The organism is Sulfolobus acidocaldarius DSM 639 (genome assembly GCF_000012285.1).
In the GTDB taxonomy this organism is placed as follows: Archaea; Thermoproteota; Thermoprotei_A; order Sulfolobales; family Sulfolobaceae; genus Sulfolobus; species Sulfolobus acidocaldarius.
Genome location: NC_007181.1, coordinates 2,062,000 through 2,177,342, shown reverse-complemented (window position 1 = coordinate 2,177,342; position 115,343 = coordinate 2,062,000). Strand labels below are relative to the sequence as shown.

Below are 115,343 nucleotides of genomic sequence, written 5' to 3'. Positions count from 1 at the left end.
TTGGCAAGAGCGGAGTAACTGTTAAAGGCAATATAAGCATTACAATAATTAGCAAAACTCTTATGAGCATTGAAAAGTATTTTTAGATTAAGGAGTATTAAATATTATGGTAGTACATGATCCTGTGTCGATAATAATTATTGTTGTAGTCATATTAGCCTTAATACTTACTGGTCAATACGCTAACCCTATTGTTGCAATTCCATCACTTGCTTTGGTTGGTTTTTTGCTCTACAGAGTTGTAAATGTAATATGGACAACAAGGAGGAGGAATTTGTATACCTATGAGGGCAAGATAGGAAGGGCAGTTGATGACATTTCTCCGGGCAAGGAAGGGTATGTTTTGATCGAGGGAGAATATTGGAGGGCGATTTCTAATGAGCCAATATCTAAGGGCGATGAGGTAATAGTAATAGGGATGCAGAATTTAAAACTAATAGTTAAAAAGTATATACGTGTTAGAGGTTAACCTTAAAATTTTGGACGTCCTAAGAGGTTATCCCAACTATATTGTTCAAATTGAAGGTAATAATGTGACTATAGATTATGTACCGCCATCTATCTCTGAGGCAAGTGGAGTAGATGTAGATGAAGATACTAAGCCTATAATCAGGATATGGGGTATTATAGATGGAGAAAAATTAAAGATTTTGAAAGCGAGTGTAATTAAAGGGGAGGAGAGTAGAGATTTAGACGAATCTGAAATCCAGTTTTGGTTAAGTTATGTGGATCAGGGGGGTGGTTGATATTCCGTATATTTTTGTCTATGGTTCATTAAGATTTGGTTTTGAGCTTAACCATTTTTTGAAAAACAGTAGATTTGTGGGTTTAGGTCTGGTGGAAGGTTATAAGATGTATGATCTTGGAAGCTATCCAGGAGTGGTAAGAGGAGATAGCGTTGTACATGGAGAGGTGTATGAGATAAATGATGAGTTGTTAAATGTTTTGGACGAGGTCGAAGACTATAGAGGTTCACCTGACGACTTGTACATTAGGGAAAAAGTCAGAGTGTACTTTGATGACAAGAGGAAATATTATTTAGATAATGTTTACATTTACGTTTACAATCAAGATATTACAGGTAGGGACGTAATAGTAGATGGTGACTACTCTAAATACGTTGGCACATCTGCAATATTTAACTACTTTGCATATGCGGAGAATACTAATGATGAAATATTAAAAGCTAGAGGAGTTACGAAAATATTTAAGAAAATTCCTGTGTATTTACCTGATTATAAGATAGTCTTTAATGTTGAATGTAAATGGGGATATTGTGCTAATCTAACAAAGTATGAAAATGGAAGGGTTTGCGGTTATTTATTAATGATACTAGAGGACGAATTGAATTTACTTGACAGCGCTGAGAAGCACTTAGTGAGGTATATTAGAGAGGTGTTTAAAGTTTATGATAATAATGGTAAGGAATATTATGCATGTGCATATGTTGCCCCTAATATATCTGGGGAACATAATCCGACTGATGAGTATAAAAGATATATATTGGAGGGATTGAAAGGACATTGTATAAGTTCAGGACTTTGATGATGAAGCCCGCCATCAACAGATAAGTGAAGAGGGAACCCGAGGCTGAGAATTAAAGCTCTTATTTTCTACATTACCTGACTACACTATGATGTCTATTATTATACCTATACCCAACACTATCGAAGAGTAAATATTATAGTAGAACGCTCTTCCAAAGTTTCCTCTTGTTGCTGAGTAATATGCATAACCCATTATCAGACCGTGAAGAATTGTGGCTATATAAGCTATTATCCCTAAGTTAAATTGTATATCTCCGAACAGGGCTAGCAATACCGATATGAGCTGATTTAGTCCAGCAAACATTAACGCTCTATCCCCAAGTAAGACTGCAAAACTGTGTAAACCCATTTTTTTGTCAAAGTCCGCATCTGGTATGTGATTGTAAAGATCGAAGCCAACAGCCCAGAAGACAGTCGATATTACGAAAAGCCATGGAATTCCTGTAACTAGTTGTGTAAAAGACTTGGCGTAAAGCCCGAGAGATGCCACAGCGCCGCTGAAAACAGCTAAACCTTGAATAGAAGCTAGATGATAATTTGCAAATGCTGTATATCTTTTCATGTAAGGATAGCTCATTACTATTAGAGCAACTATAGGTGCGAAGATAAGTGCGTACAAGTTAATTAAATAAGCTGTGATAAAGAAACCTATTAAGGAAATCGTAATTAGAAGTTTAGCCTCTCTAACTGTTATCTTTCCTGTAACTAAAGGTCTACTCTTTGTTCTAGGGTTCATTGCATCTATTTCCCTGTCAGCTAGATTATCATTTGTCATTCCTGCAGTCCTGAGGAAGAAAAGTGAGAAAAACATGAGGATTAGTACTTGTATCGGGGGAATTTCCCTTATTGCTAGGAAAGCACCCATGTATGCCATTGGCAGGCTAAAAAACACTTGCTCAATCCTTAAGAAACGCAAATAAATGTAAAGTTTACTTCTACTTTCAGTAGCTCCTCCAGGATCCCACTGCATAATTAGTTATTTATCACTTCACTTTTTATTAGTTTCTCAGTTTGTAAGTAATAGTCTAGCCCATCAATTAACGCAATTACACTAGCCTCTATTACACTGGTTGAGACCCCTTCAGTCCTCCAGTTTTTCTCTCCATCCGTAAACTCTATTGTCACTCTCACCACACTCTCAGTATTCTTTATTTCTCCTGGAAGAATGACTCTGTAATCTGTTAATTTTACCTTGTTTATTTGCGGATATACTTTTTGTAATGCCTTTCTCAATGCAATATCCACTGAGTGTACAGGTCCTACACCTTCAGCAACTTCCAGTTGTCCATTTACCTTAACTATTGCAATTGCTAATTCTTTCTCGTTCATCACTTTCCAATATTCCACTTTTATTAAGTCTCTATACATACCTAGATCCCTAAGGGCAACCAGCACAGCCGATGCCGGTGCTAGGTCAAAACTATACCCTCTGTTCTCTAGTTCTTTTATTCTCTGCACAGCATTCCTCACTCTAGGATCTTTTTTGTCAACCTTTATTCCCAATTTTTCCAAATAATAAATCACATTAGAGGAGCCTGCGACTTCTGAAATGACAAACCTTCTATTATTTCCAACCAATGTAGGATCTATATGTTCATAAGCTCTTGTAACTTTCATGACCGCATCTGCATGAACCCCTGCCTTGTGTGTAAATGCGAAGTCTCCCACATAAGGTTGATATGGATTGGGATGTACTCCGATTATTTCATATACTACTCTTGAGACTTCCTTTAGCTTCTTTAAGCTCTCATTTCCCTTAAGTGAATTTAATCCTAATTTCAGCATAATATTGGGAATTACTTGTATAAGATCTGCATTTCCTGTCCTCTCTCCTATTCCATTTATAGTTCCCTGTACATGCCTAGCCCCTGCAACAACCCCCATTACAGTATTTGCCACAGCACCACCAGAGTCGTTATGCATATGAAGACCGATTTTGACCTTTACATGGTTCACTACATCCTTAGTTATGTTGTAAACCTCATGGGGTAATGTACCACCATTAGTGTCACAGAGCACTATAACATCTGCTCCAGCCTCCTCAGCAGTCTTCACGGCTTTAAGAGCGTATTCCCTGTTCTCTTTATAACCCTGGTAGAAGTGCTCAGCGTCATATACAACGCGCAAACCATGAGATTTAAGATAATTTACACTGTCATATATTATATCAAGATTTTCCTCTAATGATATCTTTAATACATCGGTAACGTGAAGAGACCAGCTTTTTCCGAATAAGACACCTACATCTACATCTGCTTTTATTATAGAATTTAGACTCTGATCCTCCTTTGCTGTACTCTCCTTCTTTCTAGTACTGCCAAAGGCTGCAATTCTAGCCTTAGTTAACTTATACTTCTTTATTTCCTTAAAGAATTCTTCATCTTTAGGATTTGATGAAGGCCATCCTCCTTCTATATAGTCTACCCCTAATTCATCTAAAAGTAGGGCTATCCTAATTTTGTCGTTTAATGTAAACGATATGTTTGCTGTTTGTGCTCCATCCCTTAGAGTTGTATCTAATACCTCAACAGATTTCGTAAACACCGGACATAGGTAAAATACTATAGATAAGATTTTTAAGCTTTAACTTATTTCTGCAGTACGTGTGAATATATATTTATTAATTCTTGTGATAGGTGTAATTATTATCTTTTCAACTCTAGCAATGTATCTGCTGATGCCATTTTATTTACCATATTATAGTATAATTTCAAAAAATTTAATTAGTAATCAATATATATTAAATATCCCACCCAATACAACGTTGGTCCTCAAGAACGTGACATTAGACCAAAACAGTTACAGTATTGAGGTAATTACAAACTACTCTAACACTAACGTTATTATCGTGAATCCAGATGGTGTAGCTTACAACAACACAGGGTATATAATTTATAATCCACAGTATCCAGGGAATTACACGATAAAACTAGGGAACCCTTCAGATTCACAGATTACTGTCAGGGTTAACTATGCCGTACTACCCTCTTACTATATATCTTCATTCTATTCTCTTTCAGGTATCATCTCTACCTTTTTGGAGGTTTTATTCGTAATTGGAATTATTGTGTCTGGTTATGGGTTAATTAAGATTATATCCTCAAGGAGAACTAAGCCTAAACCAGAGAAGAGAATTAGAAACTAACAAGGGATAACGCTATGCAGAAATTTAACCCCATCAGTAATAAAACTCGGACCTTGGTGAGCTAAGAAGTCTCCCACTGTAAATACTACTTTTTCCTTGAATTTTCCCAATCCTCTCTTCTCGATGTAGTTCAGAATTCTCTCCTTCTCGTAATCAGTGAGTCTTTTAGGTTCATATACTATGAGATCGGGATTTCTCTCTATTACATCATTATCATTGGGGGTGAAGTATGCATCTGAAATATCGTCAAAGATGTTTTCACCACCTACCAAGTTAATCGCATCACTTACATGTGTCGCATATCCACATGAGATTGGTCCTCCTAAATCAAATTCCACATATATCTTTGGTCTTTTATTGGTTAGTCTTCTATAACCCATTAGGTATAAGAGTAGTGATTGGTATAATTCTCTCCCGACATTATGTGCATTGACAACTAATGAGACCAGGATCACATTATTCAATATCCTAGACACAGATGTGGCTACACCCAAAGGATAAACGTTGAAGTTTCTGTCAATTAGTTTTCTGGTCAGTTCCTTTTGCGCTCCCATGGTTGTAAATACGATGTCTGGTTTTAGTTCCTCAAGTAGATTAAGGTTAACGTGAGTATAACTTCCTATCTTCAACTTTCTTTTAGCTTCAGAAGGTCTGTAACTAAATGCGTCAGTTGCAATTACCTTTTCACCGAAACCTAGCATAAATAGTGTTTCTGTGGCTGCAGGGTCTAAACTTATTATTCTTTCAACTCTATCAGGTAAAGAGAGGTAATCGTCAAGCACTTCATTGTATACCCTTCTCAACCTTTACGACCCCTAAGCATGTTTCCAATCCAAAAGCCCTCTTTACGCCTTTAAGTAGAATTTTACCCCCGTACTGGAGGAGCATACTTTCACAGGTGTCCCCATAAATCGTGAACAATTCAGCCCCTAATAAGGTTGATATATTTATGATGTTTCTATCCTTCACGGGAGAGACTATTACGTCTACTCTGTCATTAAGAATGTAAATTGATTTCAAGGTTAATCTAATACTGTACAAGATGACCTCAGGGGGAATAGTAGAATAATACTTTAGGCCCATGACCACCTTGTACGGTTTGAGCACAAGTGAGTTACAGTCATAATCCCCCACGACAATATCAGCGCTACATGGTTTTTCGACGCTGGAATATCCTTCCGGAAGTATAATCTTCTTATCATAGTAGACTGTGAGTTTACTGCTTTTTAGTATCTTTTTATTCAGCTCCTTAACTTTTTCAGAGTTCGTCCAATATAATCCATTCACCCAGGAGAACTCTTGCACACTATAAACTCCCTTTTCTGCCATCTTAGAGGTCAATATAAGGTTACCCCCTATCATATCAGATATCAGAGATGCTATTAGGGATACTCCAGACTCCTCCCTGTTTACGGGAATAACATATTCACCATTCTCTGTGACTAAGATGACTGGTTTGTTTGCAAATTTTATAGCTCTAGATAAGGGACCAACTACAACTCTTAGGTTTTCACTTTCATTTACTATGAAATATCCAATCTCATTTAGCAATTTTATAATCCTATCTGCTAGAGAGCTATTCCCTATAACCCTAATTTTATTATAGTACAATTTGTATATAATATTGCGTTTATGAGATAAAAACTTAGTGTAGGTTAAATTACTATTTTTTACTTCTAGATTTTATAACGGTAAACTTCTCCTTTAGATACTCGGTGTAGTCTCTCCCCATGTCCTGTGAGAATTCTTTAATTACTCCAAATAACTCCTTGAACTCCTCTTCGTTTAACTCCCTGTATTCGTACTCTGGTATACCAATCTTTTCCTCAAATAATCTCTTAGCATATTCCTTTGCTTTGTCCTTCAGCGAGTCCATTACTTCTATGTAATACTTATCCTTTAATGACGAGAATTCCTCTTCGCCAATATATCCTTCCACCAGTAATGCCTTCAAGAAGTTGAGTACCTCTTGCCTAGTGGGTTGTATACCTATCCTTGAAGGAGACACTCTTCCTCTTATGTATATTCTTCCTCCTACCATACCTGATCCTACATAATTACCTACGGGTTCTCCCTTCACGTTAGTGCCTAGTACAACTATAACACCGCCTGCCATGTACTCTCCTAGGTAATCATCTACAAATCCGCCGATTACTAGGTATGGTCTCCTGTCCTTGTATTCTCTCATTTGAATACCGACCCTGTTTCCTGCATTTCCTTTCACAAATATCCTTCCATTTTGAAAAGTCTGAGCTAAAACGTCCCTGGCATCACCGTAAATTACAACCTTTCCACCGTGCATTGTATCTCCACAGTCATCAGATACATTTCCATAAACGTAAAATTCGTTATCTTCATTAAGGTTTGCAAAAACATTACCTACTATACCGTAAAGGTTAATCCTTGCGTTATGGACACCTAGTCTCTTAAAGTTTATGCCTATGTATCTGTGACCAGTCACATTTGCTACAGTAATTTCCTTTTTACCCTTCTTCGCTACCTCTGCTATTACGTAGTTTAACTCTTTATAATTAAGGTTTCTAGCGTCAATGTCATAGTGTTCAGGTATAAATACTGGAGGTGGAGAGAATGAGTGTACTCTCTCCTCGTCTCTGCCATATGAGATTATACCCCTGTTTAAGGAAGCCATGAAATAGGAACCTGGTTCTAACGTCCAAACTCTGGCATTGGGGCTTATCTCTCTTATTTCATTCTCCTCGCTTGCTACATAATAGTAATTTTCGTCCTCACCCACAATTGCTGGTCTGAATTTAGCTCTATCGGCAATTGCAATTAAGTACAAATCGTCTCCTGAATCATAGCCGATAACTGCAGTAAATGGTCCGTCTAACCTAGCGTTCCTGTACGTGTAGTCCAGAGATGGGTCTATTACATTCAGCCTTCTTGATGGGTTTACCATTATCTTAACTACTTCCTCAATAGAGAAACCTTCACTTAACAACTCTTCAAATAGGAAAGCGATAACTTCACTATCCGTGCCCACAAATCCTTCCCATCCCCTTTCCTTTAAAAACTCCAGATTCGCACCAAAAGAGCTTATATCACCGTTATGAACTATTGCAACGTTAAAAGTAGAGAATGGGTGAGACCAGTATGGAAAGTGACCTGGAGAATTTGTAGGCTGTCTTGTATGAGCTAGCCATAAATCACCCTCTAACTTCTCCACATCATACATCTTAGAAATGTCCTTTGGGTAACCAACTCCTTTGAACACGCTCAGTGAGGAACCAATGCTGTATATTCTACCTCTTCTTCCTTCTTTGCTACCCCAAATTATTTCATTAATGTTTCTGAAAGCCTTTCTGGCTTTGGTTACGTCATCAATAACAACTTCAAAATTGCAGTCACAAATCTCTTCATTGATGTAGTTCAACTTTGAATCTTTTATTTTAAGACCCTGGGACTCCAGTAGTGATTTTATCTCATTAGCATCCTCTTCACTAAAAGCCCTTATCGTGTAAACATTCTTCTTGTGTAGATTGAAGACAGCAAAACCTGCACCCCTATCGCTTCCCCTATACCTTACTTTTTCTATTGCTCTTACTACCGAGCCTCCCTGTATTTGCTCAGCATGTCTTTTTCTTAAAATACCTAAAACTCCACAACCAGAAGGGTGAATCATAGGGAACCAGCCACTCTGATCCTGAGCCTTTTAAGGATGTACGAGTTTAGATTTACAGCTCTAAGTAACTCCCTATTTCCAAGTAAAGTGGATTGGACACTGTAAACTCCTGCTGCACCTGCCAATAGGGCAATTTCCTTTTTGAAACCCGCAACTAAATTAAACGCTTTATCCTTTAGGGAGCTACGGCTTCCCTCTCCGATTGCCACATCCAAGATCTTATGACTCATTATAACTGAATCTGCACCTAAGCCCACTAACTTAAATGCATCTCCAGAGTCTCTTAATTTGGAGGATTTAGCTAAGATGTCAAATCTTCTTCTCACTCCCAGTTCCTTCAACTTAGTATCAACGTCTGAGATAACTATTTCGAGATCTTCTCCACCTAAATCCTCATCAATTATAAACCCAGGTACACCCTTAAGCTCAACAACTTTCTCTACAGCTTCAGGATTGGAAGGTAGTCTAATGTAATACCCAAACTTATACTCATCACTCCAGTTTAGAGCCCCTCTACCATCTAGACTTATGGAAACGTCTTTATACTTAGGGTTTGTCTCTGTTGTGAATATTGCAGAGCTCAATGCTAAGGATGCCCAACTTAATGCCTCTTTTGTATCTTCATCAGCTTCAGTAATGTCAAAGATTATAGGGAGTGATAAATAGAATCTACCATGATTTAAGTAGAAGCTTGTGTCTATGTCTTCCCTGTACGGATCAATAGAAGGTCTAGTAACCTGGGCACCGTCAGACCTAATCCAGTCTAATATTCTAGCAGGTTTTTCCACATCAGGTGGTGAGGTACTCCCCATACTCGTTATTACCGGATCTCCCTTGTTTATTAGTTCGTGGAGATAAGCCTTTCTCCTCTTGGTCCACAACTCTCCTAGTTTGGGCGGAAGTTCCTCTTCCTCCCCCTCAATACCTAGTACCTCCAAGGTCTCCCTGGACAATCCTTTACCGACCAATAGATCCTTCCTACCCTTCAGATTCCTCAAATCAGTCATACCTAAGTTGTCCAATATGTTAGCTAGTTCTAGAGAGAATCCCCTTACAAAATTCGTCAGAACTTTAACACCGAACTCTGTCTCAAACATCCTAGTCCCATCTATCTTATTGGTGAGTGCAGTTGGACAAGAGCCAATATGGCACTTATGAACCATCACACACCCCATTGCTATCAAAGCTCCAGTACCAACGCTGACCACATCTGCACCTAGTGCAATTAGTTTGGCTGCATCTGTAGCATTCGCAATCCTTCCTGCCGCTATAACAGTGAAATTATCCCTCATTCCCTGTGCCTTAAGTACTTTATCAGAAATTGCAACTGCGAGCTCTATTGGTATCCCTAAATTATCTCTGATCACTGTAGGTGTTGCCCCTGTCCCTGCCCCATGCCCATCAATAATTACACCATCTGCACCCATCCTGGCTATTCCTGAGACAATGTAAGGTATGTAGTTTGTGGCAGCCACTTTAACAAATACAGGTTTACCTGTTGCCTCTTTCAATGCTTCAATTCTCTGCCCTAGATCTTCTATAGAATAGATGTCGTGATGGGGAGCTGGAGATATTGCGTCTATTCCAACAGGGATCCTTCTAGTTAGGGATATTGGGTCAGTCACTTTACTACCAGGTAGATGACCTCCTATACCTGGTTTAGCTCCTTGTCCTATTTTTATTACTATACCAGCACCCTTCATTAACACATCTATGTCAACACCAAAACGTGCAGATGCCCATTGGACAAAAATCCTTTTTGACTTGCCCACCTCAGGATGTAACCCCCCTTCACCTGTACCAGCTAAAGTTTCTGTTATATCTGCAACTCTTGCTATTGCTATATTTGGATTTCCACTCAAAGCTCCGTAAGACATATCACCTAGGTAAAGGGGTGCCGAGACGGGTATTCCAGCAACACTAGTTGAAATTGCAGATGAAGGGGAGTCGGAAATTAGGGTGTTCTCCTTTTTGAAATGTATCCTATCTAATACTCTTAGTGTGTCATAATGTGGAAATATCTTGTAGGGCTTTCCTGTTAAAGCCAGTCTCCTAATGTGATCTATTCTATCAGCTGTCCAAAACTCACTATCTGTCTGCCTCGGTATTGGTATATAGTTCTTTACAACGAGCAATCGTGGTCGCTAGATACTAATACAAGTTAATTACTATATATATTTTTAGTAGGATTAAGTTCGAACTTCAAAGTAGTGAGAAGTGCGAACTAAGGATAAGTTTAACCGTAAAGAACCTTCCGATTATAGCATAATTTACTTCGTTATTGTTAACCATTTACGTTTTAAGTCAGTATTACTTAATATAAAATAATTTAGAAGGGGTTTAAATGAACAATGTTAATGAAGAGACAGCGATCTATTATAAAATTTTACCTGAGCTTAGTCTGCTATTTAAATCTCAACCCCTTAGGAATGATATTTTTTATTTATTACGACTAAAAATAGTTTTGTAAGAATTTTAAAAACTTTAACTATCATATTCACCTTTATTTTAGTATAATAAACTTGTATACAGTTTAATATAACTTAAGTAAAATTGAAAATTTTCCAATACAGTCTTAGTATATTTTGGATTAAGATTAAATGAATGTTTATGGACTAAAATTAAAACTCCTTATACATAGTATAATTAAATATTTAGGGGAGTAGTATAAAAAAGAATAAAACTTATAAAAATGGGATATTGTTTATTATCTTATCCTTGGTATATCAGTGTTGCTGGAGCTCCCTGTCCGTTAGAGAAGTAAATTGTAGCTGTGTATGATGCACCTGGAGAGAAGTTGGGTTTACCACTAGCAGGTGTTACTTCGAAAGTTATAGGTTGTGTTCTACCGGCAGGGATAGAAGGAGCAGTACCATTTATATTGAAGGGCTGTCCATTAATATTAATACTTGTTACACTAATACTTGTGGTTCCAGTATTCTTTACTGTAATTGTTATATTATATATAGTACGTGATGAACCACTTGCTGTACTATTAGTTATAGTACCGCTTCCAAGAACTTGAATACTTCCCTGGTTTGATATTCCTGGTATTAGACCGAAGGCAAATAGTACTACTGCTATTGCTATTATGACACCTGCTATTACTAGAATTAATGCTACTATAGCGCCAGATAATGCCCTCATATTCTTTTTCTTGCTCTTCTTTACCTCTATATTCATATATTGTCACACTAAAAGTAGGGTTTTGGTATTTAATTTTTTCTCTTCTTGAAAGCACGTATATTACTAGCCTAAGTGAAATGGGTGCTATCAAAAAAGCGTAAAAAGGGTAGAAATTAATTCGGTTATTAAATATATTTAGAATATCCTAAAGTAATACTATTCTCTGTCTAAAGCCATAAAGATGAGCTTATTTTCATAGATTTAAGTTTTAGACTTAACTTAATTTATATACTTTTACTGTGTGAATATACATGAGTAGGATGAGTAAGGATAAGAAGTCCTCCTCTAACGTTAACATTCCTTCAATATATTTACTATTTTACCATACACCAGTTGTCAAAAGATTAGCTGGTTATTTCGATAAGAGGCTTCTAACTTCTAGAAACCCCGAAGATCCTAAACTGTTCGCCAGCAGGCTGTTCCTCATTTTGCTTGTATGTATTGTCTTAGCTGTTATGTTTATTTCTTTTGCTCTAATAATTTTCCTTAGATTTTATAGAGTTACACTTTTACCAGCATATCTAGCTCTTTCATTAGTTATGTTGTTTCTTGGAGTTATAATCCCCCCCATAGCTTATCTTATATCTATTCTTGATATATCCCAGAAAATAGATAAAATAAAGAATGGGGTAGACGCTGAATCGTTCTCATTTGCTACACTATTCGTGATATTTCTTAAGTCTGGTCTGTCTCCAGTCCTCTTGTTTAGGAAATTGGAGGGATCTAAGGCATTTTCGTTTGTCCAAGATATTGTAGTTTATGTCAACAGAAGAGTTCAGTACTTAAGCGAGAGTATTGAGCAGGCTTTGTTAAAGGCTATGGACATTAATCCGGGTAAACTATTTAACGACTTTATGCTAGCTTATGTTACCGCAATAAGGACTGGGGCTCCTGTGATTGAAACTATGGAAGCAAAGTTGAAGGACCTATCTAAACAGTTTTCGTTAGCAGCAAATTTAGCTTCAGATAGACTTCAGGGAGTCGCAGAATCATATGTGGTTTGGTTGTCATCTGGGTACATAATGTTGTATCTCGTTCTGATAATGGGTGCTATATTACCTTTCGTTGGTAACTCCAGTTCCTTGTTGACTGTTCTTGGTCCTGTAGTAGTATTGGTAGTACCTATGGTTAATTTACTCTTTGTCTACATGGCAGACTCTTTACAACTGAAATTCCCTGAGACTCAGTCTAGCGCATATAAGATATTTTACATTTCATTACCGATAGGACTGGTTGTAGCTTTCCTGATAATGATATTTGAACATCAGATAGTATACTTTATAACTCTTTCAGGTGGTCTCCAGAATGTCTTCCCTGTATCAATTGCTCTTTTAATAGGTTTATTGATAGCTTCAGCACCTCCCGCATTTTTCTACCAGAAGGAGATGAGAGAAAAGAGTGGATTTGAGGAATATGCTGTGAAGTTCCTCAATGCAATATCTGAGGGTCTGTTGGCTGGTCTTACTTTTGAGAGTATAGTTACTAGACTGAAAGACGCTCAGGAAATGGGTAAGTTCAGGGAAGTTTTAAGAAAGGTTGATGGTTATCTGAAGTTAGGCTACCCTCTAACGATAGCTCTTAAAAGAGGTGCTGATTCGATTAATGAGTTCACCAGTAGAATAGCTCTTTACACTCTTTCAGATATGATTGAGATTGGCAGTATGACACCTGACAACGTTAGAGCCCTAGCTGATCAGATAAATAGTCAGTTGGTAGTCAGGAGGGAATATCAAGGTAAGGTAAAACCACTTATCGCTACTCCATATGCAGGTGTCTTGGTATCCTTGATTGCTACATTCCTTTTAGCTAGTGGTATTTTAAGCATGCTGAATTCTGGAATAGCTGTTTACGGACCGATAGCCACTGGTTTAGTTTCTATCCCACAAATTATATTTATTACTGCAATTTCGGGCATATTAAACGCATTTCTAGCGGGTTTACTAATAGGTAAAATAGGATATGGTAAAGCCTCTGCAGGGTTTATACATGGTATAATACTGATGATAGTGGTTACACTTACAATTTTCGCATTTGTGGAGTTAAGAATTTCAATAGTGCCTAACTTCCATTCTAACATAAGTTTCTGAACAACTAGATAAAGTTAAATATTTTTTATAATTTTTGAAGATGGAGATTGGAAACTTTTCAATCATTTTTTCATTCTTTTCCAATAAACTAGTTGTTTAGCTCGAGGTTAACTTATAGAAGGTGAAAAAGCTTATATAATTTGAAATTTTAAATATATATAAAGCACTATGGCACTTAGTAAATTTACTCGAAAATCTAATAAAGATTTGGAAGAGGTATCTCAGTACAAGATTCCGGCTACACTCTACCCTCTGACCGGGATTCCAGAAGAAGTACTCAATATCTCGTCTGAGTATGAGGTGGATATATTATCTCAAATTCCCAAAGAACTAGTTGATCAGCTGAATAATTCAGGCATAGAAATGAAAATTCCTAATCCCCACGTCTTTATTTACTTTGATAATGATAAGGGAGTCCACAAGTACGTTCTTGTTGAACCTCCACTAGAGGAGAAGTCGTTCGTTATTTATAAATTACTTATAAAATATCTTGAAAGGCAGTTCGTAGGAAAGCATTTTGACATAGGAGCTAGCATTAGGGACTTTTCAAATATATATAGAGATTATGTGATAGAGGGCTCCCGTGGTGATTATACAGTCTTAAAACCTGAAGCTAGGGTAGCTCTGTATCATATTATACGAAACTTGTTAGGTTATAATGTATTTACACCACTTTTAGCCGACTACAAAGTTGAGGATATATCTGTGAATGGACTAAATGTCCCCATATATGTCTACCACAGGGACTATGAATATATTCCAACTAATATAATATTTCAGAAAAGAATGTCCGTATTGAATGAAGAGGTTGATGGAGAGGAGTTCCTTAACCAGATAACAATGAGATATATATCGCTATCAGGAAGATCAATATCTATTGCAAGCCCTATCTCAGACGGTATGTTGCCTGCAGGAGATAGAATAGCAGCTACATACGGAAGAGAGGTCAGCGCGAAGGGTACTTCGTTTGTGATAAGGAGATTCTCAGAGAGCCCAATAACTGTATTACACTTAATAAAGCAAGGCGTGATCTCAGCAGATTTAGTTGCATACTTATGGTATGCTATAGATTTGAAGATGTCGTTCATGGTGATAGGTACTACTGGAGCAGGAAAGACCACTGTACTAAACGCACTATTGAACTTGGTTAAGGATACCATGAAGATAGTTAGCATAGAAGATATACCAGAGTTGAAGTTAGCTAGGGACAATTGGGTCCAGCTTTACACTAGACCAGTATTTGGTGCTCTCGGAAAGGAGATTACGCTAATGGACTTACTTAAGTTATCGCTGAGATATAGACCTGACATAATAACTGTTGGTGAGATTAGAGGAGAAGAGTCCTATGTACTGTTCCAGGCTTTAAGTACTGGACACGGTGGAGCTACTACTTTCCACGCATATGACCCAGAGTCTGCAATAAAGAGGTTAATGAATGAGCCCCTAAACATACCCAGGGATTGGATTCCCATGATGAATGTTGTTTTAACTGTTAGGAGAATACCATTTGGTCTCTCGTTCAAGAGAAGAGTTGTGGAAGTCGATGAAGTTGTTTCATATAACAAGCTAAAGAAAGTTGGTAGTTGGGATCCTAATAATGATTCTCATACATTTGATTTAAGTAAGAGTGAGGTATTAAAGAGTAGAATTGAGGAGATTGGACTTAACTTAGATATTGTAGGAGATGAGATAAAGAGAAGGGCGAATTACCTTAAAATGTTATCTGATATAAAGCAGATATTAGATAGACCAGATGCCTATGTCTTCGTTAAGAAGTATATAGTATTATACTCCATAAAACCTGATGAAGCAATCAAGGAAGTTCAAAGAATGAGTGTTGCTAAAGTATAACCTAATCTTATTTTTAACATTAGTTAGGATGCAAATATTTTTATTTTTGGTTCTCATATATTCCAACTAAATTTAAGGGAGGATTATGTCAGCTCTCATGAGGTTAAGGAACTATTATTATTACTTATTTGTAGTTGTAGGTATTATCCTCATAGTATTTTTTATAGCTTTCCGCTCAAGACCAGGGTTTTTCTTGATAGCACCAACAATGTTAGGGGCTGGTATAGGTTTATTGGCTGCTGGCGTTATATTGACTCTAAATAGCTTCCTAAAATTCAAGAAAACTATCCAAATGGAAGGAGATAGTGATAACAGCATTATCGCATTCCTTGCTGATCCTAAGAACTTATTTGAACAGGCTAAGAGCAGATTTGGTTCCTTTACGTTATCTACAAGGTATTTTGCTATGATAGGAGATGTGCTTTACAAAAACAGGACTCTTATATATTTGATGATAATAGATGGAAGAGAGTATGCGAAACTATACATAACAGTTAAAAATAGAAGGGTTACGTTCAACTTAGACTACAAGGGACCTAAGTTATCCGAGTTGAAGGATTACCTTTCTACTTCCATATCTAAATTAAGAAGGAGAAGGGTTCCGTCCAATGTTAGAATACCTGCCTACGTAACGGATTTTGACGATATGCCTAAGGTAGCTCCTGTTTCTGAGAAAGTTAAGGAATATGAGAAATTGTTAGAGGAGAAATACAACGTATACCCACTTTATCTATTATTTGTTGGGTGTATGGCTAATTACGATGAGATAGGTGTCTTGGGTTTTCTTGAGTATCTGTATAAATATGGTGATAATCTCACTGACGTCTCCCCAAGGGTCAAGATTGTTGACAATGTATGTTGTGGATTCAATAAGTACATATCTGGTGATTTGAGTGGTGCACGCAATGATGTGGCATATATTGAAAAATTGCTTGAAAATAACAGTGCTGAGGGAATTTACTTCCTATGCCCAGAAGGTTTTTACGTTTATACAAGGTTTGGAGGTAAAAAAGGTTTCTTCGGATATGATGTCATAAAGCCCTATGTTAGGGACAAGGTTTATGGATGTACTTGGGCTAAGAAAATAGGAGTTGATGTTGATTACCAAATAACCCACAAAACCACCCAGAAAGAAGGAGAGGCTAAATCAGTCTGTCCATTTATAACATACAAATTGGGAGTTCTCTCTGTCTATACTAGGAAAGTCATTGAAGTAAACATAGGAAATCTAGATAAGATATTAGTGGATGAGGTTCTGAACTCAATAAATACTGCGTCTTTGAATTCAGCTAAAGAAATAGCTAGCAATCTTTCTGCATTAAAGACAGGGAATCCAGACTACTTTGTTAAACTAGTTAGCCCCATAATAAGGAAGAAGTTTATAGAGAATTTTAGACAATCATTGAAGGAATATGAGACGTGGATAAAGTCATTAGATCCCATGTTCCTCAAGACGATTGTAAGTAAGGTTTATGAGATGAGCGAGAAAACATTGGATGAGGAAAAGATAGATAATCTAGTTAAACTAATCGGCAAGAACGCTTCATATGAGAACAGGGAGATAGCTGGAAGTGACGAATTTGTAAAGTATCTAAAGATAGCCCTAAAGAGTGTGGTTGAGCCCAAACTAATTCAGAGTCTATTCGATGAGTTATTAGTAAATGGATGAAAGAAAGTTTTACGGAAAAAGTTTTTTAAACCTACAAGTCAATTAATTATCTCGCGGCCGTCGTCTAGTCTGGATTAGGACGCTGGCCTTCCATCAGTCAGGGAGGAGAGCCAGCAATCCCGGGTTCGAATCCCGGCGGCCGCATTAAAAATATTGTTGGACTGTCGTAAGAAAGTGTTTTAACAAAATGTGTAAAACGGGCGAAGGGAAGAGAAAACTTAGAACTAAAAAATTATTAAATATGTTTTTACCCTTGATATATTAGCGTTGTTGGTGCACCTAGACCATTAGAGAAGTATACAGTAGCTGTGTATGTTTGACCAGATGAGAACACTATTGATGATGTGGGGGTCGCAGTTATGGTTAATGTCTCTGTTTTTCCTGGTCCTACTTGTTCCATAGGATTGTTAGGATTGTAAGTTATATTATTGATCTTGTTTATTGTGAAGCTAATACCAGCTATATTAATGCTAGTTACTGAGACGTTAAAATTAGAGGCTGTATTTCTAACAGTTATAATTATATTGTATTGACCTGAACCCGCCTGTTCAATAGCACCAGTTCCAACTACCTGTGCACTACCTTGATTAGATATGGCTGGGATCAGACCAAACGCAAACAGGACTACTGCAGTAGCTATTATGACTCCTGCTATTACCAAAATTAAAGCCACTATTGCACCGGAAAGTGCTCTGATCCTTCGTTTATCATATCTATAACGTGATATCATGGTAATCTTATTATACAAACTATTACAAACTTATAAAATTAACTATTATCTTCCACTTATATCTACATATTACATTTTATCAAGAGAGAAAATAGTCTTAAGAGTTTTATTGTTTTACGGTTTTATAATGTAGTGAATACTAATTGTATAAAATCTTACAAATGTATACAAGTAATTAGAATTTTGATAATAATTGTATATGAAAATAACTAAATATAAAATTTTAATAGATTCAACTAATCCTAAATCTAGTTACACAGTATAAAATAACTTATACGTCGTTGCGTGTAAAAAGTCTGAAAGGTTTAGTGTCTTTAGTGCAAAGACATTTACTTATAGGTATTATAAGCTTAAATGAATGATTAAGATAGATGTAAATATGAAGTCTGACGAAGTATGTCCAGTGATAAAGGCTATAAGACTTATTGGTAGTGAAAATAAGTTAATTGTACTTTATTATCTTTTTGACGAAGGGAAAGGTTTCAATGAACTTATCAGGTTAACTAAATTAAATTCCAAGACTCTCTCCAAGACGTTAAAGGATCTGGAGGAAAGTGGTATCGTCTACAGGAAAGTCATAGGAGATAGACCTTTTAGAGTAAAGTATGAGCTAACGGATAAAGGAGTGAAGTTGAAAGGAATATTTGAAGAGCTACGGAAATGGATTTCAGACTGATAATTTAGTTATGAAGAACCCTTCTGTATCATGAAGATAAGGAACAAATCTGACTCCGTTTTTGACATCGAGACCGAAGCTTAATGGTCTCTGTGTAGTATAATCATTTACTATAAGTTCTCCCTCTTCCATAAACATTGAACATGTAGCATAAATGACTTCATCCCCAAGTTTAACCGCATTATTCAATAGTTTCCTTTGCTGGTCTGCATAATGTAAAACTTTTTCCCTAGTTAGTCTCAGGAGAATTGTTGGTTCATTCCAAATGGCACCTGAAGAAGAGCATGGCGCATCTAGTAGAACTTTGTTTACTTTCCTTTTGATGGCAAGAGATGAAGAGTCTACCAGCAAGAGCTCTAATCTATCAACATTTACACCGAACTTTTTAAATAGTAGCCTTTCCTTCTCAAGCCTTTCTTTGTCCACATCAGCTACAATTAGTTTTGCCTTATTTTCGGTAAGTTGCATAATCTGTGAGACCTTTATACCTGGAGCTGAGGCTAGGTCCAATATATGGTCATTGGGTTCTGGTTTTAGTGCCTCTACCACTGCCATACTCGCCTTGTCCTGTACAATAATTTTGTTTTCCTTAAATTCTGTCGTGTTAGTTATGTTATCTAAAGTTTTATACGCATAGGGAATGTCATTATCTTTTTCCACATCAACTCCTTTGTCATTGAGGTTCTTAATCACCTTCTCCTCGTCTGCTATTAATGTATTTACTCTGAACCATGTAAATTTTTGTTTATTCATTAACCAGTATTTTAATGAATTTACATCATAGATCTTACTCAACTGTATTTCCATCCATTCTGGGAATTTAACCTCGTATTTACCTCTGAGGAATTCTTTTACTTTTTTTCTTCTGGTCTTAAAAGTTAACGAGTAATAGGATAATATTAATTTTTTACTTAATTCATAAGCTTCATTATAGTTTATTTTTCTATACCCTCCAAAGTTTTTGGCTCTTTTAAACGCTACAGGTAATGGGTAACCTTTCTCTACATAGAATAATACTCTACTGAGGAGAAGTTCTAAACTCATACTATCCAATTTGACAAACTTATTTAAGTAACCGAGCTGACTATACTGTGTGAGAATAGAAAAATTGGAGAATAAGTATATTGATGCTGTATATTCCATTCGTGAATCGAAAAGCTTTAGTGAGCTATTGAGTAGATCTAGTGAATCACTAGTTTTGTTAATTAGGTTACTCTATAAGAGTGGCTTTAGAATGCCAAGAAAATTAGGTATAGAGATAACTAAATTCCTCTATACAGGTGAATCTGAGCATTTATTTAATGCCGTAGAGATGATGAGAAGTTATGCAGTGAGAGTTAAGTTTCCAAGAGTTGACTTTTACCTACAGACTTTTGTAACGGAGATTGATATAACTTTGAAGAAGGAGAGACTAGCTCCTAGGATTGAAGCCCAAGCTCTTTAATAGCCATGTGTCAAGAGAGAAGTCAAAATACTTACCTTCAAATGGAATGACTTCCACATCCATGGATTCTCCTATATCCCTACATACTTCAAACATACTCCTTCTCTTTCCCGCAACATTCACTACTCCTTTGATACCCTTCTTTATTAGACCAGCTGTGATTTCAGACGCTTCATTTAATGTTATAGGCGATACATAGAAATTTGTATTACACTTAATTATTCTCTTCTTTAGGGAAGCTTTGTATAAATAGTAGGCTATACTGTGGTAGTTAAAAGATGTCACTAGTCCTAGCCTGATGATTAGATAGTTACCCAGTGACATTATTCCCGATTCACCAACAAGTTTTGTTAGTCCGTAATAGTTTAGAGGTGTGGGTGTAGAAGTTTCACTATAGTACCCTTTTTTACCGTCAAATAGTAGAAACGTTGACAGATATACGTTTGTGATTCCAATCTTATTTGCACTTCTGGCTATATTTATTGCATGCCACGTATTAATGTTCCACGCTAAGGCTTTGCTGGAATTTGCCTCATCATAAGGTATTTCGTAAGTGTGTATCACAACGTCTGGTCTCTCCTTTATTACTCTATCACCAGCTGATAATACTACTATCTCGTCAAAGAATTTCCCAATACTCTTGACAAACTCTCCTTCATCTGTTACTCCAACTTTCACAAGATATATTTGCTAACCAAGATAAATAACTAATATGGAGGTCATTAAGGAGTTTGTAAAGTTATCGGGGGGAAAAGACGATGATGTGAGTATACTTTTGGCAAGTTGGGAGGATAAAATTACAGATATTAAACCTACAGATACAGGTTTAGTGGACAAAGTTGAGGGGAGAGTTCTGTCCTTGTATGTATATAGAGGAGGAATGTGTATTCTTTTACATAAGCCCACGGGACTATATTTGTTGTTATATGCGTTGACATCATTGGAGTTGTCAACAATAATGTATGTGGTAGAGAGGGAGATTAGACCCGATCAAGATTTTGTATCCCTAGTTTACGAGTACTTGGATCTGAAGGACAAGGGTAGACTTGGTAAATTGTAGTGACTACTACTTAAGTAATAATAAGATCTAGTAGGTATAACCATGTTGTTTATAGTGATTTAAACCGCTTTAATTGACTTAACAAAAGTTTATATTTGGGAATGTTAATTATAAATATGGAAGGTGTTGTATATATGAGTAGTGTTGGAGTAATAAAGGAAGACAAGAAGAGGAAAGAGATTGAAGAGAAGCTAGAGGTAGTTTACGACGATGACGATCTAACTGTTGTTATAGCACCAGAGGAAGACGAGTTAAAGCAAGTAATATTAGACCTCCTTAAGGAGAAACCAATGGATGTAAAGGAAATTCACAGTATATTGACTAATTTAGCTAGCGACGAGAAGATAAGAAAGGCATTATATGAGTTAGCAGAAGAAGGGAAAGTTGTAGAGGATAAAAAAACTAGAAAGTTTATGATTGTAGGTATTTCTAATTAAATCCTTTTAGCTTTTATTAATTCATCTATTCTTGTAGTTGCAATTCCATCTATTTCGATTGGTTGAGCTGCTGGGTGGAATTCCCTATAGTTAGGAATGTTACTTTCAAGTCTTTCTTCGAATGTTGGTACTAGTTCATTCTCGTAAAAGACTCCTATGGGTATTTTTTCTCCAAATTCCATACTTTTTAACAGGGCTTTTTCGAACTTACTCTGTTTTTCTTCTTCTTTTCTTACCACAGGGTCCCATGTTGGGTCTTTGTCCAGCTTGTAAACCCTCTTATCGTACCACTCCTTGGTGTTTATATCATTATAGGTTGGGCAAGGTTGAAATACATCTATTATTGCACTGCCTTTATGCTTTATAGCTCTTTTTATAACTTCCTTTAGATGAATCACGTCGTAAGCGTAAGCTCTGGCTATAAAAGTATAGCCTGCAGAAAGAGCTACGGCTAGTGGGTTTACTGCGTCATTTATGTTGGGCTTTGGTAGTGACTTAGTCTTAATTCCTCTCTCTAAAGTTGGTGCAGCTTGCCCTTTTGTTAATCCGTAAACTCCGTTATCATGTACTATTAATGTAATGTCGATATTTCTTCTGCCTAAGTGCACAAAGTGTCCCATACCAATTCCTAATCCGTCACCATCTCCAACATTCACTATAACTTCTAAGGACGGATTTGCTAATTTAATTCCAGTAGCGAAAGCTAATGCTCTACCGTGTAAAGTGTGAACTCCTCCTACAGGAAGATTCACGAAATGTGGCATTTTACCTGAACAACCTATTCCTGAAACTAATACTACTTTTTTGAAATCAACACCCAGTTCTTGGATTGCCATTTCCTCTGCTCTAAGTATTCCAAAGTTTCCACAGCCTGGGCACCAATCATTAAAAACTGGTTTACGCTCCACCTGTCAACACCACCTTCTTTTCATTCTTTTCTACTATGACTTTAATACTATTAATTATTTCTTCTCTTGTAATTGGTCTACCGGACCATTTGAGGACATAGTTAGTCGCAAATATTCCAGTCTTTTCAGCTAAAACTTCCGCACCCTGTGCTTGATAGTTGTTCTCCACTGCAACTATCTTACTCTTTCCTTCCAACAACTTCTTCACCAACTTGGTTGGATATGGATTAAACATCTTCACCTGAACCATCATTGTTTTAATTCCATCTTTCTCAAGCTCACTCATGGCATCTAATATCGCACCTTTTGGTGATCCCCATGTTATTAACACAATATCAGCATCCCCAACTACATTAACCCTCAATTCTTCAGGAATTTCATTATCTGCAGTTTCAAGCTTTTTCATTCTCTTTTCATGCATTTTAGTCCTGTTTAGACTATTTTCGGTAATATGCCCTTCCTCATTATGCTCATCACCAGTGTAGAATATACTTGATTGTCCTAAGAATACCCTAGGAGATATTCCGTCATCACTGGGCTGGAACCTGTTAAACCTATCTCCAACTTGCTTTACAAGTTTACCTCTATCAATTTTTATTTGTCCTTTTATTGAGTCCTCGTCAATAAGTGAGTACGCATTGGCGAGGGCTTTTTCTATAATATGAATAACAGGAGTCTGATATCTCTCTGCTAAATTCAGAGCCCATATTGAGTCCCAAAATATCTCATGATGGTCACCAGATGCTATTACTATTCTAGGAAATTCACCATGTCCGGCGTTAAGTGCAAATTTGAGATCAGCTTGACCAGACCTTGTTGGTAAGCCAGTTGAAGGAGCTCCTCTCATGTAATAAGTCACTACCACTGGGACTTCATTCATTCCTGCCCAACTGAGTCCTTCAGCCATCAGAGAAAAACCTGGTCCTGACGTCGCGGTTGATGTTCTTGCTCCAGTAAGTGCTGCTCCAATTGCCATATTAATTGCAGCTAACTCGTCTTCTGCCTGTACTACCACTACTCCTCCTTTTCTAAGCTCATTACCTTCAACTATCATATCCACGTTTTGGTTTGCCTCAATGTAGACGCTCTCATCTGAGGCTGGCGTAATAGGGTAATAGGATTGGAATCTTAATCCACCTGCTATTTTGCCCATTGCAGCTATTGTATTCCCATCTATCTGAATTCTTGGCTTTACGTTATTGATCACTTCTAAATGATAAGTGTTATTAACGGTGTTATAGCCAATCTTTGCAGCCATAACATTCATTTTGACGAATAAATCGTTTCTAAAGATGGAGGATATTGTGTTTTCGAGTATATCAAATGGAAGTCCAAGGAGTCCAATGGAAGCCCCTACTGCTGCCATGTTTTTAGCTCTTTCAACAACAGAGACTTGGACTTTAAGCTCAGCAGCTATTTTCTTAAGGATATCTAGGTAATCAAGCTCAATTACTTTAATTCCCTTATTCTTAAGGTAGGTTATAACGTCTTTAATTGTGTAACCCATTTTGTTTTCGCTCAATAATTGCTTAATCTGCTCAGCCATTTCTGGTTCCATTGATTTAACCATATCTATATTGGTTGTAGCATAGTCGGTTCCATATATGACGAAATCGGTAACCTCAGTGAAGTGTTGAAATAGAGTTTCAGCGTCGAACGTAGCTAATATGTTGGTATAGGAAGAGATGCTTCTAACAGGTTTCTCGTCAAAGACTACTTCGAAATAACTGTGCCTTCCCTTAATATTAGAGTAATATTCTCTATTTCCAAACAAGTAATATCCAGCTCTTGCTATAGCATTACTGAAGACATTAGCTGAAGTGTCTACACCTAGTCCTTGGGGTCCACCTATCATCCAAACTAATCGAGTCATGATTTAAACATCATTACAAAAGAATAAAAGCTTTAGATACTAATTTAAATTGACTCCTTTATAACATTATATTAATGATAGTTTCAGAGGGTATAACTAAAAAATATGGTAACAGAGTAGTACTTAACAATTTCTCTTTGACTATTACAAGAGGCGAAATAGTGACATTACTGGGACCTAATGGTGCGGGGAAAACAACTTTTGTAAGGATAGTCTTAGCCTTAATCAGACCCAGTGGAGGAAAGATTGAAATATTTGGTAAGGATCCGTTTAAGGATAAGTCAGTTTTCTCCAGACTGGGTTACGTTCAAGAATTACCTAATTTGCCACCATTTCTTACAGGTAGACAAGTTCTACTTTTATCAGCAAACATAAAAGGGGCTAGAAAAGACGAGGTCGATGAGCTTCTGGGAGTAATAGGAATGGTGGAAAATGCTGATAAGCAGATTTCCAAGTACAGTAAAGGAATGGTACAGAGAATTGCTATTGCAGAGGCACTGTTAGGAAATCCTGAAATTCTAATTATGGATGAGCCAAACATCGGAATAGACCCCATATTTAACCTTAATGTAAGAAGCCTCCTGAATAAGCTTAAGAAAAGTGGGACGTTAATACTAATGACTTCTCATGATCTGGAGGAAGTTAAGAAAATAGCAGATAGGTTAATCCTTATAAATAAAGGTAACAAAATGTTTGAAGGATCTACAGAAGAGCTTATAAAGAAATTTTTAGGAATCAGAGTCATAATCGAAGCAGATAATAACGCAAAGGAAATTTTAGATAAACTCTCCTATGTGGAGGAGTATACTGCAGATGGCGAGAAGTATTATGTTAAATTGAGAGAAGATAAGAGAGAGGATTTGTTAAAGGAATTAGTGCTTAATGGAGTAAGGGTTAAATCGTTCTACTTGGACAATGATATAGAGAGGGCATATGAGAGGGCTGTGAGTAATGCTTGATGTCTTGTTTTACGAGTGGAGAAGAGCCATAGGGAGGAGAAAGGTGATAGTACTTATCACGATCTCTTTTATATTCGAAATAGCAGTCTACTTGGCATTATATCTTGTGCCCTCTCAAACAGTTAGAACTTATTTAATCCCCATCTATCCATACACATGGGCTATAGGTACGCTTTTACCCCAGGATTTACTTCTACATTTTTTAGCTATTTCTATTGCTTCAGGCTCTATGTCCGAGGAATATGAACAGGGTACTGTGGACTTCTTTTTGACAAAACCCATAACGAGGCTTCAGTTCTACATCCAGAAGTGGTTAGGTTCTTTCTCACTACTGGTCGTGATCTACGTTTTGATGGTTATACTATCTCTCTTTCTCTCATATACATTATTTGGAGTTCAGGAATATTTAGAATATTTTTGGATAACTATTATATCGGTCATTTTCTCCTCGTTAGTCTTCTTCTGTATCTCTTTTAGTGTAGGAGAAATTCTGAGAAGAAGCAGTCTATCTTTTATAATTTCTAGTTTTACACTTATTGGCAGTATACTAGTGTCAGACGTGTTATTATTCATCAGCTTTCTAACTAATAATACTTCCTATGAGAGTATAGCAACGTATCTACCATCCTGGGGGTCTACTCAGCTTCCTTTCATTCTTTTATCATCATCACCTTTATCTAACATAACACAGTTCATAGATATGTTCCCTATTCAAGGAAATGCTTGGGTCGCTGTATTATCTATAGTTGTCTATACGTTAATTCCATTCGTTATTTCACTCTACTTGTTCTCTAGGAGGGACATCCCAAAAAGGATAAGTTAATCCACAACTACTGATATTTTCATCAGATTCCCAGGATATATCCCTGTTTTACGTAAGGAGGAAAGCCTCGCCCTTTAGGGCGGGGAGGAAGTCAGATTCATACGCGTAGCTGTCTCACACTTTATAAGTAATTTCCATATAATTCAGTGGTCATGGCAAGGAGAGAATGCCCAAAGTGTAAGAAGGTAGTTGAAATAAAGGTGAGTCGAGAGGGAAAAACTATAACAAAAAGTTGTCCTATATGTGGTTACGTTTTCATAAAATATGAGGTAAAACACTTAAGCACTAACCCATCTGCTGAACCTTCTTGACAAGTAGTAAAATATCACAGTCTCCACAATTAATAATGCTATACTACCGTATAAGACATTTGAAGATAGGTGTATTAGTCCTGTTAAGTCCTGTAGGATCATTGCACCTAAAGTAGTTGGTATTGGAAATATGGCATAAAATGCTGTTTTAGGTATAAGGAAATATGGGTAAAATACTGGCGGTAGGACTGTAAGTAATATGGACAATATTGAACCCAGTCCCCAGGAGTACCTAATATGTGGAATGAAACTTCCTATTAAGAAGCCTATAGAGGAGGTTGTTAGTAGTAACAATACAAGAACTAAAACTATTGGAAGTATATTTAGAATGTTCACTAACCTATACAAAACAGCTAAAACAATATACAGTGCTATCCCTGGTATCGAGAAAATCAAGTTAGAGAGCATTAGCCCCAAAATATACTCTGTGGGTGTGACTTCTGTGGCTACTAACAAATCTTGAATTTTAGTCTCTAGCCTTAGAAATGCAAAATCTGCAAGAAAAGATATTCCATTTCCTGCAACAATTGCCACTAATCCCCCCATTATCGCGTATCCGATTAATGCCCCTCTTGTTACAACATAAATTAGGAAAAGTTCCGCTAATGGAGTAATCATATAGGTTACAACGTATATAGTTCCTCTTTTTACAGGGGCTACTCCATAAAACAGAGCAAAAGACAGGATAAATTTAATCTTCAAGTCCTTCACCTGCATAGATTATGAAAAGATCCTCTAGCGTTATAGGTTTAACTATGTATTTCCCTATATACGTTTCAGCCTCTTTTCTATCTACGTAGCTTATCTTCATCTTACCAACTTTTATTTCACCAGTTCCCTCTACTCTTACCTTATCCTTGAACTTGCTCAAGAGATCCTCAACTGTTCCTTTAGAAATAAGTTTCCCTTTATGTATTAGTACAATTTCATCAGAGAGTTCCTCAGCTTCCTCCATGTAATGTGTCGTTAAAACAAGCTTAGAGTCTGCCTCTTTCAGTATTGACCATACCTCAGTTCTTGAGTAAGGATCTAAGCCTACAGTTGGCTCATCTAAGAAAATGAGTTCAGCATTTGAAGCTATAGCCATAGCAACGAATATTTTCCTTTTCATTCCCCCCGAAAGTTCATCAGTAGGTTTGTCTCTTACCTCCCATAAACCTATATCTTTAAGTGTCTTTCTAGATATCTCTCTTGCTTCACTGATGGACATTCCTCTGGCGGTGAGGTACATCAACAAGTGTTCATAGGGAGACGACATACCAACAGGTCTAGCTTCTTGGGGTATGGACGAAATTAATTTTCTTACTTTTTTGGCTTCCTTAACTATGTCTAAACCATTTATCCTCGCTGTCCCACTTGTAGGTAAAAGTTGAGTCGAAAGTATTCGTACCAATGTTGTTTTTCCTGCACCATTTCTTCCTAAAACGGAGAGGACTTTAACATTACTTTTGAAGTTCAGATTATCCAGCGCCTTAGTGCCATCCCCGTAAATTTTTGTCAAATCAATAGTCTCCAGCATATACTATAATATCTGCTTTTTTCTCTTAAATATTTTGATTTATAGTAACTTTATCCAATTAAAAATTTAGAATAATGAGAAACTTTTGTAGTAACTTACTGTTGTGAAATGGGAAATAATAAGAGTGTATGTAGATACATTAACTTAATTTTATTGATATGAACTGAATAAGAATTGAACTTAAAGAAAAAAATACAAACTAACGTACATAACATCCATAAAAATGAGATTGTTGTTCGATTTCCCTTAGGTATTCATTTGTTTAAGCGCAATCTCTATTGCTTTATCTAATTGCCTGTCCTTTCCTGTCCTATAGTCCTGCGGATAATTATCTACCTCTATATCTGGGTCCACACCGTAATTTTCTATACCTAATCCTACTTCATCAAAAATTGCAGCAAATTCAGGCTGTGTAACAACTGTTTTATCGACTAATAGATGACGTGGGCTTATTCCTATAACTCCACCCCATGTCCTTCTACCTATTAATATACCTATCTTATACTTTTTGAATAGGTAAGAGAATATATCCCCATCAGAGCCTGCATTTTCATTAGTCACAGCTACTATTACTTTAGGAGAAGACAAATAGGGGAACGGAATACGTTCGCCATTTCTAGGCACATCATATCCTTCTCTCCTTAGTAATAATCTTTGTAATATTAAACCTGAAATGAATCCTCCCCTGTTAAACCTCACGTCCACTATCAGACCTTGTCTATAAAACTCAGATATAAACAATCTGAAGAATTCGGCAAAGCCTTGATACATCATATCAGGTACATGGACATATCCTAATTTTCCGTCACTCATCTTATGTACGTACTCCCTGTTTTTCTCCACCCAATGACGATACATTAGATACTTCTCATCTTTCATTAACCTTACACTTACGGTTCTATTTTTCCCGTCACTGGTTAGAACCTCAAGGATAGCTTGATCTTTATTTATGAAATGTGAATTTATACTTCCCTTTCTTACCTTTTCCCCATCAATACTGTAAATGCAATCTCCTTCGTTTAGTTCTACACCTGGATCTTTTAATGGACTTCTTTCTCCTTCATTTGTTGGATCACCAGAGTATATCTTGACTATTTTGAAGCATTCCCTTTGTTCATCATAGTTAAATTCTGCACCTAAACCTCCTATCACTAATGGTTCTGCGGTCTCAAAATCATATGGAGTCTCATACGAGTGGGAGGTTTTAGTTTCTCCCTGCATTTCTTTTAATACATCAGAAAGCTCGTATCTAGTGCTTACTCTATCTAGAAGTTTTTCATACTTATCTAGAACGCTATCCCATCCCTGCAATTTTTCTGCACTCCAGTAGTTCTCCTTCATCAATTTCCATGTTTCAAATAACATTTGTCTCCATTCCTTCTCTGGGTCTACAAGTACCTTAATTCTAGTTGTATCAACTACTCCTCCCTTTATTCCCTGTGTGCTTAAATCTGGCTTCGTAGTAGCATTAACGAGTCTAATACTGTCTTTGAAAACTAGTAGAACCTTCGAACCGTCCTTGGTTATAACGAAGTTTCTTACGTTCTCAGCAAAGACCTCTTTCGATTTGATTTCAATATCGAATATCTCAATTTTTCCTAAAGTATCCTCTTGTGGATTTAGTTGCCCTCTTATGGGTTGCGAGTACAGTAATACCTTGTTTGATTTAGCTCCGCTAATTTTTACATAGTTGTCTTCCTCTACTGGGAATGGTATAACCCTATACTGAATACCTTCAGGGTCAACATTTTTATCATGTTTTACTTCTTCAAGTGGTTGATTAAATGGGGAGTAGGCTTTACTTAAAACCACTAAGTAAGGCTTTATTACACGCTGAAAGCTCATGTTAAATATAAATTTGTCTGAACTAGGGTCAAGAGTTCTAGCCGATAAGAAGTAAAGGAATTTTCCATCTGGGTCAAAAGAAGGCGAAAAGTCAAACGCATAAGGGCTAGTTACTCTTATAATATTTCCTGATACGTTAGCTATCTTTATGGACTGGGTTCTAAATCCCTCAGGGAATGCGTAGCTAAACCACTCACCTGTAGGGTGCCAATCAAACTCACGAATTATCCCATAAGAACTTTTATCTATAAGTTTTTCCTTTTTCGATTCTAAGTCATATAACCATAATTCTAGTCTGTTGTTCGATATTAGGAGCTTTTTACCATCTGGAGACGCTTTGATTTTTTCGATTCTACCAAAATCCTTTTCTACTTTTTGCTTTATCTTTCCGTCCTTTGATAAAATCAACAGTTTATTTTCATTACTATCTACAACAGCAATATCCTCATTTGATAGAAACTGTAATTCCCTGTATTTTACCCCCTGCTTTTCACCTAATTGTACTACAGGACCTTCCCATGGTCTCATGATAAAAGGTTTACCTCTGACTATTAGCCCAATGTAATTCTGATTAACATCTACATCGGTTAAGTATTCCATAGTTGAAACAAATTTTGGTCTCTTTTTCTTCCTCTCTGTGAATACCTCGATTTCGAGCTTAATAGTGTTATTAGTCTGTGGGTCAAACAAGTAAATATCTCCAGCTCTCTGGAACACAATCCTTTTTCCATCCGAGCTGGCATTTCTACAGTAATAATCTGAGAAGTTAGTGTGTTTTAGCAAGTTCTCCCCCTGCATGTCCACTGAGTAAAGGTTACTTACACTCTCGTGATCCGACAAGAAGTAGACTCTGTCATTTAATATCATGGGGTGGCTAATTATTCCATTTAGGCTGAGAAATTTCTTGAAAGTTTCTCCAGCATCAAAGGATATCCATAGTTCCCCTTTGGTTCCTCCTCTGTATCCTTTCCAGAAGGGTAAATCTTGATATCCTCTGGCTATTACAATAGTCTCATTTTTTATTGAAATATTTGAAACTATTCCATATGGAAGAGGTTCATAACTCTCATCATTTACATTTACTTTGTAAGCCTCTGTCCACGCGTTAAATGGTGTATGGTAATCTGTTATTACCATTATCTCCTTATCTGATAGCCAGCCTGCAACCCATGTGGTTGGTCGGTTAAAATATGTCACCCTTTTGGACCTACCGTCCTCTACAATAAATACATCAGCACCTTGCTTTCCGCTCCTCAACCATAATGTAGTAAAGGCTATCCTTTTACCGTCTGGGCTAATCTTGGGTTTTATGGAAACACCAGTGTCAGTCGTAACTCTAATCGGTCTCATGTCTTTCAGTGACATAAGCCATACATCGTCATCAGTTGTAAAAGCCACAAAATCATTTCTTATATCTGGATACATGTAATACCCTTTCATTCTCCCAACCTCTTCTCTTTATACGAAAATACTATTAGTTAACTAAACCCTTTGCCATAATAAAAAGTTTTATTTTTATTTTTAAATTACTACTTTTTTTACCCATAATCAGTTGAGGGTTGAAGAAATTATACGTTATATTTGAGATGGATTTTTTCAATTGATCTTAATACGGTAAAGTGTAAAGTGAACTAAGCTCTGATTTCATGAATACTCTATACACTGTCTTATAACTTTAGAATTAAGTTAAAAGTTGGCTTACAATCTGATTCCAGCTTCATAATATCAGTTCTTAATGAGGAGAATGTAAAAATATCGGTTCCAGTTAAGAGGATTACTTTCTACTGTTATCGTATTCCACAGCATACCAGAATGCTTTAGATATGGATTGACCTATGGACTGTTGACTATTTCTTACATCATGGATGTGAACTGTTGGCTTAGTTCTGTTATCCCATTCCCTCACTCCTATTTCTTTGTATTTCTCTTCCAATAAATAACCACGATTTCTATCGAGCCCCTTGAATAAATTCCTTGTAATATAGACCTCGTTTTGCTTTGCCCACTCAAATATGTAGTCTTGATAGGCGTACAAATTGGAGTCCACTAATATTACTTCTCCCTTATACTCTTGATATATAGGTTGCCTTTGAGAGGGTACCGCAAATATCGTATGACCATCAATGGATTTAATGTAAGAGTTGAGATAAACTTTTACTCCTAACCTCTTTAGTTCTTTCTCATAGTATTCTAATAGCTTTATGAAGGAGGCTTTCTTGAAAGGATCTTTATATTCGTTGAGTTGCCCACCTAATTTGCTATCTTTTTCATATAGTTTAACCTCAAAACCTCTTTTCGCTAAAACTCTCGCCATCTCTAGTCCTGTAACTCCTCCACCCACTATGTTCACTTCTCCTTCCCCTTTTCTCAACTCCACAGGTTCCCAACCGAGTTCAGGGTTTACGTCGCATCTCACTTCTCTCGTAGCCATTAGCCTGCATAGCTGGTTACATCTTATACAAGGTCTTATGTTTCCACCATCCTTTACCTTTATTAGCCAATCTGGATCAGCAAGAATTTGTCTAGCTAACACTGCTGCATCTGCGAACTCTAGTACTTTTTCTGCATCATCAACTGTCAGGATTGAACCGGCAACCAATAGTGTTTTTCCGAACTGATTTCTGATTACTTTAGCCTCTTCAAGATAGCTTGGCTCCTTATAATAAAATGAAGATGAGCCCCCTAACGGTCCGTCCCTTCCCGCAGACAAGTGAAGATAATCTAATAAATTCTCAACTCTCTTGGCGATCTTTCCAACAGTCTCAGGATTTAATCCTTGAGGATCGAACTCAGTTGCTGAAATTCTCAATCCTACAGGTATCGAAACAACTCTTTTAACTTCCTTAATTATCTCCTCCAGAAATTTCACTCCATCCCTGTATTCATCTTCCCTTTTATTTGTAGCCGGAGAGAGGAATTGTGCAATTAGATATCCATGGGCTCCGTGTAGTTCTATCCCATCGAAACCGCTCTTTTCAGCTCTCTCTGCAGCCTTTACGAAGTCATCTATAACTCTGTTTATGTCGTCTTTTGTCATTTCCCTTACGGGATCAATTAATGGTATGTTGGAAGGTGCAACTGGACTATTACCCCATATTAAGGCTTTCCTAGTCTTTCTTCCCACGTGGACTAATTGTACAAATATCTTAGTATCATGATTGTGAACTGCCTCTGTCAGTCTTGCGAATTTCGGAATAAATTCGTCTGTATATAGTCCTAATTCATTGGGTGAACCTCTAGCGTCTGTTTTATTCACGTATGTGTACTCAGTTATCAGTAGTCCAAGTGAAGATCTCCTGACAAAGTATCTTATGTGAGTCTCTGTTGGATATCCCTCAGGTGTACCGAAATTTGTTATCATTGGTGACATTACTACCCTGTTCTTTAGCTCAACATCTGCTATTTTGAAGGGTTCTAAAAGTCTCACAAAAAATTCTGATGGATATCAAACAAAATAAGATTATCGCTTATCATTGAATTTTATTTATTTTCTTAGCTAATTCAAAATCTTTTTCTGTAACTCCACCCTCACTGTGAGTCGAAAGCTCTAGTACAACCCTATTATAATACACACATAGGTCAGGGTGATGGTCCATCTCATCTGCAATAGGTTGTATCTTCCTTACAAATTCCACAGACTCGTAGAAATTCTTAAACTTGAATGTCTTCTTAAGTTTATTATTTTCATAACTCCATCCCTCGATTTCCCCTAATCTCCTTTTTATTTCATTTTCATCCAGTTTCATACTTTAATTATTGGGTAGTGTAATATATTAGCCTTTAACTACTTTCCTGATTTCCTCAACTGCACTTGGGTTTTCTAATGACGATATATCTCCTAGTGGCTTATCGAGAATTATAGCCCTCAGTAGCCTTCTCATAATCTTTGCATTTCTAGTCTTAGGCAGTTCCTTAACAAGAAATATTCGGTCTGGAGAAAAGGCTTTTCCTAGTTTATCCTGAGCGAAGTTGATTAACTCGTTCTCATTAATCTCTTCCTTAGTTACCGTAAAGCAGATTATTTTCTCTCCTTTCAATGGATCAGGGATCCCAACACAGGCTGATTCTAACACCTTCTGGTGGGCATTGATCACAGACTCTATTTCAGCAGGACCCACTCTTTTTCCCGAAACTTTTATTGTATCATCGCTTCTACCTACAATGTAAAAATATCCATGGCTGTCGTAGTAAGCCAAGTCACCATGAACCCAAACATTGTCCCATCTGCTCCAATATGTCTCTAAATATCTCTTCTCATCTCTCCAGAATCCTCTCGTCATCCCTGGCCAAACAGACAGAACCACTAACTCCCCCTCAGTATTTGGCGATGCTCTTTTCCCAGACTCATCGAAAACATCAGCTTTTGTACCTGGAGAAGGACCATTAAACGACGACGCTTTGATTTCCTTTATCACGTAGTTTCCCAATATTCCACCTGAAATTTCTGTTCCTCCTGAGTAGTTGATTATTGGGTTATGGTCGATAAGTCTATACAGGTAATTCCAGCTCTCTGGATCTATAGGCTCTCCAGTATTTCCTGCAAGTCTAACTTGAAGCTTTCCTTCCCTTCCTTTAAATGATCTAACAAGGCTAGCTGAAAGTCCTAAAATACCGGGTTTAAAATCTTCAGTGAAATGTGAAATTTGGTCAAATCCTGGATAGCCTTCATATAGACCTATTTGACCACGTAAGAGTATTCCACCAAATATTAACCATGGTCCCATCATCCACCCTAGGTCAGTGATCCATGTAAGTAATTCACCATTCTTCATATCGAACTGGAAATAGATATCAGCTGCAGCCTTTATTGGAAATCCCATATGTACGTGAACACAGCCTTTAGGTTTTCCAGTCGTACCACTAGTGTAAATTATCATTAGAGGATCCTCAGATTCGGTCTTCTCTAAGCCATCACCAGCTGTCTTTTTAACTTCATCATACGAAATGTAGTTTACCTTTGCCTTACCTCCCCTTTCTACTACTATTTTATCTACTTGAAAGTCCTCTAGGTTTTCAGTCGGATTTATTTCTTTATCTTTTCTTGTGGTTAGATCTGTAGTGAATATAGCTTTCATTTCACTGTCTTCAAGTCTTACTCTTATTGGTTCCTTTCCAAAACCTGAGAAAAGTGGGACTACGATCATTCCTGCCCTGATAATCCCTAAGAAAATGGGAATTATTTCAGGTATCATTGGTAAATATATGCCAATTCTATCTCCCTTTTTATATCTTCTTTTGAGCCATGAGGAAACAGCCTTTGATTCATATAATACTTGATTGTACGTTAATGTCTTACTTTCACCTCTTTCGTTCATCCACCTTACCAAGGGTTTTGAACTTTCCTCTAGCTGATCCGCGATATTAATTTTCCCGTCTACAAACCATTTAGCCCATTGTTTACCTTTGCTTAGGTCTAATGTTTTCGTATAGGGTTTTTCAAATTTTAAACTCAATACGTTTTTTACAAAATCATCCCAAAAAGCCTCATTGTATGTGAACTCAAGGAATTTCTCTAAATCGGGAATATTCCTGGAAATCATGTATTGATAAACATTGCTTTTTTCAATCCACTCTTTGCCTGGAACCCAGCTCATCATATTATATTAGAGAGGGTTAGATTTAAAGTAATACATATATAAAATAAATTATATTTTATTTACAAAATGAGGAAAGCCTCACCATTTATGGCGGGAGAGGAAGCCAGAAAAACCTTCATACTATACTTTAGTTTGTATATAACTTCTGGATAGCTCCTTACTTTGTGTGGTCGTTATAGTACTTTCTCTTTAACAAAAACATGGCTTGATTTCTCTTCATTAAATAATCATAATTAAGTTGAATCTAGTTTATATTCTACGAAGGTTAAAGTATTTATTATGAAAAGAGGAGTCTCAGGATTAATAAAAGGAAAGTCCACAATGGACGGTGCCGGGGTAAAGTTATACAGAGTATTTGGGGGTATGCATACAGTTGAGTATACAGATCCATTTCTGTTGCTAGACTTCTTCGGATCATCTAATCCTTCAGATTATCTTGCAGGATTTCCATGGCATCCTCATAGAGGTATAGAGACTGTAACTTTGCTTTATAAAGGAAAGGTAGAACATCAGGACAGTGAGGGGAATAAAGGTGTGATTTATCCTGGGCAGTCTCAGTGGATGACAGCGGGAAGTGGAATTTTCCATCAGGAAATGCCCAGACCATTAGAGGGTACGGAAATAGCTAGGTATAATCAAAAACCTGAGGACATGTATGGTCTACAGTTATGGGTGAATTTGCCATCTAATATGAAGATGTCAGATCCCGTATACAGAGATGTTAAACAGTTACCGAAAGAGAGGTTTGACTTTGGAGAGGTTCAGATATTATCAGGTAAGTTTATGGGCATTGATGGTCCTGTCAGGGTTAAAAGTCCAGTTGACCCAACATATTTAGACGTGTTATTGGACGGGGAAGTTAAAATACCTGTAAAGAACGGCTATACAGTGTTAGTTTATGTGGTTGATGGGAAGATAAAGACCGTAAACACTCCCTATATTGACTCTGGAAACTTAATCATTTTCGATAGAGAGGGAGACGAGGTCGATCTCTCGGGAAATGGTAGATTCATATTAATCTCAGGTAGACCTTTAAATGAGCCTGTGTACTGGTATGGACCTATTGTTATGAATAGTGAAGAACAAATTTTAGAAGCTTTAAATGATCTGAGGAATGGGACTTTTGTAAGGAAGAAAGAGCCTTTACATGAAGACTTTTGAGAGGGCAAGAAATATTTCTAATCATACATATTTTTCTTTTTATTCATATGAAAGCTTTTTCCATTAAGTACATTAAGTTTTTAATTAAAATCGAGAATATTTAGGTAATGAAGAAGCATTTAAACAGAGTTAAAGTTTTGATAGCCCATGATAAGTGTTGGACTTCATCTGTTGACCTCAGTGGTTATACTATTAATTATCATGTTTATCCTGAGAAGGGGTACTTGAGGGCTAGAGTTATTTTCCCCTCCTCAAAGAAAAATGAGTTAAGTAAAATGAAAAGAGCAAAGGATAAAGGAATACTAAGGGTATTGCAAGTTAACCAATTTGATTCTGATATCTATGTAGATTTCCTTAACACTTATAGGAATTCTATAGCAGGTCTACTTTACGATTATGAGACTCTATTCCTGAGAAACGAGCTTAAGGAAGAGAAAGAGCTATGGGACTTCATAACTACAAGTACTGCAGTTAATGAGATAGTGGATCAACTTAAGAGTTATGGAGAGCTAATTGAGGTAAAAGTGGATCAAGTAGATGACATGTTCTTCCCGTATCTATCCCCATCACAAGTAAGAGTATTGAAAGCTGCCTTCGAGTACGGATATTTAGATTACCCTAGGGAAGCCAATGCCGATATACTTGCAGAAAAGCTAAACATAAGTAAGGTGACGTTTTTATACCACCTGAGGTCAGCTGAAAAGAAATTAGTTGAGTTTTACTTGACTCATTTAACCTAGAGGGATGAACAGCTTTCATACTTTTTAGCTTATACCTCTAACTTGTTTTATTGTCCTATTTTATTTTATTTTTAACTAAATGTATATTATGAGCGAAGTACTCCGCCTATCGCATGTTTGTGTCAGAGTAATAGATATGGACAAGTCTCTTTTCTTTTACAGGGATCTACTGGGTTTTCATGAAACAGAAAAGAATGGTGATTATGTGTATCTGAGGGGATACGAGGAAGGACAGCATCATAGTTTGGTACTCAAGAGGGCAGAGTCACCTGGGTTATCCTATATAGCCTTTAGGGTCAGAAACGTGGATAAGATGAGGGAAAAGCTTGAGGCTAGTGGGCTTAAGACGAGAAAATTCGAGGAAAAAGGAGTGGATAACGCAATAATCTTTTCTGACACTGGTGGAATGCCTACAGTATTCTATGAGAATATGGAGTACGTTGATGACATTAGAATGAAGTTTCATATACATAAGGGAGTTTCACCCATAAGATTAGCTCACGTAAATCTCATGGTGGATTCCAATGTTTTTGAGAACGAAATAAAATTCTACCAGAGTTTAGGGTTTTATGAAACTGAAATTTTTCTAGATAAGGAAGGAAAGAAGATGGTCTCCTGGCTAACTAAGTCTGGTGACTCTCATAATCTAGCTATATCCAAATCATCAAGAAAAACACCCGGTTTTCATCATTTTACATATTACGTCCACGATTTAAGGGACGTTATAAGAGCTGCAGATATAATGGCTTCAGCAGAGCTATGGGACTATATAGAGAGAGGTCCTGGAAGGCATGGTGTTACCCAAGGAGTATACATTTACCTGAGAGATCCGAATGGTGGAAGACTAGAGTTCTTCACGGGTGATTATGTAGTCCTAGACCCAGATAAGTGGAAACCAGTAGTTTGGACTTATGAACAATTTAGATATAGGAGTGATTACTGGTCAAGACCTATACCCGAGTCTTGGTTAAATGAATGGATTCCCGTAGAGGATCCCTTTACGGGTAATTTAAGGGGGTGGAATACATGATTAGAAGGGGAGAAGAATATATTAAAAGTTTGAAGGAAGGAAATCACGGAGAAGTTTACTATAATGGCGAAAAAGTTGAAGATATAGTAAACCATCACGCATTTAAAATACCTATTAAGACAGTAGCCAAATACTATGATCTACATTGGGAAGACGAAGCTTTAAGAGTCTACAACAGGGATGTCGGTGAAGACACAAGTATATCATTCTTCAGACCCAGGTCAAAAGAAGACCTAAAGAAAATGAGGGTAGGTTTAAACAGGATTTATGACAACTATTATGGCTTTTTCGGAAGGAGTCCAGACTATCTCAATATATGGAGTATGGTATTTTATGCACATGCAGAGGATTACTTTGGTAAAGTATTTGGAAGTAAAATAATGGAGAATGTGATAAATATTTATAAAGAAGCCACTAAGAAAGACCTATTCTATACTCACGCTATTGTAGCCCCTATGTACGACAGATCAAGACCACCATCTCAGTGGGAGGATCCATATATTCAGATAGGTGTTGTCAAGGAAACTAATGAGGGAGTTATAGTTAGAGGTGCAGCAATGATATGTACTGCGGGACCTTATGCTGAGATGTTGTGGTATTTGCCTAACATAAGGAGAGATAGTGATCCCAGATATGCGATATTCTTCTCTATACCAGGAAATTCAAAGGGTGTAAAATTCATAACAAGAAGAGGCTTCTATCCGAGGGAGAATCTAGGCGAATTCGAGTATCCAATATCGTCACGATTTGAAGAATCTGATGCAATATTAGTTTTAGATAATGTTCTAATTCCATGGGATAGAATAATATTTTACAAGAAGCCTGAAGAAATTGAAGGATTTATGTGGCATACTGTTCAGCTAAGGACATGGTTTAATTGGCATTTTGCCATTCAACACTACTCGAGATTGAAGTTTTACGCTGGGTTAGCCATGGCTATTGCAGAATCAGTTGGTATCAATAACTTCATTAATGTCCAAGAAAAATTGGGAGAAATACTGATTTACCTCACTTTGAATGAGGCAGCATTAATAGCAGCTGAGGAAAATGGAGAATACTTACCAAACATATATAGACCCAATCCTTATATCTCCATCACAGCTAGTCATTTCAACATGAGGGCTTTACCTAGAGTTGACGAAATCCTTAGGCTCATTTCAGCTGGTTCATCTATACCCATACCCGCAGGTATAAGGGATTTTGAGAACCCTGAGGAAAGGGCGATGCTTGAGAAATACCTTGCATCAAAGGGTCTACCAGCTCTTGAAAGAGTAAAACTATTCAATCTATTGTGGGATGTTATAGGCTCTGAGAGTGGTATGAGATACGAACAATATGATAGGTTTAGTAGAGGAGATCCCACAATAAGATGGGCTCAAATGTACACTGAAGTGTTTAAGGATAGGAAAAGAGAATATGTGAAATTGGTAAGGGATATCATGGATCAGATGCCTAATCCTAAGGCGTAATGAAAATGAAATTAGTTTTCTTTGAGTATCAGGGAAAGGTAAGATTGGGAGAAGTTATAGGAAATGATATTATCGAAATGGAGAGTGTTAATAAAGAGCCTAAAGGTGGAAGTTATGATATTCGATCTGTAAAGATTCTTCCTGTCCAAACTGCTTCAATTTTCTGTGTCTTGGTCAACTCTTATAAAATGCTGGGTGCCTCGAGTAAACAGGAAGGAAAAGAGATGCTGGGAACTCCTAAATTTTTCATTAAGCTCCCCTCTATCGTAGTTGGAAACGGAGATATAGTCTATGCCCCTAAGAGTGGTATTAGACCTGAGGTGGAAATAGGTATAATTATTAAGGAAAAATTGAGGAACATAAATTCTGGAAAAATACAAGATTACATCCTAGGTTACACTGTATTTAATGACGTTACGGCTCCGGGTGAGGCTAGTAAGGATTGGTATTATGCGAGGAGGAGGGATCCTAATGATGGAGTAGTGAAACGAATGATTGTGAGGGGTGCTCATTTTAGGAATAAGAATAGGGATACGTTCGCAGTTTTAGGTTCTATTATAACTACTCCAGATGAGGTTAAGTTGGACAGACTTAGGATGATGAGCATTTATGATAATAAGGTAATTCAAGACAGTACAACTGATGAGTTCATATTTTCTCCCGAGGAGATTATAAGGGAGCTCTCCACCATACTCACAATACCCCAATTAAGTGTTATAACAACTGGAACCGTAGGGTATTCTGGCGCTGAAGATACATCTGAATACAAACTTGAGGCTAAAAGTACTACTATGGAAGTTCACGTAGAGAGAATAGGTTCCCTAGTTAATCCTGTTAAAGTTATATAAATTGCCTGATGAATATTTTTAATTTAGCTACTTTTTATAATACCTATTTATTTAACTTGTTTGATTATGACTTTAAATATTATTATGGTGAATAAAAAATTGTGAGAATTTTATGAGTAAGGAGAATAAGTATGAATCAATAAATTTTGAAGAGTCACCCACTTACCCTGAATATAATATATATCCACCAATATGGGATTTCGATAACGAGAGAGCATGGCAACTATATAGAAGGGCTAAAAAAGAGCAGTGGGACGAAGATAACATTGATTGGAGGAGAGTAAAGGAGTGGATGTCTGGATTAGACAGGAAACAGAGACTGGCTATAGCCTATTGGTATGGTCTTTTATCAAACTTCGATCATGCAACCCCTGTATTCGCTTATGCAGTAGTAAAGTCATTTGAGCACCATTTGGATACTGCAGTCAGAGGAATACTTACAACTATAACCTGGGACGAAAATAGGCATAACTTAGTTTGCGGACTAGCTATAAAGAATGCAATGGAGGGTTTCCCATTGAATTTCAAACCTCAAGATGATCTCGAGAAGAAGGCAATGTTAAATGTTCAGTGGGTTTGGTGGAACGGATCAAGATATTGGAAAGCTTACTTAGACGCTTACAAGAAATACGCTCTTGATGTATTATTCACGTCATTTATGATGGGAGAAGCAGCAGCCACAACAGTGTTCACTAGCATGGGAAAGAATGCTAAGAATGAAGAATTTTCAAAGATTTTTAAGAATACAGCTGTTGACGAGACACGTCACTATGCCTTTACCCATTTGATTATGACCCAGAATGCCCCTAATATGAACGAAGATAGGAAAAAACTGGTCACGAAGCAAATTAGGGCTGGCTTTGTGTTCCTATCACTAATCACTTACAAACCCCCTAAGGAATTTTGGAAATTACCTCCTTGGTTCCTGGAAGTCCATCAGAGAATGGAAGATCTAGCTAGAGATGCAGGCTTCTATATTCCCACAGAGAAGGAAAAGGAGGAGGCATGGAAGGATGCTGTGCTTAGAGTAGGCGCTTCCTTGAAGAGATATGGGATAAAATTACCTGATATGCCTGAACTTGGTATAAGTGGAGAGGAAGTAAAGGATATAAGCGAGGACGACTTCATTCCAGTGTTCTAAGGGTGTAACGGTTTTGAAAGTAGACGGGCTACCGATAACCTACAACTATAAAATAAACTATCCAGACCAATTCCTAGAGAAACTAAAGGAGGGTAAGGTAGTAGCTACAAGGTGCGTCGCCTGTAACTCTGTATATTTCCCACCTCAAAAGGACTGTTCAAATTGCGGTTCAGATAAAATGGAATGGGTTGAATTACAGGGCGAAGGGGAGCTAATGACTTATAGTATTGTGTCTCAGAAACCTCAAGGATTCGAGAAGTATCCAGATTACGTGATTGGAATAGTTAGACTGGGAGAAGTAAGTGTGATGGCTTGGATTAAGGGAAGACCAAGAGTAGGAAGTAAAGTTAAGATATCTACAGATGGTCAGAGGATAATCGCTGAGGTGGTAGAGTGAGTGGATATGATGAAACTAATCCTAGACTACTATCTAAGAACGACATAAAGGAGATCCAACAAAAGAGATTGAGAAGGCTTATAAACTACGTATATGAGAATTCTCCGTATTACAGGAAGCTTTTTCAACAGAGAAGAATTTCTCCTGAAGATATAAAAACGGTGGAAGATTTAAGAAAACTCCCTTTTACTACAAAAGAAGAGCTTAGAGATAAGGCATACCCATATGGCGGAGAATTTCTAGCTGTGCCGTTTGAAAAGGTTGTAAGGTTTCATATGACCTCTGGAACTACAGGTATACCGACTGTAAACGCTTATACAACTAATGATATCGAGGTCTGGTCTAACCTGGTAGCGAGGTGTCTCAAAACTGCTAACGTAAACAAGAATGATATAATGATGAATATTTACGGTTACGGTTTATTTACAGGAGGGATTGGTCTTCAACAGGGGGCTGAGAAAATAGGAGTAAAGGTGATTCCGTGGAGTGCAGGGAGAACCGAAGGAATGGTCAAGGCTATAAAGGATTTTAAAGCTACTGTGATAACCGGAACACCATCATATGAATTGGTAGTAGCTGAGACCATCAAAAAACTGGGCATTGACCCAACTACCTTGAATTTGAGGCTTGCCATTCCGGGGGCAGAGGCAATGACCTCGGAGATGCTAAAGAGGATAGAAAGTGAGTTAGCGCTAAAGGAGGGTGCAAGAGAAATATATGGTTTTACAGAGGCTATGGGACCAGGTGTTTCCCAGGAGTGTCCTTATGACGATCATAAAGGGATGCACATATGGACAGATCATTTTATCGCTGAGATAGTCGATCCAGAGACTGGAGAAGTTTTAGATGAGGGAGAAGAAGGAGAATTAGTTATAACAACTCTTTCTAAAGAAGCTGTGCCCCTGATTAGGTATAGAACAAGGGACATTACTAAGATTACTGAAAGCGATGATGATATTCCTTACCCTAAAATAAGTATAATAAAGGGCAGGATTGACGATGTTATATTTTACAAAGGAGTGAAGATATACCCTTCTGCTATAAACTTAGTTTTAATGAAGTATTCAGAGATTGCCGAATATCAAGTGGTTTTTGACAGGAGAGGTAATGAACATAAAATGATACTGAAATTAGAGGTCGAGAACCCTTCTAACGAGTTGAAGCATAAAATAGTGGAGGAAATAAGGACAGTTGCTTTCGTGACACCGGAAATAGAATTCATAAAGGTAGGATCTTTGCCCAGATTTGAGGGTAAGAGTAAGAGGGTAATTATTATGGAATAGGGATTTACTGTGAACCTCAGAGAAAGCAATTTTGCAAAATATCTACATTTAAAATTAGAGGAAATAAGAGAAGGTTATGTTAAAGTATCTGCTGAAGTCAGGGAAGAAAACCTCAACATACACGGGGGTGTTCATGGTTCTTTTATATTTGCTCTTGCCGATACCGCTTTTGAATACATAAGCAACTTTTCGAGGAATTCTGTAGCCCTTCATATGGACATAGATTTTAGAAGACAAGCAACTCTAGGTGAGAAAATAATTGCTGAAGGTTTTGAAGAGAGTAAGGGTAGAACGACTTCGCTATATAGAATAGTGGTTAAGAACGAGGATGGGAAAATAATTGCTCATGTCACAGCTCTGGCTTATCACTTAGATTCTGTAAAAAGAGAACAGAGCAATAAGGGAGAAAATAAGGTTTAAATCACTCGTCATGAACACGTACTTTTTCATCTTCTAAGAACCATAACATATGCATAGTGACCTGTTCCTCCCACATTATGAACCAGTCCAGTGTATCTTTTAAGTGGTTGCTGTAAACTCCCTGCCTCTTCTCTAAGCTGTTTAGTTATCTCGTAAATCATTGATAAGCCAGTAGCACCCAAAGGATGCCCTTTAGACTTTAAGCCTCCAAATAAGTTCACACCGACTTTTCCTCCTTTTTCGCTTTGTCCCTCCTCTATGAACTTTCCTCCTTTACCTTTCTCTACAAATCCTAGGTCTTCATACCCCATTATTTCTGCTATGGTAAACGCATCATGAACTGTAGCAACTTCTATACTATTAGGCGTAATATCAGCCATTTTATAAGCGTCCTGAGCAGCTAATGTTGTAGCCTTAAATCCTAACCACTCTCCTCTTCTCGCAACATATGCGTAGTCATTAGCAAATCCTACTCCACTAATCCACACTGGTGAATCTATCTTTAGCTCTCTCACCTTCTCTTCCGAGGCAAATATTGCTGTTGCGGAACCATCACTAATTGGACATGCATCAAGGAGCTTAATAGGCCATGAAATAACCCTAGACTTTAACACTTCCTCAACTGTGACAGGTTTTTGGAAGTGAGCCTTAGGATTACTTGCTCCATATTTGTGTGCCTTAACCGATACTAGAGCCATTTGTTCTTCTGTTGTACCGAAGACTGCCATGTGTCTAGTAGCGTAAAGAGCATAATAAGTAGGAAATGTAGTACCGTAAAAGTGATATTCCCACTGGTAGTTTCCTCCCCTTCCTCCCACTGCTAAAGAGGTTGAAGTATCGACCTCAGTCATTTTATCCACGCCCACAGCCATAGCTATTTCAGCTAGACCAGATGCTACAAGGGAGTAGGCTGTTAGAGCAGCTGCGAGACCTGTAGCACACATAGCCTCTACTCTCATGGGTACTTTTCCTGTTAAACCTGAGTACTCAGCTACAATAGGTCCTGGATAAAGTTCAACACCTCTGTATGCAGTACTACCTAATATCACAGTATTAACATCCTTCTGGGTTACTCCAGCATCTTCAAAGGCCTCCTTTATTGACTCCCAAGCTAATTCCTGGATACTTACGTCATCTCTCTTTCCAAACTTAGAGTGTCCTACACCTATAACTGCGACCTTTCTCATATTTTTAAACTAGCGTTTGATAATTAATAAACTCTTATTTGAAATACGAGATTATATACTACGTTATTGATATATTAGATGTGTCATCAAAACTTACCTCTAAGTATGTTATTATAGGAAGTGGAATAGCTGGTTATCACGCACTAAAAGAGATGTTAAACATAGACCCTAAGGCAAATATTACACTAGTTACTAGTGATAGTTCTTTACCTTATGATAGACCTCCATTATCTAAGGAGTATATGAGGAGTGAAAGGGATAGGGACAGTTTATTCTTTGAAAAGCCTGAATTTTATCAACGGGATAACCTGAAAGTAATGCTTAACACTACGGTCGAAAGGTTAAATGTGAAGGAGAAGTTTTTAACACTCTCCACAGGACAAACACTGAACTTTGATAAATTGCTCATAACAACAGGGGGAAAGCCTAGGAAACTTGGTATCCATGGCGAGAATCTTAATGGAGTTCATTATCTTAGAACTTTAAGTGATGCAGATTCAATTAAGGAGGATTTGAAACACGGTAAAAAGCCAGTAATTGTTGGGGCAGGCTTCATAGGTGTTGAGGTAGCCGCTAGTCTCAGGAGCCTAGGTTTTGAGCCTGTGGTAATAGAGGTAAAGCCTTTCATATGGAGTACGTTTGTGGATGAAAAAGTTTCTGAAATGGTACGGAAGTACTTTGAGAATAAGGGTGTGACTTTCCTTCTGAACGAAGGTGTTAAGGAGTTCGAAGGAAGCCAAAGGGTTAATAGTGTAATAACGTCTGGTGGAAAGAAAATTGAGAGTAGCATGGTTCTCGTGGCTGTAGGTATAAGCCCTAATGTCGAGATAGCTAACGAATTACAAGTTAACAACGGAATATTAGTAGACGAACATCTAAAAGCTAAGGAAGACATTTATGTTGCTGGAGATGTAGCTAATATTCTTGATCCAGTCTCAGGAAAAAGGAGGAGGATAGAACACTGGAATAACGCATATTATACTGGTCAATTAGCTGCGAGAAATATGATGGGTCAAAATGAGAGTTATAACTTTTTGTCTACAGTTTGGTCCGATATATTTGACCTCCATATAGAGTCTGGTGGGGAGACAACTGGGTATGATGACTATGTTATGAGGGGTAATTTTGACAAGAAATCCTTGAATGTAATTTATGTTAAAGGAGGGTTAGTTATAGGTTATGTTGCATTCAACAGAGATATGAGTGAATTAGAGGCTATAAATAAGTTAATTCAAGATAAGGTAGACATAAAGAGTAAGGTAGATAAGCTGAAGGACGAATCCTTTGACATAAGGAAATTATCATCATAATTTTGTTATGAATTTTTATTTTTGTAGGTAGCTTAAATATTGATGTACGAGACAATAAAGCTCGAGACGAAGGATAAAAAGATTGGTATCATAAAATTAAATAGACCTGACAGGCTCAATGCAATAAACTTTAAAATGGTGGATGATCTAGTTAACGCTCTTGACGAACTGGAGAAGTCTCCAGTAAAAGTTGTGATAATTACAGGAGAAGGTAAAGCTTTTTCAGCTGGTGCAGATGTAAAAGAAATGGTCGACACTCCTTTAAAAGAAATTGTACTTAAAGGTCATATGCCTTTATGGGAGAAAATGAGGGCTTTTAAGAAACCTGTAATAGCTGCTGTTAATGGTGTGGCAGCAGGTGGAGGACTCGAACTTGCTATGGCTTGTGATATAATCATTGCATCTGAATCAGCTAAATTTGGTCAGCCTGAAATTAACCTGGGTATAATCCCTGGTGCAGGTGGTACACAGAGATTGACTAGAACAGTAGGAAAGTATAACGCAATGAAGATGGTACTAACTGGTGAACTCATTTCTGCCAAGGAGGCTAAAGATATGGGATTAGTGGTTAAGGTTGTTCCAGACGGTTCACTGATAGATGAGGCTATTAGATTAGCTAATGAAATAGCCTCAAAGCCCTTATTCTCCTTAATTTTAGCAAAGGAAGCTGTAAATAGAGCATTAGAGACTAATCTTCAACAGGGTTTAGACATAGAGAGGAGAAACTTTTATGTAGCTCTAGCTAGCGAAGAAGCTAAAGAGGGTATGAAGGCGTTCCTAGAAAAGAGAAAACCCAGGTGGGAAGAATGATAGTTGAGAACAAAGATGGTTATGCAATAGTAAAGTTCGATAGACCTGAAAAATTGAATGCACTTAACCTAAAAACAAGGAATGATATGATATCGATATTAAGAAAATTAAACGCTGATCCTACTGTTAAGTCAGTGATTCTGACTGGAGAAGGTAGGGGATTTTGTGTAGGAGCTGATTTAAGTGAGATGGTTGAGGACATTTACGCTGACCTCAAGTATACCTTCCAACCTATTATTAAGGAAATAAGAAATCCAAATAAATTGTATATTTCTGCTATTAACGGAGTTGTTGCTGGTGCATGTTTAGGAATAGTACTCTCTACAGATTTCAGGATAAGTAGAAAAGATGTAAAGTTTGTGACAGCTTTCCAGAGAATTGGTCTTACCTCAGATACAGGTGTAGCTTACTTTTTAGCTAAACTAGTCGGCGTGAAGTCGTACGACCTATTAATTCTAGGAGGGGAATTTACAGCAGAAGATGCTGAAAAGTGGGGGTTGGTAAAAATATCTGAGGATCCCCTGTCAGACGCTGTTAAGCTAGCTCAAAGAATTTCTGCAGGTCCGTTCTTAACTTATGTGGCAGGAAAGAAGATGGTGAATAAGATATTATTTGAGGACATGGATGATTTTCTCGAGTACGAAGCATTATTACAAAGTGAATTGGGTAAGACTGAGGACTTCAAGGAAGGAGTTCAATCATTCATAGAAAAACGTGAGCCCAAGTATAAAGGAAGATAAAATTTTTTTAAAAAATACTTCTAAATTTAACCTTTGTGTTTGTTTTACTCCTTATTATAATAAAAAGTTGAATTTAGAATACGTAATCTATAGTACAGTTTTCAAATAATTATACTTTAGTTTCCATGTTTATACATAGTGGATAAGTATTTAAACCCAAATTGTAATATATAAGTGAGAAAATGAGTGAACAAATAACATTGAGAATAGCGAGAAAAGAGGATTGGCAACAAATATATCAACTTTACTCCTCCTTAACTGACGAAGACCTCTACTTACGCTATTTCCATCTATACAAACCTACTGAAGATGATGCAAAGAGAATTGCAGATTGTTTGGACCATAGAACAATAGTTGTTGAGTATCAGGGTAAAATAATTGCTGAGGGCTCCATCTACAAAGATGGAGAATTTGCTCTAGTGGTTCATCCAGAGTATAGACAGCTGGGTCTTGGTACAAAATTAGTATTAGCATTGATAAGTGAAGCGAAGAAAATGGGAATATCAAAAGTGAGATTTTACACACTCCCTGAAAATACTCCAATGATTAAAATAGGAAGAAAGCTGGGATTTAATGTAAAACTTAATGGTGATGAAGTTTACGCTGAAAAAGACATCGAGAAAGAGAATGTAGTATTAACCCTTGCATAAGGAAAACTGTTTAAATTTCTCCCCCTTATCTAATTTTATATGTTAAAGGAGTTAAGACAGGAGTTAAGTAATTTAAACGAAAAAATATTAAATCATCCCTTTATACTGAGGGCAGAAAGTGGAGATTTACCATTAAGTAAACTCGAGTTGTTTTATGACCAACAATGGTATATCGTAAATTACGATCTGCGATCACTAGCGATCATGGTAAGTAGGGCTAATCAGCAGGACGAGCTAGACTTCTTCCTTTCAACTCTTCAAGGTGATTATGAAGGTCTAAAAATACTTAGAGAAGTAGCAAAGAAAACCTACTCACCACTTCCCACTGCCATATCTTATACGCATTACCTATCATGGTTGGCAAACTATGGAAATTCCGGAGAGCAAGCTGTTGCATTGACAGTCAATCTTCCGGTTTGGGCGGAAAATTGCAGAAGGCTTGCTAATGCTTTTAGAGGTAAAGCTGATGTCAGGTTTCTTGATCTCTTTGGAAGAGTTGAAATCGACGATAACAAAGTGGAGACCATAGTTTCAAGGTATTTAGGTAGATATAAAGAAATATCTACAATAATACAATTTTATGAGTTACAATTTTGGAATAGCTTACTATAAACTTAATCCAATATAAAATTTGACCAGTTTTCAAACCATACGTATTTTAGACAAAAATTTTAAACAATAGACTTCCTTTTTCTAACATTCAATTTATTAACTGGTTATATTAATCTATCATATGGAAAGCTGGACAAGAGAAGCAAAGCTTGCCCTAACTTCCCAGTTTTTAGGATTCATGCTAGACGCCTATGATCTACTATTCGTATCAGCCCTAACACCATATATAGAGAAAAACCTAGTACCACCAGGTTTAACAGGCCTTGTAGGATATTTCGTGACTTTAGCATTAGGATTAGGACTTACTCTGATCGGAAGGCCTTTAGGAAGCGCAATATTCGGTAACTTCGGTGACGTATGGGGTAGAAGAAGGACATTAATGATAACTATAATAGGTTTTTCAGTGTTTAGCGCGTTAATTGGACTTTTACCCACATATGCTGCAATAGGAATAGCTGCCTCAATTTTATACGCAGTGTTAAGATTCATAGAGGGAATATTTGTAGGAGGAGAATATGCTGTAGGACATCCTTTCGCTATAGAATATGCACCAAGTAAATGGAGAGGACTAGTAAGTGGTATTGCCCAAGGTGCGTTCTCATGGGGAACTGCTATAGGTGCAGGGATAGTCTATCTGTTTATTTCAGTTCTAGGAGATAAAGCGATGAGCGACTACGGATGGAGATTAGTCTTTTTCACTGGACTAATTCCTGCAGCAGTTGCTTTTATAATAAGATACCTAGTCCCAGAAACTCCTGTTTTCAGAAAGGCTCTAAGTGAGAGGAAACTAGAGAGAATTCCATTCTTCTCGCTGTTCAGACCACCAACGTTATACACGTTCTTAAATGTCTTCGTGTTAATGACTGGACTATTCTTCAGCTCTTATTCACTATTTGATTTTGCCACTGGAATACTCACAAAGGCTGGTCTATCTACACAAGAGGCGTCGCTGTATTACTCTTTAGCAGGTGTATTTGCAGCTATAGCTGCTACACTATGGGGTCTATCTTCAGATTTCATCGGAAGAAAGAAGGCTTTTCTAATAGCAGCAATTGTAACTATAATTTTAGCTACACCCTCTTTCTATTTATGGTACAATGCTGCTAAAGCAAACGATGTAGGGTTATTATTCCTCGGTTCCTTCTTGATAGGTTGGTTAACCCAGTGGCCTTGGGGACTTGTGCCAGTGTATCTATCAGAAAGATTCATAACGAAGAGAAGAGCTAGCGGTGTCGGTTTCGGTTATAGTTCTGGAGTATTTATATCAGCTTGGATGCCAATATATTCTATACCTCTTTCAGCATATTTTGCAGGTATTGAGGGAGGAGACCCATGGTTTGTCGCTGCGTTCTTCCTAATTTTAGCTGCTGTAATTTATGGTATAGCTGCTCTGATAGGACCTGAGACTAGGACAGTAGATCTGTATTGGACAGAGGAAAGTGAAAAAATAAGGTAAAGAAGAGTTCCCTTAATTTTTGTATTATTCAAGTCATCTAGTTTTTTCCACTATAACCTGCAGGACTGATAGTCCTCGATTTAATATAGCCTCTTTCAGAGAGTACTCCAGTTCACTAACTTCTTCTATTACTTTGTAGAAACCTCCATATGCTCTAACCCCCTCTCCTATATTATACCTTTTGAAGTCTGCCCCAGGATAGTTCTGCCTTTTTCTTGCCTCTCCCTCAGGATAGACATGAGCTGTGGCTTCTGCACTTGCGAGCCAACCTCCATTGTCATAAATTATCACTGTAACATCACCCCCATAACTCCTAACTGCATAATAGAATGCGTCAGGAACTCCAAATATAAAGGATCCATCACCTACAGTAGCTATTACTTTCTTATTTGTGGCTAGACTGAAACCGAAGGATGCACCTAAACTCCAACCCAAATGACCGAATGCTGGATCTGAGAAGTATTGTCCAAAATGCAGTTTAGCATATTTCGGATTAAACGGGTATTCATTAAATATGGCATATTGGTCTCCCAGCAGTTCCCTAGAGAGCTTGGTGATCATATAAGAGAGTAATCTAGGATGTATTTTATCCCTCCCTTTGGACAATCTCTCTATCTCTTCGATCTTCTTCTTATCTTGCTCACTTTTAATTTCTAGTACCTTCTCCTTCCACTCTTTCTTTTCGTTCACTTTTAATCTTGAAAAGAAATCTGAGACAGTTGATTGTATACATAGGTCGCAGGGAAATCCATAGAAAGGTATATAAGAATATGACGGATCTACGTCTACCCTTATGACCTTAGCATTTATTTTTCCGACCTTCTTAGGTATCCATGGCACTTCATTTTCTACAACGATCACTAAATCTGAATTCGTTATGTCAAACTCATATAACCCAAAGTCACCTTCGTAGTTTACCACTTCCCCGATGTAATGCACTACAGGGATCCCTGTGTTATCAACAAATTTCTTCATCTCATCAAACCATTCCTTTCTTCTACCTGCTCTCCAGGTGAGTATTATAGGTCTTTCACTTTCCTCGATCATCCTCTGAGCTGTCCTAATGTCCTCTAATCTAGCTCCAGGTTCAAAGGTTGATAACTTTCTCGATATTCGAGACTGTGTCTTCTCTACGCTTACTTCTCTAGGAATTGTTATGTAAACTGGTCCTCTTGGTTCACTGTAAGCTAGCTGAATCCCTCTTGCTATAGCCTCAGGAATTTGTTCAACTTTTCTTATTTCGAAGTCCCATTTTATCCATTGCCTTACCACTGTACCTTGGTCTCTAGCTTCCTGAGTCCAGTGGATTCTGAGGTTTCTACTTCCCTCATGTCCCTCCTCTGTATAAGGACTTCTGCCTGCTATAACTATAAGTGGTATCCTTGACGTGTAAGCGTCTACAATTATACCTAGCGCATTCAATGTTCCCGGAATGGTATGTACTGCTGCTACCCCTGTTTTGCCTCCGAGTGAATAGCCCATAGCAGCTGCGGTAGCTGTTATTTCATGAGGTACAACAATAAATTCAGGTAGTGCTCCATCTTTTGCTTTCTCCTCAATAAACGCCGCATAATCCGTACCTGAAACTATAAATATTTTATCAACTCCACCTAACTCTTTCAAATTTTCCAAAAATATTTTTGCACCAGATTCCATAATGTATAATGCAAATTCAGGTATTTATACTCAATACTGAAGGGAATTCTTCTACGTTTGAGCTAAATTAAAGAAACGGAAGCTACTGTATCATATAAATTTAGGCGGAATACCTAAGACGGAGAGCAATTCATATTTCAGTCCACAATACTAGTTCTAAAGTACTCTCCTTTTAGTGTAAAAAGACATTATTAACATAAATAACCCTATCATTTTTATCACATCTCCAGCTACAGAGACTATGCCTAAGTTTATTAGATACATGGGAAGCCCTATCGTGTATATTAGTGCGCCATAGAAAAATAATGAGGAGAATAGTTTATTCACGTTATAAAGCGAGAGGTATATAGATATTCCTGCAAGGGGCTCAAACATATAACCTAGTATTAACGTTTCGATTCCAATAAACTGATTCAACTGGATTAGTATAAGTCCAGCAAATGCTATGACTATTGCTAATGCTCCAAATACTCTCATAAAGAAACTTTTCTTGAGGTTTGATCTAGAATATGTGATATAAGATGGTAGGGCTAAGATAAATATTATCCACATCAGTAATTTAGATGTGGTTGAAAATAGGTACTGAAGTCCATTTATAAGGACTAATATAAGTTCAACTAAAATAAATGCTGATGCTATGATACTAATCATATTCCCCCTGTATATCCTCTCACTCATAATTCATAGTCCAACTTTATATAATTTAAAAGATCATTTCAAAATTTATTACACATTTGATCTCACTCTAAATTCCTTGGCAGATATTTACTGGACATGCCTAACTTTATCGTCCTTATAGTAAAATTATGTCTATTTAAAATGAGGAAGATTAGGACAGCTGAAATGAAAAATACTGACGATAAAGGAAGATTTACAAATCGCATAAAGTAAGAGAGGGCTGATAGTATAGGTATTGGGAAAAGCTTCCCGTAATTATATCGGGATGTTGAATACGTAATACAGTTAAAGAAGAAAGGTATCATAACCCCGAAAGCGAAAGCATGTATTTGCTCTCCCAGAAAGAGTGAGGAAAAAGATACAATTACGGCTACAGACAGGGTTAAAATTGATGATAGGTTTCTCTCCTTTACTCGAGTTTTATACAGTAACCATAAAACATAACCTGCAATCGTTATACTAATTGAAATTGGGTACAGCAGAACTAAGATAAATACGGAAAATTGTTTGAACCCTAGTTTAGCTTTTATTCCTAAGGTTGCACTAAATACTCCTATATTAACACCCAATAGATAGAGGAGAAGTGGAGGTACTAATACAAAGTATCCAAATTGGACGTAAAATATCCAACCTATTAGGGAAGCGAAAGGTGAGGATAAGACTAGTAAGTTTAAAGGAAATCTACTACCGTATCCTCTTATATCTGAGATAGACCACAGTTCTGTAATTATCAACACTAACGATGCAAGGGCTTGAAAAGGGTAATAAGGTATAGCCAAGAGGAAAAGCGAAGTAAGATGAGTTGCGAGATAGTTCCTAGCAGGGAAAAATAGCCTGGAGATCATCCCAAAGTAGATAGAATAAGTTCCAATCATCATGAAGTAAAAATGGTGGGGTAAATTGTTGAATGCTGATATCCCTCCTATCCCCCAATACACTAACCCTAGTATCAAATAAGGTATATTAACGCCCCACGGCTCTATCTCCTTAATTACTTTCTTTTTGTTTTTCACTAGTTTCCTATTTTACTTCTAGTTTAAAATATAAGACCTTAATTTTAAGGCGGTTAACCTTAAATTTTATGAACGGTCATATATATTTATGAACGAAAAGAAAGTCTTGTTTGTAATAGGAGAGGAATTTGAGGATATAGAGTTCCTTTACCCCTATTACAGGGTAATAGAAGAAGGCTTTAAGCCAGTAGTTGCCTGGAAGGAAGCTAAAGCTAAGGTCACAGGTAAACATGGATACAGTGTTATTTCAGACGTTGCCTTCAAGGACGTTAGACCCGAGGATTATTTAGCATTAGTTATACCTGGTGGAAGGGGTCCTGAGAACATTAGAAATAGTGAAGAACTAAAGGTCTTAACAAGAAGGTTCTTTGATTTGAAGAAACCTGTTGCTGCGATTTGCCATGGTCCCCAAGTTTTAATATCTGCAAATGTTGTAAAGGGAAGGAAGTTGACCTCTTATGGTTCAATTAAAGACGATGTTATAGCTGCAGGAGGACAATATCTTGATGAGGCAGTTGTCGTTGACGATAATCTAATATCCTCTAGACATCCTGGTGACCTACCTTACTTTGCAGCTTCCCTTATAAAGGCATTAAAGAGTCTTGAGAAGAAATAACATTTAAGTAAAATATTTTTAATTTTTCTAGATTTTACTATATTCTTTATGTATAGAATATTAAACATTATATTATTTTATCGACGGAAAAGTATAATAATTATAAAATCTAATGCACTAGTTTAAAAATAATTTGGATCCTTTAATACATAAATAAAACTTATATATTTTTGAATACCACAAGAATTCATGAAGTATGCAAAAAAGATAATATCTATCTTTTTAGTCTGTATTTTTATAATACCAACTGCTTTAATTTTAAAGTCCCAAGGAGCTACGCAGTATATACAGCCGATTAACATAAAGGGTTTCAATGAAGTTGGTACCCTTCCATCTAACTATCATGTGGAATTCACAGTTTACATACCGCTAAAGAATATTGACCTACTCTATTATTATGTCAACCAAATATCAAATCCTTCCTCTCCTCTTTATCAGCATTTTCTCACACAAGCGCAGGTAGAGAAATTATTTTACCCTACAGACCAGTTCAATGAAATATTAAGTTACCTCAAAAGCTCAGGATTTAATATAGTTTACACTGCAGCTGATTCTGTTATCGTAGCAACAGGAACAGTAAAACAAGTTGAGAACTATTTGGGAGTGCAATACGTAATGATGAACAATGGAAGCGTATCATATTACACTATATACGGAACACCGAAAGTGGATAATATTTACATATACTCCTCAAACGTAACAAAATTAATATTTGGACATCCAAGTACACTTATCTCAGAGGGGTCGTTAAGATCTTTCAGGAGTCTACCCAATACTACTGCACCCATAGAGGCATATTGGCCTACTGCACTTCAGAAGGTTTACAACTTGACTTCACTATACAGTAAAGGATATGAAGGTCAGAACTTTACCATAGGTATTTTAGATTTTGCCGGTAACCCTTACATACAACAGCAGTTAGCTTACTATGACAGTATTGTCAAGTTACCTAATCCGCCTAACTTCACTATCGTTCCAATTGGTCCTTATAATCCAGGCTTAGGTATTGCAACAGGCTGGGATTCAGAAATTAGCCTTGATGTAGAGTCAGCTCATACTATGGCGCCTAGAGCAAATATGGTGTTATATATTGCAAATTTGAATTTGCCATTATCAGCAGTAATTGCATATATTGATCAGCAACATAAAGTTAATATAATATCTCAAAGTTTCAGCATATCTGAAAGTTCATTATCTAGTTATCCTGCCCCAATTTATTATACCAACATAGCTCTCACTGATGTATACTACGCACTAGGCTCAGTGGAGGGCATAACATTTATAGCAAGTAGCGGAGATGTAGGCGGTTCAGGTTATAGTAATGGTCCTTTAGGAACACCTGGATATCCATCTACATCACCCTACGTTCTTTCAGCTGGAGGAACTACAACATACATTCAGTTCCCCAATGGGTCATTCTATCAGACTGCATGGTCCAATTATGGATTTGTGCCTAATGGAGTGAACTACGGAGGAGGCACTGGTGGTGTAAGTATTGTAGAACCTAAACCTTGGTATCAATGGGGTATAACTTCTCCTAAAACATATCCAAATGGTAGACTTGGTCCAGACGTTTCGGCGAATGCTAATGTTTACCCTGGAATATATATAATAGGTGGATTCAATCAGACACTCATAACCGGAGGAACAAGTGAAGCTTCTCCATTACTAGCAGGAATGCTCGTAGCTGTTATGAGTTATGTTAACCATAGTCTAGGGCTTATAAATCCGCTATTATATCAGATAGGCGAGAATCCTCAGTTATATTCTAAAATATTCTACCCAATAACATTCGGATATAATATTCCATGGACATCTAGTTACGGCTACAATTTAGCCACAGGTTGGGGAGCTCTGAATGCAGGAGAGTTTGCGCAGTACTTAAAGTCGCACAGATCAGAACTTAAGAGTTCTCTATCTATCATGGTTGAATTATTAGGTCCTCAGGGATCTCAGAGTACATTCATGCCTGGAGAAACAATGACTGTAGTAGCTAATATAACTATTAATAGAACCGTTGTTTCATCAGGTAGCTTCAATGCAGTATTAGAGGACTTATATGGAAATGTGACTAACATACCTCTAACTTATAATTCAAGCCTTGGCTTATGGACAGGACAGTTTACCCTTCCTTCAACTGCTAATGGAATCTTGTCAGTTGTAGTATATGGAAGTTCTCAAGGAACAAGTGGCTATGGTTTCACTGAAACATTTTCAGGTTATTACGTGACTTTCTTATCTCCGGTAACTATGACTCCATTCTACTCTGGTATAAACCCAGTTCAGGCAGTTGTCACAGATATTAACGGGAATCCTGCACCTACTAACTTTACAGTCGAAGCCTCTGTTTACTCTTATAATATTACAGATAATGCATATACATTCCTAACTAACATTACTTTAGTATATAATAATAAAGCGTCTGAATGGGTAGGTATTTTACCGGCTAACCTGACAGTGGGTGATGATCTAATTTACGTGAACAACGCTTATGGTATAGTAGCATTCTCTAACGGAATTTATTTACAGTCTCTCTTCATACGACCGCAAGTTATTGCTGAACCAGGTGCTGTTGCAGGTGGTCAGTCAATAATAATACAAGGAACACCATTGACAAACATTCCTGATCCAAATATAGCACAGGGAATCACAATAAAAGCTGAGTTAGTCAACCAGCAGGGTGAAGTAGTCAGTCAGGGACTAGTCACTTATAGTCCATTAGGTCAGTACTATGGCTACATACCAGTTCCAGAGAACCTAAATGCTGGTCTATACACGATATTATTATTCGCAAGTTATAATTCGTCAACATTGGGTCAAGTATTCACAGGTTTCTATTACGGACAGATTTATGTTGTACCAAAGTACAGTGTACCACAAATAAATATTGAAAAGTATGTATATCAAGGTCAAACAGTATACGTCTATGCTAATATTACATATCCAAATGGAACACCTGTAAAATATGGGATGTATTCAGCTACAGTTTATCCAATGACATTTAGTTCCAGCTATTCAAATATAAGTGCGAATGTCAATATACCATTATTCTACAATCCATCTATTCAACTATGGGAGGGCAATTTCACTATACCATCAGCTTCCTCATTAGGTAACTTAAGCTATTTCAAAGGTTTAACTTACTTCACAGGTCCATTCCAGATATTGATTTCAGGAGTTTCTGCAGATGGTGTACCTACAACAAATGACTTAAGTTCTGCATATACCTTTTACGTAACTCCATATACACTAATGGAAAATCAGACACTCTCTAACGTGAAATTATACAATATGGTTTTAAGAAACGTAAATATAACGGGTAACTCCGTTTTAGGAAGTAATATCCTCCAGAACGTAGTTCTATCAAATGGTAACTTTATGCTTGTGGGCTCTAATGTGTCCTCAATAACCGTCGAGAATGCTAATATTACAATCGTGAATTCACAGGTTGCCTCAATAAATGCAGTAAATAGTAATATTAACCTAATATCCACAACCGTTAATAGTGCAGGCTTAACTAACTCCAAGATCAGTTCAGAGATAAATTCTAAGATTCTCAGTGTCTCACCATCACTTCCCACGATTCAAATAAATGTTCCCTTAGGTAATCTAACGGGTACTGTAAATATTGGTATAACCGTCTCAGGTAGTCAAGTATCGCAAGTGAGTCTATACCTAGATAATCAGTTATTGACGACTTTTAGTGGTAGTGGAACATTTAGCTATCAACTCGATACCACAAAATATCCTGACGGTACTTATACATTGACTGTTGTTGCTCAGCAAACTACAGGGTTATTCAATAAGACATCAACCTATGTGACGTTCAGCAACCAATTAAATCAAGGTTTACAATCCGCTCACAGCGAGATTCAGTCGGTTTCAAGTACCCTAAATAACAATTTACAGTCGGTTTCCAGTACACTAGACTCGAGATTGTCCTCTCAATCCTCAATTGCCACTGGAGCGTTAATAGCTGCTATTATAGCACTAGCATTAGGAATAGTTGCTATATTTATTGGCAGAAGAAAGTAAAAAAGGAAGAATGTTTTAAAAGCCATCACGTACTTTTTTATTTGTTCCTCTTTTTACTACATCACATTTCCTTAGATAGCTTAAAGAAGGCTCTCCAGAAAGGATCCTCTTCAGGTGGATTTATTTTTGTCTTAGCCCCATCCTTACCTACCAATTCCACTCCCTCACCACTATCAATCTTTCCAATAACTTCAGCCTCAATTCCATTTCGAATGAGCTCTCTCTTTATCTCCTCTCCCTTATCACTTACAATAATCATGGTACCCTCACTTATTGATGACCACGGGTCAATCTCCACTATTCTGGTTATTTCCCTAACGCTGGGTCTAATGAATAATCTATCCTCATATATCTTTATCATCTTATTCGTCACCTTTGCTATCTCATTTAATGCTCCGTAGACTCCTCCTTCGGTAGCGTCATGCATTAGGTGTATACCAATCTTTGAAGCTATAAGCCCATCCTTCCAGCAACTCATCTGCCAGTATAAGTTATAAGCATCTTCGAAGAGCTCTTTGCTACTGGTTCTCTGTCTGAAGTACTCTGGATGTAAATTGGTCAGTAACGCTACTGCCTCGATTGCAGGTCCCTTTGTCATTATCACATCATCACCTACCCTAACCTTTGATGGCATTCCGACAGTTTCTTTACTTCCGATACCTAGCATCGAAAAGCCTCCAATCATAGGATAATCTGTACCCTCATATACACCCGTGTGCCCACCAACTACCATTACCCCTATTTCTTTCATAGCTTCGTGCATTCCTACCCACATATCCTGAAATTCATCGTCTTTTATACTGGGGGGAAGATTAAGATCAATTAGCGCATACTGTGGCGGAATTCCTGAAGTCATTACATCACTCGCTAAGATATGGACTGCAAACCAGGCAGATTTTCTGAATCCAAGTTGAGGTACAATAAATACGGGATCCGTTTTAACTACTAAAACCCTTCCATCATTCAGGTCGATTACGCCTGTATCTACACCATTTTGTGGTGGTACTATGACTTCCTCTCTTATCTTACCCAGATGCGGATAAATCACACTGGAGAATACTTTTGCGTCTATCTTTCCTAATCTCATGCCTTATAATTTATAATTATTGTTTAAATCGTTATATCATCTCAAATTTAACAGTAAGTTAGCGTTAAGAATATTGGATTATATTTTTTATAATATTCTTCTCTAATGTGATTTTATGGTATGTAATTTCGCAGTATCCGAACTGCACTCTGACTTTCCAAAGGACGATGTTGTGACATCTATAGGGTAATCCGTGAAAATGGTTCCTATTATGTTAGAATTGACTTCGATGGGAAGCCTCACTATCTAACTATAACCAATGAGAAAATACTGTTTCACTCTGAGTTCTTAGTTAAGCTAGTGAATGAAGGTGAGGTTGAAGAATGTACAGTAAATTCTGTCATGAAGTCACTGGTCTATGGTCTACTCTATGAATTAGGTACTAGGAGGATAGAAGTTAATAAGAAACTAGAAAGTTTGCTTAAGAACATAACAGATGGGAATGTTAAATCAACATCTGAGATAAATCAGGTTAGGTCAGAGATTATTACATTGTACTCAGATTCTTCAGCCCTCTACTATCTTTCAAAGAAACTATCTAAGTTTCTAGATAAGGAAGTGGAGGACGACTGTCTATTTGCTTATGATAGAGCCGAAATCTTGATCACAAGGGAATCTGAGTTATACAACATATACTTGACTGAAATACAGAACGATTTGAACATAGTGATAAAAAAATTGACCTCTATCTCATTCATATTCTTGCCCATAACCGCGGTAGCAAGTATACTGGCGATAAGTTTTAACGACTTACCGTCTAACCTTAACTCGCCATACTTTGGTTTGTCTTTAGTACTTTTAGTACTTTTAGGAATTGCATTAACAATTTACTTAAGGAAAATAGATTGGTTGTAACCAAAATAAAAAGTTATTAACCTATAACTTGCTCACAAACTTCATAGGCGTCTTTAATCAAGTCCTCTGCTAGTTTCTTATCCAGTTTCACTGTGTATTTGTAGTTCTTGTGAAGTACTTGTAACTCCATATCTGTACTCTTTTCTCCCTGAAGATCAAAAATCAGGTATTGAACCGTTGAGAACTCTCTACCCTGTTCCCTCCCTCCCTCAGGCTCCCCTTGTATTAATTTACTTCCCACTTTCAGGTAAACCTCATTATAAATTCCACCTAGATTGTCAAATACCCAGTCTAAGTCCTTGAAGTCATATGCATGAATATAGAGTGTAGCCTTAAGTTTTCCGTTGCATGGTAACAGCGTAGAGTAGACCTGTATTTCCCTGAGAATATCCTCCTTCTTATATAACTTATCTAGATATATCATCTCCTGTATTTGGTGCGCTACTGTGTCTCTGTTCTCAAATAGTAATGATAATCTATCTCCTAAACTCACTCTTCTTATCTTCTTTATTTCAACTATCCTTTTAACTCTCTCTCTCCTTACCTTTTCATACTCTTTCCATGGAAGGAATTCTTCTACACTTAACTTAACCGTTTTTCATCGCCTCCTTTAATAACTGTATAGGATGTAACGGCCTCTTATTAGAGGCTTTTTCAATTTGAAGCCCAGCAAGTGGGCACTCAGTCATGAATACATCAGCTTTACTTTGCTTAAACGACTCCATCATTTTACTTCCAACTCTTCTAGCTGTATCGTAATTCCTTAAACCCCATCCTCCGTCAATCCCTGAACAGCCCTTATTTGATATCTCGACCTTGGCTCCTAGAGTTCTAAGTAATCGTGGTCCTGGCAGACCAACTTGCAAGTACTTTAAATGGCAAGGTGGATGATAGTATATGGTCTTGTCAAATTTGGCATTTAATTCAATTTTGCCCTCATTTTTCAGCTTTTGTAGATACTCAATAGAGTCATAAACTTTAGGTACTTTTTTATCAAGAACCCTATGGTATTCTTTGATCATTAGAGCACATGTAGGGATCGGTACAACAATGTCATAGCCCTTATTCACAAGCTCTTCAATTAATTTCATATTATGTTCTGCATTCTTCTTTAGTCTGTTAACATCTCCAGCATCAAGCATTGGAGCACCGCAACACAAAAAGTTAGGTATTATAACTTCTATACCTAAAGAGTTATAGACTTCTATTAGATCTTCACCTATATCTGTAAAGAAGTTATCCACAAGGCAAGTAGTGAATAGTGCAACTTTAGCCTTGGGATTTTCTATTTTCTTGGGCTTAACTTTTTCCTTCAAACCTTTTTCAGAAACGGGCAAAGTGGGGGCGTCTTTATGTAGTCCAAGAACTTCTTTTCCTTTTTGCATTAAATGTTTCACTAAAGGTCTTGCTAAGTTGGTTGCATCCAACATTTCAAACATGTAATCTTTAATTCTGAGTCCAGTTTTGCTCTTGTAATATAACCAAGCCCATTCCATTAGGCTGGGAAAATCCATGTTAAATTCATGTGGGGGGACATAGGGGCAATTCACATAACAAAGTTTACAGTGGAAACACTTTGACGCAACGTCAAATAAGTCATCCAGGGTAAGCTTGTTTAGATCCTGTTCTTTACTGTCGATTTTTTTAAACAATACAGGGAAGGAATCACAATAGTTTACACACATTCTACAGCCATGACAAACTGTTGCTTGTCTAATGAATTCAGAGTATAATTTCTCAGAATTAAAAAAAGAAGGATTACTTGGATTTAAAGTATACATTACTTGCCTCCCTTAAGTAACTCTAAAGCCTTGGTGAATTTCTCTGCGTGGCTCTTCTCAGCTCTTGCTAAAGTCTCGAACCACTCTGCAACGTCTTCAAATCCCTCTTCTCTAGCTTGCTTTGCATAACCAGGGTACATCTGTGTCCATTCGTAAGTCTCTCCAGCTATTGCAGATTGTAACATTTCTTCTAATGTCCTTATTGGTTTGTCTGTGGCTGGATCACCAATTCCTCCTTGTTTTATGTAGTCTAAATGTCCGAATGCGTGGGCTGTTTCACCTTCAGCTATACTTCTCATTAATTGAGCTAATTCAGGATATCCTTCTTCATCAGCAGTCTTGGCGAAGAATAGGTATCTTCTGTTTGCCATTGCTTCTCCCATAAATGCGTGCCTTAAGTTTTCTGCAGTTTTACTATTTTTTATGTCTGCCATAAGGATCAATAATATATGATGATGGAGAGTATTTAAGTGTTTTTATTATCAATTAGGAGTGGATAAAAGAAAAGAATTATTTCAAATTACTCTCTTATCAGTAAGAGAAAAGAACTTTGTCGTAGAACTGGACTTTAGACTGAGTTATCCTGAAAAGTAAATTTGGGTTCTTTTATGTAAAACATGTGGTTTGAAGTGAGAATAAGGGAAATAGAGCCATAACCATCCTTTAGGTTATAATAAGAAGGGTAGGAAAAAAAGAAATAATATATATTCAACTGAAATTTTTTACTTTTTACTCATAATCGCTTTATAGATTTCCTCTGGAGGAGTTGGCGTTTTTGTAAATCTTGCGCCTACTGCATCTTCAATAGCCCTTATGATAGCTGCAGGTCCCACAATTAAAGCAGCCTCTCCAACGCCTTTGGTTCCTGTTGGGTAATTGGATGGGTGAGATTTATCTGCGAAGTAAGATATAAATCTTGGAGCCTCTACAGCAGTGGGAACATAATAGTCTGCATAAGTTACACTTAGTTGACCGTTTTCGTTAATTATAGCCTTCTCGTATAATGCTTGTCCTACTCCTTGAACTCCTCCGCCATGTATTTGTGCCTCTGCCAAGGCTGGGTTAATGACTTTACCTATATCGTCATAAGCCCTATACTCTACTACTCTGGCCATTCCTAAGTCGTCAACCTCAACTACAGCTACGTGAACACCATATGGGAATGTAACGTCATTTTCATAATATATCTTCTCTACTATAGGTTCTTTTGTTGTAGCTAAGCTGGCTATCTCATCCCAACTTGCTTTCTTACTTGGATCATTCTTCACCGAGAATTCTTCGTTTTCATATCTTATCTCCTGTACATCAGCGTTAAAGTAGCTAGCTGCAGCCCTCTTCATTTTATCTAAGACTCTTTCAGCAACCTTTAACGCAGCTGAGCCACCTATAGTTAGTGACCTTGAGCCATATGTTCCAAAACTACCTTCTACAATATCGGTATCTCCCCATACAACTCTTATTTTCTCTATGGGTATTTGTAACGCATCAGCGACTATTTGAGCTATAGCAGTTTCAGTCCCTTGACCATGAGGAGTAGTTCCAGTTATTACTAACACATTTCCTTTATTGTCTACCTTAATCTCGCCATATTCCCAGGGACCAAAGCTACATATCTCTAGATAGAACGCTAGTCCAACTCCTACCCTATGTCCTTTACTTCTTTCTTGCTGAGCCCATTTTCTTAGCTCATTATATTCTAGCTTAGCTACACCATCTTTGAACACTCTTATGTAGTCTCCTGTATCATACCTCAGTCCAAATGGATTAGTATATGGTAACTGGTCAATGAGATTCCTTTCCCTGATTGTCACGTCATCTAGACCTAACTCGTCTGCAACAGTGCTCATTATTCTCTCAATTATATATGTAGCCTCAGGTCTGCTAGCTCCTCTATACATGGTTATTGGAGGAGTTGTAGTGTAAACTGCTGTGCTCTCTATCTCCAGGTCACGAACCTTGTATGGTCCAGGTATCATTACGGGTATAATAGTAGGTTGGATTCCTGCGGTTAGCGTGAGGTAGGCGCCTAGATCGAGCAATAGTTTACCCTTGATACCTAAGACAGTTCCGTCTTTCTTTACTGCGACTTCTCCGGTAAACACATTACTTCTAGCTTCACTTGCTAACATCTCCTCACTTCTTGTTGCTGTCCACCTTACAGGTCTTCTTAGCAATATCGAGGATGCAATTACTGCTAACTCTTCTGCCATAATGTGAACTTTACTACCGAATGCCCCACCTACATCAGGCATTGCTACCCTTATCTTAGTTTCAGGTATTCCAAAAATTCTAGCAAACTCACTACGTGCAAAATGTGGTACTTGTGTAGAATACCACACTGAAAGTGAATTTCCATCATAAACTGAGAGAATACCTCTTGGCTCCATTGGGTTTGGAATTAGTCTCTCATTTATTGCCTCAACTTTCACTACTTTATCAGCTTGACTAAACGCTTTCTCAATATCTCCTGCCTTAAACGGTATCTTATAGGACACATTGGTTTTCAGCTCATCATGAACTATTACTTCATCTTTCTCAGCATCCTCCATTTTTATTACTGGCTTTAATTGTTCATATTCTACATTCACTCTGTCAATAGCATCTCTAACAGCATACTTATCTTGTCCAATCACTATTGCTACAGGTTCTCCAACATATTTTACTTTGTTATCTTCTGGAAACGCCTTCCTCTCCTTAAACCTGAATAGACTTGGGTTTACATATGCTGAAAGTACTCCAACACCACCTTTCAACATTGGATTGATATCTTTACCACTAAATACAGCCACAATCCCGTTGACTTTCAGAGCATCAGTAGCGTCTATTCTCTTTATGATAGCATGGGGATATGGACTTCTCACAAAGCCTGCATAAAGGGACGGTATTTTTATATCATCAATATAGTTACTTCTTCCTGTGATGAATTTGTCGTCGTTTAATCTTTTTATGGATTTACCCGTGTAGGTCATGATCTCAACCTCTTGGAAGCATCTAGAACAGCTTTAACTATATTCTGATAACCTGTGCATCTACAAATATTACCGTGTATCCCATCCCTTACCTCCTCTTCTGTGGGATTTGGGTGCTCCTTTAGGAAGAAGTAAGTTTGCATAATCATACCAGCAGTACAGAATCCACATTGTAGTGCAAAGTTGTCTTTAAAAGCTTCTTGAATTGGGTGTAACTTGGAATCACTTGATAAACCTTCAATTGTTGTTATTTCTGCACCATCAGCCTGTGCAGCCAAGACTGTACAGGATTTAACTGATTTACCATTCATTATTACTGTACACGCACCACAGGTCGTTGTATCACAGCCAACTTTAGTCCCCGTTAGACCTAACTCATCTCTTATGAAATCCACTAGTAGTGTTCTCGGGCTCACATACTTTTCATACCATACTCCGTTTACTCTTACTCTTACTTTTACCCCTTCTCCTTTCTTAACAACTAACACCTTTAAGCCACCTCCTTAAATGCCTTCATGGTTAGAACTTTCACAACTTCCCTCCTATACCAGGAACTTCCCCTGTGATCGGAGGGAGGATTTATTTGACTAGAAACTTTACTTGCAATATCTTTCACTAAGTCATCGTTCAACTTCTTTCCAATCACATTCTTTTCAACTTCCATGGCTCTGAATGGTTTATCATGAACTCCTCCATAGGCTAATTTAATATCCTCTATCTCATTTCCCTTTAATTTGATTGCTAGTGCAACTGAAGCCAGGGCATAGTCTCCGGCTCTCCTTACAACTTTTTTGTATACAGTCTTATACCCGTCTAATACTGGAACCTCAATCTGAGTTACCAATTCTCCTTTATTCGTGTCTGTTGTAAATGGTCCCTTAAAGAAATCAAGGGCTTTCACAGATCTGCTTCCTGAAGCTGAGGAAAGAATAATGGTTGCATTTAATGCAGTTAATACGACTGGCATATCAGATGCAGGGTCTGCATTAGAAATTGCCCCACCTATTGTTCCCATATTTCTAACTTGCATGTCTCCTATTGTTCTTGTCGCATGATGCATTAGTGGTACTTTAGATTTCACAATATCGTTACTCAATATGTCGTGATATCTGGTCAGAGCTCCAATACTTACGCCATTTAGGCTTGTCTTTACGTAATTCAGTTCATTGAGCCTGTTAATATCTAGTATATAATCAGGTGACAGAACTCTCAGTTTTAACATAGGGATTAGGCTCTGTCCACCAGCTAGTGGTCTAGTGTTATCGTTTCCTTCCAGGAATTTTAGAGCTTCTTGCAGGCTTTCTGCCCTTACATAACTAAACTCCGGCGGATACACATTTTATAATATATTCATAAGTATTTATTTAATCATTAAAATATTTTTAACTTCTAAAGCATAAATTTGTGAAAAATCTACATTGAAAAATGTGGACGAACTCAACTCTTTTCAGGAGTATTACTGCTTCTCCTAATTATTTTTCAACGTAAATTTTTTAACTCACATTGTATAAAATATGTATAAGTAGAAATATATATACTTTACTTTAACTTAAACTCCTTAAGTACATTAGCCCTATGAATGTATTTTGTAACTATTTGTGGTGCGTATACAATACCATCTCCTCTACGTATCACCTTACCTATAACCCTTGGTTCTTGCCCTATCTTCTTCAGATCTTCATATAACTGGTTTATCACATCATTGTGGGCGAATATGACTATAGCACCATTAGTTCCAGCAGTAGAATTTGGTATTATAAAATTCTCTGTTGAGAACTCATGAATATCTGAATCGATTACTGGAATGTCAGTTATTTCGACGTCAACATTCGCCTTTTTAGCAAACTCCTTAACTACAAATAAGCCAGGTCCTGTGACATCAGTAGTAATAGCTATGTGACTTTTCTCATCAAACTGTTTTCCAAAGGGAGGTAAGTAATTGTAAATGGTTTTCGCCACGTCAATATTAGGTTTCTTCATGTAATCTAATGCCTTTCTCTTAGCATCTTCAACCCTCTTTATGGTAATTCCTCTCTTCTCAAGTTCTTCTACTAGTTCAGGAACCGCTAATATCCACATGGATAAGTTTATGGGAGTTAATTCACCTACTGGTCTCGTAACTAGAATTTCCATTTTCTCGTTCACGTTATTATAAAAAGTTGGCAATTCGTGATCAGACTTACCTATAACCGTTGCCCCAATCATTAATGTACCTACTTTAGGCTGAATATCATTTTCCATCTCAAATGAATATTTCTCAGAGAATACTTTGTAGTTCTCCAGGAGTTTTGTCCTTAACTCCTCTAAAGGAGCATCAACCACAGGAACAATCTTAATATCCTGAAAGACCCCCTTAGTAAACAGATCATTTAAGGAGTTCGAAATAGCTACATCAACTTGAACCTGGGATCCTGGATCGTCCAGAGGATCCACGATCTGAATTGTATCATTGTTTGTGACAGTGTATGAGTTTTCCTTATCCCCGTCTAATTTGAATAAATCCAGCACTGCCACCTCACCTTTGGGATTTGTGGTCACTATGGAATGCCCTTTGCCTATTGTCAGTTTCCTATTAGTTTTAATTGAAGTGTACACTCTCAGTAGAAACTCCCCAAATTTTTCTGGGCTACTTGCAGTGTTCTGATTAACCTGGATTAGGGCTACTGCTCTATCGGCATCAAATTCACCTGAGTTGATTATCCTCTTTCTCGTGGTCAACTTTCTTGAGATAAATATGTCTGCATCTTCCCTTGGAGTTATCTCTATATTCAGTTTCTCTAATGCAGGTCTTATCTTACTTATTGCTGGGTATACAGTGTCAATAAGGTCAACCTTCACTGCACAACCTGTTGCCAAAGACAAAGGATTTAATCCCATTCTCTTATATTTCTCTAAATTCTCTCTGAATCTGTCAACCATCTTATCAATGCTCATAGGTTTTTCCTACTCAGGCTAGAAATAAAAGCTTATCTAATGTAATTTCTTATTCAAGTAATTATAATAATAATTAAATATATTTTGTAAAACTTGTATTATGCGATACATTTATATTCTTGTCTATTAGATTTAGTCCGATGGTTCAAATAACTGAGAGGAGAACTCCTTATTACAAAAACGTAAAGAACGTTCCTCCCTCAGTGGTGAGAGAACTCTATAAGAAAGGAGAAGTGACAATAGTTGATATAAGAAATCCGTGGGAATATGAAGACCATCATATACCGGGAGCAATATTAATTCCAATGGAGTATTGTGATATATTACTACCTAAATTAGAAACAAAACAAATAGTGCTAGTATGTGAACACGCAAATAGAACTACTTGGTTAATTAACTCTAAACCTGAACTCTTCGAAGGAAAGACAGTGTATAATATGTTAGGTGGTATGGAGCTTTGGATGAACATGGGATATGAGACAACTTATGGTATGGACAGCAATGGAATGTTTTGGAAAGACTACATATTGAAGAAAGTTGCACCAAGCGAAACTCTTAAGAAATAAAATGAGGGATTATATTATATGGAAAATCTTCCGCCCTCTGCTAAGCTAGTTCTAAAAATACTTATGGAGAGAAGGAGCCTTAGATTTAGAGAATTAAAGGAAGAAACTCAACTTCCCACAAGGACTCTTTACTATGCCCTAAAACTCCTAAAGGAGAAAAAAGTAATAAAAGCCATGCCTTGTCTCGACGATACAAGAGAAAGAGTGTACTTAGTCGTGGAATCAGAAGAATGTTACAAGCTTTTTAACGACTAAAAATTTACTCGATTATATTTTGTGCAATTACTGTAATTCCCATTTTACTAGCTAATTCATAATACTTCTTGGGTATAGTAAACGCTACTAAGAATCTAAGTATGGGTTTGTTGAATTTCCCTGACAACAATTTCTCTCTTATTAAGAGCTGTTCTATTGCACCATAATCAGCAAAATTCTTTGAGACGAACAGATATAACTTATCTCCTTCCTCATAATATATAATAGGCAAAACATAACCCACTTGTAAAACTCCAACATCGTCGACCATATACTCTCTCCTAATTTTGCCAAGTTTTATTCCCTTATTTTCCAGTTGAGGTCTAAACAGGTTTATTATGAGAAATTCTAATTCCTCTTCTTTAGCAGACATATCTTTTAGAAACTTTAATATCTCCTCTTCAAGCTTCATTGTTAATTATTAAATTAACTGGTATTTATATCAATTATCTTAGTCTTCTGCTTTTCTAAGAGGAGACAGCGTCTCTTAGAGTTAAAAGATAAAAGTAAAGGCTTATGAGCCAGCTGCTCTAATGTTGTCTCTAACTTTTAGATTTACACATTATGTCCAAAGAAAGACTATACTAAATAAAATCCCATTTCACCCAATTAAGTTCCAACTATTCCTCTGCAACAAGATTAGGAATTTCTACTGTTATATGAACATCTTTTCCTCTTTGAATATCTTAATTACGTATTGAAGCAACAGATAAACAACTAGTGTATTCATCATGAGAAACATTATTACGCCAAGGTATTGTAGACTCTGCGTATTATATAGTGTGGTATATAAGGAAGGATAAATCATAAGAAGAGCTGAAAGGTAAGTGTCAGCTATCATCCAGAGCGCCAGGAGAAATAGGTTAAAGTTTCTGCTCAGCCCCTTAATACTGTGTCCCATAAAGTAACCACCTATAAACAGTGATAATTCCTCAATTAACCTTATCCATAAATTATATACACCTAAATTGAAGAAGAAAGGAATGTGCCAAGTCACAGCTAAAAATATTCCGATAACTAATGAGATGTATTTGTTAAGTGGTTTTAGTCTGTCATAAACGAAGTAGGCAAGTAGTATACCTGAAGCGTACAAAGAATAGTGTGCTAACATATAAGGTATAGGATTTATAGACATGTAGGTCTCAGTATATGGATTAATTGTAATTATTATTAAAAAAACCGATATAATTATAAAAAAATTGCTATTTTTCACTTATTTATCCCCAATACTAGACAATCAAATGTAAATAGAATGTACTAAACACCACTACCCATACGGCATCTACGAAGTGCCAATAGTACGTTGCTGCCACTGAACCTGCATATGGTATAAAGCCTTTACGAATTCTTAACATCATAAATGCCCATATTACTAATCCCATTATTACGTGGAAGCCGTGTAAGCTCACTGTCGCAAAGAAGAATGATGAAGCTGCTGAGTCTTGTGGGATGAAGTGGATGTAGTGGGTGAATTCATATATTTGTCCACCTAGGAATGTGAGACCCATAGCCATAGTCAATAGTCCTAAGTTTCTAAACATCTTTACGTTTCCTTTCTTGAAATACTCATATGCTATGTGAGCAGGTATTGAGCTCGAAAGTAATATTGCGGTCATAATTGCGGGTAATGGGAAGACTTCTACAGCTGGCACAATATTATTTACATAAGATAATGGATTAGTAACAGGGCTCATTATAAAAGCGTAACCACCTATGAAAGATCCAAACAGTATTACTTCAGCTAATATAAACCATAGTACAGCACTTCTCGCATCCCTCATTGATGCAATTCCAAGTGATGGTGAAATTGAGTTATTAACTGAATTGGTTACAGGTACACCTCCGTCTGCATAAAAATGTGGAGGAGGTTGCATAGGTTTGAACCACTGATCGTATCCCCAATATAGTCCAACACCCATGAATGCTAGTAGTAGTACTATCCCTATAGGTATTAGACCAATCAGTATGAACATAAAACCTAAGGGTATAAATGATAGGAATAATCCTAAGACACTGTAATATGGGAATTTAATTCCATGGTACTCTTCATCAAAAGCTCCATCTAGTGATTTACCAAAGCTCAACGGTAACTTTACGGGTTTTATAAAGAAGTCCTGTAATTTCACGGAAATGTTATCCCAAGGATCTACTCCGTTAACAGCTCTCCCTCTGAAAACGCCATGAACTAGTACTCCTGCTAATATAAATAGCCCTATACCAGTTAAAACTGCACCTACACTAGCCATGAATTGGAATGGGTCATATATGGGACTGGGTATAACTGCATACCTTCTTGGCATACCCAGTATACCAGCAATTGACATTCCAGTAGCTGTTAAAAACGTTCCAGCTACTAACAATATTGCACCAGTCTTGCCTAAATCGTCATTATACCACTTTCCACTCCAGAACGGGAAGTAGTAGAATAAGGCACCGAGAAGAGCATAGAGTATTGCATAAACCATGTAGTGGAAATGTCCTACCACGAAATATGTCCCATTTAATGCGTAGTCAATTGGTACTAATGGGAAAAATACTCCAGTAATTCCCCCTAATAAGAACATTACGATAAATGATATAAGCAATATTGTAGGTGTCTTATACCTTATTTCCCCACCATATAGTGTAGCTGTCCAGTTCAGAACCTTAACTCCTGAGGGTATAGCAATTGCCATAGTTGTGGCTGATGATACGATCTGAACAAGTGTATTATCGATTGCTGTAAACATGTGATGCATCCATACTCCTAACGCACTTAGGAACGCTATTGCAATCGAGGATAAAGCTATAGCAGTATATCCAAATATCTCTCTTCTAGCCATCTTTGGCAATAATTCACTTACCAATCCCATAGCGGGTAATATTAATATGTAAACCTCTGGGTGGCCGAAGAACCAGAATAATTGTTGCCATAAAACAGGACTTCCACCTAGAGCAGAATCAAAGAATGGTGTTCCCCATAGTCTCTCCAGATAAGCGAAAACTAAACCTGCAGTTAATGAAGGCATGGCTATAATCATTAGTATTGCAGTAGTGAAAAATCCCCATACGAAAAGAGGCATCTTAAGATAGGGAACTTTCTTCATCTTGGTAATTGTCATTACAAAGTTTACACCAGTCAAAGTGGAAGATAATCCGGAAAGAATTAATGCAATTTGTATCAAATTTGTCCCTAGTCCGTAATTCACCGTTGTTTCAACAGACAATGGGGCATACATATACCATCCTAAATCTACCGCACCCAGGAGTGGTGAAATAGCTGCTAGTATTACTGCGGGCACTAACATCCAGAAGGATAAAGCGTTAATCTTTGGCCAATATAAATCATGCGCACCTATCATTCTAGGAACCAGATAATTAGCAAACCCTGTACTTAATGGCATTACAACGAAAAATATCATAAATATCCCGTGAAGGGTTACTGCATCATAATAGTCTACAGCGTTTAGATTATTGAACGATAATTGATCTCTTATTAGGGCAGCATTTACTGATCCTATAATAAGGGCGACTATACCTAATACTATATACATCTGTCCTACGTCACTCGCATTAGTAGTGTAAAGTGCAACTTTGAGAATTCTTTTTATGTTCATCTCACTTATTAGATACTAGTTTTTATTTTTAAATTTTTATTAAGTAAATCTAATGTCTGAAACCCTTTGTATTTATATTGAATTTAGTATCTAATAATAAAAGATTAATATATTTTATAAAAATGACTCTAACCATATTTTTAGGATTAGCTCTCTTATCTTTTCATCATTCAAATGTAGACTAGTAAAGGAGGACTACATTATTAATCATTAATTAATGCAGAAACTTCTAAGAAGAATTTAATTGAATTTAATGTATTACATATTACTTTTTAATTCTAGTTGTAGAAGATTATAAATCTTTAATTGTAGATAAAGCTTTATATACCAATAAGTATTTTTAGAATTTCCGATTCGATGTTTTAATCTAGAATCGTATTTAAACTTATTTATCTTATAATACATAATTCATGATTTACTATTTTTGAAAATCAATATTATAAGTTAACAATCAGTATGTGTTATTAAGTCACAGTTTTACCTTAATTACCTTAAGTTTACGATAGATTAGAACGTAAAATAATTGGTCTCATTAGTTCTAATTTAAACTTTGAGTAGGAATACTGTGTAGATTGCTTTACTATTTAATTAAGAAAGAGTCACAGTTAATGCAAAAATCAATAAGTACGAGTTATTTAGCTTTCAATAAAAATAATCATCATATATATCAGCTTTTCTTAATCAATCACTGCATAAGGAGCTGTTACATTATTTGAGGCTACCAAAACTGCCCACATTCCTGAAGCAGCGTGACCAAGTATTCCACATACTAGCATATAATCCCCTGCGCTTATTGGTCCCCATACCCCTTCAGCCGAAGCACCTCCTGATATCCCGTTTACGTCGTAGTTGCTAGTTGTTGCACCCACTATGTCTATTATTTTTCCATCACTACTTATTTCTGGGCTTTGTGGTGTAGGCGTGGAATTTTGTAAAAGTACAAGATTATGAGGCAGTGATTCTTGATTGATGAATTTTACAATTACTGTAGATCCTGCTGGTATATATATTACTAAGCTTCCTGATGAAGTGCCATTAAAGTTGAACTGATTAACGTTACTTGAAGATTCAACTACTATGGTCAAAAAAACAGTTTTATTGCTACTACTATATGGTATGGAGATTTTACTAGGTCCTGTACTTGTGCCTGTACTACTACTAGCAGAGGGTGAGGACAGCATAACATATTGGTTGTAGACATAAACTCCTACGGCTACTGCTATTATTACAACTAAAATTCCGACTACAACAGGCAAAACAGAACTTTGAGCCTTCATAAAATTTAGATACATATACTTAAATTTAAATTTAATAGTTATCTAACTTTCGAATTATCCGTCACCTATTTTTTAAATTAACAGAATTTTATGTTAGAAAATTTTGTCGTAAAACTTAAAAACATGATATAATATTAATAATCAATGGACAGAAGGACATTTTTAAGATTGTATCTGCTTGTAGGGGCTGCTATAGCAGTTGCTCCAGTTATAAAACCTGCATTAGATTATGTAGGTTATTTCTATAGTGAACTAGGTTCGCTCTCAAAAAAATACTTAGTGGCGGATAACACGGATGGCTTAGCTGGATTTCCTAGATATAAGGTAGCTAACATACAACAAGTACAACAACAGATTAAGAGCTCTGGCTGTGCAGTTTATTTCTTCGCATATCCTCTGACTGATGAGCCCTGTTTTTTAGTTGACCTACAAGCGTTAACAGGTCAACAAATTACAGAGATTCCTAATCCTTACTATGGCAAATATGCAGGTCCTTTAGGTCAAATACAAACTATTAAGGGTGTTGGTCCAAACGGTACAATATTTGCATTTTCTGATGTATGTGTACACTTAGGTTGCCAACTCCCTGCTCAGGTTATAGTCTCCAGTGAGTCTGATCCTGGATTGTATGCTAAAGGCGCTGATTTACACTGTCCATGTCACGGTTCAATATATGCATTAAAGGACGGTGGAGTTGTAGTTTCGGGTCCAGCACCTAGACCACTTCCAATCGTTATACTTGACTACGATAGTTCTACAGGGGATATATATGCAGTTGGAACGAATGCACCATACTTCAGTGCCGGAATACCAAGAACTACACCTCAAGATAACTTACTGTATGATCCAAGATATAGTTATTCGGTTCCAAATAATCCTTCATGTAGTAATGGGTGATTAATATGGTAACACAGAAAGGATCTACTCTGGATAGGATATTATATTGGTTAGATGAGAGATTAGGTATTTATGGTCATACATTAAGGCAAGCTCCAAGATATGCTTATTCAATAGATTATTGGCTAGGAGGATTTGTACTTGCTTCACTAATTTTTGAGATAATAACTGGAGCACTGACTGCACTATATTACACTCCAAGTGATCCATATACATCTACTACTTACCTTATATCTCAAGTTCCTTACGGCGCACTGTTGTTTAGTCTCCACAGCTGGGGAGCTTACGTTATGATATTTGCTATGTTAGTTCACATAACTAGAAACTTCATAGTTGGAGCTTATAGACCTCCGAGAGAGTTCATGTGGATTGTTGGTACTTTATTAGCTGGTCTGACTCTAACTGAAGCCTATCTTGGTTATTCCTTGCCCTATAATCTAATTTCATGGGTTGCTACAACCACTGGACTAAACTTGTTCGGATATATGCCGTTCAACTTAGGTTATCTAATTTCTCTATTTACTATAGTGAATCCTAACCAACCAGGAATAATGTCTGGTGTGGATCCTTTGGTTCAAAGGTTTTTTGTTTTCCACTGGATAGTTGGCGGGTTATTAGTAGCTGTCGTTGGGCTTCACCTATATATATTCGAGAAACACGGTATAACTCCACCAGTTTCTGAAGTTAAGCCCGGTGCACCTGAGTTAATAGACGAGTATCAAGACAAGCTGAAGTCTGACTACAGATGGGAGCTACAACCTCTAATAAGATCTATAGGTATGGTAGTAATGATTTTCCTATTAACCTTCGGGATAATATTCTTCATTGCATCTATGATACCCTTTGATATTTCTGTTAGCGGTACTGTGCTTAAATACGTTAAACCGGAGTACAATCCTATAAACGCTGCCCAAGCACCTCCATTACCAGACTGGTATTTCTTATTCATCTACTTCTTCTACAAAGCAATAGATCCCAGTAGTGCCTCAATAATATTCTTAGGCTGGGTAGCAGTCACTGTACTATTCCCATTTATAGATGCTTATGTATTTAGGCATAAGGCTCCTCATCCAGGACTCAGACCTGCCGCAGTATCTTTAGGTACAGGATTCATAATAGCATTCATAGTAAATACCATTTGGGCAGAGGAAACTCCAGGTCAAGAGATTGGTACCATAGGTCTAGTTGTGGACGCAATTATATTCATAGCCTGTTTTGCAGTTCTATGGCCCTTACTCAGATACGTTGTACAGCCAAGGGTGTTGGCGAAAATGAGTAGTTCACCATTTAGAGACGGCGGTATAATGACAATAAAGCCTGAGAAAAGAGTTCTTAGTGGAGCATTGGTTCTATCAATGAATCTCTTCATCCTAGGTACGCTGATCTACTCTCTATATCAAGCATTAACAATACCCATGACTTCATTAGCTAATCAATTTATAATAGGTCAATATATAGGTCTATCCATGATTATGTTTTCATTATCCATATTTCTGAACGTGGTGATTGGTTATGGAAAGAGGTAGAATATTAGAATTAACAACTATAGTTCTTGCAGCAGTTGTTTTAATCGTATTAGGTGTTATATCGGATGGATATTTAGCTCTTATAAACAGTGGTAATTATTTGTCAGCGCAACAGAAACAAGATGCGATACCTATTAAGGTCATAGCTTTTCAATACGCTTGGGAGTTTGTATATCCTAACGGAACTACCACTATAGACAAGCTAGTGCTTAAGGCTAATCAGACCTATTTGCTGGAAATACAGTCAAAGGATGTCATTCATGCGTTCTATATACCGCAGTTAGGGTTTAAGTTTGAGGCTATCCCTGGATATGTGTACGACTTCTATATAGTGGTGAAGACGCCAGGCACATATGATATATGGTGTGCTGAATTCTGCGGTCCTGGTCATTACACCATGAAAGGAACTCTCATAGTGGTGAGTTGAGAATGGACGCTAATAATAGGAAGAGACTGACTTTAAAGGATTATATATGGTGGGTAGTTACTGTCGTAGCATTCTTTGTTGCTTTTGAGTGGGTTGGTGATTTCGGCAAATTAGCATATTTAACGTCAAGTCCAATCAGTAGTTATGTGGAGAATCTTTACACAGCCACATATTTGGCTGCTGGAATCGTTTTCGCCATATTTATGGGGAGTATTGTATTTCTTGCAGTTAGATTTAGAGCTCCTTCAACAACTACGGAGGTAAAGAGAATAAGTACAGTAACTTACTATTACATAGCTCTAGTCATGGATCTAATTGCAGGAGTAGTCATAACGTATTTAATGATGACCATTTCATATGAATTCTTAATAGGCGCATTAGCATCAGCTGACGTTTTTGTATTTGGCTCAATAATTTACTTAATATATAAAATGTACTTCACGGACTAAAGGGAAAGTCATATATTTTTTCTCTTTTTTATTAACAGTTGGTACATTCTCTTTAACACAATTTTATTCTAGATTAAGTAAGATTTATTAATTTGAAATAATGATTAAATAATGTGAAATCCCTCGTAAATGTTCTTCCGTATTTGCCTATAATATTTGGAAGCCTTTTACTTACTTACCTATTTCCTCTAAGCCAATTAGTGCCTCTAACTATATTCTGGATATTCACAACCATTTTAGTTCTACGTACTGCACTAAGCGATGAGGCAAAACTGGTTATCTTCGGTAAAGACAAGATTAAATGGATAATATTTTTCCTTTACTTAGTAGTGCATTATGCTGTATACAGCCTTGCTATTGAGCTATTATTAGGTCAGTTTACTCAAGGTAATAACGTACTATATGTAGGTCCACCTTTAGGAATTTACACCACACCCTTTAGTGTATCGCCAAGTTTGACGGGTCTAGCTCTATCTCTAATATTAAATCCCACTTTACTAATTCACTTATCTAATCAACTGGTCATAGAGCTATCGTTTTACTCAATTTCCATGGGTCTGCTGATCTCTTTTTTAGTGACGTCAAGCTTAATGATTGTGATTTCAACTAGAAGGAGATTGAAGTACTTAGCACTCGTTCCCATGCTCGGAATTTTGGTGGGAGCAAGTTGTTGCGTTTCCATACCCGTATTGCTGGCAACTTCAATTGAGACCGCTGGAGTGGTTTTATTGACGACGTTTTCGTGGGAAGTAGTGTTTATTGCCTATGTTATTTTACCTTTAGTTACAGTTATAGTTTTAAAACACCTATCTAATTCATTACATAAGTTAATGTCGTAGGAGGTTTAAGTGTAGTCGGTAATTGAATGTATAATCCAGTTAATGGAGATTTCTCTATCTTATCTACTTATTCTTAGATGTAAATGATATGATACAGTAGATACCATGTCATCACAATAAGTAAATATCAGTATAGCAATTTACAATTTAGTGATCTTAAAAATAGTTTTTTGTATTCAAAACTGATTTAACTTTATAAAATCTAAAAATTATCCAATAATACTTTTCATGAACTTTGATATAACGTAGATCAGAAACACATTCATTATTACAAACATCAGTATCCCTGCTAACGGTAGACTTGATGGTGTATAAGGGGAAAAAGGATAAGCTAAATTTGAGTAGAGTGGTGTGGAAGTAATGAACAGTATTGCCAGTATGGAATCTCCTAACATCCACAGGGCTAATAGTGTTATTTTAATTTGTAGTCTCATTGAGTTAATCGACGATCCTAACAAAACCCCTCCAAATAGTAGTGTTATTTCAAGGAGTATTCTATAATCTAACATGGCTGCCCCTAATGAGAAGAAATATGGAGAATGCCATAAGACGGCTGGGATTAACCCTAGAATAAGGGATATATATCCTCCTTTAAAGTACTTATAACCTATATACAGACCTGAGAAATACACAGCGTAATGGGAAGCCATATATACTGCAGGTAGGGAGAACTCCAGGCTTTCAGTGTAAGGGTTAAACGAGAGAATCAATAATGCAATAGGTATAATGAGAAATTTATAGGTAAGCTTTTGATCCCTGTTAAGTTTTATCATTATTTATTTTTATTCATCCAAATCTAATAAAACAGAGTAGATTTTATCTTGTAAATGACTAGAACCATAGCCGTACAAACATACTAGATAATGAAAACATAATCGTTTTTTATTTGTTAAAGGTTTAAGTGATATCCTAAAGGATTCCAATACCACTTGACTAATTCGTATTTTATCTTGGTATATAGCATCCGAAACTTAATTTAACAAGATAATTTAATACACTATTAATGGCAAAATCCACAGCTGAAATTTTGATAGATTCCATATCCTCCCAGATATCAGATGTTTTCGGGATAGCAGGAACTCATGGACTGAGCCTTTTTGAGGAAATAAGGAAGAAAACTGAGAAAGGGGAACTCAAATACTTTATGCCTAGGCTAGAGTACGGAGGAGCTATAATGGCAGATTACTATGCAAGGGTAAAGGAGAATGTCGGTGTGTTCATATCAGTAAACGGTCCAGGTTTCACCAATTCCCTAACAGGTCTAGCTGAAGCCTATTCTGAAGGCTCGCCATTAGTCTTAATATCACTGAATAAGGAGTTTAAATATCGTAATGATAAGCAACTGCATGACATGGGCTATTATGATGCACAGTTACAGTTAGCTAGACAAGTGACAAAGGCTTCCTTTAGAATTTACTCCGCATCTGAAGCCCAGTCCACCATGGAGAAAGCATTCAGAATAGCATTAGAGGACAAGATGGGTCCAGTATATGTTGAAGTTCCAGTGGATGTACTTGAGGATTCGACAGACATTGAATTGAAAAATCAATCAAAGATAGGTAGGAAATTAATTTATCCCACAAGGGATGAGCTGAAGGAGGCTGTCGATTTCATTAACTCATGTTCTAAGCCTATTCTCTTACTTGGTTATGGCGCATCGAGATCTAATGTCCTGAAATACGTGGAGAAATTGGGTATCCCAGTAGTAGTTACTGTCAGGGGCAAAGGCGCAATACCAGAAAACCATCCCTTATATGCAGGAAACATATTTGAAATGTCAGAGGTACCTGGGGACTGTCTGATAGCCATAGGGACTTCCTTTAATTCTCTTGAAATGTGGAACTGGACAACTAAATTGCCTCCTAAAATATTGCATGTTGATGTAGACGTTTCAGTTTTTAATAACAGTGTTAAAACCGATGTCGAGATTAAGGCTAGTGCCGAAGCTTTCTTAGAACAAATATCTGAAAAGGTTAAGACTAGGACATGGACAGTCGAGAAGGTAGAACGTCAATTCCCAGCCCCTGAGAATCCTGATATTACCCATGATGATCTTATCAGAGTTTTAGATAGCCAATTAAGTGAGGATAGGATTGTGATAGCCGATGCAGGTACAAACCAAGTAATGGCTATGGATATGAAAGTATATAGGCATAACTCTTACTTTAATCCCTTAATTTTCAACGCAATGGGGTCAGCTATACCGGCTGGAATAGGTGCTAAAATAGCCTCACCAGAGAGAGAAGTGGTTAGTATAATCGGAGATGCAGGTTTTCAGGCCTGTTTCAATGAGTTAATTACTGCTGTGGAATATAAGGTAAATTTCTTGACAGTACTGGTTCAAGACAATGTACAACACTTCTTGAGGATGAATCAAATGATGAAGCACGGTAAGCCCTTTGCAACTGATGTATTTCCTATAGATTATACAAAGGTCGTTGAAGGTATTGGTGTAAAGGTCTTTGAAGTGGAGAAGAAAGACGATTTAAAGAGGATTACTGAGGAGGCAATAAATTCATCATATAAGTATCCCACTCTCTTGAGAGTTCACGTTACTCCTAATAGTGTACCAACAATATTATTCAGGAGGAGATGAATGGCTGACCTAAAGAAATTTAAACATTTTACCGTTTCGTCTATGGCTTTTGGTACATGGAGGATAGGGGGAGGTTTTTGGAGGGCGAGCCATGCAAGAGACGGAGAGTGGACTGCGTCGATAAAAAGGGCAATAGAGTTAGGGATAACTACAATTGATACAGCTGAAATGTACGGTAATGGGCATGCTGAGGAACTGGTAGGAGAGGCTATAAAGGGTTTTGAGAGGGACAAATTGTTTATAGTATCCAAGGTATGGCCTAGTCATGCAAGTTATGAAAAAGTGTTAAAATCTGCTAAGGCAAGTTCACAAAGGTTGGGAACACATATAGATTTGTATCTTCTTCATGCACCATCAAGGACAGTTCCATTATGTGAAACTATAAGTGCTTTCGAGAGACTAGTAGACGACGGTATAATAAGATTTTTTGGTTTAAGTAATTTTGATTCCTCAGGTATCCAAAAGGCTATGTCTTGCTGTAAAAAGTATGAAGTTGTAGCAATTCAGAACCACTTTAGCTTACTGAGTAGAAAAGACGAGAACGATGCCTTATTATTTGCAAGGAACAATGGGTTAATGTATATGGCTTATACTCCATTAGAAAATGGAATACTAACAAGAAATGAGTTCCTCAATGAAATAGGTAAGAAATACAACAAGACTGCATCACAAGTTGCTCTGAACTGGTATATAAGTGTGGATAATTTAGTGCCTATCGTTAAGGCTTCTACTCCTGCTCACGTGGAAGAAAATGCGCAGGCTATGGAGTGGAGACTTTCAAGGGAAGATTGGGAGGCAATAAATAATCATTTCAGGACTAAGGGGTACTTAAAGGAGAAAGTTGTAAGTTTCTTTAAATCCATGAGACCTTAAGGTAACTTTCCCTTCTCTTTTTATTTACATTAGCTCCTTTATCTTTTCCCACATATCATCTATATATTTCTCCAGTTTGGCTATATCATCTTCCTTTACTCTCTTAAATCTACCCTGCACAGACAGAAAGTCCTTAATTGGTCTTCTTGTCCTCTTGTCTAAACAGTGAAGACACTCTTGACTTACTGTTATTTTACCATTGTAATATTCAAATAACGGCCAATAACACGTCTGCACTGCTAACTTAGCTATTTCAGCAGTCCTCGATGGGTCAAATAGCCATCCATATGGATCGGGGGTAAGCACATGTATATACCTAAAGCCATCAATTTCCTTTGCTCTTTTTAACTTCTGAATATAATCGTGAGGATACCCTACACTTGCTGTAGCAACATAAGGCACGTTGTGAGATACCATAAGGAAGGGAAGGTTCTTTTTATTTTCTTTCTTGCCTTCTGGGGTGGTAGAAGTTATTGCGCCCAATGGCGTGGAACCACTTCTCTGTCCTCCACTGTTCATATAGGCTTCATTGTCCACACATACGTAGATTATATCCTCATTTCTCTCTGCAGCACCACTTAATGACGCAAATCCTATATCTGCAGTCCCTCCATCCCCAGCCCATACTACCACGTTCACATCCTTACCCTTTTGTTTATATGCTCTAGCAAGTCCTGACGCAGCTGCAGGACCAGCTGCAAATGCTATGTTTACTACAGGTAAATTATAGGAATTATAAGGTGCATTACCTTGTATTATGGATGAGCAGCCTGCTACAACTACAACTACCGTATCCTTTCCTAGTCCCATCCCCAACATTCTCATTGCCATATTTTCTGGGCATCCAGGACAGGCTGCTGTACCTGATATAAGTGAATTGTGTTTATTCAATATCTCTCGGAGTCCTAACGTCAAGTTTTCCCACCTCTTTTGGATAATACCAGGTTACATCCTCTTTTATGCCCTCTACAAACTTGGAGAACAGATATATCATATCACTCTTACCAACTGTAACTCCACCCAGTCCAGTGACTATATCTTTAACTTCTGTGTCCCGAATAGTAGACTTAACTTCTATGTACAATGGTCCTCCTCTGCCAAAGCTAGTACTCCTGTCAAGTACCAGAACTCCCTTCTTACCTTCTAGATTCTCCCTAATCTCCTTTTCGCTCCATGGTCTCAAGTATCTCACTCTCAACATACCTATTTTTATTCCCTTCTCCCTGAGAACATCTATAGCTTCCATAGCATCTCCTGCCCAAGCTCCCATTAATACTACAGCATAGTCAGCATCTTCCAACCTATAGCTAGAATTAAGGGTGGAATAATCAATCATAGGGGAAACTTTCTTGTTATATTCTCTGCCGTGCTGCCTGATTATGTCTTCAGAATTCTTCAGTGCAAGATGGATTGACTCCCTCAATTTCATATAACCCTCTGGAGGAAACATATTTCCTATTTCCACTGGGTCCTCAGGATCAATTACATATGGCTGCCTCCTAGGTGGCAAGTAATCATCAATCTGCTCTTGGTCAGGTATTAGCACGTTAGTCTTAGTGTGTGATAGAATGAACCCGTCCATCCCCACCATTACAGGCAAGAATACCCTTTCGTCTTCAGAAATCCTAAAAGCCTGAATAGTCAAGTCTAATGCTTCCTGTGGGTTACTTGCAAACGCCATTATCCAACCACTGTCCCTCTCACTTGTAAAGTCAGTATGTTCGTTCCAAATGTTCCACGGTGCTCCAACTGCCCTAGTTCCAACAACCATCACTACTGGAACTCTACTTCCAGCTACCCACCACACCATTTCGTGCATATAAAGAAGTCCCTGTGATGCAGTAGCTGTAAAAGCCCTTATACCAGCTAGTGCAGCGCCATATGTTGCAGCCATCGCTGAGTGTTCACTCTCAACTCTAACTATCTCTGTCTGTATTTCTCCTTGAGCTTTCATTTCAGCCAATTTCTCTATTATTGAAGTCTGTGGTGTTATTGGGTAAATTCCTGTTAATCCTACTCTAGCTAACTTTACTGCAGTGGCTACTGCTTCGTTTCCTGAAATAATTTTCCTGATCATGTCTCACTCACCATACTTATTGCCTTTACAGGGCAAACATTCGAACAAACCCCACATCCCTTACAATACTCATAGTCAACTGTGACTTTCCCTCCTTTGGGAACTATGGTGGATTCTGGACAGAACATGAAACAAGCCTTGCAACCTATACACTTACTCAAATCTACAACAGGCTTAACCACTCTCCAGGAACCTGTCTTACCTCCAGCGCCCTTACCGGGCTTTGTTATTGGAAAGTATTGATAATCAAGTAGTAAGGACATTGTACCTCCTCCCCTCTACTAGTTCATACATCTTTCTTACTCCTTTCATGTTGATCTCTGCTAGCTTATCATCAAATTCATCTCTAATTGCCTTTTCAAGTGACTCAATACTTGGCATTCCAGTAAGTTTGATCAAAGAACCTAACATTATTACATTTACCATAGGCCAACCTGATCTAATTAAGCCTAGTTCCGAGGCTACCTTTGTAGCGTTTACAGTAATTATTTTCTTATCTGTCTTAATTTCAGAACCGTAGTTAGCAAGAATTACGGAGTTAGACTTTAGACCTCTATAAACATTGTTTGAAAGATGTAGGAGGGAACCATCTAGAACTACAACGTAATCAGGTTCCTGTATTGGAGACGTAACCCTGATTTGACTATCAGAAATTCTACAATATGCCTCTATTTCGGCTCCTCTTCTCTCAGCCCCGTATATGGGGAATGATGAAGAGTATAAGTTATCATAACCTGCTGCTTCAGCCAGTAGGTGAGAAGCCGTAACGACACCTTGACCACCTCTACCGTGGAATCTTATTTCGAGCAATAATTGACCACCTTGAGAAATATATAGTATTCGATGTTTAAAAAGTCTATTATGAAAAATGTTTAAACTTTGGGCAAGCCGTAATATACAACTTTTTGATAGAACTGAATCCTGTGGCTTACCTCAGATACTAAGTTTACTATTTCATCTGCTAAAATAATGAAGGGGAGAGGTATAGAAAGTAGTGACAGAGCTATAGAGACCGCGTTCAGTATTACCCTAGTCCTTGATTTCTTATAGCCTGTAAGTATCTCAACTCCCAGTACTACAATTAAAGCTGGTATTATGAAAACCTCATGAGTTAGGTAGAACAGTAATGGGAGAGAGGTTGTGAAAATCGAGCCTATAAATGATACTGGTGTGTCAGGGTTGTACCAAGATGGTCTCGCCTTTAGTATATATATCATGATACTTGAAAGTACGCCCAACCCTAAGAATATTACAGCAGGATAGTAAAATAACTGATTGAAGAAGGAGATGAGGTAGAATAATACCGATATGGAGGAGAATAATACCTCTCTACTTAACCACGAAGTCTTCAAATTGTAAATCACTCTGTAAAACCTGTCAAATCTCTTTGCGTGGTTCACTGAGAGCAATAATGACACTAGGGGTAGTATAAGACCAACTAAATTCCAGTATGGCAACTTGAAAATGGAGTAACCTAAGGCTAACTCGCTGGCTATGGTGAAAGCTAGTAATCCTATGTAATTCTCCTCTTTCTTTCGATGAAGAGTTTCAACCTTTATAGTTTCAGCCTTCTCAGGTTTCTTAATAACGAATCTAGGTTCAGTTATATCTTCAGGCGCTAAGTAATTTACATTGGCATCTCCTTTTTCTATCCAGCCAAATGTCAGTGCTCCAGTGGGACATGCTTCAACGCAATAGGGGAGACCACTTCCTATCCTATTATAACAGAGATGACATTTGCTCATTATACCGCTCGGGGTTATCTTTAACGCCTCATAGGGACATGCCCATGTGCAGAAACCACAGCCTATACAGTTATCCTCTATTATTCGCACTATCCCCATCTCGTTCTTTGTTATGGCATTTGCAGGACAAACGTTCATGCAAACTGGATTATCACAATGGTTGCACGCTATGGAAAGGGCAGTTTTAGTCTCTTCGTAGGGCATTACAATCAAGCTTCTCCAGTTCAAACCACCGTAAGCCTTATTGCAAGCATCAACGCAAGCATTACATATAATACACTTACTGTGGTCGAATATGAACCCTAATTTTCTTTCCATGAGTTAATGTGGTATTCTAAATTAATAATAATAGCTTTATAATGATATAAATCTACCCAAATTTGTGGAGTCACAATTTTATAAATATGCGTTGATGAGGAACTTTATAAGGGAAGTTGTTGAGCAAGAGTCTATAGAGAAATACATTCAGGAGAGATTGAATGATGACCATGAAATGAAGAATAGATTTTGTAATGAAGATAGTGATAAGATCAGAGAGCTAATAGAAGAGGTAATAGAATATATTTCAATGGGTAAGGGTAAAGGCAAGGAAGACCTAATACTCAAATCCATACTGTCAGTATGTGGGAATGAAAAGTAGAATCGTTGACTGTCATAAATAGCAGGAATGTAAAAATTTACTAGGTATACACATGATAAATTAAATTCTATTTTAATCGTTAATGATTTTAATTAGACAATAATATTAATCCACATCACATATGTTTACTTAATGAGCACTCACTATGTAGAGGGTTCCAGGGTCGTTAACGGCTCTTCAGAGTTTATTAATGATATACCCAATCCCTCTGGAACCCTATTTATGGCTATATATAGGAGTAATTTACCCCACGGAGTTATCAAAAAAGTAGATGTTAGTGAGGTCTTTAACCACGGCGGAATAGCTTACACGAACCAGGAATTACTGAAGGTTATCAAGAACCCATTCCCTTTGGGTGTTGACTTACCCATAAAATACTATGCAGTGGCTAAGGACAAGGTTAGGTTTGTGGGCGAACCTATAGCCATAGTTTTAGCTAGAGATTTATATAAGGCAGTCGATCTTCTGGACTATGTTAATGTCGAAGTAGACCCTTTGCCGGCTGTAACAAGCGTGAGAGAAGCCCTAGATAAGAAAGCTCTAGTACATGAGGAGTTAGGAAGTAATATTGCTGTAAATCGTAAAATGAGCTATGGTGATATGGTAAGGGCTTTCTCAGAATCGCCTGTGGTGATAAAGAACGAATTTAAGGTCACTAAACACTCGGCTTTGCCCCTCGAGGGTTATGGTGTTCTTGCTTACAAAACTGATACATTAAATATAGTAGCTAACTTTCAAGGTCCGATGCTGGAAGCTTACTTTATTAGCCGTGCATTGGGTATTTCATTAAACTGGATCAAGCTTTCGACCCCTAGGGACATTGGGGGTAGTTTTGGAGTAAAGTATTCACTTTATCCTTACATGACTATAGCTGCAGCAGCTTCTATTCTATCTAATCACCCTGTTAGATGGATCGAGAGTAGGACAGAGAGTTTTCTATATAGTTCGTCAAGTGGAGACAGAGAGGGGTATGTAGAAATAGCTAGTGATAAGGAAGGAAAAATAAAGGGGATAAGGTATGCCTTCTTCGAGGATGTAGGAGCTTATCCAAGACCACCAGAGCCAGGGGCTCTGTTTAGAGTTCACGGTAATTTAAATGGAGCTTACGATGTACGTAACATTGAAGTAAACCACACGGTCGTCCTTACAAATAAATCTCCCACAGGTTTAAACAGGGCTTATGGAGCCCCACAATTTTACTTTGCATTAGAGACCACTATAGACAAGTTAGCGGAAGAATTAGGAATAAGTCCAATTGAAATTAGAAAAAGAAATGTAATCACTGAATTCAACAAGAGGATTAACAGTGACTACTTTTATGAAACTCCTACGGGAGGACTATATCCCAGACAGGACTACATTAGGGTTCTTAAACTTTTGGAGGAAGAGTATAGTAAAATAAAAAGAGAGCCTCTTACAGGAATTGGAGTATCTCTTTTCCTAGAACCGAGCGGAACTAATTTAGGTTATGTGGATTTGGCACTTGAGGGATCCAAGAGGAGACACAAACATTCAGCTTCTGGGGATTACATCATAATGTCCCTTAATTTTGATGGAAGTATTAGTGTATTTATAAATGGTACTAATGAAGGGCTAGGTCATGAGACTGTCACAGCGGAAGTCGTAGCTAAAGAGTTTGGAATAGATGTCAGTAGAGTGAAGGTAGAGAATAGAGTTGATACCTCTCTTCCGTGGACAATAGCCAGTGGTAGTTATTCCAGCCGTTTCGCTCCAATAGTTATAACCGGTGTCCTTAAGGCATGTAACGAATTAAAGGACAAGTTATCTGATGTAGCCAAAAGGTTCCTTGAGACTGAAGAAGTTTACTACGAGAATGGCAAATTTTACGCTAAAAAAGATTCCACTAAGTCAGTAGATTTAAAAACACTTGCGTCAGCTTTCCACTGGGACCCCTACTCAAATCCAGGGAGTCTATCTGTAGTTTCTTTCTACAATTCTCCGTATCTAGCACCACCAGAGGGGGATAAGATAAATTCCTCCCTAGGGTATTCCATTCAAGCTCATCTCGCCGTAGTCAGGATAGACCCCATTACTTATGATGTTAAGGTGGAGAAATACATTATAATTCATGACGTGGGGAGAATACTAAAAAGAGAACTGTTAGAAAGTCAGATGTATGGAAGTTTACTGCATGGGATAGCTATGAGCTTATACGAGAGGTTGGCTTACGACGAAAATGGTAATCCACTAATAACTACCTTTGATGCATATGAAACCCCTACTTTCTCCGAAATGTTACATACTGAAGTAGATATTCATCACTTTGAAAGCGATATTAATTATATTCCCTCAAAGGCATTAGGGTCAGGAGAAGGTCCGATTATGGGAGTTCCTGCAACCATAGCCAATGCAGTTTCAGACGCAATAGGAAAAAGGATTACCCAGATACCTATAACCCCCGAAATTATAATGGGACTCATTGAAGACGGGGTGAAGTAAGTGATCCCAGCCCAGTTTAAGTATTACAGACCTTCAAACTTACAACAGGCTCTAGACCTGTTAAAGGAAAATGAGGGCGCTAGACCATTAGCAGGAGGTCAAAGTTTAGTTCCTATGATGAAATTAAGGATAATAAATGTAGACACACTAGTTGATCTCAATGACCTAGACGAGCTAAAATATGTAAAGTTAGAGGAAGATAAGCTCAGGATTGGCTCTCTCTTAACTCATAATGAAATTGCGACCAATCATATTATAAGGCAAAGGTACCCGTCCCTAGCAAAGGCATCTTGGGTTATAGCAGACCTACAAGTGAGGAATAAGGGAACTATAGGGGGCTCTATCGCTCACGCAGACCCCTCAGGAAATTATTTCCCGGTGTTATTTACATTAGAGGGCAAGGTTATACTAAGTAGTGGTAGGTCAATTAACATTGAAGACTTCTACTTATTCCCCTATACCACAGCGTTAAGTCATGGAGAAATAATAAAGGAGATCGAAATACCCGTAAAGAAGAACAGTGAGTATTGGCTAAACTTTAATGTGGTCAAAAGAGGAGGAGCTTCATATCCAACATGTCTAGTTGCAGTTAATCTAGAGCTCTCTGAGGATAGAGTTGTAGTAAGTTCAAAGATCGCTATTGGAGGTGTGTTCGAGAAACCTGTTTTAATCAGGGATCTGTTTTTAGGAGAAAAGGTGGACGAGATAAGGAGGAGGGCAGATTTGGACTCGATTGCTGAAAAGATCATTGCGGAGAGGGATGAGAAGGTTATAAATGATATCCATGCCAGTAAGAGCTATAGACTTAAGCTTACTAGGAATTTGTTAGTTAAAACGCTTATGGGGTATTCTGACATTAAACTTCCCTCAAAAGAAATTGTGAATACGCCAAATAATCACTCTGGGTCTAAGTATAGCTTAACTGTGAACGGGGAGGAAATTCCTCTGAATGTGGAACCGAGAATTCTACTCATTGACTTTCTGAGACAGAATGGGTTTACAGAAGTAAAAAGGGGCTGTGATGAGGGGAAGTGCGGTGCATGTACAGTTTTAGTGGACGGAAAGGCTATAAAGTCATGTAATGCATTCGCTATTCAGTTCTCTGGGAAGAATATAGTGACAATTAAAGGTTTAAAGACCAAGCAGTTAGTTCAAGACGCTTTTCTTAGGAATTACGCAATGCAGTGTGGATACTGTACCCATGGTTTTATGATGACTGTTTATGACTACTTGACAAATGTCGATCCTGATGCAGACGAGGATTTGATGAAATATGCAATAAAGAACATTTGCAGATGTACAGGTTATGTGAATATAATAAGGGCTACTAAAGACCTATCTAGGTCACTTCAGAATAGCTCAAAACTTGATAAGCCGTAAAATATTATCCCTCAATATCCTCCTGTCCTTTACCACTTCATAAATCTGATGGGCATACTCTGCTAAATCTTGCCCCACATATGCAGGAAAGTCGCTACCATATATTACTTTCTCAGGTATGGTGAGCAAATTAGGTAAGTACTTCAGTATATTTCTCGGAGGAATAGAGGATATCTCTAAATACACGTTGTCAAAGTATTTAGCCATATAAAAGGCGGTAGTGTACCATATGGGTCTCCCTGCATGGGCTATGATTACTTTAAGTTTTGGAAAGTCCTTCACTACATCGTCGATTAATATTGGGTCAGAATACTTATTTCTCGTGGCACCCTCTATGCTCGTTCCTGTGTGTATCATGACAGGTAAGTCGTGATCTTGGGCAAACTCGTAGATGTACAATAAGGACTTTAGCCCTCCCTCTTCTTCCCTGTAACCGTTAGGTTTAAAACCGTGATGAGGTGGATGTAGTTTTATTCCTATAATTCCTAGTGAGTATTGCTTCTCTAATTCCTCCTTAACATTACAGGTTAAGGGGTTTACCTCGCCCCACTGTAAATATAAGTCAGGATTTCTCTTTCTCTCCTCATAATCTATGTAAAAACCGTCGTAGCACTCTCTGGTATAACAGGGGTGGGATGGTACCAGGAGTATTTTATCTAGTTCCACCCAATCGTTACTCAGTGTCATCTTAGTATCTTTTGTGTACCTTAGAAATCCTTTACATTCATCAGGGATTAAGCCTTTATAAATATGATAATGGACATGGGCGTCAATAACCTTAATCCTGTCCATAAAGAATAATTAGAACCTAAGTCTTTTTAAATCTTTAATTTTATATTTTTTACAAAATTTAGAATAATATACTATAAAGAAGAGGTCTGCATAGCGAAACTATTTCAGAGTCTTGTAGAGAGATCTTGGGTTTTTATCAGCTATGTCTTCCTTTCCTTCAATGTTTAATGACAAGAACTCTTTCAAATTTTCTGCAAGTCCCTTTGTACCTGGTCCACCATAATCACTTCCGTAAATTGTTTTATTTGAAATTTCTTCAATTCTTGGCAAATAATCCAAAATCTTCTTTGGTGGTATAGATGAGATTTCCGCGTATATGTTTCTTCTAATTCGGCATAACTGAAAAGCAGTGGGAACCCAGTTAGGTCTTCCCATATGAGCCATTACTATCTTCAGCCTGGGAAAGTCTACAGAAACATCATCGATATATATGGGATCGCCGTACTTATTTCTTGCCCTTAAGAACATACTGGTACCTGTGTGAATTATTACAGGTAAGTTATGATCCTCTGCAAACTGATACATTATTTCCAACTGTTTAAGTCCTCCCTCTTCTTCTCTATAAGCGTTAGGTTTTACCCAGCTATGTACGGGATGCAGTTTAAAGCCAGCTACTCCTTTTTCGTATTGTTTTCCCAGCCAATATTTGGTCTCTTCAACAGTAAGCTTGTTAGGTTCTATACCACCTACAACTGAGAACCTTTCGCCATAGGGTTTAAGAAAGTCTATAGCCTGGATAGCAATACTTTCATCAATATTCCACAGTTCTCTTGCTGGATAAGCTATGATAACTATGTAGTCAATGTTCGCTGAGTCCATTTCCTTTAGGACTTGTTGAAGAGAAGGAGGCTTAAACTCATAACCTGCATTTTTTGAGGAAAAATTTTGAGGTAAGAATTCCCTGAACCACGCATGAGTATGTGCATCTATATAGCCCATACTCTATTAATTTATGTGAGTTGTTTATATTTTTAGCTATAGAAAAATGATATAATCGTTTAAAACAATAATTAGAAGTCACTACACACTCTATTTATAAACTACTGAAAATACAGTCTGATTAGAAATGAAAATTGGTCATATAGTTTATCTCTATAAGAAAAAATTGACTTCTACTTTCAATTTATAAATGTTTATTTTAATACTTAATTTTTATTTTACCATGTTAATAGTTTATGTATGCCTTTATGTCCCTCATGTGAGATGAAATTTGAGACGTGGGGAGATTTAGCTGGTCATATTGAATTAATGGCAAACTCTAAGAGTGACCCGTCCCATGTTATGTGGCTCAATCGAAATTTAAGTTATGAAAGAATGAACAGGGAAGAGCTAAAGGTTTCTCTTGAGAATTTCTTCAGTCAACCCGCAGAGCTATCATCATGGATAAGAAAGAGATTTATAGAGAGGTTTTACGGAGAAAACCCTCATCCTTTCATTTCAGCCATGCAAAATCCTACAAGAGGTGTTCTGCTAGGTTACGTTATAGAGCATCAACACTTTCTTAAAAACTGGGTGAAGGTACTATCTGCTATAGTATTTAAGACTGATAAGGACGATGTAATGGAATATGAACTTGAAAATATTAAGGTGGAGTTCATAGGCTATGGGGTAAGACCATCACATTATGAGCTACTCCTTAGGATGGGAGAGTCTTTAGGGATGCCACGGGAGAAAATTCTCTCTATGACTCCCTTACCAAGTACCAGAAACGCAATAAATTTCTGGAGAAGAGTGGCTGAGACAAGAACATGGTTAGAAACTATGCTCGCTATGCATAGCTTAGAATTAGTAGCTGACAGAAGTTTAAGGCAATACGGTGCCAAAGTCCATTACTTCAATCCTGAGATACTTTCCTCAGATAGGTACCCTCAAGAGGTAAAAGATTTCTTGAGGGAAGGATATGAGGCTGATGTATCCCATGCCTCTGAAGCATTAAAACTTGGAGAGAAGTATGCTGAGGAATTGGGATTAAAAGAGCAAGCTCAAATTATTGTACTAAGGTCCTTTGATGCCTTTTCGAAATATTTATTAGCAAGATTAGAGAGAGGTTTTGAAATAGAACCTGAGTTAGTAAAGAAGGTGTATAACTTATGAAAATAACTGTAAATGGTAGGACAGCAGGAACTAAAGAAACTGGTTGTGCACTTTGTGGAGGAACTTGGGGAGACTACTATGAGGAGATAGATGGGGAAAAACTCTTCTTCTGTTGTGATATATGCGCTCTCGAGTTCGTAAATATGCTAAGGGAGGTTAAGAAGAGAACAGGTTGGGATAGGATTGACGAGTTAGTGATAAATGGAAACTACAGTAGTGGCAGGACATGTGTCTCCAAGAGAGGTGGTAGGGAGTATAAGTTCTATGTCCGCTTTAATGAAGACGCAGGAGTAGAGACTTTCAGGGAAGTAGTTTAAGCATTGATATGATTACTAAGTGACCCATCTTCTCTCTTATTTTTTATTGTTTTACTCTTCAAATAATGCGCTAAGCATACTGACGCCAGCCCAAGGTATATCATATCCTAGGACTTTAGCCTTTGTAGGTCTCACAAACCCCAGGAGAGTATGAAGTGTCTTCAGATCTCCTTCAGGGGTCGCTGAGGAATACTCCTTAGGATACTTACTATCCATGTCAAGTATATCCTCGAACTTTCCCTCATTTATGAGCTTTATAAGTAAAACGTCAAACTTCGTTGCACGTGGTTTAAGGTTAAAGTAAAGTAAGTCCAGCCTATGTGTAGGTGAACCAGTGGCTATGAATAAAGTCCTCCTGCCCAGTTTTTCTGAGACCTTTCTGATGATAGAACCTAATTCATAGTGTCTTCTGGGACTAGCAGAAGAGATTGAAATTGGGACAACTTTTGGCTTATCCTCTGGAAACATATAATAAAGGGGGATCCATGCACCATGATCCAGTCCCCACTTCTCCTCAACTTTGAGCATACCATTACTTTCCTTTATTAGTTCACTTGCAAGTTCAACATCATTTTCAGCCTGGTAACAGAACTCGTAAAGTTCCTTTGGAAAACCAAAGTAATCTTGTATACATTTTAGGTCTTTAGAAATAACGGTGTAATTGCCTTCACCCCAAGAGAAGAAGTGAGGGCTTGAAATAATCACTGTCTCTGGATCGTACTTGTTCTTTATTTCCTTCCCTAAGTCAGCCAAGTGTCCTTTCCAAGGGTTTTCCTCCACAAGAATCATTGGAGAGCCATGGGATATGAAATATCCTACTCCGTTCACTTTTATCGCATATATTTCTTCTCTTGTTTACTAAAAAATGTAGCTATCCATAAAACCCGTTCCATAAATCACTTAATATATCCTTTTGAGAGGATTTTATCATATGAGTGAACTGCTAAGAAACGTTATGAGGAACTTTCCGTTAGGCGTAGCCATAGTTACTACAAATTGGAACGGAAGATATATAGGTATGACCATAAATACCTTTAACTCCCTCTCCTTAAACCCTCCACTAATCATGTTTTCAGCAGATAGAATAAAAGGGAATGATAAGCCCTTCAGGGAGAGTAACGGTTTCGTCATAAACTTTGTTGACAATGAAAAACTACTTGATATATTTGCTTTTAAAGACGTAAAGGAACGTTTTGACGGTATAGAAGTCCAAGAGGGGAAAACGGGCTCCCCCATATTTCCCCAAAGTTACGCCTACCTTGAGGCTAGAAAGTATCAGATTCACGATGTAGGCGACCACAGTATAATTATTGGAGAGGTTATTGATGGAAAAATATTTAAAGAGGATTTCTCGCCTTTGGTATATTTTAGGAGAGCCTATTGGAAATTATCGAAATAGGCTAAAAACCTCAAGTGCATTTGTACTCCTAATTATTTTCGGTTCCTTAACTCATGGACAATGTAACTAAGCTTTCTAAACCGTATGCTATTGCTATTCCTAGGAAGAACCAAGTCCAGAATTTAACGTTAAAGCCACCTAGCATTGATGCACCTATCATATTTATCCTTATCATTGGAAATACTAAAGCTGCAGTAGCTATTGTGTTAAGTGTTGCCAAGAATAGCTGATTTTGTATACCAATGTAATAAATTGATGCACCCAACATTGTTGGTAAACCTGCAATCAGCGAGAGTACCACCACATTCCTAAGGTTTAACCACTTTGACCTCACCAACTTTCCAGGAGATGCTATTGCAACACCCTCTGTAGCATTGTGGACACCAAAGGCTATTGTGAAAGTTATAGCAGATGCTACTGCTCCCCCCAATAAAGCTGCTGCTATAGCAAATCCCTCTCCTATGTTATGGAAGCCCAATGCGGCTGCTAATATAACAGGTGTGTTATGTGTTGCCTCTGCGGGTCCTCTAGTCTTGTCAAAAGAGGCTAGAAGTAACCACGTACCAAGGAGTGCAATCGAAGTAACAACAATCCCAACACCGAAGAGGAATAATTGCTTCTGATCTAAGTATCCCTCTATAACCTCAGATGCTGCCTGTCCAGTGTCTAAGGCTATATATGCTAGGATACCTGCTGCTAATACACTTAGGTAAGCTGTCTTAGTTTTACTTATATTAGTCTTAGTTATTCCTATACTTCCTATTGCCACTGTTCCCCCTGCCAAAAATCCTAATGCGATTGGAGCCAAATCAATCATTTCTTTACGCCATGTCGTAATTGTAAAAACCTCCTAATAAAACTTTGTCCGAAAAAGTTCGGGATACTTTAACTGTGTTAACATGAGTTTAACTACAATAGAATGTGTTTCAATCATAATTAGTTGTTAAAAATGGCTGAAAAATCAGAAGAAAATTACTCCGTCATAGGATTGACTATCAAATGAAATTTTAGGAAGAACTAAGATGAAATCATTTTCAGTGTCTTCTGAGGGTGATACAAAGCTAAATGAAAGACCTATCTCTTCTATGAGCTTCTTAGGAGATAATTGCTGATTAGTTTCAGCATAAATATACAGTGTCACTTTTACGTCTTTACTGTCTATTGTTATATTCTGGGCAGTATGATCGAGATTCAGAGATACTACTTTACCGTCCTCCAGATACAATATAACGTAAAGGTGATAGAAATATATCTTGGGATTTATCACTACCAAGTAGACACCTGGATCTCTAATGTGTAAAGTGAATTTAACTGTAAGTGAGTAATTATATGTTTGTCCAGAGTTATTGTTGACAGTTGTGGACATACTGCTGGTCTGCATATTGTTAGACGACGTGGTGTTCTGACTACTTGATGATTGGCTAACTATCTGGAGATCTGACACGTTGAGAGGAGTTTGGGCATTAGGATGAGATGATTGATGAATCAGATAGTACACTTGAATACCTAAGAATGCATTTACCAATATTGTGACTATCAGTAGTATTATCAATAGTGTTTGTTTTTCCACGATTCATAATTCCCCATGAATTCTATATAAGTATTAGTTCCATCCGAGAAGTGGAACAGAATTTAATTGGAAATATATCACGTTTTTGGTCATTTTTCAAAATTGATCTATGATAACATGATAGGAGCCTAAATTCTATTCTATACGCGATTGTCTTTTAGTTTTTGAACTAATAAATTCTATTTAAAACTTCAGTTTCATGAACAGTGGAACAGTGAAACAAGGGAGTATTAATAAGGACTAAACGACAATAACATAATTGATGAAACCAATACTATTGGTAGCATTAGCCGTAATAGGTCTAACAACCGGAGTATTAGTAGCAGGAGTATCAGGATACGGACCACTAGCATATATATCCTACCATGTAGTAGGCGTTAGCAACTCCAACTCTTCAATACAGTTAACACCAATATTCTTTAGCCTTGGTAACATAAAACCCGGACAGAGCGGAGAGATCAAGCTGAATACTACATTAATAGTGAATGCTAATGGAACATATGTATTTCAATTGTTACATGAGGAAAAACTAGATAATGTGTTCTCCTCTTTCAATGTTACACTGAACATAAGTGGAAAAGTAGTGACTCTGTCATTAGATAATGACCATCAGGCGTTAAACCTCACTACTGGAAAATACAATGTGGTAGTCACATTAAGCTATACCGTTAGTGAGCATCCTCACGGAGACTTGAATGTTAAGAGAGAGCCTCTCATAATAGTCCATCCTGCTCAACAAGAAAACGAATCTGAAGACTAAAAATATAAAGACATATATCTTTTTTTAAATTAAATATATTTTGGTATTTGAGTTTAAAATATTAGTAAAATTTTTCTGTTAAATCATAAAAAGTATTTCTATACGTAAATAAACGATATATGGTCTTTTTGTCACAATTTACGTAAATTATGGCTAACTCTTTAAATAGCCCTTTATGTAAATTAAGCTAAGATGCGGTTTTCATTACAACTTGGGGTTCTGCTAACTCTACTAATACTCCTTACATGCGTGGTGTCTAGTTCATCTTCACAGTTGAACAATCAAATCATAATATATTATAACGGAACTGTTGTGGCGACATTAAATAATGTAAACCAGTTCAAGCTGATAGGTTCTAGTTATAATGACATTAGGGTGACAGGTGCAAGTTACACAATAGTAAATGGTTACATGTACTTTCACAATATTACAGGGAGTATATACGTAGTCTACAATACAGTTCTTCCTAAAGGAGTTATTAACGTGGTAGAAAATAACAGTTTTAACGTTATTGTTCTCCTTCCCATAAATGCCACGTTAAATTACATTTCTCCTCAACCCAGTAGCTTTACAGTGGTTAACAATCTATATAATTTGACATTCAAGAATGTGTCTCAAATTACTTTACTTTATGCATCTTCACCCTCTCCCCAAGTTACAGTTTCACAACAAAACAATTTAGTATTCCCCATAATCATAGCTCTTGTGATAATAGACGCTGTTCTATTGTATTTCTTGGTTAGGCTATTCAGGAGGAGAAATGTCGAGATCGTCACGCAGGGAGCTGAGGATGAAGAGGTAAATTTATCCAATGAAACACTAGATGAGAGAGATACAATGATTTTAGAAGCCATAAAGATGGGAGGGAATAACTTAACAGAAATAATGAGACTTACTGGCTTACCTAAATCCACCATATATAGGAGGATAAGGAAACTCGTGAGGCTAGGATATGTGGAAGAAATCAGGGAAAGAGGTAAGGTAAGGTATTCAGTTAAGAAAGAAAAGAATTAATTTTTAGAAAAAGACTGAAGGGCAAATATTAGTTAATGAAAAGTATTCAAGGAAAATTCAGATAAAAATAAAAAATATCAATTATTTCGTCTTGCTTTATGTCTGGCTAAGGGACTGTTTTAACTCTTCAATAATCTTGATGTCATCTAGAGTTGAAACATCACCCGGATCCTCGTTAGCTAAAATTGACTTTAATAATCTTCTCATAATCTTTCCGCTCTTAGTCTTTGGTAACCTCTTAAGAAATATCACCTTATCTACAATATATCCAGAGTTTCTACAATAGTTCTTGATTTCATTTCTTAAAACATCATCTGGGTTAACTCCCTGCTTAGGAACAACAAAAGCCACAATAGAATTTGTTGTTCCCACAACTGCAGTCTCTGCAACTTGAGGATAGGTCCCAATTATACTTTCCACCTCAAGGGTTCCTATTCTTTCTCCCTCACTTCTTATCACGTCGTCAGCTCTTCCCAGTACAAAAAGATATCCGTCTTCATCTACATATCCGTAATCCCCTGTATAGAAGTAACCTGGGAATCTAGACCAATATTTATCTTTTATTTTCTCGTAAGTGGGGTCATTCCACATCTTAGCTGTGGCAGGATTTAAAGGTTTGACCACTATGTATCCCTTCTGCTTTGGTGGCAAAGGCTTTCCATCATCGTCTACTACCGTGAAATATGTACCTGGGAATACTATACCAGCAGACCCAGGTTTGTAAGGAATCTCTCCTAATCCATATGGTGTGCAGGCTATGGGTATAAGGTGTTCTGTCATCCAATAAGCGTCACCGATCTTCACATGAGGCATGTTTTCAGTTAACCAGTTCCATGCCCCTACATTTAGCGGTTCCCCTGTGTTAAGAATGATCTTTAAGCTCGAAGTGTCTCCTGACTTTACAGATTCTTCACCTAAACTCTTAAGAGTGTAAAGTGTAGTGGTCGAGCTCCATACGTAATTTACGTTAAATCGTTCTATGACCCTAGAGAACAAATCCCTTTTATATCCTATGAATCCCTCAAATAGGACTCCTGTAATTCCCATTACTGGAATTGTGTATAGGTTAGCCATGGGCCAAACAGGCCACCCTAATTCAGATACTGTCCACCACACCTCATTATCCTGAGGATTTAAAAGTGCCCTAAAAGCCCAGTTTAAGCCTATGGTATAACCGGCGTGAGAGTGGAATAACCCTTTAGGCTTACCAGTGGTACCAGAAGTATAGTAAATAGTACCGGGCTCGTTTGATTCCACTTCCTCTGGTCTAACGTACACCTTTCCCTTTGGTTTTACATCCTCATATACAATATCCCTGTTTTGTTTAACTTCAAAATCCGAGTAACCTCTTGACACTACAAGCACACTCTTTACTGGTGTGGTATGGGAGTCAAGTAATTTGTCCACAAAGTCCTTGATTCTTATCTCGTTACCGTTTCTAATCCCCTTCGAGGCAACAACCATCACCTTTGATCCGCAGTCATTTAACCTATAAGCTAATGTCTCATGGCTTAATCCTACATAATGAATTACAAGTACTGCACCCAATCTGTGTACGGCAAGACTAAAAAATACTGCCTCCGGAATACTAGGAAATAGAAGTGATACACTATCTCCTTTTCTCACTCCCAGCTCTTGCAGTACATATGTTGCCTTATTCACCTCATTGTACAAATCTAGATATGACACAGTCTTAGTCTCAAATCTCTCATTAGCCCAGTAAAATGCCACTTTATCTTTCCTACTGGGAATATGCCTATCTACGGCGTTATAACTGATATTTGTGGTTCCTCTCACAAACCACTTGTCATATGGTGCTTGCCCCTCTACAATACTTTCAGGCTTTTTGAACCAAGTGATATACTCAGTTTTATCCCTCCAAAAGCTCGTGGGATCATCCATGGCATACTTGCTCATGGATTTAATTTGTTCTAAAGAATATATTCTCCAATTCATTTTATATAGTTAAGAAAAAGTTATATTTATCTTTTGCTTGTTTAAAACAAATATTTTAAAATACAAGAATTCTAATTTAAGAATATGAGCGAAACAACTATTTTGGTTAATTCTTTAAGAGAATTCCTCAGACGAGAAGTAGAGAAAATCGCAGAGAAGGTAGATAGAGAGGATTATTATCCGAGGGATATTGTGGAAAAGCTAGGGGAGCTTGGCTATCTTGTCCCTTTACAGAACAACTTATCCTATTATGATATGGTCATCTCGTTAGAGGAAATGGCTAAAGTTAGCGGTTCCGTGGCTCTAATTGCTGATGCTCAGGGAGAGTTAGTAGGCGAAATGCTCAGACTATTTGCTAATGAGAGTCAGAAGAAACAGTTTCTTGATCCTATAAGCAGAGGGAAAATGATAGGTAGTTTTGCGTTGACCGAACCCACAGGTGGTAGTGATGTTGGCTCCATGAAAACATATGCTGAGAGGAGAAATGGAGAGTGGGTAATATCAGGACGTAAAATGTGGATAACTCAGGGAATTTACGCTGATCTGTTCATAACTGTAGCTAGGACTGGGTCAAGGAGAGGCGAGTTATCTGTATTCCTATTACCTAGGAGTAATTGTATAGAGAGCAGGAAGATTGAAGTTATGGGTAACAGAGGCACTGGGACATCTGAGGTCGTATTTAGAGAGTGCAAGGCTGACGAGTCTCAAGTTGTTGGGGAGATTAATAGGGGCTGGGATATGGTAAATACTGTGTTAGAGGTTGGAAGATTGGCAATAAGTGGTATATCAATCGGTTTAGCAGAATCTGCACTACAAGAAGCCTTAAGCTGGGCACTAAATAGGGAGGCTTTTGGTAGTAAGTTATATTCTTTTCAGGGAATAAAGTGGTATATTGCTGATTCAATTACAAAACTTACCTCAGTCAAGTCTTTTATGAAAGAGGTCAGTAAGAAGTTTGAGGAAAACTCTAATACCAAGGGAGTTTACGCTTCGATGCTTAAGTTACTTTCTGGAGAGGTAGCAAACCAAGTTGTGGATCTATCTTTACAGATATTTGGAGGGATGGGGTATGCGAAAGGTACAAAGATTGAGAGAATCTACAGGGACGTGAGGTTAATGAGAATTGGCGAAGGCACAGACGAGGTTCAAAGGCATATTATTTCCAAATATGTTGAAAAATACGGAATTCCTACGCTGGATGATATCTAGACAAAAATTTTTAATAATAATAATTATTTAATTTTAATTGGTGGTTTTTCTGAATAGAACAGCCATTATTGGCGTGGGTTGGTATGGTTTTAGACCAACTACACCAGAAGTGTCCTTCAGAGAAATGGTATTTGAGGCAGCGTCGAGGGCATATAAGGACGCAGGAGATATTAATCCAAGAACAGATGTTGATTCTTTTATATCATGCCAAGAGGATTTTTGGGAGGGAATATCTATAAGCGACGAGTTTGCTCCAGATCAAATAGGAGGGGCAATGAGACCAACTATGACCGTTGCAGGCGATACAATCCAGGGTTTAGCTCATGGTATAATGCATATTAACGCCGGTGTAGCAGATGTCGTTGCCATTGAAGGTCATTCCAAGGTAAGTGATATTCTAACATTCCCCGACCTAGTGAAATTTGCCATGGATCCGATTTACTTAAGGACATTAAACCCTCCTAACTTTCACTTTCTCGCAGGAATAGATGCAGTGAAATTTATGGAAAGGAAAGGAGTAACAAGGGAGGACTTAGCTTTAGTTGTAGAAAAGAACAAAAAGGCTGGGCTTAAGTCTGTGAGATCATCTTATGCCAGTAACTTATCAGTAGATGAGATTCTTAGACATAATGAGTATGTGGTGTACCCCTTAACTAGACTAGATATTGCCTCATTCGTGGATGGAGCAATTACAATTGTGATAGCCTCTGAGGAGGTTGCAAAGAGAGTTAAGGGGGATGACTATCTAATAATAAGGGGAGTTGGATATGCAACAGATTCAGTCAATGCCGAGACCTCAGATATGGGTAAAGCTACATACATGAAACTAGCGGCAAATATGGCATATAGAATGGGTAAGATTGACTCGCCGAGAAAATACTTCAATGCGGTATTTGTTGACGATAGATACAGTTATAAAGAGTTACAACATCTTGAGGCATTAGGGATCTCAGAAGAACCAGTTAAAGATCTGAGAGAGGGTAATTTACATCCACAAGGCGAAATACCGGTTAATCCTCTAGGCGGTCATCTGTCTAAAGGGGTTCCGTTGGAAGCTGCAGGGTTCTCTCTTCTACTAGACGCAATAGACTACATAAATAGTGGAAAAGGAGATAGAGCTCTTGTTGGATCCTGGAGAGGGATCCCTACTTTTACAGGTTCTGTTGTGGTGGTGGAAAGACCATGAAGGTAAACATACATTTGAATAAGAGGGTAGCAGTGATTGGTGCTGGGATGACACAGTTCAGGAGAAGAATACTTGAGACACCTCAGGAGATAGCATGGGAAGCATCTAGTAAGGCATTGGAAGAGGCAGGATTAGAGTTAAAGGACATAGAGTGCGTGGTGATAGGAAGTGCTCCTGATGCCTTCGATGGAGTTAATCTAAAGGGAGAGTACCTATCCCATGGTTCAGGTGGCATTAGAAAGCCCTCGAGCAGAGTATTTGTGGGCGGAGCTACTGGTGTTATGGCTGCTATAACTGGTTGGTATCATGTTGCAAGTGGTATGTGTAATACTGTGCTTGTCGTTGCTGAAGAGAAGATGAGTCCTGCAAGACCTCACCCACAATCAGTATTTAGATATATATGGGATCCTATTTTAGAAAAACCATTGAACCCAAACTTAATATGGATATTCGCTATGGAGATGCATAGGTATATGGCTACTTATGGAATAAAGAAGGAGGAAATAGCGTTAGTGTCTGTAAAGAACAAGAGGAACGCAGCAAATAATCCTTATGCCCAGTTGGGAGGAAACATAACAGTAGATGATGTTCTGAATAGCGAAGTTTTGGTATGGCCAGTTCAGCTTTTGGATATAAGTCCTGTAAGTGATGGAGGAGCAGCAATGGTTATGGCGTCTGAAGATGTGGCTAGAAGATACTCTGATACACCAATTTGGGTTGATGGAGTGGGTTGGACACTGGATAATACAGAATGGCCCGCTAGAGACCTTGCATATCCTAGGTATTTAGAGTTTGCCGCAAGGATGGCTTATAAAATGGCGGGAATAGAGAACCCGTACAAAGAACTTGACGTAATAGAGCCATATGACCCGTTCGATTATAAAGAGTTACATCACATTGAGGGGTTAAGAATTGCAAAGAGAGGAGAAGCACCTAAACTCCTGAAAGAGGGAGTCTTTGATATTGATGGAGATATTCCTAGTAGCCCAAGTGGAGGTCTCCTGGGAGTTGGCAATCCCATAGCAGCTGCAGGTCTTATGAAAGTTATCAGTATATATTGGCAACTAAAGGGCACTGCAGGCAAGATGCAGGTAAAGAAACCAGTTCACACTGGTTTAGCCCAAGCATGGGGCGATCTTATGCAAGCATCCACAGTTATTATTATGCGTAATTGAGGTGAGAAGAAGTGGTTACTTCTCTAAAAGAGGAGGAATTACATAAGCACGTATTAATTCCATATAAACCTAACGCAAAGTATGCCTATACTGCAGGTCAGGCTCAAAGCAGATATCTCTTAGGTCTAAAGGAGGGAAAGATTCTGGGAAGGAAATGTGTTAAATGCGGCAAGATTTACGTTCCGCCTAAGATGTATTGTGACGAGTGTTTTAGACCCACTGATATCTGGGTAGAAGTAATGGACGAGGGCTATGTAATGACGGCAGTTGCTAGTTTTATAAGTTGGACTAGGGAGAAGATTTCCGAACCAGAACTGGTAGGAGTCATAAGATTGCTTCCATCCAATCCCAGAGACTTCGTTTATCCTGGAATATTCCACAGGCTATGTGTTTCCTACGAAGAGGTGAGGAACATGAGCGTTATTGGAAAGAGGGTTAAGGCAGTATGGAGACCAAAAGAAGAAAGAAAAGCTAGTATAGAGGATATTCAATGCTTTAAGGTGATCTAAATGTCGTGGGAAAAAGAGGGTAAGGAAGGAAGTTTACTGAAATGGTATGACATAATGGAAGCTGAGAAATACGAATATACAGTGGGACCAGCTGGAGAGAGATTCTTCCAAGGTCTTAAGGAGAATAAAATAGTGGGAAGTAAGTGTAAGAAATGTGGGAAAGTCTATCTACCGCCAAGAATATACTGTGAAGACTGTTTCACAAAGATAGAGGAATATGTTGAACTCAAGTTGGATGATGCGTATTTGGACTCATTCACCACAATCTATCAAAATGACGATGGACAAAAATTGACTGAGCCTGTTCATATAGGGTTACTGAGGTTTAAAGGTGTAAATGGCGGTCTGTTCTGTTATCTTGAAGGGACTCCTAAAAAGGGTGGGAGGATAAGAGTTTCAAACTTTAACTACCCCTTGAGAATTTCTATAGAGTAGATATATCTTTTTATTTTTCCATGATTTTAAAATATTTTTTGATAAAAATTTTTCAGTAATCGTCATTGGTAAGTTGACTCTATTTGATTTAATTATTCTAAATTATCAAAAGTATATACATTAGATAGGAATATTTATTAGCATTTTTTGTCAACATTTATAATGATGATTACTTCTTCATTAGCCAGGCAAATCTTGCTAGGAAACGAAGCAATAGCACTCGCCTCATTGGCATCAGGGGTGTCAGTAGCCGCAGGATACCCAGGCACACCCTCCACAGAAATACTGGAGACAATACAAAAACATAGTAGGAACGTTTATGTAGAATGGAGTGCAAATGAAAAAGTAGCCTTTGAGACAGCGTACGGTGCAGCCATAAATGGGGCATATGCATTGACTACAATGAAGCATGTAGGTTTAAACGTTGCTGCAGATCCATTAATGAGTTCCTCCTATACAGGAGTTGAGGGTGCCTTTGTTATAGTATCAGCCGATGATCCCTCGATGTGGTCTTCTCAAAACGAACAGGATAATCGTTATTATGGTTTACATGGCTTAATTCCAGTCATTGAACCTTATGATCCGCAGTCAGCTTACAACCTAATGATAGAGGCTTTCAAACTCAGTGCTAAGGTAAAACATCCCGTAATATTCAGGACCACAACAAGGATAAGTCATGTGAGAGCCCCCGTTTCAATAAAACCGCCTATAAATCCCATATACGGTAAGGTGACAAAGAACCCCAAGAAATACGTCCTTGTACCTGAAAATGCCAGGAGGAACAGAATGGAGCAGTTGAAAAGGTGGGAAATGATAAAGGAGGAAGTGGAAAACCTAAATGAATATGAAGACAACGGTTCTAAGGACTTAATTATAGCATCAGGTATATCATATTCCTTTGTCAAAGACGCAATGAACGAACTGAACATAAGAGCCAATTTATTACGCATTTCAACCCCTGTACCCATACCTAGTAAATTGATTTTAAAAGCCGTAAGCGAGGCTGAAAGGGTATTAATTGTGGAAGAAGTGGAACCAATTGTGGAATATCAAGTTAAGGACTTGCTCTATGATCATGGTATAAGGGTAGAGCTTCATGGAAAGGACATAGTAAGTAAAGTAGGAGAGATGACATTGGACAAAGTTTATAGTGCGTTCAGCAGGTTTTTTGATCTGAATTTAGATTTAAGTTTTCTAGAGTCACCTTCAGATATTCCTCAGAGACCTCCAGCACTATGTCCAGGCTGTCCTCACAGAAGCTCATTTGTAGATCTCAAGAAAGCTTTGTCGATGACCTCGATGAGTAATGCGTTCATATCAGGAGACATTGGATGTTACACTCTGGGACTTTTACCCCCATTTGAAGAGCAAGATTCCTCGACAGATATGGGCTCAAGTGTAGGTATTGCGAATGGTGTCTATAGAGCTACCGGAAATATACCTGTTGCTATTATAGGTGATTCCACGTTCTTCCACAGTGGTATGAGTGGCTTAGCTAATGCTGTATATAACAAGACCCCTCTTGTTCTCCTAGTTCTAGATAACAGATCCACCGCAATGACTGGACAACAGCCAAGTCCTTCAAAGGAGATAGATATAGGAGAAGTTGCCAAAGGACTCGGTGTAAGGTTTGTGAAGTACTTTGATCCTTTTGAGATGAACTCTTCCGTTAAGAGCTTGACCGAGGCTATCGAGTGGGTAAAGAAGAACAAAGAGCCTGCGGTGATAATAGCCAAGAGAGCTTGTGCCCTATTAGTTACAGATGTGATTGATGATAATAAATTACCTAAAGCTGTAGTTGATATGGCTAAGTGTACTGGTTGTACCATATGTTATGATTACTTCACATGCCCTGCTATTATCCCCAGGAAGGATAAGAAGGCTGAAATAGACGTTTATAACTGTATAGGCTGTGGAGCATGTGTACCCGTCTGTCCATTTAAGGCAATATCTATAAAAGGAGATAAGCCGGAGGGATGGGATAAGTTATGGCTAGAGTAAATATCCTTCTTGCAGGAGTAGGCGGTCAAGGTATTATAACAATGGGCAAAATGATCGCAGAGGCTGGGAACTACTGTAATGTCAAGGTATTAGTTGCAGAAACTCACGGTTTAGCTCAGAGGGGAGGGGCTGTAAATGTTCATGTAAGGATAGGGGATGTGAATTCTCCTCTCATTCCGCTAGGAGGAGCTGATTATTTAGTAGGGTTAGAGGCTACTGAAGTCCTAAGGAACTTGAATTACTGCTCAAAAAACACAGTCATAGTTCTAAACAACTACGTATTGAGACCGGTTTTACCCAAAGTGAGGTTATTGGAGATTAGGGAGGTTCTTGACAGACTTAAGGGCTTAAATGTTCATCTAATAAATGCGTACGAAATAGCCGAGAAGGCAGGGAATACTAAGGCTGTAAACGCAGCCCTGCTAGGATACCTTTACAGTATAGGAGCATTCAAGGGGCTATTGACTGAAGAGGCGTTTTACAAGTCTCTAAAGTACGAGAGTAATGTCAAAGCCTTTCAATCAGCTAAATCAGCTTTTGCTCATCTCCTCTGACTTAATCTGTTTAAGTGCTTTTAGAGCTTCGTTTACATGGTTACCTGGATTCATCTGTGAATTGTAAATATGTCTAATTACTCCTTTTTTATCAATTACAAACGTTATCCTGGCTGGTAGGATAAAGCCCTTTGCGTTATACATTTCTCTTATCTTTTTGTCGGGGTCACTTACCAAGATAAACGGTAAGTTGTACTTTTGTTTAAATTTCTTGTGTGAGTTAGTATCGTCGGAACTAACACCTATAACCATTGCGTCAAATCCTTTTAACGAGTCCCAGTTATCTCTGAAAGCACAAGCCTCTGTTGTGCATCCAGGAGTATCGTCCTTTGGATAGAAGTAGAGTACAATATTATATTTTCCAATAAAGTCCGCTAATGAAATCCTCTCTCCACTATCAGTAACAGCTTCAAATATAGGTGCCTTTTCCCCTATTTTTACCATGAAATTACATATTCTTTTTGAATTTATAAACCTTTATTTGAATTAACCTCATGGTCAGGTTTTGTTTTGAATTATGTTCATTTAGTTTTATACACTTATAACTGAAAATTTTTCATATGAAATCAGTCTTGTTCTAATAATGGTTTACAAAAACTAGGAAATAAATTAAATACTAAAGAGGCAATTTAGAGTTTTTAGAAACAATAAAAATAATAATTGATTTAAAAAACAAATAAATAAATACTTTAACTATTAAGTTTGTTTTTAATACACTCTGCAGTCTGGTTCATCATGGTTTGAACTGAAGTATCGAGGAGGTTTCCTAACATCGCTACCATAGAGCCCTCATTCTTATACTCAGCCTCCCACGTAACTTCATCTCCATTTAATGTACTCTTGGTGGTTGTGGTTGTTGTGACACCAGGACCTCTTATTTGTACTGTAGCCACATATCCGTTCTCTGTTATCTTATAGTCGATTAATTCACCATCAACAGTGACCTTCATTGCACCTACAGTAGCATCTAGTTTGAATTTCTTGTCCTTTATGTCCCTGGCAGTAGGTATGCAGGATATGAAGTTTGAATAGTTGGATGCGAACTGAACTGCCTTTGCTGGATCTTTCACTTTAAATTTCCCACTTAACTTTTGAGGCATATATTCTCACCTTATTTTTCTACTAATCTTAATATATATGTTTTTCCTAAATTAATACACCTACATTCTAAGTCTAGTTTAGGAGAAAATTGAGACATAGTGAATTCCTCTATTTTTGTTTTTGGAGCTCTTTACTCGCCATTTCTCTCAGCAATTTCTTATCAGCCTTCATAGTTGAGGTCTTTGGTATGTCTTCCACAACGAAGAACCTGTCTGGTATCCACCACTTCTGTATCTTACCTTCCTCCACCTTTTTCATCAGGAACTTCCTCATTTCTACCTCATCAAATTGACCGTTAGGTACTATGAATGCAACAGGTCTTTCGCCCCACTTTTCATGTCTAATACCTACAACTGCAACCTCAGCCACACTTGGGTGTAGGGATATGACTGTCTCCAATAGGAGTGATGGTATGAACTCACCACCGCTCTTTATTGCATCTTTCTCCCTGTCCACTAAATGTAAGTAACCATATTCGTCGATGTATCCCAGATCGCCTGTATGTAACCAACCACCTCTCCATAATTGGGCTGTTTTTTCAGGGTCTTTGTAGTATTCTCTTGTTGTCCATGGAGCTCTAACTACTATTTCTCCTATCTTTCCTCTAGGGACATCTTTACCCTCTTCATCCACTATCCTTAGCTTTACTCCTGGTATTGGAACTCCTGCACTCAGCTGTATTTCGAATTTCTTCTCTTCATCGAAACTTTCCACAATGGAATTATGGTATGCCACAGTTAAAACTGGACAAGTCTCAGTCAAACCGTAACCTGAATACAACTTGATACCGTATTCTCTAGCCTTCCTTGCTAAACCCTCAGGAAGCGCTTCTCCGCCTATAGCAACTTTCCAGTTCTTTAGATACGGTTTATAATCGTCAATATCTGGTTGAGCTAGTATCATGAACAATATTGTTGGAACCATTGCCGAGAAAGTTACTCCCTCATTGGCTATCAACTTCAACTGGGTTGCTGGGTTGTAAACGCCAGGTAGCACATACTTAAGACCACTTGCTAAGGCAACATATGGGAATCCCCACGAATGCACGTGGAACATTGGTACAAGGCTCATCACAACATCTCTGGTTGTCAACTCAACTGGAGGTGCCCTTGATATGGTACCCATAGCCATTGCATGAAGCACTAGGTCTCTATGGGTGAACCACACTCCCTTTGGATTACCTGTGGTTCCTGAAGTGTACATTAATGTTGCCATCATATCTTCTTTTAGTCCTTCTTCATCTGGATCATACTTAGGTTCTCCCTGTAATAAGTCCCAGAAATCTATGGTCTTGTCATCTACTTTTATTTTCTCCTTGTCGTCATTATATATGATGAACCTTATGTTGGGGTTAAAGTTCTTAATATCCTCGACTAGTCCTATTAGATCGTCCCTTATAATCACCCATTTGTCTTCAGCGTGTAGCATTGTCTTTATAATTAGTTCTGGAGGGTATCGTAGATTCACTGTGTGCAGTACAGCTCCTATCATTGGTACAGCATAGTATAGGTGCATGTACACATCTGTATCCCAGTCAATAACACCTACTATATCACCTTTTTTGACACCGATTTTCTTTAGGGCATTTGCTAAGATTTTAGCTGACTCTGCAAATTTTTTAAATGTATATCTTCTCTTATCTGTGTAAACTATTTCTCTTGTTGGAAAGACCGTCTCCCCACTATCTAGAAATTTATCTATAGTTAACTGATATTTATAGTACCCGGAACTCATCATTATTATGATATTTTATGTAGTTAAAAAACTTTATGATCTAATAACACAAAAATAATTTCAAAGTTATCAATTATTTAACAACTTAATTAGTGTAGTCCCTCAATTTTATTCACTACAATTAAGCTAAACATTTAATAATTCCTTTCTGAAAAAAATATAAGGGGAAAGGTGTCATCTTTAAATTTTTCAATGATAGTTTAAATGTTAGATATTGTGCTTATACATGAACACAAGTTTTAGCATTAATAGTTCAAGTTTTAGCATTAATAGTTCAAGTTTTAGCATTAATAGTTAAGGTCTTTCATAGTGTTAAAAAATATGGATCTTCATAATTTACATGAGAATACTAGAGGGAGAAGAAAAGGGAAAAAAGGAATTAAACCCCTTACCTACAGCTTAGTCCAGTCAATTATTGCTCTTAAATGCAGTCCTTTCTCAAGATTTTCGTATGCAGTGTTTATCTCATCTGGTCTATACACGTGAGTCACAAGTTTTTTAACGTCGAGCTTACCCGATGCTACCATCCTTACCAACTCTGGTAAGTCAATCCTGGGTCTATAACCTAAACTTCCCACAACTTTAAGTCCCCTTCCCACAAAGAGGTTAGTCATTAAGTTAATTGTACTTGATGTGGCATTCCCTAGTCCGGTAACAACCATTGTTCCCGACTTGTTCACGACGTTAAAGGCTATTTGCAAATCTGGATTGGGTTTAGTCTCATAAACTATATCCGCTCCTTCTGGTAATATCTCAGTTATCTTGCCAACAGGGTCTTCCTTGTTAGGATTAACAGTATGAGTCGCTCCCAATTCTTTTACTTTCGCTAATTTACTGTCTACAACATCCACTGCAATTATTGGATATAGCCCCATTACACTGGCTAACTGAATCGCAGCGGAACCTACACCACCTGTACCTATTACAACTACACTTTGACCTGCAGAAGCACCAGCAGTCTTAAGTGCTCCGTAAGCTGTACCATATGCACATGAAACAGGTGAAGAGGCAATCACATCTTTTATTTCTCTTGCCGGTATTACAGCTATTTCAGGGACTGAAGTGTATTCAGCATGACCCCCATTTATTCCGATCAAACCCGGCATCTTCATCATTACGTTGTTACAATAGTTTTCCTTACCAGACGCACAATATCTACACTTTCCACATGGTACAATCCATGATACTATTACAGGGTCTCCTTTTTGTAGTCCATAGGGGTTTGTTACATTCGGTCCAAAATCTTCTACCCATCCTGAAATTTCATGTCCAAGAATAAACCCCTCGGGTGGCATAAATCCAAGTAGCTCACCTTTCATGTGGTGTATATCGGAATGGCAAACACCTGTAGATGCTACTCTAATTAGGATCTCTCCTTCACCTGGGGACGGTTTAGGGATATCCGTTAATTGAAGCGGTGCGTTTGCTCCCTTAAATATTGCGGCTTTCATTAACTTATATTTAAAAAACAAACATATATATTTTTCTCAAAAGACTAACTTAAGAAGTAGTTCTCAGCTTAATACACTCTATAGTGTCCACCACTGTCTGCTCTGTCACACTCTCTAACAAAGGCTTTAAAAGTATTTTAAGGGGTCCCGCGATATTATATTGAGTATCCCATATGACTTGACTGCCATCTTCTTTAACCTTACTCCTTGTAATTATATCTATAACTGCACCTGTAGTTTTGACTCGTAGTCCAACTGTGAGTATTAACGTCTCTGGGGATATTTCGTACTTATAAAGTTCTCCCTTCACGGTTAATGGTAGCCCCAATGCCTTTACTTTCGCTTTAAATGTGTTCTCATTCGCACTAACTATATTTGGTATACAGCCCACGAAGTTGTTCTGATCTCCAATGAACTGCAATGTTTTAACCAGATCCAGTACAGAGAACCTTCCACATATCCTATTTAACGACATCTTCTATCACCTAAGCAAGGAAGCAATCGGTTCTTTTTACCTTCTTAGCTGCTCTACTTGAAAAAATGTATGTTAATATTCCACCTAAAGGAGGGAGAAGGAAAAGGAAAATTCCACCTATTCTCAAACCCCAGCTCTCGTACCTTTTCCCCAGCTTCCACATCTTTATTGCCGCTGCTATCATTCCTATGAAGAATACAGCTATAGCAATTCCTATTATAGCCATTACAATATTTAGTTCTAACACTGGGACTGGGTTTAATCCTAACAAGCCCAGTATTAAGAAGACTAATAGACCTATACCTGTTACTAATGGAGTTAAGATCGAAAACTCCACTAATCTGCTATTATAATCCTTCTTTATCTTGCCTAAGATTGTCAATCCTATACTCAGGACGTTTATTGACGCTGTACCTAGGAGAAATCCTATAGCCGTAATTATAACGAAGATTAATGAGACCACAGGTATTATGAAAAATAAGGGTGTGGGAAAGGCTGGAATTGATGTCAATGTTCCTAATAATCCTGCTATGATTACAAAAAATGAAATGGTGTAAAGTAATGAGAACCTCTTAATACTCAAGAGCCCTATTCCATCATAGTCATTATATTTCTCCTCTGTAATTGGTGGAAGCAATTTTAATGGATTTACTTCACTTATAGGAGAATCTTCAGTACTCATTTTGAAGATTCTTTTTAGCATGAAATTAAGTATAATTTGTTATGGTAATAAATATTACTTAAGGTTTAAGAGAAAAAATTCTATTATAAAAATGAATTTTTCTATTCGGGATCATACTGAGGAGTAAGGTATTTCTCTACAGTATCGAAGTTCTCTATCACTGGAGCAGCTTCGTTTAATGGCATGTATCTTAGCTTCTCTCTATTAGCGTTCCTTAGCCTATTTACGTAGAATAGCCTGTGCTGGACCATTTTTGCAGCGTAATCTACCAGTGAACCTAGACCGTTCTCCTTATATACCCATTCGAAATATCTTCCCCATTTCTCCTTGTATGGTTCCCATTTGTTTACCTGTTGCTCCACTATTGTTCCAATCAGCCTTACAGCTAAACCACCTGCATAATTGAAGTACTCTAAGAATTTATCGTATAGGGATTGGTCTTCACCTATTAGCATAGTTGTAAGGTAAGTCCCAAACGCTAAATGTCTAGACTCATCAGCGGCTACTCTTTTCACAATCTCGTAAATACCTTTTAGATGTCTACCCCTTTCCCACATAGTTCTCCAGAAGTAAAATCCAGTTTCTGCAGCTATACCCTCTATCGAGAACATATATGTAGCAGTAAATCTTAATATACTCTCTGGAGATGGATTTGCCTTAACTCCATAAGCGGCTGAGGGTAATGCAACGTAGAAAAGCTCATAGTAAGATGGATTAATTTCTGTGGTCCATTTCTCAGTGTCCTTATCCATACCTATGGAGTCCATCCACCTCCTAAAAGCATCTGTATGTCTGGTTTCCTCCTGCTGGAATTGATTAAGGAATAATACTTCTTCAGTGTATCCTAACTCATCTAAAGCTATTACTAGCTCCGCTAAATATCTAGATACTGCCTCCTCTCCTGCGGAAAACGCTGTTGCAATGTATTCAGATATCTCCCTTTCTGATTCACTCATTGTCTCCCAATCTTGCTTGTCCTGTTGTATTAGTTCCTTAAATTGTAACGGAGACCAGAATAGTTCATTAGATTTTGCCCATAATCTCATGGGGTAAGAGTTCCAATCTATTCCCTTCTTTACTGAAGAGTAGCTTTTCCTAACTACCTTACCGTCTGGGGTTATTTCTACTGGTTTATCCAATAAAAACGCACCTCCTCTAACGATATATCTTTAAAATCCTGATATAAAAATTTTTTTGAAAAATCGTTTAATATTTATTAGTCAATAAAAATTAAGGAATATTTCCTTTATTTCTGTCTTTACTCCAGTCCACCTAATTTTCTTGTATTGATTAATTAATGTTAGGACAAATTTTTTATAAGAATATGTATTTATATATCTTGAACATGTCTCAAACACAAGAGTATCTATTTCCAAGTAAGGAATGGGCAGATGAGTGGTGTAAACTACTTAACGGAAGTAAAGAGTACTATGAAGCCTCTAAGACTGCACCATGGGACTCTGTGGTTCTAGTATCGACAAATGTTCCTGAAAAAGTAAGAGCGACACTAATAGAGATGTACAAGAAGGGAGAAGCTAAAGCTGATTCGGTAGACTTTAACTCAACTGCTGGTGCAATAAAACTAAACATTAAAGAGGGTAGATGTTTAGGCACGGAGTTTCATACGGACATGTCAAAGGTTGTGGGTTCACTGATATTAGAGGCTCCTTACGATACTTGGTTAAAGATCATCCAAGGTAAATTAGACGTTACTGTCGCGTTATTGGGAGGTTCAATAAAGATTAAGAAAGGTAGTTTAACAGAGTTGGCTAGATACACCAATGCTGCAGTTATAATGTCGAACATGAGCAGGAAAATAAAGTCCAAGATATTAGCTTAAGGTTTTTATTTTCTTATTTTTTATCTAAAAAATTATCAAAAAAGTTCTATTTTCCTTTAAACTCTGGTTTTCTCTTTGAGAAGAAGGCTACAATTCCCTCCTTTAAATCCTCAGTTGTAAATAGTAATCCTCCCGCTATGGATTCCATCTCTAGACCTACATCAATTGGTACCTCACTACCCCTGTTAATTAACCTTTTAGCCAACATGGCAGAAATAGGTGCTATTCTCTCAGACAGGTCCTTTGCAAACTCTAATGCTTCATTTTCGTCCTTAACTATCTTATTAACCAAACCATACTCTAGTGCTTCTTTTGCGGATATTCTTTGGGCAGTAAGTATTAGATACATAGCCCTGGAAATTCCAATTAATTTAGGCAGTCGCTGAGTACCTCCCCATGCTGGTACTAAACCCAAACCAGTCTCAGGGAAACCAAACACAGCATTCTCAGTTGCTATTCGTAGATCACAGTAGGAAGATAACTCAAAGCCTCCCCCTAGAGCATAGCCTTTAACAAATGCAATGACGATCTTAGGAATCTCAGTTAACCTCTTGAAAGTCCTCTCTCCTTTCCTCACTAACTCAAGGAATTGTACTTGATCTGTGATAGGGGCAGAGAGCTCTGCACCGCCTGAGAAGTTTTGTCCTTCTCCAGTGATCAAGATCACATTAATTGATCTGTCATTCCAGAGTTCTGTCAGTAATCTATCCAGTTCGTCCAGCAGGGTGTAATTTATCAAGTTCAACTTAGGTCTATTCAGCTTAACAATAGCAACCTTTCCTTCCTTGCTCACGTTGAGTGTTTCAAATTCCTTCTTCTCCTCCTTTTTCTCGCCCTCAAGTAGTTCCTTGAGTTTACCTGTCTTTATGGAGTCCGTTGGTTGGAAAATTGTAATTCCGTATTCACTTGATATTCTTTCAAGTCTGCTCTTCACATCATTTAAATCTGCACTTTTAGCTACAGTTATTGGACCGAAGGGTCTGTTCATACCTAACTTTACTGCCGTTTCAATGTCATTTGGTGTAGCGACATTATCCTCGAGTAATTTTGAGGCTTCATTTATGTCTATTGCTAGCAAGTCATTCACATCAATTATTGGATTTTGCTTAGCATTAATCTGGGGTCTCCCCTTAGTCCAATCGTAAAATCCTCTTCCACTTTTCCTTCCCAACAGTCCGTTATTTACCATCTCTTTAATCTTTGTACATTTCCCATATTCAGGAGATATTTCTTTTGCAAAATATTCTAGGCTATGGGCTACAATGTCTAATCCAACATAATCCATTAGCTCATAAGGT

At 37.5% G+C, this 115,343-nt stretch carries 110 protein-coding genes, 1 tRNA gene and 1 pseudogene (2 of these 112 only partly in view); 57 read left to right on the top strand and 55 right to left on the bottom strand.

Annotated features, from left to right (window positions below; all coding sequences use genetic code 11):
* Nucleotides 1-70, bottom strand: partial view of a thermopsin family protease gene (locus tag SACI_RS11280; RefSeq protein WP_011279117.1) — the start only. Its footprint begins 1,235 nt before the window's first position; 70 of the gene's 1,305 nt are visible here — the first part of the coding sequence; its start codon is at nt 68-70; the stop codon falls past the left edge of the window.
* Between the two features lie 36 nt (nt 71-106).
* On the opposite strand from SACI_RS11280, the gene SACI_RS11275 reads away from it, so the two are divergent.
* The 3 genes from SACI_RS11275 to SACI_RS11265 are packed head-to-tail and all read left to right on the top strand — an operon-like array spanning nt 107 to nt 1,545.
* The gene (locus tag SACI_RS11275; RefSeq protein ID WP_011279116.1) at nt 107-469 is read left to right on the top strand and encodes an NfeD family protein; all 363 of its coding nucleotides are present in this window, start codon (nt 107-109) and stop codon (nt 467-469) included.
* Nucleotides 470-479: 10 nt separating this feature from the next.
* Nucleotides 480-746, top strand: a complete 267-nt coding sequence (locus SACI_RS11270; RefSeq protein ID WP_230937899.1) for a hypothetical protein — start codon at nt 480-482, stop codon at nt 744-746.
* Entirely contained in the window at nt 724-1,545 is an 822-nt protein-coding gene (locus tag SACI_RS11265; protein WP_011279114.1) for a gamma-glutamylcyclotransferase, read from the top strand. Before SACI_RS11270 ends, SACI_RS11265 begins: the two co-directional genes overlap by 23 nt.
* 81 nt (nt 1,546-1,626) lie before the next feature.
* Here SACI_RS11265 and SACI_RS11260 read toward each other — a convergent pair whose 3' ends face one another.
* Complete coding sequence (locus tag SACI_RS11260) at nt 1,627-2,517, bottom strand: 4-hydroxybenzoate octaprenyltransferase (protein WP_011279113.1); 891 nt, start codon at nt 2,515-2,517, stop codon at nt 1,627-1,629.
* A gap of 2 nt (nt 2,518-2,519) precedes the next feature.
* A complete protein-coding gene (gene cimA, locus SACI_RS11255) occupies nt 2,520-4,091 on the bottom strand; it encodes a citramalate synthase (protein ID WP_011279112.1) in 1,572 nt (523 codons plus the stop codon).
* Between the two features lie 61 nt (nt 4,092-4,152).
* Here cimA and SACI_RS11250 point away from each other — a divergent pair, with 61 nt between their 5' ends.
* On the top strand, nt 4,153-4,692 hold the full coding sequence (locus SACI_RS11250; protein WP_230937900.1) for a hypothetical protein: 540 nt from the start codon (nt 4,153-4,155) through the stop codon (nt 4,690-4,692).
* Here the strand turns inward: SACI_RS11250 and SACI_RS11245 are convergent.
* The 5 genes from SACI_RS11245 to SACI_RS12130 form a co-directional block, all read right to left on the bottom strand.
* Nucleotides 4,689-5,495, bottom strand: coding sequence for an ABC transporter substrate-binding protein (locus SACI_RS11245; protein ID WP_011279110.1), 807 nt, complete (start codon nt 5,493-5,495; stop codon nt 4,689-4,691). The genes SACI_RS11250 and SACI_RS11245 overlap by 4 nt on opposite strands.
* The gene (locus SACI_RS11240; protein ID WP_011279109.1) at nt 5,476-6,303 is read right to left on the bottom strand and encodes a cobalt-precorrin 5A hydrolase; all 828 of its coding nucleotides are present in this window, start codon (nt 6,301-6,303) and stop codon (nt 5,476-5,478) included. The genes SACI_RS11245 and SACI_RS11240 overlap by 20 nt, the downstream gene beginning before the upstream one ends.
* Before the next feature lie 52 nt (nt 6,304-6,355).
* On the bottom strand, nt 6,356-8,335 hold the full coding sequence (locus SACI_RS11235) for a class II glutamine amidotransferase (RefSeq protein WP_011279108.1): 1,980 nt from the start codon (nt 8,333-8,335) through the stop codon (nt 6,356-6,358).
* The gene (locus SACI_RS11230; protein ID WP_011279107.1) at nt 8,332-10,470 is read right to left on the bottom strand and encodes an FMN-binding glutamate synthase family protein; all 2,139 of its coding nucleotides are present in this window, start codon (nt 10,468-10,470) and stop codon (nt 8,332-8,334) included. The genes SACI_RS11235 and SACI_RS11230 overlap by 4 nt, the downstream gene beginning before the upstream one ends.
* 577 nt (nt 10,471-11,047) lie before the next feature.
* Complete coding sequence (locus tag SACI_RS12130; RefSeq protein ID WP_011279106.1) at nt 11,048-11,518, bottom strand: hypothetical protein; 471 nt, start codon at nt 11,516-11,518, stop codon at nt 11,048-11,050.
* A gap of 263 nt (nt 11,519-11,781) precedes the next feature.
* Between SACI_RS12130 and SACI_RS11220 the strand changes: the two genes are divergently transcribed.
* The 4 genes from SACI_RS11220 (at nt 11,782) to SACI_RS11205 (ending at nt 17,272) form a co-directional block, all read left to right on the top strand.
* Nucleotides 11,782-13,608 (top strand): type II secretion system F family protein, encoded by a 1,827-nt coding sequence (locus tag SACI_RS11220; protein WP_230937901.1) that lies wholly within the window; start codon nt 11,782-11,784, stop codon nt 13,606-13,608.
* A 168-nt stretch (nt 13,609-13,776) separates the two neighbouring features.
* Nucleotides 13,777-15,459, top strand: coding sequence for a type II/IV secretion system ATPase subunit (locus tag SACI_RS11215; protein WP_011279104.1), 1,683 nt, complete (start codon nt 13,777-13,779; stop codon nt 15,457-15,459).
* Nucleotides 15,460-15,544: 85 nt separating this feature from the next.
* Nucleotides 15,545-17,128, top strand: coding sequence for a hypothetical protein (locus tag SACI_RS11210; protein WP_011279103.1), 1,584 nt, complete (start codon nt 15,545-15,547; stop codon nt 17,126-17,128).
* 53 nt (nt 17,129-17,181) lie between these two features.
* A tRNA-Gly gene (locus SACI_RS11205) sits at nt 17,182-17,272 on the top strand.
* A gap of 103 nt (nt 17,273-17,375) precedes the next feature.
* Here the strand turns inward: SACI_RS11205 and SACI_RS11200 are convergent.
* Nucleotides 17,376-17,858 carry a hypothetical protein gene (locus SACI_RS11200; protein WP_015385800.1) on the bottom strand — a complete coding sequence of 161 codons (483 nt, stop codon included), beginning with the start codon at nt 17,856-17,858 and terminating at the stop codon, nt 17,376-17,378.
* A gap of 358 nt (nt 17,859-18,216) precedes the next feature.
* Here SACI_RS11200 and SACI_RS11195 point away from each other — a divergent pair, with 358 nt between their 5' ends.
* Nucleotides 18,217-18,534, top strand: a complete 318-nt coding sequence (locus SACI_RS11195) for a winged helix-turn-helix transcriptional regulator (protein ID WP_011279101.1) — start codon at nt 18,217-18,219, stop codon at nt 18,532-18,534.
* Here the strand turns inward: SACI_RS11195 and SACI_RS11190 are convergent.
* Nucleotides 18,526-19,578 (bottom strand): RsmB/NOP family class I SAM-dependent RNA methyltransferase, encoded by a 1,053-nt coding sequence (locus SACI_RS11190; protein WP_011279100.1) that lies wholly within the window; start codon nt 19,576-19,578, stop codon nt 18,526-18,528. The two genes, SACI_RS11195 and SACI_RS11190, sit on opposite strands and share 9 nt — an antisense overlap.
* 49 nt (nt 19,579-19,627) lie before the next feature.
* Between SACI_RS11190 and SACI_RS11185 the strand changes: the two genes are divergently transcribed.
* Entirely contained in the window at nt 19,628-19,978 is a 351-nt protein-coding gene (locus SACI_RS11185; RefSeq protein ID WP_011279099.1) for a hypothetical protein, read from the top strand.
* Here SACI_RS11185 and SACI_RS11180 read toward each other — a convergent pair.
* Nucleotides 19,946-20,656, bottom strand: a complete 711-nt coding sequence (locus tag SACI_RS11180) for a sugar nucleotide-binding protein (RefSeq protein ID WP_011279098.1) — start codon at nt 20,654-20,656, stop codon at nt 19,946-19,948. The genes SACI_RS11185 and SACI_RS11180 overlap by 33 nt on opposite strands.
* Before the next feature lie 34 nt (nt 20,657-20,690).
* On the opposite strand from SACI_RS11180, the gene SACI_RS11175 reads away from it, so the two are divergent.
* Nucleotides 20,691-21,038 carry a hypothetical protein gene (locus tag SACI_RS11175; protein WP_011279097.1) on the top strand — a complete coding sequence of 116 codons (348 nt, stop codon included), beginning with the start codon at nt 20,691-20,693 and terminating at the stop codon, nt 21,036-21,038.
* A 134-nt stretch (nt 21,039-21,172) separates the two neighbouring features.
* A complete protein-coding gene (locus SACI_RS11170; protein ID WP_024084720.1) occupies nt 21,173-21,475 on the top strand; it encodes a hypothetical protein in 303 nt (100 codons plus the stop codon).
* Here the strand turns inward: SACI_RS11170 and SACI_RS11165 are convergent.
* Together SACI_RS11165 and SACI_RS11160 are read right to left on the bottom strand one after the other, a co-directional pair.
* Nucleotides 21,472-22,383 carry a 2-oxoacid:ferredoxin oxidoreductase subunit beta gene (locus SACI_RS11165; RefSeq protein WP_011279095.1) on the bottom strand — a complete coding sequence of 304 codons (912 nt, stop codon included), beginning with the start codon at nt 22,381-22,383 and terminating at the stop codon, nt 21,472-21,474. The genes SACI_RS11170 and SACI_RS11165 overlap by 4 nt on opposite strands.
* Entirely contained in the window at nt 22,373-24,238 is a 1,866-nt protein-coding gene (locus SACI_RS11160) for a 2-oxoacid:ferredoxin oxidoreductase subunit alpha (protein ID WP_011279094.1), read from the bottom strand. Before SACI_RS11160 ends, SACI_RS11165 begins: the two co-directional genes overlap by 11 nt.
* 92 nt (nt 24,239-24,330) lie before the next feature.
* Here SACI_RS11160 and SACI_RS11155 point away from each other — a divergent pair, with 92 nt between their 5' ends.
* Together SACI_RS11155 and SACI_RS11150 are read left to right on the top strand one after the other, a co-directional pair.
* A complete protein-coding gene (locus SACI_RS11155; protein WP_011279093.1) occupies nt 24,331-25,215 on the top strand; it encodes an ABC transporter ATP-binding protein in 885 nt (294 codons plus the stop codon).
* Nucleotides 25,208-26,038 carry an ABC transporter permease gene (locus SACI_RS11150; protein WP_011279092.1) on the top strand — a complete coding sequence of 277 codons (831 nt, stop codon included), beginning with the start codon at nt 25,208-25,210 and terminating at the stop codon, nt 26,036-26,038. The genes SACI_RS11155 and SACI_RS11150 overlap by 8 nt, the downstream gene beginning before the upstream one ends.
* Nucleotides 26,039-26,316: 278 nt before the next feature.
* Here the strand turns inward: SACI_RS11150 and SACI_RS12125 are convergent, their stop codons facing one another.
* The 6 genes from SACI_RS12125 to SACI_RS11120 all read right to left on the bottom strand — a co-directional run bounded on the left by SACI_RS12125 (nt 26,317) and on the right by SACI_RS11120 (nt 35,307).
* Nucleotides 26,317-27,066 carry an ABC transporter permease gene (locus tag SACI_RS12125; RefSeq protein ID WP_011279091.1) on the bottom strand — a complete coding sequence of 250 codons (750 nt, stop codon included), beginning with the start codon at nt 27,064-27,066 and terminating at the stop codon, nt 26,317-26,319.
* Nucleotides 27,041-27,868: an ABC transporter ATP-binding protein gene (locus tag SACI_RS11140; RefSeq protein ID WP_011279090.1), complete on the bottom strand. Its 828-nt coding sequence runs from the start codon at nt 27,866-27,868 to the stop codon at nt 27,041-27,043. The genes SACI_RS12125 and SACI_RS11140 overlap by 26 nt, the downstream gene beginning before the upstream one ends.
* A 246-nt stretch (nt 27,869-28,114) precedes the next feature.
* Nucleotides 28,115-31,153 (bottom strand): S41 family peptidase, encoded by a 3,039-nt coding sequence (locus SACI_RS11135; RefSeq protein ID WP_015385796.1) that lies wholly within the window; start codon nt 31,151-31,153, stop codon nt 28,115-28,117.
* 334 nt (nt 31,154-31,487) lie between these two features.
* Nucleotides 31,488-33,140, bottom strand: a complete 1,653-nt coding sequence (locus SACI_RS11130; protein ID WP_011279088.1) for an NAD(P)-binding protein — start codon at nt 33,138-33,140, stop codon at nt 31,488-31,490.
* 43 nt (nt 33,141-33,183) lie between these two features.
* The gene (locus SACI_RS11125) at nt 33,184-33,459 is read right to left on the bottom strand and encodes a 4a-hydroxytetrahydrobiopterin dehydratase (RefSeq protein ID WP_011279087.1); all 276 of its coding nucleotides are present in this window, start codon (nt 33,457-33,459) and stop codon (nt 33,184-33,186) included.
* A gap of 27 nt (nt 33,460-33,486) precedes the next feature.
* A complete protein-coding gene (locus SACI_RS11120; RefSeq protein WP_011279086.1) occupies nt 33,487-35,307 on the bottom strand; it encodes an AMP-binding protein in 1,821 nt (606 codons plus the stop codon).
* Between the two features lie 282 nt (nt 35,308-35,589).
* On the opposite strand from SACI_RS11120, the gene SACI_RS11115 reads away from it, so the two are divergent.
* From SACI_RS11115 to SACI_RS11075, 9 genes are all read left to right on the top strand, one after another.
* Nucleotides 35,590-36,471: a pirin family protein gene (locus SACI_RS11115; RefSeq protein WP_011279085.1), complete on the top strand. Its 882-nt coding sequence runs from the start codon at nt 35,590-35,592 to the stop codon at nt 36,469-36,471.
* Between the two features lie 107 nt (nt 36,472-36,578).
* Nucleotides 36,579-37,211 carry a helix-turn-helix domain-containing protein gene (locus SACI_RS11110; RefSeq protein WP_011279084.1) on the top strand — a complete coding sequence of 211 codons (633 nt, stop codon included), beginning with the start codon at nt 36,579-36,581 and terminating at the stop codon, nt 37,209-37,211.
* A gap of 88 nt (nt 37,212-37,299) precedes the next feature.
* Nucleotides 37,300-38,241, top strand: coding sequence for a 3,4-dihydroxyphenylacetate 2,3-dioxygenase (gene hpaD / locus SACI_RS11105; RefSeq protein ID WP_011279083.1), 942 nt, complete (start codon nt 37,300-37,302; stop codon nt 38,239-38,241).
* Nucleotides 38,238-39,710, top strand: a complete 1,473-nt coding sequence (locus tag SACI_RS11100; protein WP_011279082.1) for a 4-hydroxyphenylacetate 3-hydroxylase family protein — start codon at nt 38,238-38,240, stop codon at nt 39,708-39,710. Before hpaD ends, SACI_RS11100 begins: the two co-directional genes overlap by 4 nt.
* A gap of 5 nt (nt 39,711-39,715) precedes the next feature.
* Complete coding sequence (locus SACI_RS11095; protein WP_011279081.1) at nt 39,716-40,558, top strand: fumarylacetoacetate hydrolase family protein; 843 nt, start codon at nt 39,716-39,718, stop codon at nt 40,556-40,558.
* Between the two features lie 112 nt (nt 40,559-40,670).
* On the top strand, nt 40,671-41,699 hold the full coding sequence (locus tag SACI_RS11090; protein ID WP_011279080.1) for a ferritin family protein: 1,029 nt from the start codon (nt 40,671-40,673) through the stop codon (nt 41,697-41,699).
* Between the two features lie 13 nt (nt 41,700-41,712).
* On the top strand, nt 41,713-42,096 hold the full coding sequence (locus SACI_RS11085) for a Zn-ribbon domain-containing OB-fold protein (protein ID WP_011279079.1): 384 nt from the start codon (nt 41,713-41,715) through the stop codon (nt 42,094-42,096).
* Nucleotides 42,093-43,379 carry a phenylacetate--CoA ligase gene (locus SACI_RS11080; protein ID WP_011279078.1) on the top strand — a complete coding sequence of 429 codons (1,287 nt, stop codon included), beginning with the start codon at nt 42,093-42,095 and terminating at the stop codon, nt 43,377-43,379. The genes SACI_RS11085 and SACI_RS11080 overlap by 4 nt, the downstream gene beginning before the upstream one ends.
* A gap of 9 nt (nt 43,380-43,388) precedes the next feature.
* Nucleotides 43,389-43,799 carry a PaaI family thioesterase gene (locus tag SACI_RS11075; RefSeq protein ID WP_011279077.1) on the top strand — a complete coding sequence of 137 codons (411 nt, stop codon included), beginning with the start codon at nt 43,389-43,391 and terminating at the stop codon, nt 43,797-43,799.
* 26 nt (nt 43,800-43,825) lie between these two features.
* Here the strand turns inward: SACI_RS11075 and SACI_RS11070 are convergent, their stop codons facing one another.
* On the bottom strand, nt 43,826-44,986 hold the full coding sequence (locus SACI_RS11070; protein ID WP_011279076.1) for a thiolase domain-containing protein: 1,161 nt from the start codon (nt 44,984-44,986) through the stop codon (nt 43,826-43,828).
* 80 nt (nt 44,987-45,066) lie between these two features.
* Here SACI_RS11070 and SACI_RS11065 point away from each other — a divergent pair, with 80 nt between their 5' ends.
* The 6 genes from SACI_RS11065 (at nt 45,067) to SACI_RS11040 (ending at nt 50,564) form a co-directional block, all read left to right on the top strand.
* Nucleotides 45,067-46,296, top strand: coding sequence for an NAD(P)/FAD-dependent oxidoreductase (locus SACI_RS11065; protein WP_176586706.1), 1,230 nt, complete (start codon nt 45,067-45,069; stop codon nt 46,294-46,296).
* Nucleotides 46,297-46,338: 42 nt separating this feature from the next.
* Nucleotides 46,339-47,106 carry an enoyl-CoA hydratase/isomerase family protein gene (locus SACI_RS11060; RefSeq protein WP_015385795.1) on the top strand — a complete coding sequence of 256 codons (768 nt, stop codon included), beginning with the start codon at nt 46,339-46,341 and terminating at the stop codon, nt 47,104-47,106.
* Nucleotides 47,103-47,846 carry an enoyl-CoA hydratase-related protein gene (locus SACI_RS11055; protein WP_011279073.1) on the top strand — a complete coding sequence of 248 codons (744 nt, stop codon included), beginning with the start codon at nt 47,103-47,105 and terminating at the stop codon, nt 47,844-47,846. Before SACI_RS11060 ends, SACI_RS11055 begins: the two co-directional genes overlap by 4 nt.
* Nucleotides 47,847-48,028: 182 nt before the next feature.
* On the top strand, nt 48,029-48,496 hold the full coding sequence (locus SACI_RS11050; protein WP_011279072.1) for a GNAT family N-acetyltransferase: 468 nt from the start codon (nt 48,029-48,031) through the stop codon (nt 48,494-48,496).
* A 39-nt stretch (nt 48,497-48,535) separates the two neighbouring features.
* Entirely contained in the window at nt 48,536-49,108 is a 573-nt protein-coding gene (locus tag SACI_RS11045; protein WP_011279071.1) for a TenA family transcriptional regulator, read from the top strand.
* 121 nt (nt 49,109-49,229) lie between these two features.
* Nucleotides 49,230-50,564, top strand: coding sequence for an MFS transporter (locus SACI_RS11040; RefSeq protein ID WP_011279070.1), 1,335 nt, complete (start codon nt 49,230-49,232; stop codon nt 50,562-50,564).
* Nucleotides 50,565-50,597: 33 nt separating this feature from the next.
* Here the strand turns inward: SACI_RS11040 and SACI_RS11035 are convergent, their stop codons facing one another.
* The 3 genes from SACI_RS11035 to SACI_RS11025 form a co-directional block, all read right to left on the bottom strand.
* A complete protein-coding gene (locus tag SACI_RS11035; RefSeq protein WP_011279069.1) occupies nt 50,598-52,220 on the bottom strand; it encodes a thiamine pyrophosphate-requiring protein in 1,623 nt (540 codons plus the stop codon).
* Between the two features lie 156 nt (nt 52,221-52,376).
* On the bottom strand, nt 52,377-52,898 hold the full coding sequence (locus tag SACI_RS11030) for a hypothetical protein (protein WP_011279068.1): 522 nt from the start codon (nt 52,896-52,898) through the stop codon (nt 52,377-52,379).
* 62 nt (nt 52,899-52,960) lie between these two features.
* Nucleotides 52,961-53,911, bottom strand: coding sequence for a hypothetical protein (locus SACI_RS11025; protein ID WP_011279067.1), 951 nt, complete (start codon nt 53,909-53,911; stop codon nt 52,961-52,963).
* Between the two features lie 88 nt (nt 53,912-53,999).
* Here SACI_RS11025 and SACI_RS11020 point away from each other — a divergent pair, with 88 nt between their 5' ends.
* Both SACI_RS11020 and SACI_RS11015 read left to right on the top strand, forming a co-directional pair.
* Nucleotides 54,000-54,527, top strand: coding sequence for a type 1 glutamine amidotransferase domain-containing protein (locus SACI_RS11020; RefSeq protein ID WP_011279066.1), 528 nt, complete (start codon nt 54,000-54,002; stop codon nt 54,525-54,527).
* A 189-nt stretch (nt 54,528-54,716) separates the two neighbouring features.
* Nucleotides 54,717-58,562, top strand: a complete 3,846-nt coding sequence (locus SACI_RS11015) for a protease pro-enzyme activation domain-containing protein (RefSeq protein ID WP_011279065.1) — start codon at nt 54,717-54,719, stop codon at nt 58,560-58,562.
* Nucleotides 58,563-58,623: 61 nt separating this feature from the next.
* Here SACI_RS11015 and SACI_RS11010 read toward each other — a convergent pair whose 3' ends face one another.
* On the bottom strand, nt 58,624-59,649 hold the full coding sequence (locus SACI_RS11010) for an AIR synthase family protein (protein ID WP_011279064.1): 1,026 nt from the start codon (nt 59,647-59,649) through the stop codon (nt 58,624-58,626).
* 177 nt (nt 59,650-59,826) lie between these two features.
* Here SACI_RS11010 and SACI_RS11005 point away from each other — a divergent pair, with 177 nt between their 5' ends.
* Nucleotides 59,827-60,504: a CorA family divalent cation transporter gene (locus SACI_RS11005; protein ID WP_306308648.1), complete on the top strand. Its 678-nt coding sequence runs from the start codon at nt 59,827-59,829 to the stop codon at nt 60,502-60,504.
* Nucleotides 60,505-60,520: 16 nt separating this feature from the next.
* Here SACI_RS11005 and SACI_RS11000 read toward each other — a convergent pair.
* The 7 genes and pseudogenes from SACI_RS11000 to SACI_RS10970 form a co-directional block, all read right to left on the bottom strand.
* Nucleotides 60,521-61,084 (bottom strand): annotated as a pseudogene (locus tag SACI_RS11000) (DUF3501 family protein); the annotation flags it as partial.
* Between the two features lie 7 nt (nt 61,085-61,091).
* On the bottom strand, nt 61,092-62,285 hold the full coding sequence (locus SACI_RS10995) for a heterodisulfide reductase-related iron-sulfur binding cluster (RefSeq protein ID WP_011279061.1): 1,194 nt from the start codon (nt 62,283-62,285) through the stop codon (nt 61,092-61,094).
* Complete coding sequence (locus tag SACI_RS10990) at nt 62,285-62,719, bottom strand: rubrerythrin family protein (RefSeq protein WP_011279060.1); 435 nt, start codon at nt 62,717-62,719, stop codon at nt 62,285-62,287. Before SACI_RS10990 ends, SACI_RS10995 begins: the two co-directional genes overlap by 1 nt.
* A 288-nt stretch (nt 62,720-63,007) precedes the next feature.
* The gene (gene cutA / locus SACI_RS10985) at nt 63,008-65,254 is read right to left on the bottom strand and encodes a glyceraldehyde dehydrogenase subunit alpha (protein WP_011279059.1); all 2,247 of its coding nucleotides are present in this window, start codon (nt 65,252-65,254) and stop codon (nt 63,008-63,010) included.
* Complete coding sequence (gene cutC, locus SACI_RS10980; protein ID WP_011279058.1) at nt 65,251-65,742, bottom strand: glyceraldehyde dehydrogenase subunit gamma; 492 nt, start codon at nt 65,740-65,742, stop codon at nt 65,251-65,253. The genes cutA and cutC overlap by 4 nt, the downstream gene beginning before the upstream one ends.
* 2 nt (nt 65,743-65,744) lie before the next feature.
* Nucleotides 65,745-66,590 (bottom strand): glyceraldehyde dehydrogenase subunit beta, encoded by an 846-nt coding sequence (gene cutB / locus SACI_RS10975; RefSeq protein WP_011279057.1) that lies wholly within the window; start codon nt 66,588-66,590, stop codon nt 65,745-65,747.
* 203 nt (nt 66,591-66,793) lie between these two features.
* Entirely contained in the window at nt 66,794-68,188 is a 1,395-nt protein-coding gene (locus SACI_RS10970; RefSeq protein ID WP_011279056.1) for a SelD-related putative sulfur metabolism protein, read from the bottom strand.
* 140 nt (nt 68,189-68,328) lie between these two features.
* On the opposite strand from SACI_RS10970, the gene SACI_RS10965 reads away from it, so the two are divergent.
* Together SACI_RS10965 and SACI_RS10960 are read left to right on the top strand one after the other, a co-directional pair.
* Nucleotides 68,329-68,754 (top strand): rhodanese-like domain-containing protein, encoded by a 426-nt coding sequence (locus tag SACI_RS10965; protein WP_011279055.1) that lies wholly within the window; start codon nt 68,329-68,331, stop codon nt 68,752-68,754.
* An 18-nt stretch (nt 68,755-68,772) separates the two neighbouring features.
* Complete coding sequence (locus SACI_RS10960) at nt 68,773-69,009, top strand: hypothetical protein (RefSeq protein WP_011279054.1); 237 nt, start codon at nt 68,773-68,775, stop codon at nt 69,007-69,009.
* 4 nt (nt 69,010-69,013) lie between these two features.
* Here SACI_RS10960 and SACI_RS10955 read toward each other — a convergent pair whose 3' ends face one another.
* The 4 genes from SACI_RS10955 to SACI_RS10940 all read right to left on the bottom strand — a co-directional run bounded on the left by SACI_RS10955 (nt 69,014) and on the right by SACI_RS10940 (nt 73,882).
* Nucleotides 69,014-69,421, bottom strand: a complete 408-nt coding sequence (locus tag SACI_RS10955) for a hypothetical protein (RefSeq protein ID WP_011279053.1) — start codon at nt 69,419-69,421, stop codon at nt 69,014-69,016.
* Nucleotides 69,422-69,664: 243 nt separating this feature from the next.
* On the bottom strand, nt 69,665-70,222 hold the full coding sequence (locus SACI_RS10950; protein WP_011279052.1) for a DUF1404 domain-containing protein: 558 nt from the start codon (nt 70,220-70,222) through the stop codon (nt 69,665-69,667).
* Nucleotides 70,223-70,238: 16 nt separating this feature from the next.
* Nucleotides 70,239-72,605 carry a cbb3-type cytochrome c oxidase subunit I gene (locus tag SACI_RS10945; protein ID WP_011279051.1) on the bottom strand — a complete coding sequence of 789 codons (2,367 nt, stop codon included), beginning with the start codon at nt 72,603-72,605 and terminating at the stop codon, nt 70,239-70,241.
* Nucleotides 72,606-73,282: 677 nt separating this feature from the next.
* Nucleotides 73,283-73,882: a sulfocyanin gene (locus SACI_RS10940; RefSeq protein WP_015385793.1), complete on the bottom strand. Its 600-nt coding sequence runs from the start codon at nt 73,880-73,882 to the stop codon at nt 73,283-73,285.
* 144 nt (nt 73,883-74,026) lie between these two features.
* Here SACI_RS10940 and SACI_RS10935 point away from each other — a divergent pair, with 144 nt between their 5' ends.
* From SACI_RS10935 to SACI_RS10915, 5 genes are all read left to right on the top strand, one after another.
* Complete coding sequence (locus SACI_RS10935) at nt 74,027-74,779, top strand: Rieske 2Fe-2S domain-containing protein (protein WP_011279049.1); 753 nt, start codon at nt 74,027-74,029, stop codon at nt 74,777-74,779.
* Nucleotides 74,780-74,784: 5 nt separating this feature from the next.
* Nucleotides 74,785-76,305: a cytochrome b gene (locus SACI_RS10930; protein ID WP_011279048.1), complete on the top strand. Its 1,521-nt coding sequence runs from the start codon at nt 74,785-74,787 to the stop codon at nt 76,303-76,305.
* The gene (locus SACI_RS10925) at nt 76,292-76,732 is read left to right on the top strand and encodes a cytochrome c oxidase subunit II (protein WP_011279047.1); all 441 of its coding nucleotides are present in this window, start codon (nt 76,292-76,294) and stop codon (nt 76,730-76,732) included. The genes SACI_RS10930 and SACI_RS10925 overlap by 14 nt, the downstream gene beginning before the upstream one ends.
* Before the next feature lie 2 nt (nt 76,733-76,734).
* Nucleotides 76,735-77,181, top strand: a complete 447-nt coding sequence (locus tag SACI_RS10920; protein ID WP_011279046.1) for a hypothetical protein — start codon at nt 76,735-76,737, stop codon at nt 77,179-77,181.
* 113 nt (nt 77,182-77,294) lie between these two features.
* Nucleotides 77,295-78,020 (top strand): hypothetical protein, encoded by a 726-nt coding sequence (locus SACI_RS10915; RefSeq protein ID WP_011279045.1) that lies wholly within the window; start codon nt 77,295-77,297, stop codon nt 78,018-78,020.
* Between the two features lie 209 nt (nt 78,021-78,229).
* Here the strand turns inward: SACI_RS10915 and SACI_RS10910 are convergent, their stop codons facing one another.
* Complete coding sequence (locus SACI_RS10910) at nt 78,230-78,793, bottom strand: DUF1404 domain-containing protein (RefSeq protein ID WP_011279044.1); 564 nt, start codon at nt 78,791-78,793, stop codon at nt 78,230-78,232.
* Between the two features lie 230 nt (nt 78,794-79,023).
* On the opposite strand from SACI_RS10910, the gene SACI_RS10905 reads away from it, so the two are divergent.
* Nucleotides 79,024-80,616 carry a thiamine pyrophosphate-binding protein gene (locus SACI_RS10905; RefSeq protein ID WP_011279043.1) on the top strand — a complete coding sequence of 531 codons (1,593 nt, stop codon included), beginning with the start codon at nt 79,024-79,026 and terminating at the stop codon, nt 80,614-80,616.
* The gene (locus tag SACI_RS10900; RefSeq protein WP_011279042.1) at nt 80,617-81,489 is read left to right on the top strand and encodes an aldo/keto reductase; all 873 of its coding nucleotides are present in this window, start codon (nt 80,617-80,619) and stop codon (nt 81,487-81,489) included.
* Nucleotides 81,490-81,513: 24 nt separating this feature from the next.
* Here the strand turns inward: SACI_RS10900 and porB are convergent, their stop codons facing one another.
* The 5 genes from porB to SACI_RS10875 form a co-directional block, all read right to left on the bottom strand.
* Entirely contained in the window at nt 81,514-82,404 is an 891-nt protein-coding gene (porB, locus tag SACI_RS10895) for a pyruvate synthase subunit PorB (RefSeq protein ID WP_011279041.1), read from the bottom strand.
* Nucleotides 82,373-83,566 carry a pyruvate ferredoxin oxidoreductase gene (locus SACI_RS10890; RefSeq protein ID WP_011279040.1) on the bottom strand — a complete coding sequence of 398 codons (1,194 nt, stop codon included), beginning with the start codon at nt 83,564-83,566 and terminating at the stop codon, nt 82,373-82,375. The genes porB and SACI_RS10890 overlap by 32 nt, the downstream gene beginning before the upstream one ends.
* Nucleotides 83,563-83,829 (bottom strand): 4Fe-4S binding protein, encoded by a 267-nt coding sequence (locus SACI_RS10885; protein ID WP_011279039.1) that lies wholly within the window; start codon nt 83,827-83,829, stop codon nt 83,563-83,565. The genes SACI_RS10890 and SACI_RS10885 overlap by 4 nt, the downstream gene beginning before the upstream one ends.
* Complete coding sequence (locus SACI_RS10880) at nt 83,813-84,376, bottom strand: 2-oxoacid:acceptor oxidoreductase family protein (RefSeq protein WP_011279038.1); 564 nt, start codon at nt 84,374-84,376, stop codon at nt 83,813-83,815. Before SACI_RS10880 ends, SACI_RS10885 begins: the two co-directional genes overlap by 17 nt.
* 62 nt (nt 84,377-84,438) lie before the next feature.
* A complete protein-coding gene (locus tag SACI_RS10875) occupies nt 84,439-85,629 on the bottom strand; it encodes a 4Fe-4S dicluster domain-containing protein (protein ID WP_080504032.1) in 1,191 nt (396 codons plus the stop codon).
* Nucleotides 85,630-85,693: 64 nt separating this feature from the next.
* On the opposite strand from SACI_RS10875, the gene SACI_RS10870 reads away from it, so the two are divergent.
* From SACI_RS10870 to SACI_RS10860, 3 genes are all read left to right on the top strand, one after another.
* Nucleotides 85,694-85,951: a hypothetical protein gene (locus tag SACI_RS10870; protein ID WP_011279036.1), complete on the top strand. Its 258-nt coding sequence runs from the start codon at nt 85,694-85,696 to the stop codon at nt 85,949-85,951.
* A gap of 132 nt (nt 85,952-86,083) precedes the next feature.
* On the top strand, nt 86,084-88,411 hold the full coding sequence (locus SACI_RS10865; RefSeq protein ID WP_011279035.1) for a xanthine dehydrogenase family protein molybdopterin-binding subunit: 2,328 nt from the start codon (nt 86,084-86,086) through the stop codon (nt 88,409-88,411).
* Nucleotides 88,412-89,791 (top strand): FAD binding domain-containing protein, encoded by a 1,380-nt coding sequence (locus SACI_RS10860; protein WP_011279034.1) that lies wholly within the window; start codon nt 88,412-88,414, stop codon nt 89,789-89,791.
* Here the strand turns inward: SACI_RS10860 and SACI_RS10855 are convergent.
* Together SACI_RS10855 and SACI_RS10850 are read right to left on the bottom strand one after the other, a co-directional pair.
* Nucleotides 89,771-90,583, bottom strand: a complete 813-nt coding sequence (locus SACI_RS10855; protein WP_011279033.1) for an amidohydrolase family protein — start codon at nt 90,581-90,583, stop codon at nt 89,771-89,773. The two genes, SACI_RS10860 and SACI_RS10855, sit on opposite strands and share 21 nt — an antisense overlap.
* Nucleotides 90,584-90,682: 99 nt before the next feature.
* Nucleotides 90,683-91,522 carry an amidohydrolase family protein gene (locus SACI_RS10850; RefSeq protein ID WP_011279032.1) on the bottom strand — a complete coding sequence of 280 codons (840 nt, stop codon included), beginning with the start codon at nt 91,520-91,522 and terminating at the stop codon, nt 90,683-90,685.
* A 240-nt stretch (nt 91,523-91,762) separates the two neighbouring features.
* Between SACI_RS10850 and SACI_RS10845 the strand changes: the two genes are divergently transcribed.
* Nucleotides 91,763-92,677 (top strand): C2H2 type zinc finger domain-containing protein, encoded by a 915-nt coding sequence (locus tag SACI_RS10845; RefSeq protein WP_011279031.1) that lies wholly within the window; start codon nt 91,763-91,765, stop codon nt 92,675-92,677.
* Entirely contained in the window at nt 92,674-92,994 is a 321-nt protein-coding gene (locus tag SACI_RS10840) for a TA0938 family protein (protein WP_011279030.1), read from the top strand. Before SACI_RS10845 ends, SACI_RS10840 begins: the two co-directional genes overlap by 4 nt.
* A 51-nt stretch (nt 92,995-93,045) precedes the next feature.
* Here the strand turns inward: SACI_RS10840 and SACI_RS10835 are convergent, their stop codons facing one another.
* Entirely contained in the window at nt 93,046-93,822 is a 777-nt protein-coding gene (locus SACI_RS10835; RefSeq protein ID WP_011279029.1) for a DODA-type extradiol aromatic ring-opening family dioxygenase, read from the bottom strand.
* A gap of 103 nt (nt 93,823-93,925) precedes the next feature.
* On the opposite strand from SACI_RS10835, the gene SACI_RS10830 reads away from it, so the two are divergent.
* On the top strand, nt 93,926-94,393 hold the full coding sequence (locus SACI_RS10830) for a flavin reductase family protein (protein WP_011279028.1): 468 nt from the start codon (nt 93,926-93,928) through the stop codon (nt 94,391-94,393).
* Between the two features lie 46 nt (nt 94,394-94,439).
* Here SACI_RS10830 and SACI_RS10825 read toward each other — a convergent pair whose 3' ends face one another.
* Together SACI_RS10825 and SACI_RS10820 are read right to left on the bottom strand one after the other, a co-directional pair.
* Nucleotides 94,440-95,210, bottom strand: coding sequence for a ZIP family metal transporter (locus tag SACI_RS10825; protein WP_011279027.1), 771 nt, complete (start codon nt 95,208-95,210; stop codon nt 94,440-94,442).
* 144 nt (nt 95,211-95,354) lie between these two features.
* Complete coding sequence (locus SACI_RS10820; protein WP_011279026.1) at nt 95,355-95,963, bottom strand: hypothetical protein; 609 nt, start codon at nt 95,961-95,963, stop codon at nt 95,355-95,357.
* Nucleotides 95,964-96,225: 262 nt separating this feature from the next.
* Here SACI_RS10820 and SACI_RS10815 point away from each other — a divergent pair, with 262 nt between their 5' ends.
* Nucleotides 96,226-96,723: a hypothetical protein gene (locus SACI_RS10815; RefSeq protein ID WP_011279025.1), complete on the top strand. Its 498-nt coding sequence runs from the start codon at nt 96,226-96,228 to the stop codon at nt 96,721-96,723.
* 192 nt (nt 96,724-96,915) lie between these two features.
* Nucleotides 96,916-97,737: a helix-turn-helix domain-containing protein gene (locus SACI_RS10810; RefSeq protein ID WP_230937906.1), complete on the top strand. Its 822-nt coding sequence runs from the start codon at nt 96,916-96,918 to the stop codon at nt 97,735-97,737.
* A gap of 96 nt (nt 97,738-97,833) precedes the next feature.
* On the opposite strand, the gene SACI_RS10805 is transcribed toward SACI_RS10810, so the two are convergent.
* Complete coding sequence (locus tag SACI_RS10805) at nt 97,834-99,693, bottom strand: AMP-binding protein (RefSeq protein WP_011279023.1); 1,860 nt, start codon at nt 99,691-99,693, stop codon at nt 97,834-97,836.
* A gap of 84 nt (nt 99,694-99,777) precedes the next feature.
* Here SACI_RS10805 and SACI_RS10800 point away from each other — a divergent pair, with 84 nt between their 5' ends.
* The 7 genes from SACI_RS10800 to SACI_RS10770 all read left to right on the top strand — a co-directional run bounded on the left by SACI_RS10800 (nt 99,778) and on the right by SACI_RS10770 (nt 106,762).
* Nucleotides 99,778-100,902: an acyl-CoA dehydrogenase family protein gene (locus SACI_RS10800; RefSeq protein WP_011279022.1), complete on the top strand. Its 1,125-nt coding sequence runs from the start codon at nt 99,778-99,780 to the stop codon at nt 100,900-100,902.
* A gap of 37 nt (nt 100,903-100,939) precedes the next feature.
* A complete protein-coding gene (locus SACI_RS10795; RefSeq protein WP_011279021.1) occupies nt 100,940-102,088 on the top strand; it encodes a thiolase domain-containing protein in 1,149 nt (382 codons plus the stop codon).
* Nucleotides 102,085-103,263 (top strand): thiolase domain-containing protein, encoded by a 1,179-nt coding sequence (locus SACI_RS10790; RefSeq protein WP_011279020.1) that lies wholly within the window; start codon nt 102,085-102,087, stop codon nt 103,261-103,263. Before SACI_RS10795 ends, SACI_RS10790 begins: the two co-directional genes overlap by 4 nt.
* Before the next feature lie 11 nt (nt 103,264-103,274).
* Nucleotides 103,275-103,772 (top strand): Zn-ribbon domain-containing OB-fold protein, encoded by a 498-nt coding sequence (locus SACI_RS10785; protein WP_011279019.1) that lies wholly within the window; start codon nt 103,275-103,277, stop codon nt 103,770-103,772.
* Nucleotides 103,773-104,207 carry a Zn-ribbon domain-containing OB-fold protein gene (locus SACI_RS10780; RefSeq protein WP_011279018.1) on the top strand — a complete coding sequence of 145 codons (435 nt, stop codon included), beginning with the start codon at nt 103,773-103,775 and terminating at the stop codon, nt 104,205-104,207. It begins immediately after the preceding gene.
* 165 nt (nt 104,208-104,372) lie between these two features.
* Nucleotides 104,373-106,208 (top strand): indolepyruvate ferredoxin oxidoreductase subunit alpha, encoded by a 1,836-nt coding sequence (locus SACI_RS10775; RefSeq protein WP_011279017.1) that lies wholly within the window; start codon nt 104,373-104,375, stop codon nt 106,206-106,208.
* Entirely contained in the window at nt 106,196-106,762 is a 567-nt protein-coding gene (locus tag SACI_RS10770) for an indolepyruvate oxidoreductase subunit beta (RefSeq protein ID WP_011279016.1), read from the top strand. Before SACI_RS10775 ends, SACI_RS10770 begins: the two co-directional genes overlap by 13 nt.
* Here SACI_RS10770 and SACI_RS10765 read toward each other — a convergent pair.
* The 7 genes from SACI_RS10765 to SACI_RS10735 form a co-directional block, all read right to left on the bottom strand.
* Nucleotides 106,739-107,206, bottom strand: coding sequence for a peroxiredoxin (locus tag SACI_RS10765; RefSeq protein WP_011279015.1), 468 nt, complete (start codon nt 107,204-107,206; stop codon nt 106,739-106,741). The two genes, SACI_RS10770 and SACI_RS10765, sit on opposite strands and share 24 nt — an antisense overlap.
* Nucleotides 107,207-107,451: 245 nt before the next feature.
* Nucleotides 107,452-107,862: an SRPBCC domain-containing protein gene (locus tag SACI_RS10760; protein ID WP_011279014.1), complete on the bottom strand. Its 411-nt coding sequence runs from the start codon at nt 107,860-107,862 to the stop codon at nt 107,452-107,454.
* A gap of 109 nt (nt 107,863-107,971) precedes the next feature.
* A complete protein-coding gene (locus SACI_RS10755; protein WP_011279013.1) occupies nt 107,972-109,597 on the bottom strand; it encodes a long-chain-fatty-acid--CoA ligase in 1,626 nt (541 codons plus the stop codon).
* Between the two features lie 392 nt (nt 109,598-109,989).
* Nucleotides 109,990-111,048, bottom strand: coding sequence for an alcohol dehydrogenase catalytic domain-containing protein (locus SACI_RS10750; RefSeq protein WP_011279012.1), 1,059 nt, complete (start codon nt 111,046-111,048; stop codon nt 109,990-109,992).
* A 49-nt stretch (nt 111,049-111,097) separates the two neighbouring features.
* The gene (locus SACI_RS10745; protein ID WP_011279011.1) at nt 111,098-111,523 is read right to left on the bottom strand and encodes an SRPBCC domain-containing protein; all 426 of its coding nucleotides are present in this window, start codon (nt 111,521-111,523) and stop codon (nt 111,098-111,100) included.
* Nucleotides 111,524-111,533: 10 nt separating this feature from the next.
* Nucleotides 111,534-112,205: a hypothetical protein gene (locus tag SACI_RS10740; RefSeq protein WP_011279009.1), complete on the bottom strand. Its 672-nt coding sequence runs from the start codon at nt 112,203-112,205 to the stop codon at nt 111,534-111,536.
* Between the two features lie 101 nt (nt 112,206-112,306).
* Nucleotides 112,307-113,344, bottom strand: a complete 1,038-nt coding sequence (locus tag SACI_RS10735) for a R2-like ligand-binding oxidase (protein WP_011279008.1) — start codon at nt 113,342-113,344, stop codon at nt 112,307-112,309.
* Nucleotides 113,345-113,550: 206 nt separating this feature from the next.
* Here SACI_RS10735 and SACI_RS10730 point away from each other — a divergent pair, with 206 nt between their 5' ends.
* Nucleotides 113,551-114,045, top strand: a complete 495-nt coding sequence (locus SACI_RS10730) for an SCP2 sterol-binding domain-containing protein (protein ID WP_011279007.1) — start codon at nt 113,551-113,553, stop codon at nt 114,043-114,045.
* 46 nt (nt 114,046-114,091) lie between these two features.
* Here the strand turns inward: SACI_RS10730 and SACI_RS10725 are convergent, their stop codons facing one another.
* Nucleotides 114,092-115,343 carry the 3' portion of a 3-hydroxyacyl-CoA dehydrogenase/enoyl-CoA hydratase family protein gene (locus SACI_RS10725; RefSeq protein ID WP_011279006.1) on the bottom strand. The gene runs 668 nt beyond the window's last position, so only the last 1,252 of its 1,920 coding nucleotides appear in the window; the start codon falls outside the window, past its right edge; its stop codon occupies nt 114,092-114,094.

What these genes read in the sequence shown, in the direction of transcription:
- SACI_RS11235 (WP_011279108.1), bottom strand. Translation starts at nt 8,335, where the DNA reads ATGATTCACCCTTCTGGTTGTGGAGTTTTAGGTATTTTAAGAAAAAGA.
- SACI_RS10970 (WP_011279056.1), bottom strand. Translation starts at nt 68,188, where the DNA reads ATGAGCATTGATAAGATGGTTGACAGATTCAGAGAGAATTTAGAGAAA.
- SACI_RS11190 (WP_011279100.1), bottom strand. Translation starts at nt 19,578, where the DNA reads ATGAGTTTAGAACTTCTCCTCAGTAGAGTATTATTCTATGTAGAGAAA.
- SACI_RS10740 (WP_011279009.1), bottom strand. Translation starts at nt 112,205, where the DNA reads ATGAGTACTGAAGATTCTCCTATAAGTGAAGTAAATCCATTAAAATTG.
- SACI_RS11120 (WP_011279086.1), bottom strand. Translation starts at nt 35,307, where the DNA reads ATGAGCTGGGTTCCAGGCAAAGAGTGGATTGAAAAAAGCAATGTTTAT.
- SACI_RS11140 (WP_011279090.1), bottom strand. Translation starts at nt 27,868, where the DNA reads ATGCTGGAGACTATTGATTTGACAAAAATTTACGGGGATGGCACTAAG.
- SACI_RS10955 (WP_011279053.1), bottom strand. Translation starts at nt 69,421, where the DNA reads ATGAAGCTTGAAGAGGAGATATTAAAGTTTCTAAAAGATATGTCTGCT.
- SACI_RS11090 (WP_011279080.1), top strand. Translation starts at nt 40,671, where the DNA reads ATGAGTAAGGAGAATAAGTATGAATCAATAAATTTTGAAGAGTCACCC.
- SACI_RS11020 (WP_011279066.1), top strand. Translation starts at nt 54,000, where the DNA reads ATGAACGAAAAGAAAGTCTTGTTTGTAATAGGAGAGGAATTTGAGGAT.
- SACI_RS10790 (WP_011279020.1), top strand. Translation starts at nt 102,085, where the DNA reads ATGAAGGTAAACATACATTTGAATAAGAGGGTAGCAGTGATTGGTGCT.
- SACI_RS10770 (WP_011279016.1), top strand. Translation starts at nt 106,196, where the DNA reads ATGGCTAGAGTAAATATCCTTCTTGCAGGAGTAGGCGGTCAAGGTATT.
- SACI_RS10780 (WP_011279018.1), top strand. Translation starts at nt 103,773, where the DNA reads ATGTCGTGGGAAAAAGAGGGTAAGGAAGGAAGTTTACTGAAATGGTAT.
- SACI_RS11220 (WP_230937901.1), top strand. Translation starts at nt 11,782, where the DNA reads ATGAGTAAGGATAAGAAGTCCTCCTCTAACGTTAACATTCCTTCAATA.
- SACI_RS10845 (WP_011279031.1), top strand. Translation starts at nt 91,763, where the DNA reads ATGCCTTTATGTCCCTCATGTGAGATGAAATTTGAGACGTGGGGAGAT.
- SACI_RS10760 (WP_011279014.1), bottom strand. Translation starts at nt 107,862, where the DNA reads ATGCCTCAAAAGTTAAGTGGGAAATTTAAAGTGAAAGATCCAGCAAAG.
- SACI_RS11045 (WP_011279071.1), top strand. Translation starts at nt 48,536, where the DNA reads ATGTTAAAGGAGTTAAGACAGGAGTTAAGTAATTTAAACGAAAAAATA.
- SACI_RS10855 (WP_011279033.1), bottom strand. Translation starts at nt 90,583, where the DNA reads ATGGACAGGATTAAGGTTATTGACGCCCATGTCCATTATCATATTTAT.
- SACI_RS11215 (WP_011279104.1), top strand. Translation starts at nt 13,777, where the DNA reads ATGGCACTTAGTAAATTTACTCGAAAATCTAATAAAGATTTGGAAGAG.
- SACI_RS11150 (WP_011279092.1), top strand. Translation starts at nt 25,208, where the DNA reads ATGCTTGATGTCTTGTTTTACGAGTGGAGAAGAGCCATAGGGAGGAGA.
- SACI_RS10800 (WP_011279022.1), top strand. Translation starts at nt 99,778, where the DNA reads ATGAGCGAAACAACTATTTTGGTTAATTCTTTAAGAGAATTCCTCAGA.
- SACI_RS10750 (WP_011279012.1), bottom strand. Translation starts at nt 111,048, where the DNA reads ATGAAAGCCGCAATATTTAAGGGAGCAAACGCACCGCTTCAATTAACG.
- SACI_RS10965 (WP_011279055.1), top strand. Translation starts at nt 68,329, where the DNA reads ATGGTTCAAATAACTGAGAGGAGAACTCCTTATTACAAAAACGTAAAG.
- SACI_RS10850 (WP_011279032.1), bottom strand. Translation starts at nt 91,522, where the DNA reads ATGGGCTATATAGATGCACATACTCATGCGTGGTTCAGGGAATTCTTA.
- SACI_RS11110 (WP_011279084.1), top strand. Translation starts at nt 36,579, where the DNA reads ATGAAGAAGCATTTAAACAGAGTTAAAGTTTTGATAGCCCATGATAAG.
- cutA (WP_011279059.1), bottom strand. Translation starts at nt 65,254, where the DNA reads ATGACCTACACGGGTAAATCCATAAAAAGATTAAACGACGACAAATTC.
- SACI_RS10930 (WP_011279048.1), top strand. Translation starts at nt 74,785, where the DNA reads ATGGTAACACAGAAAGGATCTACTCTGGATAGGATATTATATTGGTTA.
- SACI_RS11135 (WP_015385796.1), bottom strand. Translation starts at nt 31,153, where the DNA reads ATGAAAGGGTATTACATGTATCCAGATATAAGAAATGATTTTGTGGCT.
- SACI_RS10810 (WP_230937906.1), top strand. Translation starts at nt 96,916, where the DNA reads ATGCGGTTTTCATTACAACTTGGGGTTCTGCTAACTCTACTAATACTC.
- SACI_RS10755 (WP_011279013.1), bottom strand. Translation starts at nt 109,597, where the DNA reads ATGAGTTCCGGGTACTATAAATATCAGTTAACTATAGATAAATTTCTA.
- hpaD (WP_011279083.1), top strand. Translation starts at nt 37,300, where the DNA reads ATGAGCGAAGTACTCCGCCTATCGCATGTTTGTGTCAGAGTAATAGAT.
- SACI_RS11195 (WP_011279101.1), top strand. Translation starts at nt 18,217, where the DNA reads ATGATTAAGATAGATGTAAATATGAAGTCTGACGAAGTATGTCCAGTG.
- SACI_RS11155 (WP_011279093.1), top strand. Translation starts at nt 24,331, where the DNA reads ATGATAGTTTCAGAGGGTATAACTAAAAAATATGGTAACAGAGTAGTA.
- SACI_RS11040 (WP_011279070.1), top strand. Translation starts at nt 49,230, where the DNA reads ATGGAAAGCTGGACAAGAGAAGCAAAGCTTGCCCTAACTTCCCAGTTT.
- SACI_RS10765 (WP_011279015.1), bottom strand. Translation starts at nt 107,206, where the DNA reads ATGGTAAAAATAGGGGAAAAGGCACCTATATTTGAAGCTGTTACTGAT.
- SACI_RS10805 (WP_011279023.1), bottom strand. Translation starts at nt 99,693, where the DNA reads ATGAATTGGAGAATATATTCTTTAGAACAAATTAAATCCATGAGCAAG.
- SACI_RS10775 (WP_011279017.1), top strand. Translation starts at nt 104,373, where the DNA reads ATGATTACTTCTTCATTAGCCAGGCAAATCTTGCTAGGAAACGAAGCA.
- SACI_RS12125 (WP_011279091.1), bottom strand. Translation starts at nt 27,066, where the DNA reads ATGCAGGTGAAGGACTTGAAGATTAAATTTATCCTGTCTTTTGCTCTG.
- SACI_RS10865 (WP_011279035.1), top strand. Translation starts at nt 86,084, where the DNA reads ATGAGCACTCACTATGTAGAGGGTTCCAGGGTCGTTAACGGCTCTTCA.
- SACI_RS11070 (WP_011279076.1), bottom strand. Translation starts at nt 44,986, where the DNA reads ATGAGAAAGGTCGCAGTTATAGGTGTAGGACACTCTAAGTTTGGAAAG.
- SACI_RS10830 (WP_011279028.1), top strand. Translation starts at nt 93,926, where the DNA reads ATGAGTGAACTGCTAAGAAACGTTATGAGGAACTTTCCGTTAGGCGTA.
- SACI_RS11015 (WP_011279065.1), top strand. Translation starts at nt 54,717, where the DNA reads ATGAAGTATGCAAAAAAGATAATATCTATCTTTTTAGTCTGTATTTTT.
- SACI_RS10840 (WP_011279030.1), top strand. Translation starts at nt 92,674, where the DNA reads ATGAAAATAACTGTAAATGGTAGGACAGCAGGAACTAAAGAAACTGGT.
- SACI_RS10925 (WP_011279047.1), top strand. Translation starts at nt 76,292, where the DNA reads ATGGAAAGAGGTAGAATATTAGAATTAACAACTATAGTTCTTGCAGCA.
- SACI_RS10730 (WP_011279007.1), top strand. Translation starts at nt 113,551, where the DNA reads ATGTCTCAAACACAAGAGTATCTATTTCCAAGTAAGGAATGGGCAGAT.
- SACI_RS11010 (WP_011279064.1), bottom strand. Translation starts at nt 59,649, where the DNA reads ATGAGATTAGGAAAGATAGACGCAAAAGTATTCTCCAGTGTGATTTAT.
- SACI_RS10935 (WP_011279049.1), top strand. Translation starts at nt 74,027, where the DNA reads ATGGACAGAAGGACATTTTTAAGATTGTATCTGCTTGTAGGGGCTGCT.
- SACI_RS11125 (WP_011279087.1), bottom strand. Translation starts at nt 33,459, where the DNA reads ATGAAACTGGATGAAAATGAAATAAAAAGGAGATTAGGGGAAATCGAG.
- SACI_RS10920 (WP_011279046.1), top strand. Translation starts at nt 76,735, where the DNA reads ATGGACGCTAATAATAGGAAGAGACTGACTTTAAAGGATTATATATGG.
- SACI_RS10910 (WP_011279044.1), bottom strand. Translation starts at nt 78,793, where the DNA reads ATGATAAAACTTAACAGGGATCAAAAGCTTACCTATAAATTTCTCATT.
- SACI_RS10745 (WP_011279011.1), bottom strand. Translation starts at nt 111,523, where the DNA reads ATGTCGTTAAATAGGATATGTGGAAGGTTCTCTGTACTGGATCTGGTT.
- SACI_RS10990 (WP_011279060.1), bottom strand. Translation starts at nt 62,719, where the DNA reads ATGGCAGACATAAAAAATAGTAAAACTGCAGAAAACTTAAGGCACGCA.
- SACI_RS10825 (WP_011279027.1), bottom strand. Translation starts at nt 95,210, where the DNA reads ATGATTGATTTGGCTCCAATCGCATTAGGATTTTTGGCAGGGGGAACA.
- SACI_RS11210 (WP_011279103.1), top strand. Translation starts at nt 15,545, where the DNA reads ATGTCAGCTCTCATGAGGTTAAGGAACTATTATTATTACTTATTTGTA.
- SACI_RS10875 (WP_080504032.1), bottom strand. Translation starts at nt 85,629, where the DNA reads ATGGAAAGAAAATTAGGGTTCATATTCGACCACAGTAAGTGTATTATA.
- SACI_RS10945 (WP_011279051.1), bottom strand. Translation starts at nt 72,605, where the DNA reads ATGAACATAAAAAGAATTCTCAAAGTTGCACTTTACACTACTAATGCG.
- SACI_RS11260 (WP_011279113.1), bottom strand. Translation starts at nt 2,517, where the DNA reads ATGCAGTGGGATCCTGGAGGAGCTACTGAAAGTAGAAGTAAACTTTAC.
- SACI_RS11100 (WP_011279082.1), top strand. Translation starts at nt 38,238, where the DNA reads ATGATTAGAAGGGGAGAAGAATATATTAAAAGTTTGAAGGAAGGAAAT.
- SACI_RS11175 (WP_011279097.1), top strand. Translation starts at nt 20,691, where the DNA reads ATGGAGGTCATTAAGGAGTTTGTAAAGTTATCGGGGGGAAAAGACGAT.
- SACI_RS10995 (WP_011279061.1), bottom strand. Translation starts at nt 62,285, where the DNA reads ATGTATACTTTAAATCCAAGTAATCCTTCTTTTTTTAATTCTGAGAAA.
- SACI_RS10815 (WP_011279025.1), top strand. Translation starts at nt 96,226, where the DNA reads ATGAAACCAATACTATTGGTAGCATTAGCCGTAATAGGTCTAACAACC.
- SACI_RS11050 (WP_011279072.1), top strand. Translation starts at nt 48,029, where the DNA reads ATGAGTGAACAAATAACATTGAGAATAGCGAGAAAAGAGGATTGGCAA.
- SACI_RS11275 (WP_011279116.1), top strand. Translation starts at nt 107, where the DNA reads ATGGTAGTACATGATCCTGTGTCGATAATAATTATTGTTGTAGTCATA.
- SACI_RS12130 (WP_011279106.1), bottom strand. Translation starts at nt 11,518, where the DNA reads ATGAATATAGAGGTAAAGAAGAGCAAGAAAAAGAATATGAGGGCATTA.
- SACI_RS11170 (WP_024084720.1), top strand. Translation starts at nt 21,173, where the DNA reads ATGAGTAGTGTTGGAGTAATAAAGGAAGACAAGAAGAGGAAAGAGATT.
- SACI_RS10890 (WP_011279040.1), bottom strand. Translation starts at nt 83,566, where the DNA reads ATGATCAGGAAAATTATTTCAGGAAACGAAGCAGTAGCCACTGCAGTA.
- SACI_RS10940 (WP_015385793.1), bottom strand. Translation starts at nt 73,882, where the DNA reads ATGAAGGCTCAAAGTTCTGTTTTGCCTGTTGTAGTCGGAATTTTAGTT.
- SACI_RS11200 (WP_015385800.1), bottom strand. Translation starts at nt 17,858, where the DNA reads ATGATATCACGTTATAGATATGATAAACGAAGGATCAGAGCACTTTCC.
- SACI_RS10885 (WP_011279039.1), bottom strand. Translation starts at nt 83,829, where the DNA reads ATGTCCTTACTACTTGATTATCAATACTTTCCAATAACAAAGCCCGGT.
- SACI_RS11060 (WP_015385795.1), top strand. Translation starts at nt 46,339, where the DNA reads ATGTACGAGACAATAAAGCTCGAGACGAAGGATAAAAAGATTGGTATC.
- SACI_RS11115 (WP_011279085.1), top strand. Translation starts at nt 35,590, where the DNA reads ATGAAAAGAGGAGTCTCAGGATTAATAAAAGGAAAGTCCACAATGGAC.
- SACI_RS11095 (WP_011279081.1), top strand. Translation starts at nt 39,716, where the DNA reads ATGAAATTAGTTTTCTTTGAGTATCAGGGAAAGGTAAGATTGGGAGAA.
- SACI_RS11160 (WP_011279094.1), bottom strand. Translation starts at nt 24,238, where the DNA reads ATGATAGGTGGACCCCAAGGACTAGGTGTAGACACTTCAGCTAATGTC.
- SACI_RS11035 (WP_011279069.1), bottom strand. Translation starts at nt 52,220, where the DNA reads ATGGAATCTGGTGCAAAAATATTTTTGGAAAATTTGAAAGAGTTAGGT.
- SACI_RS10905 (WP_011279043.1), top strand. Translation starts at nt 79,024, where the DNA reads ATGGCAAAATCCACAGCTGAAATTTTGATAGATTCCATATCCTCCCAG.
- SACI_RS10900 (WP_011279042.1), top strand. Translation starts at nt 80,617, where the DNA reads ATGGCTGACCTAAAGAAATTTAAACATTTTACCGTTTCGTCTATGGCT.
- SACI_RS11265 (WP_011279114.1), top strand. Translation starts at nt 724, where the DNA reads ATGTGGATCAGGGGGGTGGTTGATATTCCGTATATTTTTGTCTATGGT.
- SACI_RS11030 (WP_011279068.1), bottom strand. Translation starts at nt 52,898, where the DNA reads ATGAGTGAGAGGATATACAGGGGGAATATGATTAGTATCATAGCATCA.
- SACI_RS11055 (WP_011279073.1), top strand. Translation starts at nt 47,103, where the DNA reads ATGATAGTTGAGAACAAAGATGGTTATGCAATAGTAAAGTTCGATAGA.
- SACI_RS10960 (WP_011279054.1), top strand. Translation starts at nt 68,773, where the DNA reads ATGGAAAATCTTCCGCCCTCTGCTAAGCTAGTTCTAAAAATACTTATG.